Source organism: Caenimonas terrae (assembly GCF_042655405.1).
GTDB lineage: Bacteria > Pseudomonadota > Gammaproteobacteria > Burkholderiales > Burkholderiaceae_C > Ramlibacter > Ramlibacter terrae_A.
Genome location: NZ_JBHSMF010000009.1, coordinates 596,375 through 701,702 on the forward strand (window position 1 = coordinate 596,375; position 105,328 = coordinate 701,702).

A 105,328-nucleotide genomic window follows, 5' to 3' on the forward strand; every position below is an offset into this window, starting at 1 on the left:
GCGCTGGCGCAGCGGCGCCCCGGCATCGTCTGCGTGTCGCTCAGCGCCTATGGCAACGCCGGCCCCTGGGCCGGACGACGCGGCTTCGATTCCCTGCTGCAGACCGCGATGGGCTTCAACCATGCCGAGGGCCAGGCGGCAGGCGACGGCAAGCCGCGCCCGATGCCGATGCAGATCCTGGATGAGGCGACGGGCTTCCTGATGGCGCTCGCCGCCTGCGCGGCGCTGTGGCGCCAGCAGCGCGAAGGCGGCAGCTGGCACGTGCAGCTGTCGCTGGCCCAGACGGCGCACTGGCTGCGCGGGCTGGGACGGGTGGAGGGCGGCCTGTCGGCGCGGCCAACGTCCCGCGCCCCGTACCTGGAAACCTCGGCGTCCGGCTTCGGCGAGCTCACCGCCATCCGTCCGAGCGCGCAACTGGAGCGAACGCCGGCGCGCTATTCAAGCCCATCAGTGCAGCCCGGACACTCACCGCCACACTGGTAACGCCCGGCTACAGGGTGGGGATACTGTCTGACAATCAGACAGACCATTGGACTGCCCGACGACAGTGCTTTGGCCTGCCTGCGCGCTGCGCCGGCGGTTTCATCATCGCTTCATACCAACACCCGGTCCCCGGGGAGGCTGATCATGAAACTCAAACTCGCTCTCTTTTGTGCCATCGGCCTGGCCTCGGTCAACGCCATGGCGTGCTACACGGTCTACGACCGGGACAACCACGTCGTCTACAACTCGCAGACGCCCCCGGTGGACATGAGCCGCCCGCTGCATGAAACGGTGCCGGTGCGCTTCCCCGGCGGATCGATGATCTTTGACGCCAGCACCGACTGCCCGAGCCAGGCCCCGGTCAAGGTGGCGCTGCCGCAGTCTCCCAGCCGGCCGTCGCCGCTGCTGACCGACCGCCGCACTGCCGCCGCGATGCACGCGCCGCACACGATCCTGCCGTCCGGCGTGGCCCTGATCAGCCAGCCGACGCCGGTGATGGTGGCCGGACTGAGCAGCTATTCCAGCGCCTCGCCGGCGCCGGTGGCCGCGCCGGCCGTGCTGGCGCAGCGCAGGGCGCGTGCCGGCGACACCGTCATCACCGAACTGCACAACCCGCCGCTGACGGTGGTGCAGCAGGGCGGGATGGTGGTCAGCGAACTGCGTTAATTGGCCGGCGCCGGCGGCTGCAGGCCCAGCGCCGCGGCCAGCATGGCGGTCGGCAGTGCGCCTTCCTTGACCACCAGCTCGCCGGTGACGGCGTGCTTGGCCACGATGGTCGGCACGCCCTGGAACTGGAAGCGGTTCATCAGCTTGGTGTTGGCATCCACCGCCGCCTTCTGCGCCGCCAGGTCGCCGGTGGCGGTGATGCCGCCGGTCTTGGCGGCCATCGAGGCCTCGTGCGCATCCATCGCGGCGGCCGGATCGGCTGCCGCCAGGATCGCGGCGCCCTGCGGCCCGCTGCTCGGGTTCAACAGGCCGACCGGAATCCAGACGAACTTGGCCTGCGACTTCAGCGGCTTGGCTTGCTGCCACAGTTCGGCGCAATGCGGGCACTGCGGGTCGAAGAACACATAGACGGTGCGCACGCTGATCGCGGAGCCGACGGTGAAGCCCTTGGCCTCGCTGGCGATGGCGGCGATCGAGACGGTGGGCACCGGCGCGGCCGCCGAAGCGGCGGCGGCCGGGGTATCGGCAGCGTCCTTGCAGCCGGCGAGGGCGAGCAGGCTGGCGAGCAGGGCACAGGTGAGCAGGTTTCTTTTCTTCATGGGTCGCTTTTGCTGGTGGGTGATCTGAATTTTGCGCTGACGAAGCGCGAACCCGCCAGGCCGAAGCGCCAGGGCAGGTCCATCGCCTTCGAGATGCCGATGCGCGGTCCGGTGACGACGTCGACATCCCTTGGTGCCGCCAACACCCGCAAGGGTTCCCGGTCCAGCCGGTGGCCGTTGAGGTCGTGGGTGATGCCCAGCGCCTGCCCGAGCTTGCCCGGGCCCGAGCAGAGCAGCCGCAGATCGTCGAGCCCGCGGCGAACCTGCATGCGCTCGATGCCCTGCGTCGGCTCGAGCGCGCGGATCAGCACTCCGGCACCGTGGCCCTCCTCGCGGCAGACGAAGTTCAGGCACCAGTGGATCCCGTACGAGCGGTACACATAGGCGCGTCCGGGCGGGCCGAACATCGCCTGGTTGCGCGGCGTGGGCCCGGAAAAGCTGTGCGAGGCCGGGTCCGCCATGTCGTAGGCCTCGGTCTCGACGATGACGCCGCCGACGCCGTCCACCAGCAGCGTGGCCCCGATCAGGGCCTGCGCCACGCCGTGCGAGTCGCCGGCGAAGTCCTGCGCGCGCAGCTGCCGGGCGGCCATCAGTCGTCCACCTGCTCGCCCAGGAAGCCGCCGCTCTGGTGCGCCCACAGCCGCGCGTAGAGCCCGCCCCGGGCCAGCAGGGCGCGGTGGTCGCCTTCCTCGACGACGCGGCCGTCGTCCATCACGATCAGCCGGTCCATCGCCGCGATGGTGGACAGGCGGTGCGCGATCGCGATCACCGTCTTGCCCTGCATCAGCGTGTTCAGGCTGGCCTGGATCGCCGCCTCCACTTCCGAGTCCAGCGCGCTGGTGGCTTCGTCCAGCAGCAGGATCGGCGCGTCCTTGAGCATCACCCGCGCGATCGCGATGCGCTGGCGCTGGCCGCCCGAGAGCTTGACGCCGCGCTCGCCCACGTGGGCGTCGTAGCCGCGCCGGCCGTGCAGGTCGCCCAGGTCGGCGATGAAGCCGTCGGCCTCGGCCCGGCGCGCCGCCTGCTCGATCTCCTGCTGGCTGGCGCCGGGCCGGCCGTAGGCGATGTTGTCGCGCACCGAGCGGTGCAGCAGCGAGGTGTCCTGCGTCACCATGCCGATGTGGCGGCGCAGGCTGTCCTGCGTCACCTGCGCGATGTCCTGGCCGTCGATCAGGATCCGGCCGCTGTCCAGGTCGTAGAAGCGCAGCAGCAGGTTCACCAGCGTCGACTTGCCGGCGCCGGAGCGGCCGATCAGGCCGATCTTCTCGCCCGGCTTGACCGTCACCGAGAAGTCGTCGATCACCTTGCGGTCGCCGCCGTAGCCGAAGTCGGCGTGCTCGAAGCGCACCTCGCCGCGCGTCACCTGCAGCTGGCCGGCGCCGGGCCGGTCCACCACCTGGCGCGGCCGGGTCAGCGTGCTGATGCCGTCCTGGACGGTGCCGATGTTCTCGAACAGCGAGGTCATCTCCCACATGATCCAGTGCGACATGCCGCTGATGCGCAGCGCCATCGCGGTGACCGCCGCGACCGCGCCGATGCCGATCTCGCCGCGGGTCCACAGCAGCAGCGACAGCCCGCAGGCCGCCAGGATCAGCAGCACCACCATCGCGTGGTTGACGATCTCGAAGCTGCTCACCAGCCGCATCTGGCGGTAGCCGGTGGTCTTGAATTCCTGCATCGCGTCGCGGGCGAAGCCGGCTTCGCGCTGGGTGTGGGAGAACAGCTTGACGGTGGAGATGTTGGTGTAGGCGTCGGTGATGCGGCCGGTCATCAGCGAGCGGGCGTCGGCCTGCATCTTGCCGACCCGGCCCAGCCGCGGCACGAAATAGAAGATGCCGCCCAGGTACAGCACGAACCAGCCGATGAAGGGCAGCATCAGCCGGGCGTCGAAGGAGCCGGCCAGCGCCAGGATGGTGATGAAGTAGACGCCGATGCCGATGATCACCTCGGTGGTGGTGAAGATCATCTCGCGCACCGCCAGCGCGGTCTGCATCACCTTGGTGGTGATCCGGCCGGCGAACTCGTCGGAGTAGAAGGCCAGGCTCTGGCCCAGCATCAGCCGGTGGAAGTTCCAGCGCAGCCGCAGCGGGAAGTTGATCGCCAGCGTCTGGTGCTTGAGGATGGTCTGCATCGCCACCAGCGCGATGCTGGCCACCAGCACGCCGGGCAGCACCGTCAGCATGTGGCCCTGCTCGGTCCACAGGCGCTGCGGCGGCACCTGGCCCAGCCAGTCGACGATGCGGCCCAGCAGGCCGAACAGGAAGGCTTCGTAGGCCGAGATGGCCGCGCTCAGCAGCGCCAGGCCGGCGATGTAGCCGCGCAGGCCCTGGGTGCAGGCGCAGATGAATGCGAAGAAGCCCTTGGGCGGGAGCAGCGGTTCGGCTTCGGGATAGGGATGCAGCAGGCGTTCGAAGGCGCGGAACAAACGGGGACTCCGGAGGAAAGGTTAGGCGGGGCCGACCAGCACATCCGCCGGGATACCCAGCCCCTGGCGCAGGCGGCGGATCATCGCCAGGGTGAGGGGACGTTTGCGGTTGAGCACTTCGTAGACGCGGTTGGACTTGCCGATCATCGGCTCCAGGTCCTTGACCGACAGGCCGGATTGTTCCATGCGGAATTTGATGGCATCGATGGGGTCGGGAAGGTCGATCGGGAAATGGCGGGCTTCGTAGGCCTCGACCAGGGCCGCCAGGATTTCGAAGCGGTCGCCGTCTTCACTGCCTGGCTCGGGCTCCTGGTCGACATAGGCCGAGACCTGCTGGAGGGCGGCGCGGTAATCGGCTTCGCTGCGGATGGGACGGATGTTCATGGCGCCATCTCCACGGTCGCGGCGTCGATCGCGTCGTACTCCGCATGGGTGCCGATGAACTTGACGTAGACCGTTTCGTACCGATAGGCGACGGCGACCACCAGCCGGTAGTCGTTGCCCTTCAGGTTGAAGACCACCCGGTTGCCTTTGAGGAAGCTGGCACTGGCATACCGGTGCCTGATGTCCTGGGGCGACTTCCAGGACGCCGAACGGGCTTCCTGCGTCCAGGCCTTCAGGGCCGGCCCCGCATCGGGGCGTCGGCCGTAGAAGTCGCGGATGTGCTTGATGGAAACCACGTGCATGATTTTAGTCCCATTTTGGGACTGGGATGGTCCCGGCGTGCCTGATACTGTATAAACAAACAGTTGTTCCGCCGAATTCCTGCCGTGTCTTCCCCCCTTCTTCGTGTCATCCCCGACGAGCTGCCCCATGTCTGGCAGGGGCGGGAGATGGCCTGCGCGGAGGAGGGAACGGTTGCCAGCGGCCATGCGGCCCTGGACGCCGAACTGCCCGGCGGCGGCTGGCCGCTGGGGCTGGTGGAGGTGCTGCAGGAGCGGCCCGAACAGCACGTCTGGCAGCTGGCGGCGCCGGCGCTGGCGCGCTTGCTGCAATCGCAGGCCGGGCCGGTGGTGCTGGTGGCCGCGCCGTTCCAGCCCTTCGTGCCCGGCCTGCAAGCCCAGGGGATTGCCGGCGAGCGCCTGCTCTGGATCCGCGCCGCCAAACCGGCCGAGCGCCTGTGGGCGACCGAGCAGGCGCTGCGCTGCGCCGAGGTGGCGGCCGTGCTGGCCTGGCTGCCGCAGGCCAGGAGCGCGGAGTTGCGCCGTCTGCAGATGGCGGCGCAGCAGCACAAGCACCTGCTGTTCGTGTTCCGCACGCTGCGCAGCGCGCAGGAGGCGTCGCCGGCCCGCGTCCGGCTGCAGGTCGCCGGCACCGAGCAGCTGGAGGTGGGCATCCTCAAGCGGCGCGGCCCGCCGCTGGAGCAGCCGCTGCTGCTGCCCGCGCATCCGGTCCGGCTGGCGGCCCTGCTGCAGGCCCGCAAGCGCCGTCCTTCTTCCATTCCCAGGCCGGTGGCCGTGCCGGACAGCCCGAACAGGAGACTGCATGTTCTGGATCGCGTTGCTGCCATCGGATGAAGGCCAGCGCACGGCCTGGAGCTGGTGGGGCCTGCGCTTCACGCCCCGGGTCGCGCAGGTGGACGAGGCGCTGCTGCTGGAGCTGTCCGGATCGCTGCGGCTGTGGGGCGGCCGGCGGGCGCTGCTGCAGCAATTGCTGCAGGGCCAGCCGGAGCTGGCAGGAGCGGACTGGGCCCAGGGCCCGACCTCGCTGATCGCGCTCGGGCTGCTGCGCCAGAAGATGGCGGGCCGTCCGATGCCGCCGCAAGCGCGCCGGCTGCCGCTGGACACGCTGACGGCGGCCCGCGAGCACATCGAGCCCTTGGCCCGCGCCGGCTGCCGCACCTGGGGCGAGCTGGAAGCCTTGCCGCGAGGCGGCGTGTCGCGCCGCTTCGGCGCGCCGCTGCTGGCGGCGCTCGATGGCGCCATGGGCCGGCAGCCGGAGCGCTATCCCTGGCTCACCCTGCCCGAGCTGTTCGACCAGAAACTGGAGCTGCCGGCGCTGGCCACCAGCGCGCCCGAGCTGATGTGGAGCGCCGCCCGGTTGCTGGCGCAATTGCAGGTCTGGCTGCAGGCCCGCCAGCTCGGCGTGCTGGCCTTCGAGCTCGAATGGACGCTGGACCTCAAGCGCCTGGACGGCGCCCGGCTGCCCTCGCACGAACGGCTGGTGATCCGCACCGCGCAGCCGGCGCAGGACATGGCGCACCTGCGCAAGCTGGCCAGCGAGCACCTGGACCGCGCCAGCATCGCCGCGCCGGCCAACCACCTGCGCCTGCGCTCGCTGGAGACCACCGCCTGGGGCGGCGCCAGCCGCAGCCTGCTGGCGGAAGACCAGGCCAGGGGCGACAAGCTGCACCAGCTGGTGGAACGCCTGAGCGCGCGGCTGGGGCCCGAGCAGGTGCTGGTGCCCCAAGCCAATGCCGATCACCGGCCCGAGCACCGGCAGCACTGGGTGCCGGCGCAGCAGCAGCTGCCGGTCGACGTGTCGCCGGCGCCGCGCAGGAAGGGCAAGGCCAGGGCGGCCCCGCCATCCGATGCCATCCATCCGCCCTGGCTGCTGCCGCAACCGCTGCGCCTGGCGGTGCAGCGGGACACGCCGCAGTACCACGGGCCGCTGCGCCTGCTGACGCGGCCGCAGCGCATCGAGGCCGGCTGGTGGGACGAAGAGGGCAAGGGCCTGGCGCTGCGCGATTACTTCATCGCCCGCAGCCCGGCGGTGGGCCTGGTGTGGATCTACCGCGAGCGGCCCGCGTCCCTGGCCGACAGCGAGGCGCAGCCGGCGCAGGCGCGCTGGTACCTGCAGGGCCTGTATGCCTGAAGCGCCGGAGAAGGAACTGCAGTCCGGCCCGCCGCTGGCAACCCAGCTGCCGCCGGTGCAATCGGAATGGGCCGCGCAACTGCTGCCCGGGTATGCGGAGCTGCATTGCATCAGCAACTTCAGCTTCCAGAGGGGTGCTTCCCATCCGGAGGAACTGGTGCAGCGGGCCTACAAGATCGGCTACGAGGCGCTGGCCATCACCGACGAATGCTCGGTGGCCGGCGTGGTGCGGGCCCACGTGGGGCTCAAGGACTACCTGCAGGAGCTGGAAAAACGCGAGCAGGAAAAGCCCGAGGAAGGGCCGCTGCGCCATCCCTTCAAGCTGCTGCTGGGCAGCGAGTTCGCTTTCCCCGAGGGCAAGCTGGTGGCGATCGCGCGCGACCTGGCCGGCTGGGGCGGCCTGTGCCAGTTCATCAGCGCGGCGCGGATGGGCGACAGCGTCAAGGGGCAGTACCAGGTCGGCTGGGCGCACAGCGAGCTCACGCTGCTGCAAGGCTGCGAGATCGTCTGGCTGCCGCAACGCAGCGAAGGCGCGTCGCTGCAAATCGATGCGGCCTGCGTCCTGGTGGAGCGGATGCAGGCGATCTTTTCGCGGCACCTGTGGATCGGCGTGGAACTGCTGCACGAGCTGGACGACGAGCTGTGGCTGGCCGCCCTGCAGGAGCTGTCGCAGCGCAGCGGCGTGCCGCTGGTGGCGGCCGGCGACGTCCACATGCACGTGCGCTCGCGCAAGCGCCTGCAGGACGTGATCACTGCGGTGCAGCAGGGCAGCACGGTGGCCGAATGCGGCTTCGCCCTGCAGGGCAACGCGGAGCGCCACCTGCGCGCGCGGCTGCGTCTTGGGCAGATCTATCCGCCCGCGCTGCTGGCCGCCACGCTGGAAGTGGCGCGGCGCTGCAATTTCAGCCTGGAGGAGATCCGCTACAACTACCCGCTGGAGACGGTGCCGCCGGGCCGCAGCCCGATGGGCGCATTGGCGCGGCTGACGCTGCGGGGCGGCTACCGCCGCTATGGCGGCAGGATCCCGGACCAGCACCGCCAGCAGATCCGCCACGAGCTGCGCCTGATCGCGCTCAAGAAGTACGAGATGTACTTCCTGACGGTGGAAGACATCGTGCGCTTCGCCCGCGGCCGGGGCATCCTGTGCCAGGGCCGCGGCTCGGCGGCCAACTCCACGGTCTGCTACTGCCTGCACATCACCGAGGTGCCGCCGGAGATGACCAGCCTGCTGTTCGAGCGCTTCATCAGCATCGAGCGCAACGAGCCGCCCGACATCGACGTCGACTTCGAGCACCAGCGGCGCGAGGAGGTGATCCAGTACATCTACGGCAAGTACGGCCGCGAGCGCGCGGCGATCGCCGCCGTGGTGGTGCGGTACCGCTCCAGGATGGCGATCCGCGACGTCGGCAAGGCGCTCGGCGTCAATGAAAAGCTGGTGGACGCCTTCGCCAAGGACCACTTCTGGTTCGACCGCGAGATCCTCACCCGGCGGCTGCTGGAGGTGGCCGCCGCCATCGGCGTGCAGGAACAGCCCTGGAAGATCGACTGCTGGATGGAGCTGGCCTACGAGCTGCGCGGCTTTCCGCGCCACCTGAGCCAGCACGTCGGCGGCTTCGTGCTGACGCAGACCAGGCTGACCAGGCTGGTGCCGGTGGAGAACGCGGCGATGGCGGACCGCTCCATCATCCAGTGGGAGAAGGACGACCTGGAGGCCGTCGGCCTGATGAAGGTGGACGTGCTGGCGCTGGGCATGTTGTCGGCCTTGCGCCGCACGCTGGAACTGCGCAACCAGTGGCGCGGCAGCGCCTGGTCGCTGGCGGAAGTGCCCAAGGAAGACGCGGCCACCTACGACATGATCTGCGCCGCCGACACGGTGGGCGTGTTCCAGATCGAGAGCCGGGCCCAGATGTCGATGCTGCCGCGGCTGAAGCCGCGCAAGTTCTACGACCTGGTGGTGGAGGTGGCGATCGTGCGGCCCGGCCCGATCCAGGGCGGCATGGTGCATCCGTACCTGAAGGCGCGGCAGCGCCAGCGCGAAGGCTTGCCGATCCATTACGTCAAGGACGAACTGGAGCCGGCCCTGGGCCGCACGCTGGGCGTGCCGATCTTCCAGGAGCAGGTGATGCAGCTGGCGATGGTGGCGGCGCGCTTCACCGCCGGCCAGGCCGATGCGCTGCGCCGCTCGATGGCGGCGTGGTCGCGCAAGGGCGGCGTGCACCGCTTCCGCGATCCGCTGGTCAAGGGCATGACCGACAACGGCTATCCGCTGGAATTCGCCGAGGGCATCTTCAAGCAGATCGAGGGTTTCGGCGAATACGGCTTCCCGGAAAGCCATGCCGCCAGCTTCGCGCTGCTGGCCTACAGCAGCAGCTGGATGAAGTGCCACGAGCCGGGCTGCTTCCTGGCGGCGATGCTCAACTCGCAGCCGATGGGCTTCTACACGCCCTCGCAGCTGATCCAGGACGCGCGCCGCCACGGCATCGAGGTGCGGCCGGTGGACGTGGCGCTCAGCGCCGTGGACTGCACGCTGGAGGCGCCGGACGGCGGCGGCGCGCCCGGCCAGGACAACGGCCTGCAGCCCTGCGTGCGGCTGGGCCTGCGCCTGGTCGGCACGCTGAGCGACAAGGGAGCCGAGCGCATCGTGCAGGCCCGGCAGCAGGCGGCGTTCGGCACGGTGGAAGACCTGGCGCTGCGCGCCGAACTGGACCTCAAGGACATGAATGCGCTGGCCGCCGCCGACGCCCTGTCCAGCCTGGCCGGCCACCGGCGCCAGCAGGCCTGGGCCGCATCCGCCCAGCGGCGGGCACCGGCGCTGTTGAAGGACGCGCCGATCGAGGAGGAGCGGCTGCACCTGGAACACGCCGGCGAGGGCGAGGACATCGTGTTCGACTACGCCGCCACCGGCCTCACGCTGCGCCGCCATCCGCTGGCGGTGCTGCGGCCGCGGCTGGAGCGGATGCGCCTGCTCACCGCCAGCCAGCTGCGGCCGCTGGCCCATGGCGATCCGGCGCGCGCCTGCGGCATCGTCACCGTGCGCCAGCGGCCGCCGACGGCCAAGGGCACGGTGTTCGTCACGCTGGAGGACGAGACCGGCACCGTCAACGTCATCGTCTGGAACCACGTGGTGGAGGCGCAGCGCGACGCCCTGCTCAAGTCGCGCCTGCTGGCGGTGGAGGGCGTCTGGCAGCGCGACGTGGAAAGCGGCGGCCAGGTCCGCCACCTGCTGGCCCGCAAGCTCAAGGACCTGACGCCGCTGCTGGGACGGCTGGCGCAACAGGGAACGGGCAGCCGCGACTTCCACTGACCCTTCGGCAACTCAGGGTGAACGCAATGGGCAGCGTCCGACAGCCAACGCCGCGCTTTGCCGTTATATCTTGTCCATGCTCGAAAAACTGCCCGACATCATCGGCCACGCGCTGCGCGACATGCGCGCCGGCATGGACCAGATCGTCTTCAACAACTCCGGCCTGCGCGCCGGCATGGGCTCGCTGCAGGTCGCCAGCCTGGCCTTCGCCGACCACGCGCCGATCCCGGCGCGCTACACCGCCGACGGCGAGGGCGTGTCGCCGCCGCTGCAATGGAGCGGCGTGCCGGCCAATGCGGCCTCGCTGGTGCTGATCGTGGAGGATGCGGATGCGCCCACGCCCCATCCGCTGGTGCATGCGATCGCGGTGGACCTGCCGCCGCAGGACGCCGCGCTGCCGGAAGGCGCGATCGACGGCGACAAGGACGACCAGGTCCACGAGGGCCGCAACTCGTACCTGATGGCCGGCTGGCTGCCGCCCGACCCGCCGCCCGGCCACGGCCGGCACCGCTATGCCTTCCAGCTGTTCGCGCTGGGTGCCGGCGCGCCCTTCGAAGGCACGCCCGGGCGCGACGAGGTGGTGGCGGCGGTGCGCGAGCGCGGCCTGGCCAGCGGCCTGCTGGTCGGCACCTACGAGCGGCCCGACGGCTCGATCAAGGCGCCGGAGGCCGCGCCGCTGGCCGCCTGAGCGGCCGGGCCCCTGCTCAGTCGGCCAGCGGGAATTGGTGCCCCGGCAGCTCGATGCCCGGGAAGATCTTGATCACCGCGCTGTCGTCCTCGCGGCCGTAGCCGGCGGTGGAGGCCTGCATGAACATCTGATGCGCGGTGGAGGCCAGCGGCAGCGGAAACTTGCTGGCGCGCGCGGTGTCCAGCACCAGGCCGAGGTCCTTGACGAAGATGTCCACCGCCGACAACGGCGTGTAGTCGGCGGCCAGCACGTGCGCCATCCGGTTCTCGAACATCCAGCTGTTGCCGGCGCTGTGGGTGATCACCTCGTACAGCGCATCGGCCGCCACGCCTTCGCGCAGGCCCAGCGCCATTGCCTCGGCCGCCGCGGCGATGTGCACGCCGGCCAGCAGCTGGTTGATGATCTTGACCTTGCTGCCGGCGCCGGCCCGGTCGCCCAGCCGGTACACCTTGCCGGCCATCGCGTCCAGCACCGGGTCGGCCTTCGCATAGGCCTCGGGTCTGGCGGAACTCATCACCGTCATCTGGCCGCTGGCGGCCTTGGCGGCGCCGCCGGAGATCGGCGCGTCCACATAGTGGATGCCCATGGCGTTCAGGCGCTGCTCCAGCGCGATCGACCAGTTCGGGTCCACCGTCGAACACATCACGAACACGCTGCCCGGGCGCATGGCGACGGCCGCGCCCTGGTCGCCGAACAGCACGCTCTCGGTCTGCTGGGCGTTGACGACGACGCTCACCACCACCTCGCAGGCCGCGCCGACCTGCGCCGGCGTCGCGCAGGCCACGCCGCCGTCGCGCGCGAAGGACGCGGCTGCGTCCGGCCGCGCGTCGCACACGTGCATCTCGTATCCCCGGGCGCGCAGGGTGGCGGCGATGCCCGCTCCCATGGCTCCGAGCCCGATGAGTCCCGCTGTCTGGTTCATGCCTTGGTCCGTGTGGTTGAAAGGCCGATGGTGGGCGAGCGTTTGTGCTGCGTCAATCCCGGCGCGAACAACGCTTGCGAGCCGGCGCGGCCCCGGTGCCTAATGGAGGCGGCGGACGAGTGCCGCGGGAATTGCACATGGACTGGTTCGAACGGATCACCGGCTTTGAAGAGCGCGGCTACGCGCAGACCCAGGCCGCGCTGCGTGTGGTGGACGGCAAGCTGCGCTCCGACCTCAGCCCGCGCGCCTGCTGGGTCGGCGAACTGGAGACGCCCAGCCTGGCCGAACTGCGCCAGCGGGTGGCGCACATCGAACGGCGCAGCGGCGCGCAGATCAAGCTGTCCAGCCTGCAGGGCGACGTGCGCCGGCTGCATGGCCAGCCGCTGAACAACCAGGCGCTGTTCCAGGTGGCGTCGCAGTTCAACCTGCTGGAGATGGCCACGCCCGAGCTGACGCCGGAAGACGGCGTCACGCGCTACCAGGACGACCGCACGCAGGGTCCGGCCTGCGCCATCGCCGCCGGCGCCGCCACCATCTACCGCAACTACTTCGTCCCGGTGGCCGGCGGCATCGGCCAGGACGCGCAGCGCCAGATCGACTGCCTGGCCGACATGGGCCAGGCCCTGGGCAACGAGGGCGGCCGGCTCTGGGAGATGCGCAACGGCTATCCGCTGTGCACCGAGCAGGGGTTGGCGCAGATCGACGCCCGCATGGCGGCCATGACGGCAGCGCAGCTCGATGCGTTGCGCGGCCTGCTGCGGATCGGCCTGCACTGGGACGTGGAGGTGACCGAGGCGCCGGCGCCCGGCCAGCGGGTGTCGCAGGCCTTCTGTTCGGCGCTGCCGGTGGCGTACACGGCGGTGCCGCCATCGAAGTGGGAGCGCTTCGCGACCCTGGTGCTGGAGGCGGCCTACGAGGCAACGATGCTGGCCGGCGTGCTCAACCGCGAACGGACCGGCTGCCCCACGGTGTTCCTCACCAGCCTGGGCGGCGGCGCCTACGGCAACCCGGTGGAATGGATCGATGCGGCCAGGAACCGGGCCTGCGAGGCGGTGGCCGGCTACGAGCTGGACGTGCGGCTGGTCAGTTTCGGCCAGGCGAAGAAGTGAGTGGAGCGGGTCAAGGGAACCCGCTCCGTGCCTGCTGCCATTCCCGGCGCGTGCTGATGGGATGCCTTTTGTGCCATGGTCTTGTATGGGCCAGGGGCGGCGCGGCGCCGGCGCGGGCATTGCGGCACCGCGCTGGCTTCACTCGCCTGGCAGCTGGCGAGGGACATCCCGGCTGAGGGGCAGGGCTGCGGGCTGGACCCTGTTCCACGCCCTGCGGGGCGCGATCTCGTGGTCGCGCCCGCCGCCGTCGCCGCGCCGGCCCGGTGCGGCCGCCTCGCCCAGCTTGAACCTCGACACCATCCGCAGCAGCGCCGCGGCCTGCTCACGCATCGATTCGGTGGCGGCCGTGGCCTCCTCCACCAGCGTGGCGTTCTGCTGCACCATCTGGTCCATCTGTGCGACGGCGGTGTTGATCTGCCGGATGCCGGAGCTCTGCTCGTTGCTGGCGGCCGCGATCTCTCCGATGAGGTCGGTGACCTGGGTGACCGAACTGACGATCTCCTGCATGGTCTGGCCGGCGGCGGTGACCAGCCGCGTGCCCACGTCCACCTTGTCGGCGGAGTCGACGATCAGGGTCTTGATCTCCTTTGCCGCGGTCGCGCTGCGCTGGGCCAGGCTGCGGACTTCGGCCGCCACCACCGCGAAGCCGCGGCCCTGGTCGCCGGCGCGCGCCGCCTCCACCGCCGCGTTCAGCGCCAGGATGTTGGTCTGGAAGGCAATGCCGTCGATGACGCCGATGATGTCGGCGATCCGGCGCGAGGAATCGGAGATGCCGGTCATGGTGGCCACGACCTGGCCGACCACCGCGCCGCCCTTGCGCGCCACTTCCGACGCGCCCTCGGCCAGCTGACTGGCCTGGCGGGCGCTTTGCGCGTTGTGCGCGACCGTCGCGGTCAGCTGCTCCATCGAGCTGGCGGTCTGCGCCAGGGTGCTGGCCTGTTCCTCGGTGCGCTGCGACAGGTCGAGGTTGCCGTGCGCGATCTGGTCGCTGGTGTCGGCCACCGTCCGCGCGCTGCCGGCGACCTCGCCGACCAGCGAGCGCAAGTCGTGCACCATTGCTTCCAGCGCTTCCAGCAGCCGCTGGGTTTCTCCATGGGCGACCACGCCGGCCGCGCCCGTGAGGTCGCCCAGCGCGACCCGCCCCACCAGCGTGGCCGCGGCGCGGATCGGCCGCAGCATCGCCTGGCGCACCAGCAGGCGCACGAAGATCGCGAGTCCCGTCACCACTGCGATCAGCAGAATGAAAACCGCGGTGACCAACTGGCGGTCGACCGCGGCGGCTGCCGTTGCGTCGCCCAGCGCGTGAAGGCTGTAGGCGGCGATTGCCGACATGCCGACGAACACGAGGCCCACGAGCACGTTCAACTTGGTGATGACGGAGATGGAGGCGAACATCGATGGGTGCTGCTGGATGGTCCCCGCGACCGGATGCGGCCGCAACGGGACGTCGCACGCGATTATTTCGTTGAACGGTGTCGAAAAGTAGTCCGGCCACCCTCCAAGTCGCCCCGCAGCGTGCAACATTGCGCCCGCGGCGTCGTTTTGTTGCCATACGCAAGCACAACGCGGTGCGCAGGGTGCCAAGCCGTCCGCGTCGTGTCGACGACCGGCCGGTCCTGACCTCTGGCCTGGCCATCTTCAGGCTCCAGAAGCCTGCTTACCATTTAAGCACCCCGGGCAAAAAATAGTCGACCGAGAAACGCAGCCGCTGTGGATTGCAGACGACCCTGCCGCCCCGGCTTGGGCCGCAACCGCGCGGCAGGGAAAGCGGGACAGCGCCGACCACCTTCGTCGGGAGTGGGGCCAAGTTCGGGTGCCTGAGTATGCGGGCGCACGCCCCTGGGCTGGGAGGGGGATGGGGAAGGACCGCGATGCCCTCCACACGACTTTGTGTGAGTGCGGACATGGAGCGGGTGAAGGGAATCGAACCCTCGTATGAAGCTTGGGAAGCTGCCGTTCTACCATTGAACTACACCCGCGTCGCCGGCGATTATCGCACTGCTGAACGTATTGGAAAGGGCCGACCTGTGTTTCCGACGGTGGGCCAATTACTGTGGTGTGAAGCCGGCTAAAGAGACACATATCTGGCAGGCTTGGGAAAGCGGTCGCCGCCAGATCTCCGAGCAGGTCGCAGTTCACTTGCAGTCGCAAGGCGTCAAGCTTCATCGCGCACGATTTAGAATCGCCTCCCCCGAAATTCAGGATTGGACGGAGGCGCTTGCGCGGCTGCGTCCACTTCCTCGAACTCGCTATCTAGAATTCCTTCCAAGCGCCGTTGGGCACTCCAAGGTTATGAACCGCACCGTTGAGCTGAGGAGTTCCTGCAACGGTCGTCCAAGCAGGCCCTGGAATCGCAGCGGACGTTCCCGTTGGCTTTTCACGGCCCCGGATCTGCATCGGCGCAGACATCGATCCAGAAGCGGTCCGCGGCGCCGAGTTCTGCATAATTGCCGCGCTCCCCCTGAGCTTGAATTTCGACACCATCTGCAGAAGCGAGCTGGCCTGATCCTTCATCGATTCGGTGGCAGCCGTTGCCTCTTCCACCAGCGATGCGTTCTGCTGAACGACCTGGTCCATCTGCGTGATGGCCGTGTTGATCTGCCCGATGCCCCCGCTCTGCTCCTGGCTGGCGACAGCGATCTCGGCGATCAGGCCGCTCACCTTGGTCACCGAGGAGACAATCTCGTCCATGGTCTTGCCGGCCGCATCGACCAGCTTGGTGCCGGCGTCCACCTTGTTCACCGAGTCGCCAATCAGGGTCTTGATTTCTTTGGCGGCGGAGGCGCTGCGCTGCGCGAGGTTGCGCACTTCGGCCGCCACCACCGCAAAGCCGCGCCCCTGCTCGCCCGCCCGGGCCGCTTCCACTGCGGCGTTGAGTGCGAGGATGTTGGTCTGGAAGGCGATGCCGTCGATGACGCTGATGATGTCGGCGATCTTCCTGGACGAATCCGAGATGCCGGTCATGGTGGCGACCACCTGTCCCACGACATCGCCGCCCTTGCGCGCGACCTCGGAGGCGCCCACGGCCAACTCACTGGCCTGGCGGGCGTTGTGCGCGTTCTGGGTGACGGTGGAGGTCAGCTCCTCCATCGAGCTGGCAGTTTCTTCCAGCGTGCTGGCCTGTTCCTCGGTGCGCTGCGACAGGTCGAGATTGCCCTGCGCGATCTGGCTGCCGGTGTCGGCGACGGTGTGGGCGCCGTCGGCGACTTCCCCGACCAGCATGCGCAGGTTCTCCTGCATGGTGCGCAGCCCGGCCAGCAGCTCGCCGACTTCGTCCCCGGACTTCACCTCGATCTCGTGCGTCAGGTCGCCCGTGGCCACCCATTGCACTGACGCCAGCGCGTCATTCAGGGGCCGCGTGATGGAGTGGGACAGCAGCCACATCAGCGCAGCCAACAGGGCCACAGTCACTGCCGCCACGGCCAGCAGCACTGCCAGCGAGCGGTTCAGTTCGGCGACCGCCCCGGTCTCGGCGGCCCGGACCAGCCTCTGCTGGATCTCGATCAGCTTGCTCAGGGCGGCAACGGTCTTCCCGCCGGCCGGCGTCAGCGTGTCAGCGCGGAACGCGGTCGCCTCGTCCATTTTTCCGCTGGCGTAGAGGTCGAACCACTGCAGCCGGGCGTCGGTGTACTGCTTGAAGGCGGCAGCCAGCTCGGCGACGGTTGCCGATTCTTCCCGGGTCGGTTCCGCGCCTGGCCTGGAGTCGTAGGCGGCGAGGGCCTGTTCGAACTGCCTGCGGGTCTCGCTCCCCCTGGCGATGGTCTGCTTCTGGACCTTGATGTCGGTCACCGCGATGAACTGCGCGACGTCCCAGCGCAGGGACCAGACGGCGCTCTGCGCCTGCGACAACGCAGTGGTCCTGGCGTTGCGCTCGGCGGTCGAGTGGCTGAGGGCAACGGCTTGCCTGATGGTGCCGACGGACACGGCGCAGACCAGCGCCAGCGCCAGCAGCACAACGGCGAAACTGGCGGCGAGCCGGGGCCCGATCTTCATCTTCGCGAACATGCGTGCATTCCTTCTCGAGGCCCGTGGCCGGGCATCGCTTGGCTGGTCCAGAGCCAAAAGGGCTCCGGTCAAAAAGTGTGTCCAAATGCTGCCAGATGTTTCCAAACGTGTCTTCACTCAATCGCACGACGAGCCGCAGAGCGGTCCGCAATCGTGACAAACCGCACGGGCGCTAAAGCGGCGCGTCCACCACCAGCGCCGGATCGATCGCGCCGAACGCGACCAGCATGTGCCAGCCCTGGGCGCGCATGAACCCGATCGCTGCAGCGGAGTGAGGGCCGCCAGGATCGCCGGCTGCCTGGCGATCTCCACCGCGCCGGTGCCGGCCAGCACGGCGAACCAGACCGCGATCACCGGACCGAACATCTTGCCGACCAGCCCGGTGCCGAAGCGCTGCACGGCGAACAGGCCGGCCAGGATGGCGAGCGACACCGGCAGCACATAGGGCTTGAGCGCCGGCGTCACGATTTCGAGGTCTTCGACGGCGCTCAGCACCGAAATCGCCGGGGTGATGATGTTGTCGCCGTAGAACGGCGAGGCGCCCAGCACGCCGACCATCAGCAAGGCGAGCCGCCATGCCGGCGTGCTGCCGGCCGCTTGGACGCGAGCGCGGTCAGGGCCATGATCCCGCCTTCGCCGCGGTTATCGGCCCGCAGGATCGGCAGCACGGACTTGAGCGTGACCACAAGCATCAGGCCCCAGAAGATCACCGACACCGCGCCGATCAGGTGGCGCGCGTCCAGCGGCACGCCCAGCTGCGGGTTGAACACCTCCTTGATGGTGTAGAGCGGACTGGTTCCGATGTCCCCACAGACCACGCCAAGGGCGCGCAGGTGGTGGTCGGCGGCAACAGGCTCCAGGGCCAGTTCTTCGAGCCGACCATGCTCTCGAATGCGACCAGCGACGTGCTCTGCGGGTCGGTGGCGTCAAGCAGTCCGGCCTTGGCCGCGAAGGATCGCCACCGCATGAACGGATACCTGGAACTGAAGTATTTGTGCCTGGGCGACATCCAGCAATGACCGGCCGGACCCAGCGGCCGTGGTGAAATACGGGGCACCATAGACAGGAGACCGACCCCATGAACCGACGCCTCATCATCCAGTCCGCCGCAGCCTCCGCATTGGCGGGCTTTGTCGCCGTTGCCGCAGCCCAGCCTGCGGGCGCCAAGCGTCACAAGATCGTGCTGCAGGTCAGCGACGCCGACCCGGGCAAGTGGAACCTGGCGCTCAACAACGCGAAGAACGTGCAGGACGACGTGGGCGCAGCCAACGTCGACGTGGAGATCGTGGCTTTCGGCCCCGGCATCGGCATGCTCAAGGCCGACTCCACCGTCGCCAACCGCGTCGCCGACGCAACCCATGCCGGCGTGAAGGTGGTGGCCTGCGAGAACACCATGCGCGGCCAGAAGCTGACCAAGGCGGACATGAACACCGCCGTCGGCTACGTCCCGGCCGGCATCAGCGAACTGATGAAGAAGCAGGCCGAAGGCTGGTCCTACGTGCGGCCCTGAGGAGCGCCGGCCGCCGTTGGCGGCACCTATCGTCGGCAGCGACGCGAGTGTAGTTCAATGGTAGAACCGCAGCTTCCCAAAATTGGGTGTGGGTGTTTCCACCCCACGCCTATAGGCCGAATTCTGGACCTGATCCCCGAACCGACGTCACCGTCACCCCGAGCGGTCGCATGGTGGTGGGTCGCTTGCGAAGCAGCAGGGTACTGGATACGTTGATTCATAGAAAACCCCGAGACCTGTTACCTGCTCCGGGGTCCCGGTGGTGGTGATTGATGACGACGGGGGAAAAGGCCCGAAACTTATAATGGGCGGTTGCGCCGCCTCCCGCAGGGAGCCGTGGCCTGGCCCTCCCGCCGCACACCCCAGGACCCGATGAGCACTCCCACTTCTTCCGTCGCCGACATCCGCAAGACTTTCCTCGACTTCTTTGCGTCCAAGGGCCACACGGTGGTGCCGTCCAGTCCGCTGGTGCCGGGCAACGACCCGACGCTGATGTTCACCAACTCGGGCATGGTGCAGTTCAAGGACGTGTTCCTGGGCACCGACAAGCGCCCGTACGTGCGCGCGGCCTCGGTGCAGGCGTGCCTGCGCGCCGGCGGCAAGCACAACGACCTGGAGAACGTGGGCTACACGGCGCGCCACCACACCTTCTTCGAGATGCTGGGCAACTGGAGCTTCGGCGACTACTTCAAGCGCGACGCGCTCAAGTGGGCGTGGGAGCTGCTGACGCAGGTCTACAAGCTGCCGGCCGACAAGCTCTGGGCCACGGTGTACATCGACGACGACGAGGCCTACGACATCTGGACCAAGGAGATCGGCGTGCCGGCCGAGCGCGTGGTCCGCATCGGCGACAACAAGGGCGCCAAGTACCAGTCCGACAATTTCTGGATGATGGCGGACACCGGGCCGTGCGGCCCGTGCTCGGAGATCTTCTACGACCACGGCCCCGGGATCGCCGGCGGCCCGCCCGGCTCGCCCGACGCCGACGGCGACCGCTACATCGAGATCTGGAACAACGTGTTCATGCAGTTCGACATGCAGGAGGACGGCAGCGTCCGGCCGCTGCCGGCGCCCTGCGTGGACACCGGCATGGGGCTGGAGCGGCTGGCGGCGATCCTGCAGCACGTGCACAGCAACTACGAGATCGACCTGTTTGCCGACCTGATCAAGGCGGCGTCCAGGGCCACCGGCGAGCAGGACCTGGGCAACAAGAGCCTGCGCGTCATCGCCGACCACATCCGCGCCACCTCCTTCCTGGTGAGCGACGGCGTGATTCCGGGCAACGAGGGCCGCGGCTACGTGCAGCGCCGGATCGTGCGGCGCGCCATCCGCCACGGCTACAAGCTGGGCAAGAAGACGCCGTTCTTCCACAAGCTGGTGGCCGACGTGGTGCGCCTGATGGGCGATGCCTATCCGCGCCTGCGCGCCGACGAGAAGCGCATCACCGACGTGCTCAAGGCCGAAGAGGAACGCTTCTTCGAGACCCTGGCCAACGGCATGGAGATCCTCGATGCCGCGCTGGCCGGCCCTTCGACAGGCTCGGGACAGGCTGCCACGGTGCTGCCCGGAGAAATCGCTTTCAAGCTGCATGACACCTACGGTTTCCCGCTCGACCTGACGCAGGACGTCTGCCGCGAGCGTGACGTCACGGTGGACGAGGCCGGCTTCAACGCGGCGATGGAAAAGCAGAAGGCCGCCGGCCGCGCGGCCGGCAAGTTCCGCATGGACCGGGCGCTGGAATACACCGGCGCCGGCCACAAGTTCACCGGCTACGAGCAGCTGCAGGAAACGGCGCGCGTGGTCGCGCTGTACAAGGACGGCACGCCTGTGCAACAACTGGCGCAGGGCGACGACGGCGTGGTGGTGCTGGACACCACGCCCTTCTATGCCGAGAGCGGCGGCCAGGTCGGCGACTGCGGCGTGCTGGAGGCCGAGGGCGTGGAGTTCGGCGTCGGCGACACCCAGAAGATCAAGGCCGACGTGTTCGGCCACCACGGCAACCAGGCCCAGGGCACGCTCAAGGTGGGCGACACCGTCACGGCGAAGGTGGACGTGGAGCGCCGCCGGGCCACGATGCGCAACCACAGCGTCACCCACCTGATGCACAAGGCCCTGCGCGAGGTGCTGGGCACGCACGTGCAGCAGAAGGGATCGCTGGTCGACCCCGACAAGACGCGCTTCGACTTCACCCACAACCAGCCGGTGAGCGACGAGGAGATTCACGAGATCGAGCGCCGCGTCAACGAGGAGATATTGGCCAACGCGGCCACCCAGGCCCGCGTGATGGACATCGACTCGGCGCAGAAGACGGGCGCTGTGATGCTGTTCGGCGAGAAGTACGGCGAGGAAGTGCGCGTGCTGGACATCGGCAGCAGCCGCGAGCTGTGCGGCGGCACCCACGTCGGGCGCACCGGCGACATCGGGTTGTTCAAGATCGTCAGCGAAGGCGGCGTCGCCGCCGGCATCCGCCGGATCGAAGCCGTCACCGGCGCCAACGCACTGCACTATCTGCAGGACCTGGAATCGACGGTCAAGAGCGTGGCCGCCACCCTCAAGACCCCTGCGGGCGAGCTGCAGGGCCGGATCGGCCAGGTGCTGGAGCAGGTTCGCTCGCTGGAGAAGGAGGTGGCGCAGCTCAAGGGCAAGCTGGCCTCCTCGCAGGGCGACGAGCTGATGGCCCAGGCGGTCGAGGTCAAGGGCATCAAGGTGCTGGCCGCGCGGCTGGAAGGGGCCGATGCCAAGACCCTGCGCGACACCATGGACAAGCTCAAGGACAAGCTCAAGACCGCCGCCATCGTGCTGGCGGCGGTGGACGGCAACAAGGTGCAGATCGCCGCGGGCGTCACGGCCGACGCGATGGGCAAGGTCAAGGCCGGTGAGCTGGTGAACTTCGTGGCCCAGCAGGTCGGCGGCAAGGGCGGCGGCAAGCCCGACCTGGCGATGGCAGGCGGCACCGAGCCGGCCAAGCTGGCCGCGGCGCTGCAATCGGTGCAGGCCTGGGTGGCCGAGCGGGCCTGAACGCCATGCATCCCGGGCTGACGCGGCGTTCCTGCCTGTCGACTGCACTGGGCCTGGCCGGCGGCTGCCTGCTGCCGGCGGCGGCCGGCGCCGGCGAGGTGCAGCCCTGGCCGCGCGCCGAGCGGCTGCCGGCGCTGGACGCGCTTGACCTGCAGGGCCAGCGCTGGAATTTCGACAAGCTCGGCGGCCGCGCGGTGCTGCTCAATTTCTGGGCCAGCTGGTGCGAGCCCTGCCGCCAGGAGATGCCGACGCTGCAGCAGCTGGTCGACGTCTACGGCGAGGACAAGCTGGCCGTGCTGGCGCTGAACTTCAAGGAGTCGCCGGCGATCGCGACGCGCTTCGCGCGCAACGCCGCCATGACGGTGCCGGTGCTGCTGGACCCGGGCGGCCAGATCGCCGCGCGCTTCGCGGTAAAAATCTTCCCGACCACGGTCGGCATCGGCCGCGACGGCCGGCCGCGCTGGCGCGTGCGCGGCGAGATGGACTGGTCGGCGGCGCAGGCGCTGGGCCTGGTCGATGCGCTGCTGGCCTGAGCGCGGCACAATTTCAACAAACACCCGGAGGCTTCCCATGCAATCCTTTTCCAGGCGCCACTTCCTCCAATCCTCCGCCGCCATGGCGGCGGCAGCGGGCGTGCCGTTCGCGGCCCGCGCCCAGGAGCGCAGCTTCAACCCGCAGCCCGGACCGTGGCGCACCTTCGAGGTCACCACCCGGGTCGAGGTGCTGGTGCCCAGCGGCGCCAGCAAGGTCTGGCTGCCGGTGCCCTCGATCGACAGCGAGTGGCAGCAGTCGCTGGACAGCAGCTTCGCCAGCAACGGCCAGGCCCGGCTGACCGGCGACGGCGCCGAGGGCGCGCGCATGCTGTATGCCGAATTCCCGGCGTCAGAGGCCCAGCCCTGGGTGGAGCTGACCAGCACGGTGCGCACGCGCAACCGCAGCGCCTCCCAGCGCGACCCCAGCGACGTGCTGACGGCGCCGGACCGCAAGTACTGGACCCGTTCCACCCACATGCTGCCCACCGACGGCATCGTCCACACCAAGGCGCTGGAGGCCACCCGCGGCGCCCGCACCGACGAAGAGAAGGTCAGGGGCGTGTACGACTGGGTGGTGGCCAACACCTACCGCGAACCCAAGGTGCGCGGCTGCGGCGAGGGCGACATCAAGACCATGCTGGAGACCGGCAACCTGGGCGGCAAGTGCGCCGACATCAACGCGATCTTCGTCGGCATGCTGCGCTCGGTCGGCGTGCCGGCGCGCGACGTCTACGGCCTGCGGGTGGCGCCGTCGGCCTTCGGCTACAAGGAACTGAGCGGCAACCCGGCCAGCCTGAAGGGCGCGCAGCATTGCCGCTCGGAAGTGTTCCTGCCGGGCGGCCGCGGCTGGGTGGCGATGGACCCGGCCGACGTGGCCAAGGTGATGCGGCTGGAAACGCCCGAGTGGATCAAGACCACCAAGGATCCGGTGGTGGCGCCGGTCAACCGCGCCCTGTTCGGCGGCTGGGAAGGCAACTGGGTGGGCTGGAACAACGCCCACGACGTGCAGCTCCCCAACAGCAAGGGCGAGCGGCTGAACTTCTTCATGTACCCGATCGCCGAGGACGCGCAGGGCCGCCGCGATCCCTATTCGCCGGACGACTTCAAGTACACGATCACGGCGCGCGAGCTCAAGGCCTGACGCGCGTGATCCCGGGCTCGACCCGGGAGCCAGACGCCGCGCATGCCGACAAAGGACCGTCGACGGGAAGAGCAAGCCTCTTCCCGATCGACGGTCTTTGCGTTCATGCCCATGGACACCGGAGCAGCCCGGCATGGCAGCTAAGGGTGCGGCGGGAGCTTGTGGAACACCACGTCCCAGACACCGTGGCCCAGCTTGATGCCGCGGTTCTCGAACTTGGTCAGCGGCCGGTAGTGCGGCTTGGGCGCGAAGCCCGGGGCGCTGTTGGCCAGTTGCGGCTCGGCCGACAGCACCTGCAGGATCTGCTGCGCATACGGCTCCCAGTCGGTCGCGCAATGCAGGTAGCCGCCCGGCGCCAGCCGCGAGGCCAGCTGCGCCACCAGCGGCGGCTGCACCAGCCGGCGCTTGGTGTGGCGCAGCTTGTGCCAGGGGTCCGGAAAGAAGATGTGCACGCCCGCCAGGCTGGCCGGCGGGATCATCGTCGCCAGCACCTCCACCGCGTCGTGCTGCAGGATGCGGATGTTCTCCAGCCCCTGCTCGCCGATGCGCTTGAGCAGGGCGCCGACGCCCGGCTCGTGCACCTCGCAGCACAGGAAGTTGGTGCCGGGCATCAGCGCCGCGATGTGCGCCGTCGCCTCGCCCATGCCGAAGCCGATCTCCAGCACCGTGGGGGCGGTGCGGCCGAAGGCGGCCGCGAAGTCCAGCGGCTGGGCGGTGTAGGGCAGCACGAAGCGCGGCGCCAGCCGCTCGAAGGCGCGGGCCTGGCCGGTGGTGGTGCGGCCGGCGCGGCGCACGAAGGTGCGGATAGCGCGCGGATGGGCGACGCCGGGCGGCACCTGGTGTCCGCCGTCGCGGCTGGAATCGGGTTCAGTCACCGGCCCGATTGTAGGAGTGGTGCCAGGCCGGCACCCACGCCGCCAGCGCGTGCGCGGCGGGTGCCTGCTGCGCCGGCAGGCCCAGCGTCATCGCCGCTGCATTGAGGGCAGCCAGCGGATCGGCCGTGTCCAGCGGCGCGGCGCCGTTCTGCTTGGACAGCTTCTCGCCGTTCGGCCCCAGCACCAGCGGCGTGTGCAGGTAGGTCGGCGTGGGCAATGCGAGCGCGCGCTGCAGCAGGATCTGGCGCGCCGTGTTGTCCGCCAGGTCCTCGCCGCGGACCACGTCGGTGATGCCTTGCGCGCCGTCGTCCACCACCACCGCGAGCTGGTAGGCCCACAGTCCGTCGGCGCGCTTGAGCACGAAGTCGCCAACTGCCGCCTCCACATCCTGCTGCTGCGGGCCCAGCCGACGGTCGTGCCAGCGCACCGCTTGCGAGGTCGTTCGAAGGCGCCAGGCGCGGGGAAGGCGGCCGTGCAGGCCGTCGCGGCAGGTGCCGGGATAACGCAGTTCGCCGTGGCGTTCGCGCGGCTGGCCTTGCGCCGCCAGCGCGTCCTCGATGTCCTTGCGCGAGCAGGCACAGGGATAGGCCAGGCCTTGCGCGACCAGCCGGTCGAGTGCCTGCTGGTAGTGCGCGCCGCGCTGCGATTGCCACCGCGGCGCCTCGTCGGGCGCGAGGCCGAGGGCGGCGAGCTGCTGCAGGATGGCCTGGTCGGCGCCGGGCACGCAGCGCGGCGTGTCCACGTCCTCGATGCGCACCAGCCAGCGGCCGCCGTGCGCCCGTGCATCCAGCCAGCTGGCCAGCGCCGCGACCAGCGAGCCGGCATGCAGCGGCCCGGTCGGCGATGGGGCGAAGCGGCCGAGGTACCCCACAGCCTCGCTTTCCTAGTCGCGGACGACGGCCAACGCCAGTTCCAGGCCGGACACGAAGGCGTCCTCGGCCCGGTGGCCCAGGCACCAGTCGCCGCAGGCGCCCAGCCGGCGGCCGCCGTCCCACAGCATCGACCGGCCCAGCGGCTTGAGCGTCTTGGCATTGCGCCAGCGGTGCACCTGCGCATAGGACGGCTCGGCCCGGATGCCCGTCACCTCGGCGAAGGCCTTGCTCAATTTGGCGATGACAGTCAGCTCGTCGTCGTCCAGGTGTTCCTGCGACCAGGCCGGGCTGGCCTGCACCGTCCAGCGCTCCACCGTGCTGCGGCCCGGCTTGGACGACTCGCGCGCCAGCCAGGCGATCCGGTGGTGGGTGGACAGGGCGGCGTTCCACTGCGGGCCGAGGGTCACCAGCGTCGGATGCACCGCGTTCGGAAAGGCGAGCATCAGGCTCCAGCAGGGTGCCACCTCCACGCCGTCCATCGCCTTGCTCAGCCCCGACTGCGACGACGCGCGCAGCAGCGCCGCGGCCGGGGCCGCCGGCAGGGCCAGCAGCACGGTGTCGAAGCCGGAATAGACGTGGCCCGATTCGTCCGGGCCGCTGGTCTGCAGCTGCCAGCGCCGCGCATCCAGCGCGTCGCGCTCGATGCGGGTGACGTGGGTGTGCAGTTCGATGGCGCCAGCGTCGACCAGCGGCCGGGCCCACTGGCGCGGCACGGCATCCATCGTCGGTGTGCCGACGAAGTGCTTTTCGCGCGAGGGCAGGGCCGCTTCCGCGACCCGGCCGTGCGGGTCCAGCACGCGCACGGCATTGGCGCTCCACGGCTTGGCGGCGCCGGGCGCGGTGGCCAGCGCCTGCGCGAAGCGTTCGTCGCGCACGGTGAAGTACTGGGAGCCATGGTCGAAGGTGCCGAAGGGCGTCTCGCAGCTCGCCATCCGGCCGCCGACATGGCCTTCCTGCTCGAAGACCGTCACCTGGCGGCCGGCTTGCGCCAGGGTGCGCGCGCAAGCGAGCCCGGCGAGGCCGGCGCCGATGACGGCGATGCTGTTGGGGGCGGAGGCGGTGGAGCGAGGGGGCATCGGTGGGTTCCAGGTTTGTGACTGACTCTACCGCACGCTCACCACATTGCGTCGTGCGCGTTGAGCAGCGCTTCCCGAGTGGTGCGGCTTTCCAGCTGGCCCAGCCACCATTGCAGGGCGCGCCCCGGCCCCAGCCTGGGACTGCGCCAGGCGTAGTGCATGCGTGCCGTGCGCGACGCGCGCTCCACCTGCTTGAGCACCAGGCGGCCGCTCTCCACGTGGGCCCGCGCCATCGGCTCCGGCACGAACCCGCCCCCCAGGCCGCGCAGCTGGGCCTCCACCTTTGCATGCATGGTGGGCACGGTCAACACGTCCTGCCCGGCCAGCAGGCCGATGGTCAGGCCGGTGCCGCGCTGCGCGGAGTCCGCTGCCGCCACGGCGCGGTGCTGGTTCAGCATCTCGTCGGTCAGCGGCTCGCTGGCGCCCGCCAGTGCATGGCCCGGCGCCACTGCGTAGACGAAGGCCAGCTCCCCCATCGGCCGCGACTGCAGGCCGGCCAGCGTGCCCGGTTCGATCGGGATGCCCAGCGCCAGGTCGGCCTGGCCGGTGGTGAGCGCCTCCAGCGTGCCGGAGAGCGTCTCGTTGCGCAGCCGCAGGCGGGTCGGCGGCTGCAGTTCGTAGAAGGCCTGCACCAGGTCCATCACGGTGGGCAGCGAGACCACGCTGTCGACGGCGATGGTGAACTGCGGCTCCCAGCCGGTGGCCACCCGCCGCACCCGGTTGGAGACGGCGTCGATCTCCTCCAGCAGGCGGCCGCCCTCGCGCAGCAGCTCGGCCCCGGCCTCGGTGAGGACCGCCTGGCGCGAGGCGCGGTCGAACAGCAGAACGTCCAGCGCGTCCTCGATCTGCCGGATCCGGTAGGTGACCGCGCTGGGCACCAGCCCGAGCTGGCGGGCGGCGGCGGCGAAGCTGCCCGCGGCGGCGACGGACTGCAGCAGCGAGAGCGCGTTCGGGGTCAGGACATCGCGGGGTGTTTGCACGGTAGGGCGGCCATCATTCAGTGAATTCGAATGGTGACATCAAACCGCAACTGCGGCAAATCCGCGCAGCGCACCTACATTGAATCCATCGCTGCATCCCGCAGCCCTTGTGGGGACCCCATGCTGACCTTGCGCAAATCGAAGGACCGGGGCTACGCCGACCATGGCTGGCTCAAGTCGTTCCACAGCTTTTCCTTCGCCGGCTACCACGACCCGTTGCACATGGGCTTCGGCAACCTGCGCGTGATCAACGAGGACCGGATCGCCCCCGGCACCGGCTTCGGCACCCATGGCCACCGCGACATGGAGATCATCAGCTACGTGCTGGAGGGCCAGCTTGCGCACAAGGACACGCTGGGCAACGTCAAGGGCATCCCGCCGGGCGACGTGCAGCGCATGAGCGCCGGCAAGGGCGTGCAGCACAGCGAGTTCAACCACGCCGACGACCAGACCACGCACTTCCTGCAGATCTGGATCGAGCCCAATGTGACCGGCATCCCGGCCAGCTACGAGCAGAAGACCTTTGCCGAAGCCGACAAGCGCGGCAAGCTGCGGCTGGTCGCGTCACCCGACGGCAGCCAGGGGTCGGTCATGATCCATGCCGATGCCCGGATGTTCGCCGGCCTGTTCGACGGCGCCGAGGCGGCGTCGCTGCCGCTGGACCCGGCACGCAAGACCTACGTGCACCTGGTGCGCGGCGAGCTCGATGTCAACGGCAGCAGGCTGGCGGCCGGCGACGCGGCCCGCATCGAGCACGAAGCGGCACTGACGCTGTCCAGGGGCAGCAACGCCGAAGTGCTGGTGTTCGACCTGGCCCCCTGATCCCTTTCCCAACCACCAACGGAGCTTCCATGAACAACAACACCCTGCCCACCACCCCCGCCCAGGACGCGATGACATTGATCGGACGCGTCCTGATCGCGCTGCTGTTCGTGCCCGCCGGCTGGGGCAAGGTCGCCGGCTTCGCCGGCACCGTCGGCTACATCGCCTCCAAGGGCGTGCCGCTGCCGGAAGTCTGCGCCGCCATCGCCATCGCCATCGAACTGGGCCTGGGCCTGCTGCTGCTGGTCGGCTGGCAGGCGCGCTGGGCCGCCCTGGGGCTGGCCGTGTTCACCTTCGTGATCAGCTTCATCTTCCACAATTACTGGGCCGTGCCGGCCGACCAGCTGGGTGCGCAGCGCCTGAACTTCTACAAGAACATGGCGATTGCAGGCGGCCTGCTGGCCTTCGCAGCCTTCGGGGCCGGCGGCTGGAGCCTGGACGGCCGGCGCCGCACCTGAGCGAGCCGGGAACGCCGCGGTGACCAGGGTCGCCATCGTCTACCACTCGGGCTACGGCCACACGCAGCGCATGGCGCAGGCGGTGGCCGAGGGCTCGGGCGGCCAGCTGCTGGCGATCGATGCCGACGGCAACCTGCCGGCCGGCGGCTGGGAGCTGCTGCAGGCCGCCGACGCCATCGTGTTCGGCGCGCCGACGTACATGGGCGGGGTCAGCTGGCAGTTCAAGAAATTCGCCGATGCGTCGTCCCGACCCTGGTACGCGCAGGCCTGGAAGGACAAGCTGTTCGCCGGCTTCACCAACAGTGCGGCCATGAACGGCGACAAGTTCTCCAGCCTGAGCTACATGATGACGCTGGCGATGCAGCACGGCGGCCTGTGGGTCGGGCTGGGCGTGCTCCCCAGCAACAGCAAGGCGGCGACGCGCAACGACCCCAACTTCCTGGGCTCGTACAGCGGCGCCATCGCGCAGTCGCCCTCCGATGCGTCGGTGGCGGACATGCTGCCCGGCGACCTGGAGACCGCGCGCAATTTCGGCCGGCGCGTGGCCGAAGTTGCGGCCCGGCTGCTGCCCTGCTAGTCTGGCCCCACGCAGGAGGCAAGATGGGGATCGAGACCGAACTGACCGGCCACACCAAGGACCTTGGCGGCGGCTTCGTCGTGCGCCGGCTGCTGCCGGGCGCGCGCCAGCGCAGCGTCGGGCCGTTTGTCTTCTTCGACCATTTCGGCCCGGTGGCCGAAGTGCCGGGCGTCAACCACGACGTGCGTCCCCATCCCCACATCGGGCTGGCCACCGTCACCTACCTGTACGACGGCGCGATGATGCACCGCGACAGCCTGGGCAGCGAGCAGCGCATCGAGCCCGGCGCGATCAACTGGATGAGCGCCGGCCGCGGCATCGTCCATTCGGAGCGGCGCCCGGCCGACCTGCGCGACAAGCACTACGTCAACCACGGCCTGCAGCTGTGGGTGGCGCTGCCGCGCGCGCAGGAAGACGGCGATCCCAGCTTCAGCCACACGCCGGCCAGCGCCATTCCCGAGATCAGCCTGGGCGACGCCGAGATCCGCGTGCTGGTGGGCGAAGCCTTCGGCGAGCGCTCGCCGGTGGCGACGCTGTCGCGCACGCTTTACCTGGACCTGATGCTGCCGGCCGGCGGCACGCTGGAGCTGCCCGCGCTGGTGCCGGAGATGGCGCTCTATCCGGTGCTGGGCGACCTCAGCGTGGACGGCCGCGCGATCGGCGAAGGGTCGATGGCCGTGCTCGCTCCCGGCATGTCGGTGCGCCTGGCCGCCGCGCAAGCCTGCCGCGTCGCCGTCATCGGCGGCGACGCGCTCGATGGCCCGCGCCACATGTGGTGGAACTTCGTCTCCAGCAGCCCGGAGAAGATCATCCAGGCGTCGCAGGACTGGGAGGCGCAACGGATGGGGCAGGTACCCGGCGACGACGAGCGCATTCCGCTGCCGGCCACGCGCTTCACGCCGGCGCAGCCGCTGTCCTGAGCTGCTGCATCCAGGCGTCGTAGCCGCCGGCAAGCGGGCGCGCGCCGGAGTAGCCGGCGCGAACCAGCTCCACTGCGGCACGGATCGCCGTCGCGTCGCGCGGACAGGCGCAGAAGGTGACGATCGGCTGGTCGCGCGGCCAGTGGCGCACCGCATCCTGCAAATGCTCCAGGTCCGCCGGCGTGGCACCCGCCACCGGGCCGGTCTCCGCCGCCATGGCGGCGCCGCGCAAGTCCAGCAGCAGCGGCGGCCGGGGCGAGCGCATCGCCTGCAGCAATTCGGCCGCGCCGATGTGGGGAATGGACGCGGCCCGTTCGAAGCGATGCTTCTGCCACAGCTTTGCCGCCACCCACAACAGCAGTGCCAGTGCCAGCAGGGCCAGGACCAGCGCCTCGTTGCCCCCCATCAGCACCAGGGCGGCCTGCAACTGGTCGCGCAGCAGCCAGCCGGCCAGCAGCGCGGCGCCGGCCCAGAGGGCAGCCCCGATGGCGGCTGCGGCCAGGAAGCTGGCCAGCGGCATGCGCAGCGAGCCGGCGATCGGCGGCGCCACCGTCGAAAACCCAGGCACGAACTTGGCCACGACCAGCGACCACACGCCCCAGCGCAGGAAGCGCGCCTCGGTCTGCGTGACGCACGAGCCCGGGTTGATCGACAGCCGGCACAGCGCCGACAGCACGCGGTAGCCGAAGGCGCGGCCAGCCAGGTACCAGAGCCAGTCGGCGGCCACCGAGGCCAGCACGGCCGCCGACAGCAGCAGCGCTGCCCCCGGCGACCAGCCGGCCAGGCTGCCCGCCACCAGCAGCGTCGGCACCGCCGGAATCGGCAAGCCGAGCTGCTGCAGCAGCACGTTGAAGAAAACCACCCAGACCGCGTCGCGCGTCAGGGCATGGGTGATGGAGGCGATGTCCATGGCAGCAGCACTATAGGCCCCGGGTTCCTGGAAAGTGTCAAGCGCCGCCGGTTTCCTACAATGCACCCATGTTTGTCCACCTGCGCCTGCACACCGAATTTTCCGTCGTCGACGGCACCAACCGCATCGATGAAACCGTCAAGGCCGCGGCCGCCGACGGCCAGCCGGCGCTGGCGATCACCGACCTGAACAACCTGTTCGGCGGCATCAAGTTCTACAAGGAAGCGCGCTCGGCCGGCATCAAGCCGCTGCTGGGCGCCGAGGTGATGGTGCAGGGCCTGGGCAAGGACGGCACGCAGCTCTCGCGCATGGTGCTGCTGGTGCAGCACCGCCAGGGTTACCTCAACCTGTGCGAGCTGCTGTCGCGGGCCTGGACCCGCAACGCGGTGAAGGCGCAGGCGGTGTGCCGCGCCGAGTGGCTGCGCGAACTGGGCGAAGGTCTGATCGCGCTCTCCGGCGCGCAGGCCGGCCCGGTGGGGCAGGCGCTGGTGCAGGGCGACGAGCAGCGCGCCGGCGACGTCGCGCTGGAGCTGGCCTCGATCTTTCCGCACCGCTTCTACGTCGAGCTGCAGCGCGCCGGCCGGCCCGACGACGAGGCGCACGTGGCGGCGGCGGTGCAGCTGGCCGCGCGCATGGGCTTGCCGGTGGTCGCGACCCACCCGGTGCAGTTCACCAAGCAAGACGATTACGAGGCGCACGAGGCCCGCGTGTGCATCGCCGAGGGCGAAATCCTGGGCAACCAGCGCCGGGTGCGGCGCTTCACCCGCGAGCAGTACTTCAAGACCGCGGCCCAGATGGAACAGCTGTTCGCCGACGTGCCGACGGCGATCGCCAACACGCTGGAGATCGCGCGCCGCTGCAACCTGGTGCTGGAACTGGGCAAGCCGCGGCTGCCGGCCTTTCCGACGCCGGACGGCCTGCCGATCGAGGAGTATTTCCGCCTGGCCTCGCACGAGGGCCTGAAGGACCGGATGCTGCACCTGTATCCCGATCCGGCCAGGCGCGAGCAGGAAATGCCGCGCTATGTCGAGCGGCTGGAATTCGAGATCAACACCATCCTGAAGATGGGGTTCCCCGGCTACTTCCTGATCGTGGGCGACTTCATCAACTGGGCCAAGAACAACGGCTGTCCGGTGGGACCGGGCCGGGGCTCGGGCGCCGGCTCGCTGGTGGCGTATTCGCTCAAGATCACCGACCTGGATCCGCTGCAGTACAACCTGCTGTTCGAGCGCTTCCTGAACCCGGAGCGGGTGTCGATGCCCGACTTCGACATCGACTTCTGCCAGACCAACCGCAACCTGGTGATCGACTACGTCAAGGACAAGTACGGCAAGGAAGCCGTGAGCCAGATCGCCACCTTCGGCACGATGGCGGCGCGCGCGGCCATCCGCGACGTCGGCCGGGTGCTGGACATGAGCTACACCTTCTGCGACGGCATCAGCAAGCTGATCCCCAACAAGCCCGGCGTGCACATCACCATCGCCGACGCCATCAAGCAGGAGCCGATCCTGGCCGAGCGGCTGGAGCGGGAAGAGGACGTCAAGACGCTGCTGGCGCTGGCGCAGAAGCTCGAAGGCATGACCCGCAACGTCGGCATGCATGCCGGCGGCGTGCTGATCGCGCCGGGCAAGCTCACCGACTTCACGCCGCTGTACCAGCAGCCGGGCAGCGAATCCGCGGTGAGCCAGTACGACAAGGACGACGTGGAGGCGGCCGGCCTGGTGAAGTTCGACTTCCTGGGCCTGGCCACGCTGACCATCCTGGAGATCGCCCGCGAGCTGATCGCCGGCCGCCACCAGGGCCAGGAGGGCTTCCGCTTCGAGGACATCGCGCTGGACGACGCGGCCACCTACAAGCTGTTCTCCGACGGCAAGACCGAGGCGGTGTTCCAGTTCGAAAGCCGCGGCATGCAGGGCATGCTGCGCGACGCCCGGCCGACGCGGCTGGAGGACCTGATCGCGCTCAACGCGCTGTACCGTCCCGGCCCGATGGACCTGATCCCCAGCTTCGTCGCCCGCAAGCACGGGCGCGAGGAGGTGGAGTATCCGCACCCGCTGGTCAAGGACATGCTCTCCGAGACCTACGGGATCATGGTCTACCAGGAGCAGGTGATGCAGACCGCGCAGATCCTGGGCGGCTACTCGCTCGGCGGCGCCGACCTGCTGCGCCGGGCGATGGGCAAGAAGAAGGCCGAGGAGATGGCCGAGCACCGGCAGATCTTCCGCGCCGGCGCGGCCAAGAACAACATCAACGAGGTCAAGGCCGACGAGATCTTCGACCTGATGGAGAAGTTCGCCGGCTACGGCTTCAACAAGTCGCACGCCGCCGCCTATTCGCTGCTGGCATACCACACGGGCTGGCTGAAGGTGCATTACACGGCGGAGTTCTTCTGCGCCAACATGACCGTGGAAATGGACGACACCGACAAGCTCAAGGTGTTGTTCCAGGACGCGCAGAAGAACTTCGGCCTCAGCTTCGAGCCGCCGGACGTCAACCGCGGCAACTACCGCTTCGAGCCGATCTCCGACAAGGTGATCCGCTACGGCCTGGGCGCGGTCAAGGGCACCGGCCAGCAGGCGATCGAGGCGATCGTCAAGGCGCGGCAGGAAGGCGGCGCCTTCACCAGCCTGTACGACTTCTGCGTGCGGGTGGACCGCACGCGGATCAACAAGCGCACGGTGGAGGCGCTGATCAAGGCCGGCGCCTTCGATTCGCTGCAGCTCAATCGCGCTTCGCTGGTTGCGTCGATCGACCGCGCCTTCGATTTCGCCAATGCCACCGAGGCCAACGCCAACCAGGGCGGGCTGTTCGACATGGGCGATTCGCACGCCGCCAGCACCCAGGAGCCGGAGCTGGTGCAGGCGACGCCCTGGGGCGTGAAGGAACGGCTGACCTACGAGAAGACGGCGGTCGGCTTCTACCTGTCGGGCCACCTGTTCGACGAGGTGGCGCTGGAAGTGCGCCGCTTCGCCCGCCGCCAGATCGACGACCTGATCGACAGCCGCGAGCCGCAGCTGCTGGCCGGCATCGTCAGCGATTTCCGCGTCATCAACGGGCAGCGCGGCAAGCTGGCGCTGTTCAAGCTGGACGACAAGTCGGGCAGCATCGACGCCCGCGCCGACGAGGCGCTGGTCAACGCCAACCGCAACCTGCTCAAGGAAGATGAACTGGTGATCGTGATGGGCAAGATCCAGCCGGACCGCTTCTCCGGCGGGCTGCAGCTGACCATCAACCAGGTCTGGGACCTGGCCACCGCACGCTGCCGCTTCGGCAAGTTCCTGCGGGTGCAGGTGAACGGCCATGCGCCCGACATCCAGCGGCTGGTGAAGGACTTCCCGCCGCGGCGCGAGTATTCCGAGCAGGGCGAACTGGTGCGCGGCCTGAACGTGCGGCTGGCGCTGCAGCGGGCCGACGCGGTGGCCGAGGTCCAGCTGGGCGAGGAGGCCAAGTTCTTCCCCAGCGACGCCGCCCTGGCGAGCTGGACGGCCCAGGCCGACCAGGGCCAGGCCCAGGTGGTCTACGACGCGTCGTAGGCCTTCTGCAGGGTCGGCAGGTCGAGCTTGATCATCTTCATCATCGCCTCCATGACGCGGTTGGCCCGGGCCTGGTCCTTGTCCGTCAGCATCTCCTGCAGGCCCACCGGCGTCACCTGCCAGGAGACGCCGAACTTGTCGGTGAGCCAGCCGCATGCCATGGGCTTGCCGCCGTCGGCCAGCAGCTTGTCCCAGTAGGTGTCCACTTCCTGCTGCGTTTCGCAGGGGATCATGAACGACACCGCCGGCGTGAACTTGTATTCCGGTCCCCCGTTCAGCGCCGTGAAGCGCTGGCCGTCGATCTCGAAGTCGGCGGTCAGCACCGAGCCCTTCTTGCCGGGCGGGCCGACGTCGCCCCAGCGCAGGACCCTGCCGGCCTTGGCCTTGGGAAAGACCGACAGATAAAAGGCCACGGCCTGCTCGGCCTGGCCGTCGAACCAGAGGAAGGTGTCGAGTTTCTGCATGAGCGCTCCTTGTCGTGATGCCTGCGCATTTTCACGACGAACGCGCGCCAGTCAAATCGACGAGGATCAGTCCTTGGGCCGGAAGTCGATGATGAGCGGGGAGGGCACGCGGCCGTCGAGGTCGCGCGGCAGGATTTCGGTCTTGATGACGGCCTTGAGCACGGCCTCGTCCCAGGCCCTGACGCCGCTGGACTTGAGGATGCGCTGGCCGACGATGGTGCCGTCCGGCGCCGTGCGCACCTCGACCTCGGCCCGCGGATTGCCGCTGATCTCTTCGGTGAACACGATGTTGGGCTTGACCCGCGCGGCCACGCGGCCGGCGTAGCTGGAGGACGGGCCGGACGAGCGCAACGCGCTCCCGGTTGCCGCCGCCGGCCCGGTGGCCCCGGCCATTCCGCGCATCCGCTCGATGTTGGCCTGCCGCTGGGCTTCGAGGGCCTTCTCGGCCTTCTCGCGCTTCGCCGCTTCCAGCTTCTTCCTGTCGTCGGCGGCCTGGGCCTTGGCCAGCGCCTGCTTGCGGCGCTCCTCCAACTCGCGCCTGGCCTCGAGCTTTTTGTCTTCGGCGGCCTTCTTCCTGGCCGCCTGGTCCTCGGCTTCGCGTTCGCGCTCCAGCGCGAGCTGCTTGCGCTTTTCCGCGGCCTTCTTTTCCTGCGCCTTCTTTTCCTGCTCGCGCTCCAGCGCGATCTCGGCCTCGCGCACGGCCGGGTCGGGCTGGGGTGCCTCCACCTTCTGCACCGGCGGCGGAGGGGGCTGGGGCTTGGGCTGCGGCTGCGGCTGCGGCTCGGGTTGCGGTGGAGGCGGGGGCGGCTCCACCAGCTTGGGCGCGGCCTCCTGCGGCAATGCGGACCACAGCTCTGCCTCGGCCGTGAGCGCTACCGGGTCGCGCTTCCAGCGCACGCCCCAGCCCAGCGCCAGCATCAGCAACAGGTGGACGACGACGGCCAGGGCCAGCGCCCGCAGCATGCCCGGCGGCGGGGGCGGCGCGAACTGCAGGCGGTCGACGGCGGCGGGCATGTCCTGCAAGTTACTTCGCCACCTGCACCGACAGGCCGACCCGCTTGACGCCGGCGCGCTGCAGCGTGTCCATGACCTTGACGACCACCTCGTACTTGACGCTGCGGTCGGCGCTGATGACCACCGCCGACTGGCCCTCGGCAACGCCGGCCTGGGCCTTCTTCGCTGCGTCCGCGACCTGGGCCAGCGCGATGGAGGAGCCCTTGCCATCCTGGCGCAGTTCCAGCGATTCGTCCTTGCGGATCACGATCTCGAGCACCTGCTTGGGCGGCACGCTGCCCTTGCCGACGCTGGGCAGGTTCACCACGCTGGGGGCGATCAGCGGCGCTGTGACCATGAAGATGATCAGCAGCACCAGCATCACGTCGATGAACGGGACCATGTTGATCTCGTTGATGGTGCGGCGGCCACGGCCGCGGGAAACGACGGCGGGCATTCAGGTCTCCGAATGGCCGCCCCGAGGGGACCTGGGCCCGCTCGGGAGGCAGTGCAGCGGTGCAAGCGCAAAGGTGGGGGCTGCCATTGCTAGTGCCCGGACGGCGTGGCCGACGCCGGGTGCGACTGCGCACCCAGGTTGCGTTGCAGGATGTTGGAGAACTCCTCGATGAAGGTCTCCAGCTTGATCGCGACGCGGTCGATGTCGCGGGCGAAGCGGTTGTACGCCACCACCGCGGGGATCGCGGCGAACAGGCCGATGGCGGTGGCCACCAGCGCTTCGGCGATGCCGGGCGCGACAGTCGCCAGCGTCACGGTCTGCAGCGCGGCCAGGCCGGTGAAGGCGTGCATGATGCCCCACACGGTGCCGAACAGGCCGACGTAGGGCGAGACCGATCCGACCGACGCCAGGAACGACAGGTTGGTCTCCACCGTGTCGAGCTCGCGCTGGTAGCTGGCCCGCATCGCACGGCGGGCGCCATCGAGCAGGGTGCCGGCATCCTGGATGCGGCGCTCGCGCAGCTTCTGGTATTCCCGCATGCCGCTGGCGAAGATCCGCTCCATCGGCCCGGCCACGCGCGCGTTCTGCGCCGCCGCGGCGAACAGGTCGTTCAGGCTGGTGCCGGACCAGAATTCCTTCTCGAAGTTGTCGTTCAGCGACTTGATGCGCCCGAGCGCGAACAGCTTGCGGAAGATCGCCGCCCAGCTGGCCACCGACACCGCCACCAGCAGCAGCATGACCGCCTGCACCACCCAGCTGGCGCCCAGCACGAGTTGGAGAATCGACAGGTCTTGGTTCATTGTTCCAGGGCTTTCAGGATGATGGGCGGGATTCTGGCGGGACGCAGGCGCTGCGCATCGACCCATCCGATGCGGATCGTGCCCTCGCAGAGCAGGGCGCCGTCGCGCTTCATGCTGGCCTGCTGCGCGATTATGAGAGATGCCCGTCCCCCGGCTTCGAGGCGGGCGGTAACCAGAAGTTCATCGTCCAGCCTGGCGGGCTGCAGGTAGCGCAGCGAAGTCTCGCTCACCACGAACAGGCCGCCGGTGGTTTCGCGCAGTTCGCCCTGGTTCAGGCCGAGCGAGCGCAGCCACTCGGTGCGGGCACGTTCGAAGAACTTCAGGTAGTTGGCGTAGAACACGATGCCGCCGGCGTCGGTGTCCTCCCAGTAGATGCGCACCGGGTGCCGAAAGACCCGTTCGCCCTGAGCCTTCGACAGGCTCAGGACTGAAGGCCGTCGAAGGGCTTCGACGGGCTCAGCCCGAACGGGGATGTTCATGCGGCCAACGCCATCAACCGTGCCGCCGCTTCCTGCAGCTGCTCCATCGCGCTGGCGGTGGAGAAGCGGATGAAGTTGCCGGTGTCCGCGCTGCCGAAATCGCGCCCGGGCGTCACCGCCACGTGGGCCGTCTTCATCAGCTCGAAGGCCAGCTCCCAGCTGCCGGCGACGCCCAGCGTGCGGCACAGCTGCGTGCAATCGGCCCAGGCGTAGAAGGCGCCGTCCGGCTTGACCGGGACGGTGAGGCCCATCGCGTCGAGGGCCGGAATGAAGAAGTCGCGCCGGGCCTGGAACTCGCTGCGCCGCCGTTCGTATTCGGCGATGCTCTCGGGCTCGAAGCAGGCCAGGGCGGCGTGCTGCGCCACCGTGCTGGGGCAGATGAACAGGTTCTGCGCCAGCCGCTCGATCACCGGCACCAGCGCCTCGGGCACCACCATCCAGCCGAGCCGCCAGCCGGTCATGTTGAAGTACTTGGAGAAGCTGTTGATGCTGATGACGTGTTCGTCGATCGCCAGGCCGGTGTGGCCGTAGGTCTCGTCGTAGCTCAGCCCCAGGTAGATCTCGTCGAGCAGCGTGATGCCGTCCTTGCTGCGCACGAACTCGTGGATCAGGCGCAGTTCGTCGGGATGGATCGAGGTGCCGGTGGGGTTGGACGGCGAGGCCAGCAGCACGCCGCGGGTGCGTTCGCCCCAGGCCTGCCGCACCTTCGCGGCACTGAGCTGGAAGCGCTCCTGCGCGCTGGTCGGAACCAGCACCGCGCGGCCTTCGGCGGCGCTGACGAAGTGCCGGTTGCACGGATAACTGGGGTCCGGCATCAGGATCTCGTCGCCGGCGTCGATCAGCGCCAGGCAGGCCAGCTGCAGCGCGGCCGACGCGCCGGCGGTGACGACGATCCGCCGCGCCGGCACGTCCACCCGGAAGCGCTGCGCATACCACTGGCTGATCCGCTCGCGCAGGCTGTCCAGGCCGGTGGCCTGCGTGTATTGCGTGGCGCCGTCGCGGATGGCCCGGGCCGCCGCTTCCTGCACCAGCGGCGGCGCGGTGAAATCGGGCTCGCCGATGTTCAGGAAGATCATCGGCCGCTGGCTGTGCGCGAACTCGCGCGCGTACTGCGAAGCGGCCTTGGCCACCTCCATCACGTAGAAGGGTTCGATGCGCCGGGCACGGCTCGAAATCCTCACGCGCTGCCCTTCATCCGTGTGCGGTCGGCCTCGACTTCGGCGCCGCGCAGTTGCGGCGCCAGGCCGTTGAGCACCGCGTTGACGTACTTGTGGCCGTCGGTGCCGCCGAATTCCTTGGCCAGCTCGATGCATTCGTTGAGCACCACGCGCCACGGCACGTCGGGCGCGTGCTGGAACTCGTAGGCGCCGATCCACATGACGGCGTGTTCCACCGGCGAGATCTCCGCCATCTTCCGGTCCAGCAGCGGCAGGATCAGCGCGTCGAGCTGCTCCGCCTCGCGGATGCAACCGTGCAGCAGCGCGTCGTAGTGGACCGAGTCGGCCTTGTGGAAGCCCGCCAGGTCGCGCGTGAAGGTGTCGATCGCCGCTGCCTCGTTGTGCCCCACCAGGTGCTGGTAGAGCGCCTGCAGCGCGAATTCGCGCGAGCGGCTGCGGCTGGACTTGGCCGAGGCCTTGCGCGCGCCCGTGGAGGTCTGGCCGCGGGCCGGCTTCTTTTCTTCGGTCATTTGAGGTGGTCCAGCAGGTTGGCCATTTCGAGCACGACGCGGGCGGCATCGACGCCCTTGTCGGTCTGGCGGGCGATCGCCTGTTCCATGGTTTCGGTGGTCAGGATGACGTTGGCAACCGGCAGCCGGTAATCGAGCGACACCCGGCTGACGCCCGCCGCCGATTCGTTGGCCACCAGTTCGAAGTGATAGGTTTCGCCGCGGATCACGCAGCCCAGCGCCACCAGCGCGTCGCAGCGGCCCCGGTCGGCCAGCGCCTGCAGTGCGATCGGGATCTCCAGCGCCCCGGGCACCAGCACGTGCTCGATGTCCGCCTGCTCGACGCCGAGCGCCAGCAGCTCGCCCTTGCAGGCACGGGCCAGCGCATCGGTGACGCTTTGGTTGAACCGGGCCTGCACGATGCCGATCCGCAGTCCCTTGCCGCCCTGGCGGGCGGCCTTGCCTTTGTCAGCGCCAAGCATCGTTCTTATTCCTCGCCGGCATCGGGATTGAGGTGGCCGACCACTTCCAGGCCGTAGCCGGCCATGCTCGGCATCCGGCGCGGCGGCCCCATCAGGGACATGCGCTGGACGCCGCATTCGCGCAGGATCTGGGCGCCGATGCCGTAGGTGCGCAGGTCCATCTTGCCGCGCTCGGGCGCCTGCGACGGCTTGGCCGTGCCTTCGAACTGCTCCAGCAGCTGCTCGCCGGTCTCGCCGCAATTGAGCAGCACGGCCACGCCCCGGCCTTCGCGGGCGATGTGCGCCAGGCTGCGGTCCAGGCTCCAGGAGTGCATCGGCCGGCCGACTTCCAGCGCATCCAGCACCGACAGCGGCTCGTGCACGCGCACGGGGACCACGGCGTCGGCGTTCCAGCGGCCTTTCACCAGCGCCAGGTGCACGCCCTGGCTGGGCTTGTCGCGGAAGGCGTGGGCGGTGAATTCGCCGAACGCGGTCTGCAGCGCACGCTGGCCGATCTGCTGGACCAGCGATTCGTTGCGGCTGCGGTATTCGATCAGGTCGGCGATGGTGCCGATCTTGAGCCCGTGTTCGGCGGCGAACAGCTGCAGGTCCGGCAGGCGCGCCATGGTGCCGTCGTCCTTCATGATTTCGCAGATCACCGCGGCGGGCGTCAGGCCGGCCATGCCGGCCAGGTCGCAGCCGGCTTCGGTGTGGCCCGCGCGCATCAGCACGCCGCCGTCCACCGCCTGCAGCGGGAAGATGTGGCCGGGCTGCACCAGGTCGTCGGCGCTGGCGTCCTTGGCCACCGCCGCCTGCACGGTGCGGGCGCGGTCGGCCGCCGAAATGCCGGTGGTCACGCCCTCGGCCGCCTCGATCGACACGGTGAAGGCGGTGCCCATCTTGGTGCCGTTGCGCGCCACCATCGGCGGCAGGCGCAGCCGCTCGCAGCGCTCGCGGGTCAGCGTCAGGCAGATCAGGCCGCGGCCGAAGCGGGCCATGAAGTTGATCGCCTCGGCGCTCACATGGTCCGCCGCCAGCACCAGGTCGCCTTCGTTTTCGCGGTCCTCTTCGTCCACCAGGATCACGATCCGGCCGGCCTGCATGTCGGCCAGGATCTCGGCGACCGGCGAGATCTTCACGGTCTGCGGGGCGCTCATGGGCTGGCTTTCTGCAGTTGCGGATCAGCGGTGAGCATGCGCTCGACATAGCGTGCGATCAGGTCGATCTCCAGGTTGACGCGGCTGCCGGCCGCCAGGCTGCCGAGCGCGGTGTTCTGCACGGTGTGCGCGATGAGGTTGATGCTGGCCTGCGTGCCGTCGGCCAGGTCGGCGATCGAATTGACCGTCAGGCTGACGCCGTTGATTGTGATCGAGCCCTTGTAGGCCAGGTATTTGCCCAGGGCCTTCGGCGCCAGCACCCGCAGTTCCCAGCTCTCGCCGACCGGCGCAAAGAAGCTGACCGTACCGATGCCGTCCACGTGCCCGGCCACGATGTGGCCGCCCAGGCGGTCGCTGGCGCGCAGCGCCTTCTCCAGGTTGACCGCTCCGGGCTCGGCCAGGCCGGCCGTCTTGTCCAGGGACTCGGCCGAGATCTCGATGGTGAACTGGCGCCGGCCCGCATCGACGGTGGTGACCGTCATGCAGGCGCCGTTGATGGCAATGCTGTCGCCCAGGCCGACGTCGTCGAGGTAGCCGGCGGGCGCCTCGATGGTCAGGCGCTTGCCGTGCTGCAAAGAGCGACCCAGGTCGTGGACGGCGGCGATGCGCCCCACGCCGGTGATGATTCCGGTGAACATTGCGCCATTTTCGCAGGGATTGGCGGGGGACCCCGAAAGCGGGGCCCGGGAGGCTCGGCCTAGAAGGCGTCGCGGCCCGAAACGCGGGCCAGGATGCGCAGGTCGCCGCCGACCATGTCGGTGCCGTGGAACTCCAGTGCAACGGCTTGCGCGAGCTCGCCGATCGGGCCGAACGCCGCCATGTCGCGGCCCTGGCCCAGCAGCTTCGGCGCCAGGTACACCAGGAATTCGTCGGCCAGGCCTTCGCGCACCAGCGAGCCATTGAGCTTGTGGCCGGCTTCGACGTGCAGCTCGTTGACTTCGCGCTGCGCGAGGTCGCGCAGCATGGCGGCGAGGTCCACCTTGCCGCCCGGTCCCGGCAGGTGGACCAGCGTCGCGCCCCTGGCCTGGAGCGCCGCCTGCCGCGCCGCGTCGGCGACGGCGAAGTAGATCAGCAGCTGGCGCGCCGGGGCGAACAGCTTTGCCTCCAGCGGCGTTTCCAGCCGGCTGTCGACCAGCACCAGGTGCGGCTGCCTGGGCGTGGGCACCAGCCGCACGTCGAGCTGGGGATCGTCCTCCAGCACCGTGCCGATGCCCGTCAGGATGGCGTCGGCGCGCGCCCGCCAGGCGTGGCCGTCGGCCCGGGCCGGCGCCGCCGTGATCCACTGGCTGGCGCCGTTCTCCAGCGCGGTCTTGCCGTCCAGCGAGGCGGCGATCTTCAGCCGTACCCACGGCGTCTTGCGGACCATGCGGCTGAAGAAGCCGATGTTGAGTTCGCGCGACTCGGCGGCGCCGGCCCCGATCTCCACCGCCACGCCGGCCGCGCGCAGGCGCTGGAAGCCCTGGCCGGCCACCAGCGGGTTGGGGTCCGCCAGCGAGGCAACGACCCTGGCGATGCCGGCCGCCGCGAGTGCATCGCAGCAGGGACCGGTGCGGCCCTGGTGCGAGCACGGTTCGAGCGTCACCCAGGCGGTCGCTCCATGGACGCTATGGCCCAGGGCGGCGGCGTCGCTCAACGCCATGATTTCGGCATGGGGACCGCCGGCACGCTGGGTGTGGCCCTGCCCCAGGACGCGCCCGGCGCCGTCGGTGATGACGCAGCCGACGCGGGGATTCGGATTGGAAAGGACCAGCGCTTCCCGGGCACAGGCCAGAGCCTGCTGCATGGGAGGCGGAAGCGGGTTCATCGCGCGATTGTGAACGATGGACCGGGGGGACCGGGCGGGCCGCGCCCGGCCGGGATCGGGCGCCCGCGCCTACTTCCAGCAGTCGTCGCGCGATTTGGTCGCGCCCGACACGCCCCGCACCCCGGTGGATGTGAGGGTGTAGGAGCCGCAGGGGTCCGCTGCCATCCCGCCGCCGCTGGTCGGAGCCATCGTCAGCGTGTAGTCGGTCGCGCTGGACGCGATCGTCAGGCTGTAGATGATGTTGGCGCCGTCGGCCGGCGACCGTTGCAGGTTGGCCGGCATCGCGTCCGTCACCGTCTGGCCGGAGCGGGCCTGGTTGAACGCGTCGTTGGCCGAATAGAAGCGCTGCATGAATTGCGCCGCCTGCAGCAGCTGTCCCCGCGCGTCGGCCCGCTTGCCGCGCGCGATGTGGCTGGTGTACGAAGGCACCGCGATGGCCGCCAGGATCCCGATGACTGCCACCGTGATCATGAGTTCGATCAGGGTGAATCCGCGGACCTGGCGCGGGAGCGTGGGTGATGCGTGTTGGTTCATGAGTGGCACCTGATGATAAGCGGCCATCGGCCTAGCGCAGGAACAGCTGGCGCCACTGGTGGCGGACACCCGGAGAAGTGGTGCCGCAAGTGTTGGTCAGCGAACAGTCGATCTTGATGATCGTGGCACCGGGCGCCCCACCGCCGACGTTGGCATAGGTCACCGCCAGGTCGTTCTTGGACACGATGATCGAGACGTTCCGTCCGTCCGCCGAGCCCTGCAGGCCGCTGACTACCAGGTCGCTGGAATCGACGTTGCCGTCGCCGTTGGTGTCCAGCACCGGCTTGCTCGGCCCGCCGCCGTTGAGCGCATCGATGATGTAGAGGAAACCGACGCCCCCGCTCGTGTTGGAGCATGGATCCACCGACACGTTGGCCGGGGAGATCGTGTCGGCGACCGCGAACCGGTCGGCCAGGATGTCCAGCGGATAAACCAGGCGCTGGCCGGTATTGGGCATGTCGATGAACCAGCCGCGCTTGGGCGAGGCTCCCGTGTAGTCGATCGGGTTGGACGTCACCGCAAAGTAGGTGTTGCCGCTGGTCGAGGTTTGCGCCGCGCCGATCGACTGCTGCACCAGGAGCGAGGTATCGATCAGTGCGGAGCCGGTCGGGATGGTGCCCGTCCCGAAGGTCAGCTTGTCCCAGATGCCGTACAGCGATTGCGTCGCCGTGGTCGTGATGTCCGGCACCTCGTAGAACTTGCCGGTCCCGAAGATGACCATGTAGCCGGGCTTCGGGTCGGTCGTGCCGACGATCGGCAGGGTCAGCACGCTGGGCGCCGCGGTGATCGGCTTGCTCGGCCCGCTCTTCATCAGGGGCTGGCCGCTCAGGTCCACGCCCCAGCCGCTGGAGCTGGCGGCGTTGAGGTTGAACTTCCACATGTTGCCCAGCAGGTCGCCGGCATAGGCGCCCACCACCTGCTGGTTGGCATTGCGCACCAGGCGCACCCCGCCCAGGCCATTCCTGTTGCCGGTCGAGCAGGCGCCGGCACCGGTGTTGATTTCCTTGATGAGCGCCCCCGTGTCCAGGTCCACCACGAACAGGCGGGCCTGGCAGGACTTGCTCTCGTAGCCGTTGCCGAACACGGCGACCCACTGGCCGCCGACCGTGACGCCGGCCTGGATGTCCGTGAGCACGTAGCCCAGTTCGGCGAAGGAGGAATTGTTCGAGCTTGCCTCCCACAACACGCTGGAAGCGTTCATCCCGGTGACGGAGGTGTTCAGGCTGGTCGCGTCGATCGCGAAGACGGCAGACCGGGGGCTGACGCCGGCCGTGGACGGCGCGCCGGCGCCGGCGCCGGTCGAGCCCAGGACGATGTTGGCCCAGCGGCTCTTGGACGCCAGGTAGGCGTCGGTCTCGGAGTTCGGGCCGTCGACGTAATACTGGTGCACGTAGGCCTTGTCCGCCAGCTTGCTCAGGGTCGGCAGCAGGGCATTGGGCACATAGGCGAAGACCTCGACGCCTCCCGGAATGATCGGGACGTCGTTGGCGCCATAGGTGCCGTCGCGGAAGGCATGCAGCATGCCGTCGTTGGCACCCACGAACAGCACGCCTTCGGCACGCGCCTTCTTGGCGGCCACGAACGCCTGGTAGGTGCTCTGTCCCGTGACGGTCGAGGGCAGCAGGTCGTACTGCATGTTCAGCGAGTCCTTCACGAACACCGGCGTCGAGTTGACGATGTCCCCCAGCACGGTCTGCCGGCCGCGGTAGATGGCCGTCGGCGAGGACGAAGTGGTGCTGTTGTCCTCGTTGGTCTTGTCGCCCCGCAGGTAGTTGATCAGGCTGGCATTGGCGCCCGTTCCCATGGCCGTGATCAGCCCGCTGGGCATGCTGGAGTCGAACGGGACGGCGCGCGTGCCGCTGGTTGCGCCGTTGCCGACGAGGATATTGCGGGCTGCCGCCGGCGGCATGGTCGACGCGTAGGTCTTGATGCCGGTGATCGGGTCGGTGGAGACCAGGGTTTCGACCTGCCACGCGATCGTGCTCTGGTTGGCCGTGGCCTGGTCCAGGTTGTAGGCGATCACGTTGCCGGTCCAGGTGATCGGCGTGTACATCGGCGTGTACTTGCGGGTGTCCTTGGTCAGGCTGATGGTGGACACCGCCACGCCCGACTGGGTGCCTTCCTTGCCGCCGATGTCCGACATCATCTGCTGGATGGAGCCGTTCAGTTCATCCGCGGTCTTGGCATTGAGCATCTTGCCGCGGGAGTTGACCGTTGCGTGCCACATGTCGTCGATCGCCTTCGGATCGTTGATGGCCGGCACCGGCCAGTCCAGCGTGCGCGACGCATAGCCGGTCAGGGCCTGGAGCACGGCGGGGTCGGTCGCATCGAGCGTTCCGATCAGGCCCAGGCCGATGGCGTAGAAGCCCATGTGCTGCCAGTAGGCCTCATCCCCGGTGACCGGTTTCACGTTATTCGCCAGGTCCGGCCGCAGGTCGGTCACCCAGTACTTCATGGCGACGTCGGCCATCGTGTTCAGGTACTTGGTCGTGCTGCTCTTGGCATCGCTGTACGGGCCGATCGGGGCGTAGGCGTAGGCCCTGGGCTGGGTGATCGTCGGCCCGGGGCTGCTGTCGTAATCGCCGGTGCCACCCACGCTGAACGAATCGTTGTAGTAGCCGTCGGTCATCAGCATGGAGTAGGAACGGCGGCAGGTTGCATGGCCTGCTTCGGTCCCCGACACGGAGATCGAGCCACTGCCCGTCGGCGAGGCTGCCCACGGGCCGCCGGAGTCGGCGCGCTGGTAGTACTTGCCGACGTTGTCCAGCGCGATCCGGCTGGGGGTGGAGCCGGGTGCCGAGAGGCCATACAGCCAGGTCAGGAAGTCGCTCTGTACGGTGGGAGTGAACAGTCGCACACCCTTGTCCAGCTGAGGCGTGCTGTCAGCGAGGTTGTTGATCGTGCCCCAGCCGAGGCGGAAGGTCGGGTTCAGCGGCTGGAACGCCAGGCCGATGCCGGTCTTCGCCAGGTCCAGGCGGGTTCTGTGGTAGGTCTTCCAGTTCGCGTAGTTCTGGACTTCCTCGGCCCAGGTGCACACGTTGCCTGCGCAGTCGGTGCGGTTGCGGAACTTGGGATAGGTGTAGCTCGAGCTGGTGGTGTTCGGATAGGGAATCAACGTGGCGCCAGGCGCCAGCGGGCTGCCTGCGTCGGGCAGGTAGCCGGCAGGCGTGCCGGTGGAGAAGTAGTCGCCCGCCGAAACCGGCCCCTTGCCGGCCGCCAGGCCGTTGGGATTGCTCAGCCCGTCCCACTTCTTGTTGATCACCACCGGGCTGCCGGTGGCGGAACAGGTGACCTTGACGACTGCGCCCGAGCCGCCGGTCACCGAGGCGTCCGTCGGGCAAGCCGAGTAGGAGCCGCCGGTGAGCAGGGTGACGGAGTTGACGTAGTTGGTCTGGCCGAGGGTCACCGCGCCGGTGGCCGAGATGCCCCCGCCGGTCGCAGCGGGGAAGGTCACGCTGGGCGGGCTGGCGACGTCGAAGCCCAGGCCCCTGACGGTCACGGTGACATTGAGGATGCTGTAGGTCGCAGAGCTGCCGGACGTCGTCACCGCGTAGGTCTGCGTGGTGCCCCCGCACGTGACGTTGGCGATCGTGCTCGAGCTGTAGCCGGAACCCGGATTCGTCACCGTGAAAGTCTGGATGGCTCTGGCGCCGCTGTTGCCCGTGGGCAGCACGGCGGTTGCCGTCGCCAAGGTTCCGGCGCCGGCGTTGGAGAAAGTCACGGAGCACGCCGTTCCGTCGGGGACCGTGAACTTTTTGGTGTTGTTCGTGATGGACGTGATGCCCGCGGTGCCCAACGAATAGGTGTTGATCGTTCCGGCGGCGGCCACGTTCGGGGAACCGCTGGGCAGGCCGATGGTGACGGCCTGGCCGTCGTTGTTGGTGGTCGACCAATTTCCGGGGTTGACGCTGATGTCGGTGACTTCATACGTGGACGCCGTCGTGGCCTGTCCGGTCGCGGCGGGGTTGACGCTGCCTCGGGTGAAGAACGACAGGGGCAGCGCCGGCGGGGTGGCCGGGTAGCCTCTTCCGCGCAGGACGGGGTCGAGCGTGATGCCGGTGACACTGTAGAGCTGCTTGGCCGGCGGCTTGTAGAAGTAGACATTCCAGCTGGAGATGCCGGTGGTCGAACCGGCCGCCATGGGCGTGCCGTCCGCATTGACCCGGATCTTGTAGGTGACCCTGGGATCGTAATAAATCAGGTTCACGTCCGGAGAGCGGCCGTAAGGAGAGGGGGGCGTGCCGGTCCAGACGCAACCGCTGCCCCCGATGCATTCGGCATCATCGTTCGGGCCGCGATTGCCCTGGTAGCCCGCACCGCCGCCGTACTGGTAGATGGCGGTGGATACCATCGAGCCCGAGTCGTCGAAGATGAAGACGATGTTGGGCTCGACCGCTGCGGTGCGGGAGAGCAGCGGGTCCTGCGCCATCTGGGCGTGCAGGGTGATGGCGTTGGTGGCGAGCACCGCGGCCCCGAGCAGCCACTTCAGTTGACGTTGGAACATGCGTGTTCTCCTCATGGGACTTCCAGGGTTGACTGCATCCACACTTCGCTGCCTTCCGGCCGGCCGGTGCCGCTGGCGACTTCGGGTCCGAAGCCGCGGGCGGTGATGAGATAGGTGGAGGTGGTCGTCAGGCCGTTGGCGGTGGCATTGACGATCGGAATCTGTTCGCTCACGCATTCCGGCATGCGGGCGAATGTCGCCGAGGCCAGGTTGACGGAGGCGGTGGGGATCACGAACACGCCGGTGCGGGTCCCGTCCCAGTTGGCGGTATTCACGCCTAGCGGCGCGGACGCGGCGGCCACGGGGGGCTGCACGGTCATGCCCGATGGCAGCAAGGTTCCGTTCTTCACGTTGTTGACGATCGCATCCTCGCAATAGCGCAGCGCCACTTCGGCCGCCTGGGTGGCCAACTGCGTGGTGCGCACGTTGCCCGACACGCCTTCGCTGGACAGGGCGTTGCGGATGCTGAAGGTTGCGAGCAGCGAGATCACCACCAGCATGACCAGGGCGATGATCAGCACGACACCCCGCTGGTCTCGGGCAGCGAGCGGAACGGTTGTGCGCGGTTGGCTCATTGACGGCTTTTTCATGAGGCGATCCGGTTACGCAGCACCACGGTGGTCGAGAAGGCACGCCGCAATCGCAGGTCGGGCGGGGCCGTGTTGAGCGAGCCGTCGCACTGGAAGTAGCGGGCCGACTCCGACGTCGGCGCAATCGGCTTCTCGCTGCGCACGATCAGGCAGACGCGCACCGTCGCGACCTTGGCCCAGCGGTCCGCGATCGGCAGCGCGGCGAGGCCGGGGTCGGCCGGCGCGGCGATGTCCGAGGCGGTCATGTAGCCCGCCACCGTCAGGGTGGTCGATGCGGTGGACGGCGCGACCCCGTAGGTGATCTGCATGTCCTCGACGTTCTCGACCAGGGCCTGGGGCGTGGCGCCGCCGTTGCCCTTGCAATACAGGTTGCCTGCGTCGACGTAGAAGCGGTTGTCCGCCACCGTGAAAGTGACGGTGGTCGGAACGACGGTGGGTGTGCTCCAGGCGCTGACCGAGGCCGTGACGACCGGCAGCGTCTGGCCCAGGCAGTCGGTGGCGTTGCCGCCGGAGGCGACCGTGTTGTAGCGGTCCGCTTCGTAGGAGAGCGCCAGTGCGTCGGAACCGGCTCCGCTGCAGGAGAGCGCGCTGATCGACGCGGCAGCCGGGTCGGTGAACTTGCTGTCGCAGCCGAAGACCGCCCAGTTGGTGCCGCCGAACACCGGGTTGCGCGGCGTGCTGGCGGCGTAATTCGGCTGCTTGGGATTGTTGCTCGCCATCCGGATGTGCTGGGTCAGGACCGCCAGGGCGGCCTGGGCGTCCTCGTTCATCCGGCTCTGCGCCTGGGTGGATCCGCTGGCGGACACGGAGCCGAGGTAGGCGCCGATCACGGCCAGCATCAGGACCAGCCCGATCACCAGCGACACCAGCAGTTCGATCAGCGTCAGGCCCCGCTCGCGCCGCGGGCCGTGGTGGATGCGTGCAGCTTGCTTCATAGCTTGAACCGGATGTGGATGCAACGCGGTGTCCCGGTATAGGTACCGGAAGCCGGGCATTCATCGTTGTTGTTGTTGATCGCGGCAAAGGTGGACGGCTCCTGCCACAGGATCCACAGGTCGCCCTCGCGCGAGGTGCAGGCGCCGTTGCAGACCATCCGCATTCCGCCCAGCGGGAGTTCCCTGCGCATCTCGGCGTTGCTCTGGGCCTTGTCCAGGCTGGCGATCGCCACGGCATCACAGCTGGGATAGACGCAGTTCGAGGTGGCCAGCACCGTGTTGAATGTCATTGCCTCGTTGTAGGCACCGCCGGTAAAGCCCGCGATGTTGGCGCGCATCCGCTCGACATGGCTGGCCCCGAGCATCATCGCGGTCGCCCGGTACCCCGACAGCTTGGGCATCTGCACCGCGTAGGCCATCATTCCGGCGAGCGACAGCATCCCGAAGGACAAGATCAGGATGGTCACCAGCACCTCGATCAGCGAGGAGCCCTGTTGCAGGAAGGAGTTGCTCTTTCTCATGTGCATGTCCCGTCTTCGGAGATCTTGGCCCGGCCGCTGGGGCTGACGCAGACCATCCGTTGCTGGTCCGCCGTGAACTGGCTGCCGCCGAAATTGAGGGTTGTGGCCGCGCCGTTCTGGAGCCGGCCGGTGGCGGTGAACTGGAAGGCCGTGGCAGCGGTCGGCGTGCCTTCCAGGATCGCATCCATGCCGGTGAGCGCCGATTGCACCCGCAGCGTGTGGTCCGTCGAATTCCATGCGCCCGACGCATCCTTGTCATGGAAGATGATCCAGCCGGCGGCCCAGCCCTTGGCGGTGGTGCCTGCGGTGGCGCAGGCGGGGGTGGCTGATTCGGGGTTGTCGCTGCGGCACATGATGACCCGGCCGCCGCGGCGGATCGCCTCGCTGCGGGCATAGCGCAGGTCGGCCAGGAACGTGTTCACGCTCCCGGACATCGTGTTGGACTTGATCATGCGCAGGAAGGAAGGACCCGCGAGCGTTGCCAGGATGGCCGCGATGGCAATCGTCACCAGCAACTCGATCAGGGTGAAACCACGCTCGTTTTTCATGAAACGCAGTGTTGCCGCAAACCGTGGCGGGCTGGCGCGGCGCCAGACGGGTGGTGGTGCCGGCTTGACCAGCGGCTGGGCGGCGCGTGGCGGCGGCATGGCACCCGGCGGTGTTTTTTCACACCTTCAAACGTGCATTTTTCGAGGTTGCGGCGCGGCGCCGTGACTATCTTTGACGCCATGAACACACACCAAACACCCCCCGCCGCCCTCCCTTCAACACTGCTGGAGCCCCTGCGCCGCCCGCGCAGGCACCGGGGCTTCACGCTGATCGAGCTGATGATCGTGGTGGCCGTCGCCACGGTGCTGCTTGGCTTCGGCGTCCCTTCGATGACCGCCTTGACGAACGCCAACAAGCTGACCGCCGCGTCGAATGCGTTCCTGTCGTCGCTGCGCCTGGCGCGCAGCGAAGCCTTCAAGCGCAACGGCCGCGTGGTCCTGTGCAAGTCGCGCGACGGCGTGGCCTGCAACCCGGGCGGCGGCTGGGAGCAGGGCTGGCTGGTCTTTCACGACGCCAACGGCGATGGCGTGCATGACGATGGCGAAACCGTCATCCAGCGCGGCAATCCCCTGCCCGCCAGCCTGCGGTTCACCGGCAATTCGACCGTCGGCCGCTATGTTTCCTTCGTCGCCAGCGGGTCGACCCGCATGATGGGCGGCGGCTTCCAGGCCGGCACCATCACGGTGTGCAACCAGTCGCTAGAACGCAGCGAGGCGCGCCAGATCGTGCTCAATGCCGTCGGCCGGCCGCGGGTGCAGAAGGTTGCGCTGGACAGCTGCGCCTGAACGTCACTTGCGCACTTCGTCGACCAGCGTCTTGAAATCGTCGATGTCCTCGAAGCTGCGATAGACGCTGGCAAATCGCACGTAGGCAACCTTGTCGAGCTTCTTCAACTCGCGCATCACCAGTTCCCCGATCCGGGTGGAAGGCACCTCCCGGACTCCCAGGTTCAGCAGTTTTTCCTCGATCCGTTCGACCGCGCCGTCGATCTGCTCCGTGCTCACCGGGCGCTTGCGCAGCGCCAGGTTCATCGAGGCCAGCAGCTTGGCGCGCTCGTATTCGATGCGGCGGCCGTCCTTCTTGACCACCGACGGGAAGTTCACGTCCGGCCGCTCGTAGGTGGTGAAGCGCTTCTCGCAGGCCGCGCACTGGCGTCGCCGGCGGATGAAGTCGCCGTCCTCGGCCATGCGTGTCTCCACCACCTGGGTGTCCACGTTGCCGCAGAACGGGCATTTCATGTCGAGCGCGGCGCCGCGCCGCCCCAAGCAAGCGAGCGCCCCCCCGGGGGGCAGCGACGGCGCGAAGCGCGGAGCGTGGGGGCCAACATTGCTAGCCGTAGACGGGGAAGCGGCGGGTCAGGGCGTTGACCTTCTCGCGCACCGCCGCGATGTTGGCCGGGTCGCGCGGGTTGTCCAGCACGTCGGCCAGCAGGTTGGCCGTCATCCTTGCTTCCTCTTCCCTGAAGCCGCGGGTGGTCAGGGCCGGCGTGCCGATCCGCACCCCGCTGGTCACCATCGGCTTTTCGGGGTCGTTGGGGATCGCATTCTTGTTGATCGTCATGTGGGCATCGCCCAGCACCGCTTCGGCTTCCTTGCCGGTGATGCCCTTGGAGCGCAGGTCGACCAGCATCAAGTGGCTCTCGGTGCGGCCGCTGACGATGCGCAGGCCGCGCTGCACCAGCGTCTCGGCCACGACCACGGCGTTCCTGGCCACCTGCTGCTGGTAGGTCTTGAATTCAGGCGCCATCGCTTCCTTGAAGGCCACCGCCTTGGCCGCGATGACGTGCATCAGCGGGCCGCCCTGCAGCCCGGGGAAGATGGCGCTGTTGATCGCCTTCTCGTGTTCCGGCTTCATCAGGATGATGCCGCCACGCGGTCCGCGCAGGCTCTTGTGGGTGGTGGAGGTGACCACGTCGGCATGCGGCACCGGATTGGGATAGACGCCGGCGGCGATCAGTCCGGCGTAGTGCGCCATGTCGACCATGAAGATGGCGCCGACAGCCTTGGCCACCCGGGCAAAGCGCTCGAAGTCGATCCGCAGCGAATAGGCCGAGGCGCCGGCGATGATCAGCTTGGGCTTGGATTCGTGGGCCTTGCGCTCCATCGCCTCGTAATCGATCTCTTCCTTCTCGTTCAGGCCGTAGCTCACCACGTTGAACCACTTGCCGCTCATGTTCAGGGCCATGCCGTGGGTCAGGTGGCCGCCTTCGGCCAGGCTCATGCCCATGATGGTGTCGCCGGGCTTGAGGAAGGCCAGGAAGACCGCCTCGTTGGCCTGGGCGCCGGAGTGGGCCTGGACGTTGGCGGCCTCGGCGCCGAACAGCTGCTTGACCCGGGTCAGCGCCAGCGTCTCGGCCACGTCGACGTATTCGCAGCCGCCGTAGTAGCGCTTGCCGGGATAGCCCTCGGCGTACTTGTTGGTCAGCTGGGTGCCCTGGGCGGCCATCACCGCCGGCGAGGCGTAGTTCTCGCTGGCGATGAGCTCGATGTGCTCTTCCTGGCGCTTGTTCTCTGCCTGGATGGCGGCCCACAGTTCGGGGTCGGTCTGTTCGACAAGGATGTTGCGGTGGTACATGGCAGTCCTGAAAGACGTGGTCCCTGTATATAACAAGGGCTGCCCAGGCGAACGGCTGAACGCCGGCGGGCCGGCGGTGCGCTTCCCAGTGGTTGCTGCAGGGGAGCCCTGCCTGGATTCCACGTCAGCACCGGCTGCTCCCATCGGGAGCGCCGCGCCTATCGCCAGTCGCGCACGGGGCTAGTTTAACTGCCCGCAGCGCTTCAGGACAGCGACAGGGCCGCGATCTTGTCCTCGACCGGCTTGGGCTCGACCGGCGTGACGATGGTCCGGATGGCCGGCGGCGAGACCAGCGGCACGCTCCGGCCGGTCGCCACCTGGCGCAGCCGCTCGTGCTCGGCCATCACCTTGTCGGCATAGCCGCCGTCGTCGCCGAGGTTGGCCGCGCCGACGTAGAACTTCAGGCCGGCGTTGAGGGAGCCGGCGCGCTGGATGCACTCCTGCAGCACCTTCACGCCCACCCGCAGGTTGGTGACCGGGTCGAAGGCTGCCAGCTTGCCGCCGAAGCTTTCGTACTTGTCGCTGTGGATCCCGGTCATCACCTGCATCAGGCCCTGGGCGCCGACCGGGCTCTGGGCGAACGGGTTGAACCCGGACTCCACCGCCATCACGGCCAGGATCAGGGTCGGGTCCAGCTTGGTCTTTTCGCCGATTTCATAGGCTTCGGCCACCAGCGCCGACACCGGTTCCGGCGCGACACGGTACTTCTTGCTGAGCCAGTACGCCACGGCCGCCTGCTGTTTCGGCAGGTCTTTCGGGTTGGTGGCGGTGGCGCGGTCGATGGCATCGAGCTCGGGCTCCATGCCCAGGGTTGCGGCTTGCCGCTCCTGCAGCCAGCTCATCAGCTTGCTTTCGCCGACCTGCCGCAGGTCGGGCCGGGCGGTGAGGGTGATCAATGAAAAGACGACGGCCAGCCCCACGAGGGCAAATCCGTTGTGCGTGATCTCAAAAAAGCCCTGGGCGATGTCGGATGCGAAGGTTCGCAGGCCGTGGGCAGTTCTTCCGAGCGCTGTCATAGCACTTCCTTTCTACGCGGGGACCTGCCTGCACAGCGTTGAAGCGGCGCGTGACGCGGTCCCTCGTTTGGATTGGCACGCCATCAAGATCGCAGCGGTCTGTTCAGACATCTGCAGCGATTCGACTTAGCCGGGGTCGGCAGCGGGTTCTGGATGTCCCCGTTCAGGCTGGGGACGGGCGAATTTTAGAGGCTGGCCTAATATCCGGTCAAGAATATCAAATTGATCTTTAATGCAATTATTACATGTTGCAGCCACAATTTACGCATGGCTTCTCGGGGAGAGCCTGTCGGCACGGCACCCGCCTGCTTGTCGGACAAGGCCCACAGCGGCCAGCCGTCTGCTATCAAATGCGAAGCGCGATAGACATGCGCCGGTTGAATTTTCAGCGATTCCAGTGCCGGACTTGCGGGGAGGCCAGAGATGCCCCCCGGCGGGCCTGCCTGCGGCGCGCTGAGGTCTCGAGTTCCTGCAGCTGTAACGGGATTTGGCCCGCCTGCCTAATCCCATTCATGGTCGCTGCTGAGTTCGCCTTGTCAAGGCAACTGCTCCAATCACGGCCGGGCAGGCCATTGAAAAGGCAGATTGGTAATCGCCCGGGCCGCCGTCTAAGCTATGAGTGCCTGAGCGATCAGGTACTTAGCCGGTAGGGCCACTTCGGTGGTAGCCCCGGCCCTTCCTGGAAGCAATCTCTTGCTTCCGACGCAGCCAGGGACAATCCCTCCTTGACTGCGGACCCAGACGGCACAGACCTCGTGTCCAGCCGTCAAGCCCGGCGGGCAGGCTGCAGGCCGACCGTCCGGGCTTTCTCATTTTGGCAGCGCCTCTGGCGACAGCGGCTCCATTCGCGGCGAGAATAGCGGTTGGCCGCGAGCGGCCGTTTTCTTTTTTGTTCCAACGATTTCCACACTCCCGTGACCCAAGCCTCTCCCACCAAGACCCATGACACCCAGGCGCTCGACACGCTGACCGGCGGCGCCTTCTCGGCGCCGACCTCAGGCGAGCGCGCCGCGCGCGTGCGCGACTGGCTTGCCGGCAACCCCAGCCCCGAGCAGATGCAGGAGGTGTTCCGGGAACTGAGCGGACGCGACAAGGGCGCCGCCCGCCTGTTGCGGGAGCGGCTGGACGAGATCAAGCGCAGCAAGGGGCAGGAAGTCATCGCCGCCGAATGGGCCGAGAAGGCCCGGGCCCTGATGGCGCCGCCCAAGATCAATATCGCCGACGCACTGGCCTGGCAGCGCGACGCCGCGCGCGCCGGCGCCCCGCTGAGCAAGGAGCCGCTGGCCTCGCTCAAGGCGGCTTTGGCCGACCGGGTCAAGGGAATCGAAGACCTGCAGCATCGGGTGCAGGTGCAGCGCGAGGCGGCAGTGCTGCTGGCGCAGCGCATCGAGGTGCTGTCCACCAAGTCATGGCGCGATGCCCAGGCGTCCGCCGCAGCGCTGCAGACCGACGTGCCGGACTGGCAGGCTCAGGCCGATGCGCTCCAGGGTGACGCCAACTGGGCCAGCGTGGACACCAAGTTTCCACCGCTGCTGGAGGCATCGCGCTCCCAGTTGCAGGCGGTCTGGGAGGCGTTTCGCAGTGCGTTGACGCAGGCCGAGGCGGCCGCGGCCGACCCGGCTGCGCCGCTGCCGCCGGTGCCGGTGTGGGCCGACGAACTGCGCCAGGGGCGCGGGCTGCCGGCCGAAGCGGCGCCGAAGGCGGCGGCCAAGCCGCGCGTCGATCCCGAGCTGCGGGCCAAGGCCAGCGACGCCATTCGCGAGGCGCTTGGCAAGCTGGAGCAGGAGATCGCACAGGGCCACGGCAAGGCCAGCGCCGGCGCCGCCAGCGCCCTGCGCAACGCGCTGAAGGAACACGGCAAGCTGGTCGACGACAAGCTGGAGAACCAGGCCCATGCCGCGCTGGCAGCCGCCGGCGAGCTGGAAGGCTGGCAACGCTGGCGCGCCGACCAGCTGCGCCAGGAGCTGGTGGCCAAGGCCGAGGCCCTGTTCGAACGCGTCGCTCCGGCGCAGCAGCCGGCACCGGCCGAAGCGGCAGTGGCAGCCCCTGTCGAAGGCGAGGAACCGCAGCCGGCCAAGCCGCCGGAGGCCCCGGCCGTGGTGCGCAAGCCCCGTTACGGCGGCCGCAAGATGCAGGAGCAGCTGCGGGCGCTGCGCGAGCAGTGGAAGCAGACCGACCAGGGCGGGCCGCCCAACCATGCGCTGTGGAAGCGCTTCGACGAAGCCTGCAACGAGGCCCACAAGGTGGTCGAAGCCTGGCTGGACAAGGTCAAGGCGGACGCCGCGGAACACCGCAACCAGCGCCTGGCGCTGATCGAGGAACTCAAGGCCTGGGCTGCCGACAACCAGACCGCCAAGGATGGCGACTGGAAGGGCTTCAACCGCGTGCTGCACCAGTTCTCGGACCGCTGGCGCGACGCCGGCCACCTGAGCGAGAAGGCCTTCGCCGAGCTGCAGCCGCTGTGGAAGGACGCCATCCACACCGCCGCGGCGCCGCTGGAAGCACTGCAGAAGCAGAGCCTGGAGCGGCGCCACGCGATGATCGACGAGGCCCGCGAGCTCGGCGAGCAGCCGGTCCTGCGGATCGACGCCGTCAAGGCGCTGCAGCAGCGCTGGCAGGCCGAGGCGCAGGGCGTGCCGCTGGACCGCAAGCACGAACAGAAGCTGTGGGACGCGTTCCGCAAGCCGATCGACGAAGCGTTCAACCGCAAGACCGAGGAGCGCGAGAAGGCCGCAACGCAGCTGAGCGAACGCGATCGCATCGTGCTGGACGCGTCCAGGGCGCTGGAGGCTGCCAACGCCAGCGGCGATGCGCAGAAGATCCGGACCGCGATGTCGGCGCTGGAGGCCGCGCTGCACGGCCAGGCGCAGGCGGCAGAAGCGGTGGCGCGCGCCGACGAAGCGGCCAAGAAGCAGGACAAGGACGCCGGCTCGGCTGCCGTGGGTGCGGCTTCCGCTCCCGAAGGGACGGAGAGCGTGACTGAAGCGGTTGCCGGCGAAAGCGCGGCCGCCGCGGAGACCGAAGCTTCGGCCGACGGCGAGGCGCCAGCCGCATCGGCCCCGGCGCCTGCGCCCAAGCCGGCGCCCAAACCCGTCGTCGCGATGCGCGGCGACGACCGGCCCGGCATGAAGAAGGCCGAGCCGATGGTGCCTGGCCGCGGCGGCAAGTTCGGCGACCGCAAGGGTGCGCCGGGCGGCGGCGGGCGCTTCGGCGAACCGCGCCGCGACGACCGCGCCCCGCGCGGCGAAGGCCGCTTCGGCGACCGGCCGACGTTCGAGGACCGCGGTCCGCGGCTGGGCGATGTCGCCTTCCGCGCGCAGCGCGAGGCGCTCGAGCACGCCCAGAGCGCGCTGAAGAAGCTGGCCGCGCAGGCGCACGGCGAGGCGCTGACGCAACTGATGACGGCATGGGAGCAGCGTTCCGGCGAGCAGGTGCCCAGCCTGCAGGAGCTGGGCAAGGCCGTGGCGGCGCCGGTGCGTTCCAGCTGGGTGCAGGCCGTCGGTGGGGCGCCGTCGGGCGATCCGGCCGAGGCCCTGCTGCGGCTGGAGATCGCGTCCGAATCGCCGACGCCGGCCGAGCACCTGAGCGCGCGCCGCCTGCTGCAACTGCAATTGCTGACCCGCCGCAACGATCCGTCGCCGGCCCAGACCTGGGGCCAGGACACGGCGCGGGTGCTGGCCAGCGCCTACGACGCCTCGGTGGCGCGCCGGCTGCAGACCGTGCTGAAGGCCCTGTTCCGGCGCTAGCGCGGGCGCGGCCCGAAGAACGGGTCGAACAGCCCGAGCAGCGCCGGGAATTCCTGCGCGAAGCGGGCCCGGTTGACGAAGTAGGCTTCGCAGGCGACGGCGAAGAACTCGTCGATCGCGGTCGCGCCGTAGGCGTCCAGCCATTGCGGCTCGCCGCCGAAGCGTTCGGCGACGATCACCCTTTCGCGGAAGGCACGGTACTCGGCCTCCATGGTGGAGGACCATTGCCGGCGCGCGGCCGGCGACGGCAGCGGCGGGCAGCCGTCGGCCCGGCCGTCGCGCAGGTCGATCTTGTGCGCGAACTCGTGGATCACCAGGTTGTAGCCGTGCTGCGCGGTGGCCCCGGCATCCTGCACGTCGCTCCAGTTCAGCATCACGGGCCCGCGGTCCATCGCCTCGCCGGCCAGCACGTCGTCCCACTGGTGCACCACGCCGGCTTCGTCGGTGGCGGTGCGGCGTGCGACCACCTGGCCGTGGTGCACCACGATGCCGACGAAATCGTCATACCACTTCAGGCCCAGGTGCAGCACCGGCAGCACCGCCTGCGCGGCGATCGACACGGCGACGTCGTCGGTGATGACGAAGCCCTGCGCGCCGTGGAACTCCTTGCCGGCCAGGAACTGGCTGGCCAGCTCCCGCAGGCGGGTGCGCTCGCCGTCCGGCCGCGCCGCCAGGAACGGATAACGCGCCAGCGCCTGTTGCCAGAGCGCGTCGGGAATGGGCCGGGCCGAAGCTCGCCGTTGCAGCCAGCCGAACATCAGGGCGCCACGCGCAGGGCGCCGGCATCGCTGACGCGCAGCACCTGCATGCGCGGCGTCGCGGCGGTCGCGTCCCAGTCGCTCAGCACGATGCGGCGCAGGCCGCCCGCGAGCGCATGGTCGGCCGGCTGGTGGGTGTGGCCGTGGACCATCACCGACGCGTCGGCGGCGCGCAGCCATGCCGTGGCGGCCTCGCTGTCCACGTCGCCGTAGGTGGCGTCGCCGCGCTTGCGCTCCTCGCTCTGTTGGCGCAGGCCGCGGGCCAGGGCGCGCCGCTCGGCCAGCGGCCGCGCCAGGAAGTCGCGCTGCCAGGCCGGCGCGCGCACCTGCGCGCGGAACGCCAGATAGGCGCTGTCGTCCAGGCACAGCGCGTCGCCGTGCGTGAGCAGCCAGCGCCGCTCCAGGAAGCTCAGCACCGTGGGATCGTCCAGCATGGTGGCGCCGCTGTCGCGCATCAGCGCGGAGCCGATCAGGAAGTCGCGGTTGCCGTGCATCAGGAACAGCGGCAGCCGCGCCGCGGTGGTCCTGAGGACCGCGGCGCAGTCGGCCTCGAAGCCGGGCGCGTCGGCGGCATCGTCGCCGACCCAGACTTCGAACAGGTCGCCCAGGATGAAGACCGCGTCGGCCGCCGTGCTGCCCATGTAAGCCCGCCAGGCCTCGAAGGTGGCGGGGTCGTCGGCCTGCAAGTGCAGGTCGGAAATGAAATCGGCCGTGCGCCATTGCCGCGGAGCAACCAGCTCCCGGAACGGCGGCACGGCCGGAGTGCTCACGCCTGGCGCGCCGTCAGACGACGGCGGCCTTCTCGATGATCACGTCGTCGTTCGGCACGTCGTCATGGAAGCCCTTGCGGCCGGTCTTGACGGCCTTGACCCGGTCCACCACGTCCTTGCCGCCGACCACCTTGCCGAACACCGCGTAGCCCCAGCCCTGCGCGCTCGGCGCCGTGTGATTGAGGAAGGCGTTGTCGGCGACGTTGATGAAGAACTGCGCGGTGGCCGAATGCGGGTCGTTGGTCCGCGCCATGGCCACCGTGTAGTTGTCGTTCTTCAGGCCGTTGTTGGCCTCGTTCTGGATCGGCGCGTCGCTGGGCTTCTGCTTCATGCCCGGCTCGAAGCCGCCGCCCTGGACCATGAAGCCCGGGATCACGCGGTGGAACACCGTGTTGTCGTAGTGGCCCTTCTTCACGTAGGCCAGGAAGTTCTCCACCGACTTGGGCGCCTTCGCCTGGTCCAGTTCGAGGGTGATGTCGCCGTAGCCCTTGATGGTCAGCCTGACTTGGGGATTGCTCATTGAAATTCTCCTGCAGTGTGGAGGGCGCGGCGCAGGCCGGCTCCCCGTTGGATTACTTGACGACCGTGGCCGACGTGATGACGACCGGCGTGGCCGGCACGTTCTGGTAGGGCCCCTTGGTCGTGGTCGGCACGGCCTTGATCTTGGAGATCACGTCCATGCCGGAAACCACCTTGCCGAACACCGCATAGCCGTGGCCGTCGGGATTGGGCGCGTCCAGCGAGACGTTGTCGCGAACGTTGATGAAGAACTGCGAGGTGGCGGAGTTCGGGTCCGCCGTGCGGGCCATGGCGATGGTGCCGACCTGGTTCTTCAGGCCGGCGCCGGCCTCCAGCACGACCGGCGGCCGGGTGGGCTTTTGCTGCATGTCGGCCGTGAAGCCGCCGCCCTGCACCATGAAGTTGTCGATCACGCGGTGGAACACGGTGCCGTCGTAATGCTTGTCGTTGACGTACTGCAGGAAGTTCTCCACCGTCTTGGGCGCCTTTTCCGGCTCCAGTTCCACCACGAAGTCGCCCATGGTGGTGGCGAACTTGACGCGCGGTGCGTCGGCGGCCCATGCGCCGGCAGCCAGTGCGCCGGCCACGACGGCCAGCGCGGCACGGCGCGAAACGCTCATCAGAAATCCGGTCATCCGATCACTCCTTCAAAAAAGATCTTCCACAACGCGCCCTGGCGCATCCAGTACTGGCGCTTGACGGCGCCGGCACGCGCACCCGCGATCACCTCGTCGAAGGTGACGATCATGGTGTCCGCATTGTCGGTCCAGCGCAGGTAGGACAGTTCCTTGAGCGCGACGTCGCGGCCGTGCGCCTTCTCGATTTCCGAACGCAGCTCGGGCGTCCATTGCGCCAGGGTCTTGCCGTAGCCGGAGAAATCCGGCGAATAGAACGCCAGCACCCGCGCGATGTCGCCGCTGGCCTTGGCGCTGCGCCAGGCCTGGATGGTGTCCGCGAAGCGCCTGCTGTCGGGCTGCACCGTCTGCGGCGTCACCCAGTGCAGGGTCTGCGCGATCACCACCGGCGTGGTGCGGATCTCCACCGTGCTGATGATCCGCTGCAGGTCCGGGTTGGCCAGCACGACGCAGCCGTCCGTGGCCTTGGGCGCGCGCGAGAACTGCGCCGGCGGCGTGCCGTGCAGCCAGATGCCGCTGCCGGTCTTGCCGCGCCGCAGGTCGTAGGGATTGGGGTAGTTGATCGGCAGTGCGCCGGCGCCGTAGAAGTCCTTGAGCGACTTCGGGTCCAGGTTGCTGGTGACGAAGTAAACGCCCAGTGGCGTGCGCAGGTCGCCCTCGGCCGACTTTTCGATGCCCGACTTGCCCACCGAGATGTAGTAGTCGCCCAGCAGCTTCAGGCCGGTGGGCGTGTTCTCGAACAGGTACAGCCGGGCGCGCGAGGCATCGATCGCGATCGCGTGCTTGTTGCGCGGCGACAGCTGCAGGAACTGCGCCGGGATGGCGCCGGCCGGCGGCTTCTCGCGCAGTGCCCGGATCCGCAGTTGCGACTCCTCGCGCAGTTCCGCCAGCATCAGCGCGCCGGTGCGGGCCGCGGCGTCCGGCACGTCGCCGATCGCGCGCACCGGCCGCGCACGCGAGGCCAGCAGGTCGCCGTACACGAGCTGTGCGAGCTGGAAATTCGGATGGTCCCGCACCAGCGTCTCGGCCTTGGCCATCGCCTCGTGGCCGCGGGCCTGGCCGATCAGCTTGTAGACCTCGATCAGCCGGGCCTCGGCCTCGCCGTCGCGCACCGGCGCAACCGGAGCCCGTGCGATGGCGGGGCGCTGCGGCCGGGCCGGTTGGCGGGCTGGGCGCAGGTTCTGCGACGCGGCCACGCTGCCGGCCGTCAACAGGCAGGCGGACAGGCACAACAGCACGAGCGATGCTCGCTTCATGGGGACAATCCGGCCGAACAAATCACCGGACAAATCAAGCCCGTTCGCTGCGGCCGCAAGCGATGCTCCATCGCATCAGCCGCCAGTCGATTCCTTGACGATCAGCCAGCGGTCCCCGGCCTTGACCAGGTCCAGGGTCTTGCGGCTCGTGACGTTGAGGGCATCCGCGCTGTAGGCCTGCCTGAACTTCGCCACCGCCTTGTTGCCGTTCACGCTGACGTTCACGTCGCTGAGTTTCACGCTGATCCGGTTCTTGCCGACGATGCGGGCACGCCGTTCGCTTTCCCAGGCCGAGCGCGACATCTTGCCTGGCGGGTTGAATTCCTTGCCGTAGGCGCCCAGGTAGCCGCCCATGTCCTTGGCGGCCCACGCCGCCGCCCAGGCATGCACCGCTGCCTCCACGTCCTTCGACGCGCCGGAACCGGCGGTGGTGCTGACCGGTGCCGGCGCCGGAGCCGGAGCCGGCGCTGCCGCCAGCACGGCCGGAGCCGCGGCCGGTGCGGGCGCCGGGGCGACCACGCCACTGGACATCTGCGGCGTGGGCGCCTTGGCGACCGCCACCGGGGCCGGTGCCGGCGCGGGCGCCGGTGCAGGGGCGGGGGCGGGAGCACGGGCCGCGGCCTGCGCCGTCTTGCCGGTGGGGGCGAACAGCTCGCGGATCAGGGCCAGCTTGGGCTGCACGCCGGTGTTGCTGGCATCGAGCTGGAGCGCCTTGCTGTAGGCCTGGCTGGCCAGCTTGGCGTAGACGTCGCCCAGGTTCTCATGGGCGGTGGCGTAGCTGGGATTGGTGCGGATGGCCATCTCGAGCGCCGCGCGCGCCTTGTCGAACTGGCTCTGGCCCGCGTACAGCACGGCCAGGTTGTTGTACGGCTCCGGCAGCTCCGGATAGTCTTCCGTCAGCTTGTTGAAGGTGGAGATGGCGTCGGCCGGCTTGCCCGCTTCGGTCTGGATCACACCCTTGAGGAAGCGCATCTGCGGATCGCGCGGCTTGGCTGCAAGGTACTGGTCAGCTTTGGCCAGCGCTTCCGAATGCTTGCCCGAGCGCAGCAGCTGGTTGACGTCACTGTATTCATCGGCCCAGGCGGCGGAGGCCAGGAGGGCAGCTGTCAATGCCAGCAGGCGAAGGGTTTTCGGAAGCGCATTGGAAGCGTGCGTCATTAATGCCTCGTGTGGATCGTACGCGTGGATTCGTGCCCACCGGGGGGCTATATACTGCGTCGGATTGTAGCCGAGGGGTTCCGCGCGGACATCCCGGCAATCCGCCAACAAGAGCAAAATCGGGACCCCCCGCACGCCGATGTTCCATCGCCAGTGACGTGGAGCCGAACCACCCATGAGCCTGCGCATCTACAACACGCTCTCGCGTGCCCTGGAGGATTTTTCCCCGCTCGAAGCGGGGCACGTGCGCATGTACGTGTGCGGCATCACGGTGTACGACCTGTGCCACGTGGGCCACGCCCGCTCGATGCTGGCCTTCGACGTGGCGCAGCGCTGGCTGCGGCAATCGGGCTATCGCGTGACATATGTCCGCAACATCACCGACATCGACGACAAGATCATCCGCCGCGCCGTCGAGAACGGTGAGACCATCCGCGGCCTGACCACCCGCATGATCGCCGAGATGTACAAGGACACCGATGCGCTGGGCATCGAGCGGCCCGACCACGACCCGCGCGCCACCGACTACGTGCCGCAGATGCTGGACATCGTCGGCGCGCTGGAGCGCAAGCAGCTGGCCTATCGCTCGGACAGCGGCGACGTCAACTACGCGGTGCGCAGGTTCCCCGGCTACGGCAAGCTCTCGGGCAAGTCGCTGGACGAACTGCACGCCGGCGAGCGCGTTGCGGTGCTTGACGGCAAGCAGGACCCGCTGGACTTCGTGCTGTGGAAGGCCGCCAAGGAGAGCGAGCCGGAAGGCGCCAAGTGGGACAGCCCGTTCGGCCGCGGCCGGCCCGGCTGGCACATCGAATGCTCGGCGATGGCGCGCGCGCTGCTGGGCGAGACCTTCGACATCCACGGCGGCGGCGCCGACCTGCAGTTCCCGCACCACGAGAACGAGATCGCCCAGAGCGAGGGCGCCAGCGGCAAGCAGCTGGCGCGCTACTGGATGCACAACGGCTTCCTGAACATCGACAACGAGAAGATGTCCAAGTCGCTGGGCAACTTCTTCACCATCCGCGACGTGCTGCAGAAGGTGGACGCCGAGACGCTGCGCTTTTTCTTCGTGCGTGCGCATTACCGCAGCGCCATCAACTACAGCGACGTGCACCTGGACGACGCGCGCGGCGCGCTCAAGCGGCTGTACACCGCGCTGCACCTGGTGCCGGCGGCAGCACCGGTTGCAGTCGACTGGGCGCAGCCGGTCGCGGCGCGCTTCAAGGCGGCGATGGACAACGACTTCGCCACCCCGGAAGCGGTGGCGGTGCTGTTCGAGCTGGCGGCGGAGGTCAACCGCACCCGTTCGGCCGAGGCCGCCGGCCTGCTCAAGGCGCTGGGCGGCAGCCTGGGCATCCTGCAGGGCGAGCCGGAGCGCTTCCTGCAGGCCGGCTCGACGCTGGACGAAGCGGCGATCCTGGAGCTGATCGGGCAGCGCGCCGCCGCCAAGCAGGCCAAGAACTTCGCCGAGGCCGACCGCATCCGCCAGCAATTGCTGGCGCAGGGCGTGGTGCTCAAGGATTCCGCCGGCGGCACCACCTGGGAGGCGGCGCAGTGAGCCCCTCGCCCCTGGTGCTGGCGACGCCCGATTACTGGGACGAAGCCTGCCGCCACCTGGCCCGCAAGGACCGCGTGATGAAGCGGCTGATCCCGCAGTTCGGCGACGCCTGCCTGCAGTCGCGCGGAGATGCCTTCACCACGCTGGCCCGCAGCATCGTCGGCCAGCAGATCTCGGTGAAGGCGGCGCAGACCGTGTGGGACCGCTTCGCCAAGCTGCCGCGCCGCATGACCGCCGGCAACGTGCTCAAGCTGAAGGTGGACGACATGCAGGCGGCCGGCCTGTCGGCGCGCAAGATCGAATACCTGGTGGACCTGGCGCTGCATTTCGATTCGGGCGCGGTGCATGCGAATGCCTGGCCCGAAATGACCGACGACGACATCATCGCGGAGCTGGTCGGGATCCGCGGCATCGGCCGCTGGACCGCCGAGATGTTCCTGATCTTCTACCTGATGCGGCCCAACGTGCTGCCGCTGGACGACGTCGGCCTGATCAACGGCATCAGCGTCAACTACTTCTCGGGCGAGTCGGTCAGCCGCAGCGACGCCCGCGAAGTGGCTGCCGCCTGGGCCCCCTATTGCAGCGTTGCGACTTGGTATATTTGGCGCTCGCTGGACCCGCTCCCGGTCGGATACTGAGCCTGACGCTCCCATAACAAGCAAGGAGACCCACCTTGGCCAAGAAGACCTTTCTCGATTTCGAGCAGCCGATTGCCGAACTCGAGGGCAAGATCGAGGAACTGCGCTACGTCCAGACCGAGTCCGCGGTCGACATCTCCGAGGAGATCGACCAGCTCAGCAAAAAGAGCCAGCAGCTGACCAAGGACATCTACAGCGACCTGACGCCCTGGCAGATCACCAAGATCGCCCGCCATCCTGAGCGTCCCTACACGCTGGATTACGTCAACGAGATCTTCACCGACTTCATCGAGCTGCACGGCGACCGCCATTTCTCCGACGACCTGTCGATCATCGGCGGACTGGCCCGCTTCAACGGCAATGCCTGCATGGTGCTGGGCCACCAGAAGGGCAGGGACACCAAGGAACGCGGCCTGCGCAACTTCGGCATGACCCGGCCCGAGGGCTACCGCAAGGCGCTGCGGCTGATGAAGACGGCCGAGAAGTTCAAGCTGCCGGTCTTCACCTTCGTCGACACGCCGGGCGCCTACCCCGGCATCGACGCCGAGGAGCGCGGCCAGTCCGAGGCGATCGGCCGCAACATCTACGAGATGGCGCAGCTCGAAGTGCCGATCATCACCACGGTGATCGGGGAGGGCGGCTCCGGCGGCGCGCTGGCGATCTCGGTGGCCGACCAGGTGCTGATGCTGCAGTACTCGATCTACTCGGTGATCAGCCCCGAAGGCTGCGCGTCGATCCTGTGGAAGACCTCGGACAAGGCGCAGGAAGCGGCCGACGCGATGGGCATCACGGCCCATCGACTGAAGGCGCTGGGCCTGATCGACAAGATCGTCAACGAACCGGTGGGCGGCGCCCACCGCGACCCGCGCCAGATGGGCGCGTTCCTCAAGCGGGCTCTGAACGACGCCTGGCGTCAGCTGAGCGACCTGAAGGTGCGCGAGCTGCTGGACCGGCGCTACGAGCGGCTGCAAAGCTACGGCCGCTACACCGACACCAAGGCCGACGCCCGCTAGGGCGGCAGGGACGGCGCGCAATGGCCCGCTTGTCCGCCGACGAGGTTGCCCGCTACCGCGAGCGGGGCTATGTCGTGCCCGCCTATCGGCTCGATCCCGCCTGGGTGCGCCGCATGCAGCAGGCGCTCGACGCGCTGATCGCCGCCAATCCGGGTGTGCGCCCCGAGAAGCTGGTGAGCGCCCATATCGCGGGCCAGAACGACGAAGGCGTGCGCGGGGTGAGCGACTTCCTCGCGCTGGCCATGCATCCGGACATCGTCGACCTGGTGGAGCAGGCGATCGGCCCCGACGTGATCCTGTGGGGCTGCCACGTGTTCTGCAAGCCGGCGCAGGAGGGCTACGAGACGCCATGGCACCAGGACGGCCACTACTGGCCGATCCGGCCGCTGGCCAACTGCACCGTCTGGGTGGCGCTGGAGCCGAGCACGCGCGACAACGGCTGCCTGCGGGTGATCCCCGGCTCCCATGCGGCGAAGCAGCTGCATCCGCACCTGCATGAGGACCGCACCGACCTGACGCTGAACCAGCGCATGGCCGACGGCGCCTTCGACGAGAAGGATGCGGTGGACATCGAGCTGGAACCCGGCCAGATGTCGATGCACGACATCTACATGATCCACGGCGCGCAGGCCAACCGCTCCGGGCTGCGCCGCACCGGTGTCGCGCTGCGCTACATGCCCGGCAGCTCGCTGTTCGACCGCAGCCTGAAGCCGGCGGACGGCCAGACCGGCGTGCCGGTGAGCTTCGCGACGCGGCCGCTGTGGCTGCTGCGCGGCGTGGACCGCACCGGCCGCAACGACTTCGACGTGGGGCATCGTGGCCGCTAGCGGCCTGCCTTCGACCGTCACCGGCGCGATCGCATCCTTTTCTCCCGCGCTGCCGCTGGCGGTGGCCTACAGCGGCGGCGCCGATTCGACGGCACTGCTGGTGGCCTGTGCGCGGAAGTGGCCCGGGCAGGTGCGGGCAGTCCATGTGCACCACGGGCTGCAGGCCGCGGCGGATTCGTTCGAGCAGCATTGCGCCGCGGCCTGCCGGCAACTGGGCGTGCCGCTGGCGGTGCGGCGCGTCGATGCCCGCCATGCACCGGGCCAGAGTCCGGAAGACGCCGCCCGCCGCAGCCGCTACGCCGCGCTGACCGCGGCGCTGCAACAGGAGTGGGGCGGCGCGGTGAAGGACATCGCGCTGGCGCAGCATGCGGACGACCAGGTCGAGACCATGCTGCTGGCCCTGTCGCGCGGCGCCGGCCTGCCCGGGCTGGCGGCGATGCCGGCACGCTGGCAACGCGACGGCATCACCTGGCACCGGCCCTTGCTGAAAGTGCCCGGACCGGCGATCCGGCAATGGCTGGCGGACGAAAAGATCGCATGGATCGAGGACCCGACCAACGCCGACGACGCCTTCACCCGCAACCGCATCCGCGCCCGGCTGCTGCCCGCGCTGGAACAGGCGTTCCCGCAGTTCCGCGAGACCTTCGCCCGCAGCGCCGGCCACGCCGCGCAGGCGCAGCAGGTGCTGGACGAGATCGCGCGACAGGACCTGGAACGCACCGGCACCCCGCCCGCCATCAAACAGCTGCAGACGCTGTCCACCGCCCGCCAGGCCAACGCCCTGCGCCTGTGGCTCAGGCGCGAGCACCAGGCCAGCGCCAGCGCGGCGCAGCTCGCGGAATTGCTGGACCAGGTGGCGGCCTGTACCACGCGCGGCCACGCCATCCGGATCAAGGTGGGCCACGGCTTTGTGCAGCGGCAGGGGGACCGGCTCGCCTGGGCGATGGAGCCTTCCGCGACGTTGTAAGCACGGCACAGGTACACACTAAACCCAGCTCGGCAGCAGCGGCTCGCTCCTAGAATCCGTGCGAGGGAGAAGGAACGCATGCACATGCACCGATGCGGCGTCCCGGCCCACAAGGCTGGCGGCGTCTGGGTCCTGATCGCAGGACTGGGTTTGGCAGCGATCGTCGGAGCGGACCGGGCCTGGGCCCAGTCCACGGCGGCACCCGTGGCGGGCCCGGCCGCGCCCAGCGAAGCCATGCAGCGCCAGGCAAACAGTCCGTACCGCTTCATTCTGCAGAACGCCAGCGCGCCGCCGCGCGCCAGGCCCGCGGTTGAAGCGAAGAAGGCGCCAAAGCCCGAGCCAGTGGCTCTGTCCCGGCCGGCGCCCGAGCCCGAGCCCGTCGCGCCGGCCCCGGCGGTCGAGCCGCCGCCGGCGCCGCCGCCTGCTCCCGAACCCGCCCCCGTTGCGGCCATCATCCCGCCCGCGCCCGAACCGATTCCTGCGCTGCGGCACATGGACGTGGTTGCGGTGCGCACCGACGATCCCAGGTTGCCGGCCGCACTGCTGCGTGAGCGCCCTTCGGGCCTGGTGCGGGTCTCGTTCGAGATCCATCCCGACGGCAGCACCGGCAACGTCAAGGTCGTCTCCAGCACCAACCACGCACTCAATCGCGTGTCCGTCGACGCCGTGTCCAACTGGAAATTCATGCCGGTGGACGAGGTGCTCTCCATCGAGACAGAGCTGGCGTACAAGTTCGACTAGGCTGTTCGCCTAGGTATAATCCCCGGGTTCTGCGCGCCGTTCCGCATCCTGCGGGACCTTTCGGTTGCCGCAGCTTTCACTCCCCGTTTCCCAATGGCATTGATCGTTCACAAATACGGCGGCACGTCGATGGGCTCGACCGAGCGCATCCGCAACGTGGCCAAGCGCGTGGCCAAGTGGGCGCGGGCCGGCCACCAGATGGTGGTCGTGCCCAGCGCCATGAGCGGCGAGACCAATCGCCTGCTGGGCCTGGCCAAGGAGCTGGCGCCGCCCAAGGCCAGCGAAGCCGTCGACCGCGAGCTGGACATGCTGGCTTCTACCGGCGAGCAGGCGTCGTCGGCGCTGCTGGCGATCGCCCTGAAGACCGAAGGCATGGAATCGGTCAGCTACGCCGGCTGGCAGCTGCCGATCCGCACCAACAGCGCCTACACGAAGGCGCGCATCGAGTCGATCGACGACAAGCGGGTGCGTGCCGACCTCGAGGCTGGCAAGGTGGTGATCGTCACCGGCTTCCAGGGCGTGGACGAGGACGGCCACATCACGACGCTGGGCCGCGGCGGCAGCGACACGTCCGCGGTGGCGGTGGCGGCGGCGATGAAGGCGGCCGAGTGCCTGATCTACACCGACGTCGACGGCGTCTACACCACCGACCCGCGCGTCGTGCCCGAGGCGCGGCGCCTGAGCACCGTGAGCTTCGAGGAGATGCTGGAGATGGCGTCGCTCGGCTCCAAGGTGCTGCAGATCCGCTCGGTGGAATTCGCCGGCAAGTACAAGGTGCCGCTGCGCGTGCTGTCCAGCTTCACGCCCTGGGACATCGACCTGGCCGAGGAAGCCAAATCCGGCACCCTGATCACTTTTGAGGAAGACGAACAAATGGAATCCGCCGTCGTTTCCGGCATCGCGTTCAACCGCGACGAGGCCAAGATCTCGATCCTGGGCGTGCCCGACAAGCCCGGCATCGCCTACAACATCCTGGGCGCCGTGGCCGAGGCCAACATCGAAGTGGACGTGATCATCCAGAACATCGCCCGCGACGGCAAGACGGACTTCAGCTTCACGGTGCACCGCAACGACTACGCCCGCACGGTGGACCTGCTCAAGGCCAAGGTGCTGCCCGAGCTGGGCACGGACCGCATCGAGGGCGACACCCGCATCTGCAAGGTCAGCATCGTGGGCATCGGCATGCGCAGCCACGTCGGCATCGCCGCCAAGATGTTCCGCGCGCTGTCGGAAGAGGGCATCAACATCCAGATGATCTCCACCAGCGAGATCAAGACCTCGGTGGTGATCGACGAGAAGTACATGGAGCTGGCGGTGCGGGCCCTGCACCGGGCGTTCGACCTGGACCAGCCGGCCGCGGCCTGACCCACGACCCGTTCGGGCTGAGCCTGTCGAAGCCTGGCGCCTCCGTTCGGGCTGCTGTCGAAGCCTGGCGCCTCCGTTCGGGCTGAACCTGTCGAAGCCTGGCCCCTCCGTTCGGGCTGAGCCTGTCGAAGCGCCCAGGGGCCAGCCGGGCCCCCAAGTCGTGAGATAATCGCTCTCGCTGGAAACGTGACCGAGTGGCCGAAGGTGCTCCCCTGCTAAGGGAGTATGGGGTGTAGAGCCCCATCGAGGGTTCGAATCCCTCCGTTTCCGCCAGGGACCCATTTCAGGGCGTCTCTGGACAGCTCAACACACCCCCCGAAAACACGACCGCAATCCGATGGAAGGCCTCAAGCCCTCCGATGCGCTCCGGCCCAGGCGCGAGGAAAACTAGCGCAGGTCGATGCCCGCGAGATGCCCGAGCTGCTGCCAAGGATCGAGGGTTACCCGGGCACGTCCAGATGATGAACCACTGGGCGGACCACCTGGATGCGCTGCGCAAGGCAACACCGAGCGTTGGGTCGGGCCCTTCCGAACGGACGGAAGGGAGGCGAAGAGGCAATGGCTCGCGGAACTGGCGTGTGGCATCGCGGACGTCTAAATGAGCCGGAGCGCGCGGAACCCCAGGTGAGAGTTGAGGATGAATTTGTTCAACTCGCCGCGATGCGCTTGCTCAGGAGAATGCCTGGCTACTCAGCTCAGTTCAATGTGCATCTCAAGGATGTGGAGATCGACAGCATTCTGAGTCCGGATGACTCGGGTCTACGTGTATGACACGGCAGGCCGGATCACCGGCATCACCCAGGGCCCGTGGGCCAGCCGCGCGGCGGCAGGCGAGCAGGCGTACACCACGCCGGTGAGCTGGGCGCCTGGCTACGACAGCCGCAACCGCCTTACCAGCCTGGCACGCGACGGCGCCTCCCGCCGCTACACGTACGACGCCAATTCCAACCGCCTCGCTGCGGTCGACAGCGCAACCAGCGACATCGACCTGGACGGCGTGCTGGATGCCGGGGACTTCACCCAGTCCACCAGCCAGACCTTGAATGTGGAGGCGGCCAGCAACAGGCTGCTGGGCCTGGCGCAGACGGTTGAGCCCTACCCGGGCTGTGGCTGCGCTCCCCGACGTCCAGGTCTGGAAGGAGCCGACCTGCGGGTGCCGCATGGATGCGTCGGCGTATGGCGGCAGATGAACACGTACAACGTGATGCTGGTGGCCAGGGACGGCAGTGCCACCGTGGTCCACGAGCCTCCCGTGGTTATACGGGTGCCGGGGACCGCGTCGGACACCGGGTATCCGGTGAGCTGCCGCCCGCGGCAGGCCGCCAGCATTTTCGCGGGATGGGCGCGCCCATCGATTGCTGAGGTGGGGTCGTCGCCGGAGAGCGCGCGACTGCCGGGTTCGTCTTGCTTCCTTGCCTCCTTCCTTCGCGTGCGGGCGCTCATGTGACCGGCAGCTTGATCTCAATCAAGGAGCGGTGCGTGGCCGCGCCTAGCATGCCTGCATCGGGTGCATCTCTGGCCGCGACGTGTTCCGGTGAAGCACGCCTTGCTCAACCGGGCGTCCAGAGAAATCCTGGTCGACGGGCGCATCTGGCGTTCCCCTCGTACGCGCGACTCACTTCTGTCTTGCTGGTGTCTTTTCGGGAGTCTCAAATGTCCAGGAATTGCATGTTTCCCCGCACCGGGATGACCGGTGCGATGGTCTTGACGCTGCTGCTGGCGGCCGGGTGCGGCGGCGGTGGCAGCAGCAGCGATGCCCCCGGCCCCGCTGGGACCGGCACCATCAGCGGGGTCGTCACCAAGGGTCCCGTCGGCAACGCCACAGTCACTGCCTATGGCGTTTCCGACGGCCAGAGCCGCGCCCAGATCGGGATGGCGACCACCGACGCCGGCGGGAGCTTCACGATGTCCATCGGTACCTACGGCGGGCCTGTGATGGTGCAGGCGAGCGGGGGCAGCTACAGGGACGAAGCCACGGGCCTGTCCATGGGGATGGCATCGGGGGATGTGATGAGCGCGATGGTGCCTGGCGTTGTTGCGGGTGCCGGCAGCAACGGTGTCCAGGTGACGCCCGTGACCGCCATGGCACAGGCGATGGCGCAGCAGATGCCCGGGGGCATGACGGCAGCCAACATGGCCAGCGCAAACGTTGCCATGGGGAACTATTTCTTGGTGAGCGACATCCTGCACATTCAGCCGATGAATCCGCTCAGCCCCGGCGCCGGCGCCGCCGCAAGTCAGGACGCGCGCAACTATGGCATGACGCTGGCGGCCATGTCGCAGTACGCCAGGACCCTCAACATGCCGGTCTCTTCAGCGCTGATCACGGCCATGATGAACGATGCTTCAGACGGCATGATGGATGGAAAGAGGGGTGGTGCGCAGATCACAATGACGATGGGCGCAATGATGGGACCCAGCATGATGGCCCCGGACTCCGCGACCAGCGGGCTGGCAGCTGCGATGACGGCGTTCATGAATTCCAGCGCCAATGTCTCGGGCGTGACGCCCGCCGACATGGCGGGACTGATGCAGAAGCTAAGCAGCTCCAGCGGGAAGATCTGAGCACCCGCAGGATGGTTTGCCCGCATGCAGGCACCCGTCGCGTCGCCAGGAGTGTTGACCGCGCGAACCCCGTTTCATTCCTAGTGAATCTAGCAAGATCCGCGGGTAGCCGGGACCTACCCCAATTGCAGCAAAACAGATTGCTTGTTGTTAAGGATGGTCATCAGCGCCGTGTGTCGCGGTGGTCAGCATGTGGCTTCACTGCATGATGGTGGCAGCCAGCGGCTCCACGATCGGGCGCCATTTCGCAAGCTCGGAGACGATGAACTTGCCAAGGGCGTCAGGCGGCCCGCCGATCGGGGTGACGGATAGGGTCTGCAACTGCGCGCGGCCCTCGGTGCTGGCGAGGAAGTCGTTGGTGATCTTGTTGAGCCGTGTGACGATGGCGGGCGCCAGGCCCTTGGGCCCGACCAGGCCATACCAGCCGGTCGCGGTCGCCGGGATGCCGGATTCCAGCAACGTCGGGACGGCCGGCAGGCTGGCGATGCGCTTGGCGCTCAGCACCGCCAGTGCCCTGACCTTGCCGGCCGTGATCTGCTGCAGATAGGTCGGCACGAGGTCGAAACTGAGGTTGACGACGCCGGCGAGAAGGTCGTTGAGCGCACCGGCCGAGCCCTTGTACGGCACGTGGACCATCGTCACGCCTGTCGCACGCTGCACCATCTCGGCGGCCAGATGTCCCATCGATCCGGTGCCGCCGGTGGAGTAGGAGATCTTGCCCGGATTGGCCTTGAGGTAGGCGATCAGCTGGGGCACGGTCCTGGCCGGAAGCGAGGGATGCGCGGCAATCAGCAGGGGAACGTCCGCCAGCAGGGCGATCGGCGTGAAATCGGTCACGGGATTGAACGGAGTGTTCTTGTACAGGAGCTTGTTCAACGAGAGAGGGCCGGTGGTAGACACCATCAAGGTGTAGCCGTCCGCCGCGGCGGATGCCACCGCCGCGGCGCCCACGTTGCCATTGGCCCCGGCCCGGTTGTCGATCACAAAAGCTTGCCCCAGCGCTTCCGCGAACTTGCGCGCCAGCAGCCGCCCCATGAAATCCGCCGAACCCCCCGCCTGGTACGGCACGATCACCTTCACGGGCTGGTTCGGCCAGCCGGCTTCGGCGCGGGCAACACCCGCAACACTCCAGGCAGCCGCCCCGAGGGCGACGCCCGCCAGGCGGTCCAGCGCCTGGCGCCGGTCGATGCGTGGGGATTCCATTGCGTTGTCTCCTGTTGATTTGCCCGGGATGCTAGACACTGCGCGCCGCTCGCGCCATGACAAATCTCGGGGTTTCCGGCCAGCGAAAAGATCGGACCGCGGCCTGTTCGCAGCCGGCCGCTCGCCACGGTCCATGGCCATGGGGCGGGATGCGGCCCGATGAAGCGCCGAGCGTTCCAGCCTGGCGCCGGCGTTCGACGGCGCGAGCGAGCATATCAGCCGGGCCTGACCTGCCGCCTGCGCAATTCCGCTGCGCAGAATTTGGCAACAACGTGCTTGCCCGGGAACGGCCCGTTGAGGCATCTTCGGCCGGCAGGAGCGCAGTTTGCGTTTCACCTCCGGTTGCTCCAAATCCAAGGCCTTCATGCTGTCACGCCGCTATTTCGAGGATTTCAAGGTGGGCGAAATTTGGGAAAGCCCTCCCGTCGTCGTCACTGCCGAAGAAATCGTCGCGTTCGCCCGCGAGTTCGATCCGCAACCCATGCACACCGATGCCGCCAGGGCGGCGGACGGCCCCTTCAAGGCGCTGGTGGCCAGCGGGTGGCACGTCACGGCCATTTCCTGGCGCGAGTTCCACCGCGCAGGGGGATACGGCAGCACGCCGGTGGTCGGCCTGGGCGCGGACGAGTTGCGCTGGCACCGGCCCGTGAAGGCCGGCGATGCGGTCCGGGTGCGCCGCGAGGTCATCGAGCTGCGGCTGTCGGCCTCGAACCCCGCGCAGGGGATCGTCCGCACCCGCGTGTCGATGCGCAATCAGTCGGACGAGGTCGTGATGACGCTGCTGAGCGCGGGCCGGGTGCCGTCGCGGCTGGCAGCCGATGGAGGACACGAATGAGCGTGGTGCTGGAACATGGGGCCGACTTGGGCGCATACATCGGCAGGACGCTGGGCTGCAGCGGCTGGGTCGTCCTGGACCAGGGGAAGATCGACGCGTTCGCGGAGCTGACCGGCGACAACCACTGGATCCACGTCGACGTGGAACGCGCGGCCCGTGAGATGCCCGGGGGCAAGACCATCGCCCACGGCCTTTTCGTCCTCTCGCACATCCCCCGCCTGCAGGCCAGCATCTTCACCATCAGGCAGCGCGGCAAGGGCCTGAACTACGGCAGCAACCGGGTGCGCTTCACGAGTCCGGTGCCGGTGGGATCCCGGGTGCGGCTGCACCAGGCGGTCAAGGCGTGTGTTCGACTGGACGGGGCGACCCGCATCACCTTCGATTGCACGATGGAGATCGACGGGCAGGAAAAGCCCGCGCTCGTGGCCGAAACCATTGTCCAGATCTTCGACAAATGACGATGACCGCCATGGCACCGGACAAGACCGAATTCATCCCCTTCCACGCGACGATTGCCGCCCACGCGGTGGCCGGTGCCGACAGCATCGCGTTCCGGGTCGAGGAGCGCGAGGTCGACTGGCAGACCTTCCATGGGCGGATGGTGCAGGTTGCGCATGCAATGCTCCGCAGTGGTGTCGGCCCGGGCGACCGCGTCGCCATCATCGGGCTTGCCTCGCTGGCCTATCTCGAATGCTTGTTCGGCACCATTGCGGCCCGCGCCTGCGTGGTTCCGCTGCCGGCATCCGCGAGCGCCAGTGCCCTCGAAACGATGCTGCTGGATTGCGGGGCGAAGCTGCTCTTCCTCGATCCGGACACCGGGCCCGCGATCGCGGACATGGCCATGCGCGGTGCTGCCCATGTGGTTCCATTCGGCCACGCGGGCGCCGACGGTGAGGCGTACACGCAGTGGCGCAGCCGCGGGGCCGACAGTGGTTGCGGATTGCCTGCGGCGCAACCGCAGGACCCGTTCAACATCATCTACAGCTCCGGGACGACCGGCGTGCCGAAGGGCATCGTGCATCTGCACGGAATGCGCCGGAACCAGGCGGCTCGCCAGGGATTCGGCTTTTCTTCGACGAGCCGGACATTGCTGTCCACGCCGATGTACTCGAACACGACGATCACGCCCATGCTGGGAACGCTGGCCAATGGCGGCAGCTGCATCCTGATGCGCAAGTTCGACGCCGGCCGCTACCTTGCGCTCGCCTCGGCGCATCGAGCCACCCACACGATGCTTGTGCCGGTGCAGTACAAGCGCATCCTTGCGCACCCGGACTTCGCCGCCTGCGACCTGTCTGCGATGGAGCTCAGCCAGTCCACGGGCGCGCCCATGGACGTGGCTTTGAAGCGCGACATCCTCCAGCGCTGGCCGGGACGCTTCGTGGAAGGCTACGGGCTCACCGAGGGAGGGATCTCCTGCTTTCTCGAACCGCGTCTTCATCCGGACAAGCTCCACACCGTGGGCAGGGCGGCCCATGGCACGGAGGTCTTCCTGGTCGATGAGAGCGGCCAGAGACTGCCGCCCGGCCAGCAGGACGTGGCCGGCGAGGTCGTGGGCCGGTCGCCGTTCATGATGGCGGGCTACCACAACCGGCCCGACGCCGACGCCGAGATCCGCTGGTACGACAGGGAGGGCCGCGTGCACCACCGCACGGGGGACATCGGCCGCTTCGACGCGGACGGCTTCCTGAGCCTGCTCGATCGCAGGAAGGACGTGATCATCTCCGGCGGCAACAACATCTACGCCGCGGACCTCGAAGCCGTCCTGGCGCGGCACCCCGGCGTGCTGGAAGCGGCCGTGATCGGCGTGCCCAGCGCCGACTGGGGGGAAACGCCGCTGGCGCTGGTCCTGGCCCGGCCCGGCGTCAGCATCGATCCGGATGCGTTGCGCGAGTGGGCGAACGCACAGGTGGGCAGGACGCAGCGTCTCAGCGCCGTGGAACTGCGGCAGGAGCTGCCGCGCACCGCCCTGGGCAAGCTGTCCAAGAAGGAGCTGCGCGCGCCGTACTGGCGCTGCGCCGACGAAAGCGCGGCCAAGCCGTGAGCACGCCCAGCGCAAGACCGGTTTGTGTGGTCACGGGGTCCTCGTCCGGGATCGGCGCGGCAACGGCCCTGTGGTTCGCACAGCGGGGCCACGATGTCGTGATCAATTATTCCCGCCACCCGGAGCCTGCGCAGCGGGTCTCGCAGCAATGCCGCGCCAGCGGTGCCGACGTGCTGGTGGTCCAGGCCGACGTGTCCGACAACACGCAGTGCCTGGCGCTGGCCGATGCGGTGCGCGCACGCTGGGGCGGGGCAGACGTCCTGATCAACAGCGCCGGCATCACCACCCGGTTCGCGGACATCAGGGAGCTGGACGCGCTGACGGCGCTGGACTTCGAGGCGACCTACCGCGTGAACGTCATCGGCACCTTCCTGATGTGCCGCGCGCTGGCGCCACTGCTGAAGGAGCGCGCCAACGCCGCCATCGTCAACATCTCCTCGATGGCGGCGCGGATGGGGACCGGCTCGTCGATCGCCTACGCGGCGTCGAAGGGCGCGCTGAACACCTTGACCTTGTGCCTGGCCCGCTCGTTGGCGCCCGACGTCCGGGTCAACGCCATCCTGCCCGGGATGGTCGACAGCGACTGGCTGCGCAAGGGGCTCGGTGCCGAAGCCTTCGAGGCGCGCCGGCAGCGTTACGCGTCCCGTGCCCTGCTGGGCGCGGTGATCGACGTGCAGGACGTCGCGCGGACGGCGTACTGGCTGGCCACCGAGGCAGGCAAGTCCACCGGACAGCTCGTCGAACTGGATGCCGGATTCATGCTCGGTTGAAGCGCCGCGCAACGTATCGGGCGTCCCGCCGCACTTTCATCAGACTGGATCGAACCCCTTGAATACTTCCCGCCCCCTGCTGTTCGACGCCCACGCCCATCTGGTGGCCGATGACCAGGTGCGCTATCCGCGCAACCCCATGCAGCGCCCGGCGGATGCACCTGTTCGCGCGCCCGGGGTCGTTGGCACTGCCGGCGGCCACCACGGGCCCCACCCCGTCAACGAAGTCCCCGATGTGGCGCGGATGCTGCCCTGGATGCGGCAGGCGAACGTGCAGGGCGCCGTGGCGGTGCAAAAACGAATGATCTATCGCCACGACAACAGCTACATCCTGGACGCGTCGGACGCCCATCCGCAGCTGTTCGCTCCCGTCGTGATCCTGGATGGCGAGGATCCGGCCACGCCGGACATGCTGCGCCGCTTGATCGGCGGGCACGGACTGGCGGGACTGCGGCTGTTCGGCGGCCGCGGGTCCGACGGCAGCATGCCGTGGCTCAACTCGCCGCAGGCGCTGAAATGCTGGGACGTGGTCGACCGGGCCGGACTGGTGATGAACCTGGAAGTGCTGGCGCACGGCGGCGGCGGCCCGTCGATCCCCGCGATCTTGGAGCTGTCCGAGCGCTTCGCCGGTGCGCGGATCGTGCTGGACCACCTGCTGGAGCCCGAGATGGAGGAGGGCGCGCAGGATTTCGGGCTGGACGAACGCTACGCGAAGCTCGCAGGCCGCCGGCACCTGTATTTCAAGTTCACGTCGATCAACCTGGACATCTGCGAGGCGGCGGGCCTGCCGGCGAATGCGCTGTTGCGTCGGTCGGTGGACATGTTCGGAGCGGACCGCATCATGTGGGGCTCGGACATCGGCACGTCGTCGGGGACGTACCAGGGCATGGTGCAGCGCATGATCGGCGCCTGCGACCTGCTGACGGGTGCCGAGCAGCGCGCGGTGCTGCACGACACGGGCCGCGCTGTCTTCGTCCGGGGCGGACACGAGGCGCGGACTGCGCCGCGCTAGGAGGCGACGCCATGGCCATCAGCAGCGAGCAAATAGCGGGTGTGACCGCCGACCTGTACGAATGGGCGCTCAGGAAGATCCCGCAAGACACCAAGGCGGCGCTGGCCGCGGCGGCGTCCGTGGAATCCAATGCGACCGGCGCAAAGACGCTGCGCATCATGCTGCACAGCGCGGACGCGGCGCAGGCCGCCGGCAGCCTGGTGTGCTCGGACATCGGCATTCCGGCCTACAGCATCAAGATCGGCACGCGCGTCCGGTTCGACGGGCCGGTGCGGCAGGCCCTGGTCGATGGCCTGGCGCGGGTCGTCGCCCGCAGCAACCCGCCCCTGCTGAAGATGATCACCAACCCGCTGACGCACGAGCGCGGCTACGCCGGCAAGGACATGCCGATGGTCAGCTTCGACCTGATCGACGACGCCGACTACATGGACATCACCTGCTCGCCCAAGGCCCTGGGCACCGGGCGGTGGGAGGCGGCCGAGAATTTCGTCTATCCCACGCTCCAGCAGATCGAGGACTACGTGCTCGATGTCGTGTTGCGTTCCGGCTCGCAGGCCTGCCCGCCGATCGTCGTCGGCGTCGGGATCGGCGGCACCTTCGATCACGCGGCCCGCATTGCCAAGGAGGCGGTGATGCGGCCGTTCGGGGTTCAGAACCCGGAGCCGATCCTTGCCGCCATGGAGCAGCGCCTGCTGGCCGCCATCAACACGCTCGGCTTCGGTCCGATGGGGACCGGGGGCGACACCACGGCCATGGCGGTCCACGCCAATTACTCGTCCTCCCACGGCTTCGTGCCGGTCGCGGTCAGCCTGAACTGCTGGATCAACCGCCGTACGCGCGCGCGCATCCACGGCGACGGCCGGGTGGAGCGGATCGAATGAAGAAGCTCCGGCTGCCGCTCGCGCGGGCCGACGTCGACGGCCTCGAGCTCGGCGAGATGGTCCTGGTGAGCGGCCGGGTGACGATGTCCATCGGGTTGCCGACGCACCAGCGGATGGTCGACCTGATCGATGCCGGCGAGCCGCTTCCGGTGGACCTCAGGGACGGTGCCTTTCTGCACCTGAGTTGCTTCAACCGGGAGCGCGAGGACGGGACCGGACACGAGGCGCTCTATCTGAACCCCACCACCAGCAGCCGCTACAACGCCTTCATGCCGCGGCTGATCGAAGGCTGCGGCCTGCGCCTGGTCGGTGGCAAGGCCGGCCTGGACGATGCCAGCGTGCAGGCAATGCGGCGCCAGGGCTGCGTGTACCTCGCGTTCCTGGGCGGCGGTTGCACGCTGCTCTCGCGCAGCATCCGGCGGGTGGCTTCGGTGCACTGGCCGGAATACATCGCGCAATTCCGGCTGCTCACGCTGGAACTGAGCGACCTGGGGCCGGGGACGGTCGCGATCGACGCCCACGGCAACAGCCTCTACGGCAGCCTGAGGCAGCAGGCGCAGGAGCGGATCGATCAGGCACGCCGTGCGAGGGAGACACCGGGCTGAGGAGGCCGCGCGCGTCCAACGGACCGGGGCCTCACGGGGACGATTTCAGGGTCCGGTCGCGCGCGACCTCCTGCACCAGGGGCCGGCCGGCCACCCACCGGCGCAGGTTGTCCAGGAACATGTGGACGCAGCGATCGCCGTACTGCGCCGTCGAGCCGGCGTTGTGCGGCGACACCAGCACGTTCGGAAGATCCCAGAACGGCGAATCGGACGCCAGTGGCTCCTGCTCGAACACGTCCAGGTGCGCGCCCGCGATCTGCCCGGACGCCAGCGCGTCGAGCAGGGCCTGCTCGTCCAGCACGCCGCCACGTCCGACGTTGACGACAAACGAGCCGCGGGGCATCGCCGCCAGCACGCTGGCGTTGACCAGGCGGCGGGTGGCCTCGGTCAACGGGCACGCCATCACGAGCCATTGCGCGCTGCCCGCCAGCGCCGGCAGCCGGGCATACCCGTGAATTCCCTGCCCGGCGTCGCCAGGCTGCGGCGAGTGGCGCAGCTTGTGCACGGTCAGCCCAAGCGCCTCCAGGGAGCGGGCGATGCTGCGACCGATCGGGCCGTACCCGACCACGATCGCCGTCTGCCCCGCGAGGTCGCCCGGCGCGTCGGCGCCACGCAACGGCGTCCACCGGTGTTCGCGCTGCGCATGGATCCACTTCAGCGCGCCGCGGGCCAGTACCATCACGCCCATGACGGCGGTGTGGGCCACGGCCTCGGCATTGGCGCCGGAGGAATTGGTCAGGCGCACGCCGCGCCGCAGCATCTCCTGGAAGATCGGCCGGTCCACGCCGGCCGTCGGCACATGGAGCCACTGAAGGCCGGAGGCGGCGCGCAACTGGTCGCAGAAGAAGCGCATCTGCGGTGTGAGGACCGTCTTGGTCGACTGGTCGATCACATCCAGCGACAGCAGCGCAATGTCGACTTCGGCCAATTGCTGCGAGGTCAGCGGGCTTTCCGGGTCGCTGACGAACAGGCGCAGCCCGTCACCGGCGGCGGCCTGCAGCGGGTCGCCGAACTCGCGCCGGATGCGGGAAGAGATGAGCAGGGTGGGCATTTGCTTTGATTCTGCTGCGGCCCTGGCGCATTTCGGCGCAGGCCCATTCCGGCCCGCGAAATGTGGAAGTTTTGTCGCTTCTCCTTCTGGTGCCGACGTTATCGTCGCGCCATGAGCAGCAACAATGATCTCTTCCGCGACCGCTTGAGGCGCGGCGACACGCTGGTGGGCAGCTTCGTCAAGACGCCCACCCTGCACGCCACCGAGATCCTGGCGCAGGTGGGCTACGACTTCGTGGTGATCGACGCCGAGCACGCTCCCCTGGACCGCTCGCACATCGACGTCATGCTGTACGCCGCGCGCGCCGGTGGCATCGCCGGCCTGGTGCGCGTGCCGGCGATCTCCGACATCCTCTCCGCGCTCGATTGCGGGGCCGTGGGGGTGCTGGTCCCGCATGTCGATTCGCCCGAGCGCGCGCGCGAAGCGGCGGCGGCCAGCCGGTACCGCAATGGCAGGCGCGGTTACTCCGGCGCCACCCGCTCGAGCAATTACGGTGGCGGCTCGGTCTGGTCCAACGTGGACGCGCAGGATGCGCAGACCACCGTGATCGCCATGATCGAGGACCCGCAGGCGGTGGAGCAGATCGAGGCCATCGCCGCCGTGGACGGAATCGATGCCTTCTTCATCGGTCGGGGCGACCTGACCGTGGCCTATGGCGCGGGCAGGGCCGACGACCCGGTGATCGTGGACGCGGTCCGGCGCATCAGCGACGCGGGGCGCGCCGCCGGCAAGGCGGTCGTCGTGATGGTCAACGGCCCGGAGGAGGCCGCGGGATTCGAGGCGATGGGGGCCAGCGCCTTCATCGTCTCCACCGACCAGGGGCTGCTGCGCCGCGCTGCGACCGCGGCGCTGGCCGGCCTGAAGGCGCTGTCGCCGGTCAGGCGGCCTGGAGTTCCCTGAGCCGGCCGCCGATCTCTGCCGCGACGCCCTGAAGTTCGGCGAGGTAGCGCTCCACCGCCTGCTGCGGCTTGAGCGTGGACGAGAAGAAGGTCAGGCCCAGGGAGGCCGTCACGCCATGGCTGTCGAACACCGGCACCGCCAGCGTGTTCGATGCGGGCATGACCTGGGGCTTGCGCAGCGCGCAGCCGGCCTCGCGCACCTCGGCCAGGACGCGTCGAAACTCCATCGGGTCCCGGGCACCTTCGTCCTCGGGCGCGTTCGACTGGGCCAGCGCTGCGAGCAGCGTGTCCTGCTGCTCGGGCGAGCAGAACGCCAGGTAGGCGCGGCCGGTGGCCCGGCTGACCAGGCTCAGCCGCACGTCGATCGTGGAGTGCTTGAGGGCCAGCGGTGACAGCGGGATCGTGCTGTAGCGCACCACCATCGCATGGTGGTCCAGCACGGCGATGGCCGCCGGCCACTTCACCCGCAAGGTCAGGGCGTCCATCAGCGGCGCCGCCGCCTCGACGATCATCGGTTCGCTGTGGTAGCCGCAGCTGAGTGAACGCACGCCGGAAGTGAGGTAGTACGCGCCGTGCTGGGGGGCGTGCTTGACGATGCCGTGGCCCTCGAATGTCTGCAGCATGCGCACAATCGTGGGCTTGGGAATCCGCGTCTGCTCGAACAGCATGTCGAGCGTGGATACCGCCTGCCGGTTGAGCGCCTGCAGCAGTTCCAGCGCGCGCACGACCGAGCGAACCGGGGGAGAGGAACTCACTGCACGCCTTTCATGGGGCGATCCTAACCCAGGCGTGCGCAGGAGGCGCCCGGACGGATGGCCAAGTTCCGTCTGCCGGAATCTTCCGCATCGCGCGTGGCGGCGAGGCCTCCGAAGCCCTATATTTTCCCTGGCAGCAATCAACCGGCCAAAGGCTCGACCACACAGTGATTCATATCGATCAAGCCAGCCCGGGGACGGCGCCGTTGGCCGACGCGCCGGTGGTGGATGCCCATGCGCACGCCTTCACCCTGGACATGCCGTTGTCGCCCACCGCCTGGCATGCGCCGCCGGCCGCGGCGCCGATCGAGCAGTACCTCGCCGCCCTCGACGCCAATGGCGTGACGTTCGGCGTGCTCGCGGGCGCGACGCTGTTCGGGACGTACAACGACTATGCGATCGAAGCCTGCCGCCGGCACCGGCGGCTGCGCACCACGGTCATTCTCGAACCCGACACGAGCCAGCGCGAGATGCGGGCCATGGCAGCGGATGGCGTGATCGGCGTGCGCCTGCAGTGGCGCCATGTGCGGGAGGTGCCGGACCTGAAATCGGGCGCTTATCGCGTGTTCCTGCGCCGCATCGCCGACCTGGGCTGGCAGGTGCACCTGCACGACGACAGCGACCGCCTGCCGCCCTACCTGGACGCCCTCGAGGCGGCCGGCGTCACCGTGGTGGTGGAGCACTTCGGCCGGCCGAACCCGGACACCGGCGGCACCGCCTGTCCCGGGTTCCAGCGGGTGCTGCGCTCCGTCGAAACCGGTCGCACCTGGGTCAAGCTGGCGTCGGCATTCAGGCTCGCATCGGCGCAGCTGGCGCGCGATGCGGCGGCCGAACTGCTGCGGCACGCCGGCCCCGAGCGCCTGGTGTGGGGCAGCGACTGGCCATTCGCCGCCTTCGAATCGAGCATCGGCTACCGGCAGACGCTGGACACCCTGCAGGACCTGGTGCCGGATCCGGCGGCGCGCCGGCGTATCACCTGCGAAACCCCCCTGAAACTCTTTTTCGCCTGAGATGAACAACCAGGAACTGCTGGCGCTGCGCTACCAGCTCGAAGTCCTCGCCATCGATTTCTGGCACGACGTCGATGCCAACGGCGGGCGCAACGCGGCCAGCTACTACGTGGAGGATGCGCTTTTCGCCACGAGCATCCGCGAATACCGGGGCCGCACGGCGATCCACGAGTTCTACAACCGCCGCGAGCGGCGCGGCGCGCGGGTTTCGCTGCACCTGGTGCAGAACTTCCGCATCGAGCCGCAGGGCGCCGATCGCGTGCGCTGCGAATACGTCATGAGCCTGTTCGCGGCCGACGGCGAGCCGCCGCTCCCCTCCCGGCCGGCGATCATGATCGCGATCGCCGAGGAACTCGCGGTGCGTCAGCCCGATGGCCGCTGGCTGTACCAATCGAGGCGGCTGAAGCCGCTGTTTCGCGACGACACGCCCACCACGGGCTGAACCAGGACTCCTCATGAAGAACATGCTCGCGCGCGGCGCACAACCGCGGCGCCGGACGGTCTGTCTCGCCCTGGCATCCGGCGTTCTGGCCGGTTGCGCGGGCCGCACGCCCGTGCAGTCCGCGCCGCCCCTGCGCGTGTACGGCAACCTGTCGACGCTGGAACTCGCTCCGGTGCTGCTGGCCGCCAGCCGTGCCCTTCCCGACCCGATTCGCGTGCAGCAGGGCGGCATCAGCAGCCTGTATGGGCTGGACGGCGACCTGCCCAACCTGGTGGCCCGCGGGGAGTCGGACCTGGCGACCAACTCGGAGACGCAGGCACTGCGCTATTCGGTGGCGCATCCCGACCTGCGCCTCATCCTGACCGTCTCCGAGGGGCTATACCGCATCGTCGCGCGCCGCTCCGCCGGCATCGCGCAACTCGCCGACCTGCGCGGCAAGCGGGTCGGGACCATGCCGCGGACTTCGTCGGCGTACTACCTGGACCGCACTCTGCGATCCGTGGGCCTGACGCAGTCGGACGTGAATGTCGTGCCCTTCGTGGCCGGATCGGCGGTGCCGCTCTCGCGCATGAGCGAGGCGTTCAGGAGAGGCGAACTCGATGCCGCCACGATCTGGGAGCCGGAGCTGCAGCGGGCCCAGGATGCGCTGGGCGCCGACGCGATCGAGTTCCACGACCCACTGGGCTACCGCGAGCAGTTCAGCCTGTTCAGCACCGAGGCGAAGCTGCAGGACCCGTCGCTGCGTCCGCGAATCGTTGCGTACGTGCGCGCCATCATCGACGCTTCGGCACAGATCCGGCGCGACCCGCGCAGCGCGTGGGCGCTGGTGGCCGACGCGACGCGGCAGCATCCGCAGATCATCGAGCGCTCCTGGCGGCACCACAGCTACCCGGCGGCGCTGGCGCCCGACCTGCTGGACACCATGGTGCAAGAGGAGGTGTGGGTCGCCGCGGAGACGGGGCGCGTCCCTCGCGGCCGCCGTGAACTCGCAAGCCTGATCGACGCCAGCCTGCTGCGAGAGGCGCTGCGCGCCGCGTCGCCGGCGGCCGATTCCGGTGCGTGGAAAGCCGCAATCCATTCGTTGACCCGGTCGTTGCGCCGCTCCTAGACTGCACGCCAGCATGTTCATCGATCCGCAAACGACACCCGGCTTCAAGAGGTCCATCTTCAACGCGATCGTCGCGCCGCGCCCGATCGGCTGGATCAGCTCGATGGGCGCCGACGGAAGCGTCAACCTCGCCCCGTTCTCCCAGTTCAATCTGGTCTCCACTGCGCCGCCGGTGGTCATGTTCGCATGCAACACGCCGCCGGACCGTGCAGAGAAGGACACCATCGCGAACGTGCGCGCCACAGGGGAATTCGTTGTCAACCTGGTGTCCTGGGAGCTGCGCGAGGCGATGAACACGACCTCGGCGCCGGTTCCCAGGGGCAGCGACGAGTTCGAGCTGGCGCGCATCGAGAAGGCCGCGAGCGTGAAGGTGCGCGCGCCGCGGGTGGCCGCGTCGCCGGCCAGTCTGGAATGTCGCGTGCTGCGCATCATTGAGATTGCCCCGGAGTTCCCGGGCGAGACCCGCAGCACGGTGGTGATGGGCCGCGTGCTGGGCCTGCATGTCGGCGAGGGTTTCCTCGACAGCGACGGCCGCTTCGATACCGTCAAGGCGCAACCCATCACCCGGCTGGGCGGCAGCTATTACGCCGCCCTTGGAACGGTGATCGAGATGCCGGCACCGTTCACCCGCGCCAGCTAGGCAGCAGTTCCTTTCACCCCCCGGCGTTCTCATGCACTCCCGTGCAGGGCAGCGCTTTGCCCGTCAAAAAAGAGGAGACACCATGACAGCACGATATATTCCCAAGCGCGCGGCACTCGCATGCGCCGCCCTGGTCGCCACCGGGACGGCATGGGCCCAGAGCAGCGGCAGCTCGGTCAACCTGTACGGCGTGCTGGACGCCTGCGTGGTCTCCAACAAGTCGGCAACGGGTGCGCCGGTGCAGATCAACGGCGGCGGCTGCTACTACGGCTCGCGCCTTGGCTTCCGCGGCAATGAAGACCTGGGCGGCGGCATGCGCGCCTATTTCCAGCTGGAAACCGGCTTCGCGGCCGACAACGGGACGCTGGCACAGGGCGGCCGCCTGTTCGGGCGCAAGTCGATCGTCGGCCTCGCAGGAGGCCTTGGCGCGGTAGAAATCGGCCGCGAATATGCGCCTGCCTTCTACCTGCTGACCTCCATCGATCCGATGCAGCTGGGCATCGGATCGGCGCTGGCCACCATCTGGTCCGGCTCGCCGGGCACTGGAGCCGGCCGCACCGACAACTCGATCAACTACCAGTCGCCTGACCTCGGCGGATTCGCCGTACGCGTCCAGGCGGCGCTCGGCGAGCAGGCCGCGCCGCTGGCCGCCCGCGGCGGCGACAGCAAGGGCGCCAGCCTGACCTACCGCAACAAGCAGCTGTATGCGGCGGTGTCCTATGAGAGCATCGCCAATCCGACCGGCACGGCCGACGACCGGGCGACCACCATCGGCGCGAAGTACGACTTCGGCAGCTTCTCGCTGTCCGCCATCGCACAGTCAGGAGCGTGGCAAGGCACGCGGCCCGAGTCCGCGCCTTCCAGCGCCACCAGCATCTACAGCCGGCGCTTCAACAGCTACCTGGTCGGTGGCAGCGTCAGGCTCGGCGGCGACACGCTGAACGCAACTTACAAGCGATACGACGACCGGACCGCCGCCAATTTCGATGCGACCGTGCTCAGTGCCGTCTACATCCACCCGTTGTCCAAGCGCACGCAGCTTTATGGCGGGATCTCGCACCTGAAGAATGCGCGTGCGTCCAGCTACGGCGCTTCCGATGGCAATGGCGGATACAGCGGTGTCGCGGCCGGCGGCAGCTCGCGCATCATCGACCTGGGCATCACCCACTTCTTCTGAGGACCACGACGATGGCGACTTCAACTCCCCACGTGCGCGAACGCGGCTTTGCCGACTTCTCTGCCGCTCCCCCGGAGACGGCCGGCGGGCACCGGCGCTGGCTGGCGGGTGCGCATAACTTCTGGCTGGAGTGGATCGAGTTCGGCGAAGGCGGCACCGCGCCGACCTTCGAGAGCGACTTCGAGACGATCCTGCTCGCGCCCCGCGGCGCATTGCACCTCAGCCCCGCCGACGCCGCTGTGCACGCCACGGACATCCTGCCCCATTGCGCATGCATCGTGCCGGCCGGCAGATACGCGGTGATCGGGGATGCTGGTGCTGCATGCGTGCTGATCGCTTCCCAGCGCGGCGACATCGGCGGTCGCCGGGTGCTGGGCGCGCAGTCCGCCGCCACCGGCGCCGATCCGCGCGTGCTGCCGACCGGCCGGCCGTACCGGCGGACCGTCTCGGCCGGCCAGATCCGGGTCATGGACATCGATGCCATCATGGCGTCGCGTGACAAGCCCCGGCTCAAGATGCTTCAGACCGAGACGCTGAGCATCAACATCGTGGAATACCGGGGCGCGCGCGACCGGGCTGCGCTCAGCCCGCACGCCCATTCCGAATTCGAGCAGGGCTCGCTCGCCATCACCGGCGAGTTCGTGCACCACTTGCGGGTTCCATGGTCCGGCGACGCCGGCCAATGGCGCGACGACGAGCACCTGACAGCGCATTCGCCCTCGCTGCTGGTGGTTCCTGTGGAGATGATCCATACGACCGAGGGTGTGGGTGACGGCCACCACTTCCTGGTCGACGTGTTTTCGCCCCCGCGGCGCGACTTCATCGACAAGGGCTGGGTGTTCAACTCGGCCGACTACGCAGGCGTGGGCGCGGATTGATGAAGACCACCGGGGAATCCGGCGCCGGGCGCATCGGTGCCATGACACAAGAGCTGCTGGCGCTGCGGTACGAACTCGAGGCATTCACGATCGACTTCTGGCACGAGGTCGACATCCAGGGCGGCGGTCGGGCCGCCGCCTGCTACCTCGACGACGGCGTATTCGCCACCAGCGTGCGCGAATACCGGGGGCGGGCCGAGCTCGATGCCTTCTACGCGCGCCGGCGCCACTGGGAGCCGCGCGTGTCGATCCACGTCGTGAGCAACTTCCGCATCGATGCCGTGGACGCTGGCGCCGCGCGCTGCGGCTACATCCTGGGCCTGTTCGCAGCGGACGGTGAGCCTGTCCTGCCATCGGGCCCGCCCGTCATGCTCGGGACGGTCGAGGAAGTGCTGGTTCGACAGCAGGATGGATCGTGGCGCTATGCAAGCCGCCGCGTGCTTCCATTGTTTCGCGATGGGACGCCGACGCGGGGTTGACCTGAAGCCGTGGTTGGGTCGAAAGCGGACCGGCCGGACAGGCCAGGCGCTTGCAGGCGGCCTCGCGATGCCAGGCGGGCCAATCGCCGGCTGTAGGACAAGCGCCTGCAAACCTTCAGCGGTTTCCGCCGTCGTCCTGGCCTGCCGGCAGCCGGAGGCGGTCGGGGTATGCTGCCAGCTTTCGCCTCAGAAGGACCCAATGACGCAATCCGAACCGCAGAAGAAGACCTCCGGCTTCATGAAGGCATTGAAGCCCAGCGCGCAGCTGGCTGCCGTGATCGGCTCCGATGCCGTGCCGCGCACTGAAGTCACCAAGCGGCTGTGGGCCTACATCAAGGAGCACAACCTCCAGAATCCGCAGAACAAGCGCAACATCCTCTGCGACGACAAGCTCAAGGCCGTCATGGGCAAGGACGAGGTGACGATGTTCGAGATGACCGGTCTCGTGGGCAAGCACCTGGCACAGCCCTGAAGCGTCGCGGCAGGTAATGTGGGCCGGCCGGTGCGGGCCCGGCAGGGAACGCCCGCGTGCCCCTCAGAACAGCCCGGCTCCAATGTTGATCAGCAGCGCCAGCACGGTCGTGTTGAACAGGTAGGCCAGGATGCAATGCATGGTGCCGATGCGCCTGAGCGGCTTGGAGAGGAACGACACGTCGGCGGTCTGCCCCGAGGTGCCGATCACTGCGGCGAAGTAGAAGAAGTCGCCGTAGCCCGGGGCGTCGTCCCCGGGAAACTGCAGGCCCGCCGGCCTGCCGTGGCACGCCGCCGCGTAGTAGTCGTGCGCATAGTGCAGCGCGAACATGGTCTGGATGAAGGCCCAGGACGACAGCACCGTCACTCCGGCCAGCAGGATGTGCGCCAGGCGCAGGCCGCCGTGGATGTCCTTGGCGACGGCCAGTTCGGCGGCGATGGCCGCCAGGCTGGCCACGCTGGAGACGACGACGAAGAACAGGATCGCCACCTGCCCCTCGTCCTGGAACTGCGCCCGCCTGCGCATCTGGTGCTCCGAGGACCGGATCATCATCACCGCGGCCAACGTGACATACAGGCAGGTGCCGGCGTTCCACGCAATCAGCAGGCGGGTGACGGCATGGCTGGCAATGTCCAGCGGCAGGAGCCAGGCCACCGCTGCGGCGAATGCGCTGGCGATGAAGATCCGCGGGCGGGCCCGGACCACCCGCAGGAATGCGTTGCGCCGCCAGTTCAGCGGGCGTGCGGTCGGTCGGCGATCTGGCTCGGGGTCGATCATGTCGGATTGGGGTTCGGCGCGGGCCATTATGGCGAATCGCCGAGGTGGATCATGCAGGCCGCCTGGCCTTCAAGCGCGCCCGGCGGGATGGTCGACAGCCTCGCTCGCGGGTGCAGCCTGAATGCTCCCGTGTTGACACCGGTCAAGCCGGCCTGCCGGCGAGCGGGCTAACGTGGTTGTTGCATCAACTGCCGGAGGCGACCTTGAAGATGATTTCAGTGCCCGTTTTCCTTGCCGTTTCCATGGCGGCCGCCGTTGCCGCCGGCGGCAACGGCGCCGGGAAGGCTGCCGCGGGCGCGAAGCTCGCCGAAGCCAAGCAATGCATGCAGTGCCACGCGATCGACAAGGACACCATCGGCCCATCGTTCCAGAAGATCAAGGCGGTCTACAGCAAGATGAGGAACCCCGAATCGAAACTCATCGACGTGATGCGCCTCGGCAGCGACGCCCATCTCGGGCCGCTCTGGACTCGCGCCAGGATGCCTGACGGCAGCGAACGTCCGCCCATCAGTGATCGGGAGGCGAAGCAGCTGGCGCGCTGGATCTTGTCGTGACCCGTCCGGATGCGAAGCCGTGCCCGCCCGGCATCGCAGCAGTCTCGCGCACGCCACCCGGTCGGACACCTTGAACAAGATCTCCCGCAGCCGGCACTTGCGCGGCCTCGTTGCGGGCGGCGTGCTGTTGGTGCTGGTCCACATGGTGGGGACAGTGGGCTACCACTTCATCGGGCGGCCGTCGGCCAGCTGGATCGACAGCTTCTACATGACATTCATCACCGTGGCCACCATTGGCTACGGCGAAACGGTCGACCTGAGCACGCACCCGATCGGCCGGCTGTTCACCGTCGCCATCGCCATCGTGGGGATCGGCACGATGAGCTACCTGTTCTCCACCTTCGTCGCTCTCCTGCTCGAGTCCGACCTGAACGCCGTCCTGAGGAAACGCCATATGCAACGCCAGATCTCCGAATTGGCCCGCCACTACATCATCTGCGGGGTGGGGCGGGTGGGAAGCAACGTGGCCGACGAACTGCACAAGACGCAGCGCGAATTCGTGGTCATCGAGAGCGACGCGGGCGCCATCGAGCGCTGGCTGGACCGCTCGCCCGACACGCTCTACCTGCATGACGACGGCTCCAGCGACGACGCCCTGCTGCGCGCCGGCGTGATGCGCGCCGCCGGCGTGTTCGCCGTCACCGGCGACGACAGCCACAACCTGATGATCGCGCTGTCGGTCAAGCTGCTGAACCCGGCCACGCGCGTGGTGGCGCGGCTGCACGACATCCGCAATGCGGACAAGGCACGCAAGGCCGGGGCCGACGAGATCGTTTCTCCCGACTTCACCGGCGGCATGCGGATCACCTCCGCGATGGTGCGGCCGCACGTCGTGAACTTCATGGACCAGATGCTGCGCGCCGACGAAGGGCTGCGCGTCGAGGAAGTGGTGGTGCCGTCCCACAAGCCGGCCCGCACGCTCGGGATGCTGCTGCCCAAGTCGCCCCGCTACATGCTGATGGCAACGCACGAGAACGGTCAGTGGGTCTTCAACCCCGGCGACGACCATGTGGTGCGGCCGGGGGCCGCCTTGATCCTGATGACGACGCCGGAAGGCCGGCGCGCACTGCAGTCCCTGATCGAGGCCTGAGCGCCGGCCAGCGCAATCCCGGACCCGCTCGCTACGCGGCGAGCGCCCAGCCGGCGACGGCGGCGGCGGCCACCACGATCACGGGCGACACCCGTCCGTAGACCAGCGCCGCGAAGGCAGCCAGGGCAAGTCCGAAGTCGGCCCGCGAGTGGATGGCGCTGGTCCAGACGGGGTCGTAGAGCGCGGCGCCCAGCACGCCGACGACCGCGGCATTGATGCCCGCCATGGCGCGCTGCACGGCATCGCGCTGGCGCCACGCTTCCCAGAACGGCAGCGCTCCGCATACCAGCAGGAACGCAGGCGCGAAGATGGACAGGAGCAGGGTGATGCCGCCGGCCCAGCCGCCCAGTGGCGCGGGCATCATGGCGCCGAGGTAGGCCGAGAACGTGAACAACGGTCCCGGGACGGCCTGGGCCGCACCGTAGCCGGCCAGGAACGCGTCGTTGCTCACCCAACCGGTCGGGACCACCCCAGCCTGGAGCAGCGGCAGCACCACGTGGCCGCCGCCGAAGACGAGCGCGCCTGCCCGGTAGAAGACCGAGATCGCCGGGACGACCATGGAACCGCTGGCCGCTGCCGCGACCGGCAGGACCAGCAGAAGTGCTGCGTACACGGCCAGCAGCACTGCGCCTAGCCGCTTGGGAATGCCGTAGTCCCGGTGCGGGGCGGCAGGCAGATGGCCCAGGGCCAGGGCCCACAGGCCCACCGCGGCGCCCAGCGCGATGGCTGCGATCTGGCCAAGCGCGCCGGGCACCGCCAGGACCAACAGCGCGGCCGCCACCGCAACGCCGGCCCGCTGCCGGTCCGGGCACAGCGACCTGGCCATGCCCCACACGGCCTGGGCGACCACTGCCACGGCGGCCACCTTGAGCCCGTGCACCGCGCCCGACGCCGCGGCACCGGCCCAGCGGGCGACGCCGAACGCGAACAGCACCAGGGCGACGGCCGAGGGCAGCGTGAACCCGGCCCAGGCCGCGACGGCGCCGCGCCAACCGGCGCGCCCCAGGCCCAGGGCAATGCCGACCTGGCTGCTGGCCGGCCCCGGCAGGAACTGGCACAGGGCGACGAGGTCCGAAAAGCTCCTGTCGTCGAGCCACTTGCGCCGGTCCACGAACTCGGACCGAAAGTAGCCGATGTGCGCCACCGGCCCGCCGAAGGAAGTCAGACCCAGCTTCAGGAAGGCGCGCAGCACCTCGAGGGAGGAGCCGTCGCCATCGGTCCCGCTTGCGGGGCGGGCCTGGGAAGGAGGGTCAAACGGCGTCATCACCCCCGACTGTAGCGAGCCCGGCCGCCGGCCGGACGCAGGCGCGACAGCCCGGCCCAGGTGTGGCCTCCACTCCACAAAAGCGCCGCGGACTGGCGCGATGGTTCACAGCGGGCGCCGTCCGCCCTACCATTGCTGTCCCACCACAAACGCCGGCCGGAGCCGTTTAGGCGCTGGCCCGAGAAAGCTTGTCATGGCTGCCCGTTCGATCGCTTCGCTGACATTGAGCTTCGGCCTGGTGTCGATCCCCGTGAAGCTGTACTCCGCCACCGAGAGCTCCGGGGCGGTCAAGTTCAACCTGCTGGCCAAGGACGGATCGCGCCTGAAGCAGCAATACGTGTCCGAGAAGGACCAGAGCGTGGTGCCGCGATCGGAGATGGTCAAGGGCTACGAGTTCGAGAAGGACCGCTTCGTGCTGTTTTCTCCCGAGGAGCTCAAGGCCCTGGAGGAGTCGAGCAGCCCCAGCATCGACATCATGGCCTTCATCCCGGCGGCGTCGGTGGACCCGCTGTACTACGACAAGGCCTACCTGCTGGCCCCCGACAAGCGCGGCGCCAAGCCGTACGCGCTGCTGGCCGAGGCCATGCGCAAGAGCGGCCGCTGCGCCCTGGCCAAGTGGGCATGGAAGGCCAAGCAGTACGTCGTCCAGGTCCGTCCCGCGGAAGGCGGGCTGGTGCTGCAGCAACTGCTGTATGCGGCGGAGGTGCGCTCGCACAAGGAACTGGACATCGAGCCGGTGGACGTCTCGCAGGGCGAGCTGCAGCTGGCACTGCAGCTGATCGACCAGATCTCCACCGACAGCTACGACCCGACGCAGTACGTCGACGAAGAAAAGCAGCGCATCCTGGCGGCCATCGACCAGAAGATCGCCGGCAAGCAGGTGGTCGTGGCTGCGGCGCACGAGCAGGCTGCCAGCACCGGTCAGGTGATCGACCTGATCGAGGCGCTGCGCGCCAGCCTCGCCCGCAAGCCCGCCGCGCCGAAGAAGGCGGCGGCCAGCGAGCCCCAGCCGGAGGTGGCGTCCAGGGAACGCAAGGGCGCCAAGCGCGCCGCCAGCGTCGCGGCGCCCGCGGTGGCACCGGCGCCGGCCAAGGCCCGCGCGCGCAAGTAGTGGCCCCGGCCGACGACAGCTCCACCTTCACGCTGGCGCGCGTCCAGGCGATGCTGGGCCTGTCGCGCCGCATCGTGGCCGGGCTGATCGATGCCGGCTTCGTCGCGCCGACGCGCGGCCGGCGCAACGAATGGCGCTTCACCTTCCAGGACCTGATGCTGCTGCGCACGGCCCATGCCCTGCAGGCGCAGCACATCGCCCCGCGGCGCATCCTGCGCTCGCTGGCACGGCTGAAGGCCACGCTGCCGGCGGAACTGCCGCTGGCCGGGCTGCGCATCACCGCGATCGGCGCCGATGTCGCCGTGCGCGATCGCGACGGCCGCTGGCAGGCGGACAGCGGCCAGCTGCTGCTCGATTTCGAGGTGGCGCCGGTGGCCGGCAGCGTGACGATCCTGGAGCGCCACGCATCGCCGCAGGATGACCAGGGCGAGGCCCGGGTGCTGTTCGAGCGCGGCCAGTCATTGGAAGCCACCGACCCGGCCGCCGCCGAGGCGGCCTACCTGCAGGCGCTGGCGCTGGCGCCCGGCCTGGAGGATGCGTACCTGAACCTGGGCGTGCTGCTGGCCGAGGCCGGCCGCTTTTCCGAACTGGTGCGCCTGTGCGATGCCGCGCTGGACCATTGCGCCGGCTCCGCGCTGCTGCACTTCAACCGCGCCGTGGCGCTGGACCACCTGCAGCGGCTGGAGGAGGCGGCTGCCGGCTACGAGCGCAGCCTGGCGCTGGACCCGCAGCTGGCCGATGCGCATTTCAACCTGGCGCAGCTGCACCAGGAGGCCGGCGACGAGCGCGGCGCGCTGCGCCACTTCAGCGCCTACCGCCGGCTTCAGACCCAGTGAATTGCACGCGCTTTCACACCGGCGCGCGCCGCCCGCCTACCTCAGGAGCCTGTCCAGGTTGGACTGGTCGATGCCAGCCTGCCGATAGTGCGCCCTGGCCTTGTCGATCTTGGTGAACACGTCTTCGTAGCCGGTCTGGCGGCCGTCCCCGTCGAAGTAGATGTAGCCGCCGGTCACGTGGAACCAGGTGATCATCTCGTCGACGTCATCGGGGACCACCAGGGTGTGCGTTTCTCCCGGGCTTTCCATGACGTACGAACCGGCCGACGCCACCCACGCATGTTCCATGTAGAACCACCGACCCTTCAGCACATGCGCATGCACCGTGCCGGTGTGGCGATGGCAGGACAGCACGCCGGACTTGCGCACCCGCAGCAGATTCACGTAGTAGCCCTCGGTGACGCCCAGGCACAGCGGCAGGAAGGAGACGCCGGGTCCCTGCGGAACCCACAGATCCGGGTCGCCGCCCAGGATGTCGCCGCAGAAGATCTCGGGCCGGGCGTCGGCCGGAAACGGGTCGCGCGCCGGCTGGATGCCTTGCGGATTGGAAAATGCTCTGCCCTGGTCTTTCATCTCGAACCTGCCTTTCAGATGCCGGTGAGTGTGTCTCAAAACGCCTGATGAGCTGGGTGCGTGGCGCCTTTGCGCGCCGGCGGCGCAGCAGTAGATTGGTGCTGCGCGGACCGCTGTCCTCGCAACACGTCTTGCCCCGGCAGGACATCGAGGCCAGGTGCTCGCCAGGGCGCTGGTCACCGGCAGGTTCTAGCGCGTTCGCGCCGCGCCGCGCGGCCAGGATCGCGCTCTCCTTGACGCCTTCGGCAGCAGCTGCCGTCGGGCTTGCCGGCCTTGGTCTCCCCAGTGAGAATGGAAGCAACGGCGGCCACGTCTGGCAGCAACGCGAGGAGGCCGCATGTTCAAGCGGATCGACCATATCGAGCTGCTGACCGCAGCGCCCGAAAGCACCATTGCCTTCTACACCCGCCTGCTGGGCTTTCACGAGCGCGAGCGGGCGCGCATCCCTGCGACGCCGCTCGGTCCGCTGGATCTGGTCTACCTGGAGCTTGGCGGCACCACCGTCGAGGTCATGTGCTACCCGGAAGCGGAAGCGACATCGATTGCCCCGCGCGGCACCGGGCAGCGCCTTGGCTGGCAATGCCTCGCACTCGAAGTCGACGACATCGACGAGGCCTTGGGCCTGCTGCTCCAGCAGGGAGTGCCGGCGGCGTGGGGACCGGTGAAGCGGCCGGACTACGCGCGCGCGGAGATCCGCGATCCTGAGGGCAATCCGATCGAATTGCGACAGTGGTATCGCCGTTAGCGAGCGTCAGCGCCGTGCGGGGGATTCCCGGGCGGTGGCTCAGTTGTTCTTCAGGGCCTTTTCCACGTCGGCGGCCATGACGCCGACCTTCGCGACGGCGGCCTTCAGCTGCTCCGGGGTCACGCCGAACTTGGCCGACCAGTCGCGCAATTCGTAGTCTTCGTTGACGTTGATGCGCAGGCGGTCCTGGTTGCCACTTTTGGATTTGTCGTCTGACATGGAGGGCCCTTGTGATGTTGCAGAAGCAGGAATCGTAGGCAGCGCTTGCTGGCGCCTGTGTAGGCTCCCCGCCCGTCTCGCTGCAAGAACTTTTACCCGGGTGTTATTGACCGAATGAATTTAACCCGGGTAAAATTCACGCATGGATCAGGCGCTCACCCCGAACTACACCGCTTTCCTCGAAGGGCGGCGGATCGCCACCGGCCCCCTGCACGAGGTCGCCGTGGCGGTGCTGCGGGCACAGAAGGCGCAACCGCAAGGCCATCCGATGGTCTTCAGCGATGCCAGCGGGCGGTCCCAAGACCTCGACCTGCGCGGCGGCGAGCAGGCAGTGGCGGCGCGCCACGCGCTTGCCGCGCCGGCCGAGGCGCCGCGGGGCCGCGGTCGGCCGAAGCTGGGCGTGGTGGCGCGGGAGGTGACGCTGCTGCCGGAACACTGGGACTGGCTGGCCGCGCAACCGGGCGGCGCGTCCGTGGCCTTGCGCAAGCTGGTGCACGAAGCGCGGCGCAAGGGCGGGGCGCGGGACCGCAGCCGGCAGGCCCGCGAGCGCGCGTACCACGCCATGTCCACGCTGGCCGGCGACCTCGCCGGCTTCGAGGAAGCGGCGCGGGCGCTGTTCGCCGGCGACCACGAACGGCTGGCGGTGCAGATGGCGCCATGGCCGCAGGACGTGCGGGCCTATGTGTCCCAGCTCGCGGAACCCGAACCAGGCGAGGCCGGCCAGCCCGACAAGCAGCCGGAAGCGACCACCGCACGGCCTCGATGATCGTCACTAGGAGAAGAAACGATGGACCCTTCAACCCACCAGGCTTCGCGCCTGGCGCGGCGGGCGGCGGCGCGCCAGGCGCGTGACGCCTTTGCGCCCATGGGCGTCTACGCCATCCGCGACCGCGCCAGCGCTCACCTGCTGATCCGGGCCAGCCGCGACGTGCACGCGGCGCTCAATCGCGCCCGCTTCGAACTGCGCATGGGCAACTACGCGGACCGCGTGCTGCAGGCCGCCTGGAATCGCAGCGGCGTGGAAGGGCTCGCCTTCGACGTGCTGGAACTCCTGAAGGAACGCGAGGATGCGCAATTCGACTACGCCGGCGAACTCAAGGCGCTGGAGCAGATCCCGCGAACTGCAGGGCTGGCACCATGAGCGAAGCGGCCCTGCAGGCCTGGGTGGACCGGCACCTTGCGCACGCCGGCTTTGCGCCTGCTGCTGCGGCTGCTGCCGCTGGAGAAGACCGGGTTGTTGGAGCGCGCCGCCGATGGCGACGGCAAACGCCGCGTCACCCTGCGCCCGCCGGGCCGGCGGCTGCTGCGCGAGGCCCGCGACACCGCTGCAAGCGCCTGTGGCTGCTGATTCCGCCGCCTCGGCGCCCACCCGTGCTCAAATCCGCGCAGGCGCCGATCCGACCTGAATCCCCAAGGAGCAAGACAGATGAACCCCACTGGCGACGAGATCTGGCGCGCGCGCGTCCACCTGGCGGCGGCGAACCGCCTGGCGGTCCATGACGACCTGGAAGAGGGCATCGACAACCACTTCACCATGCGCGTGCCCGGCCACGAGGACCGTTACCTGGTGCTGCCATTCGGGTTGCACTGGTCGGAGGCGAGGGCGAGCGACCTGATCGTGTTCAACGAGGCCGGCGAGGTGCTGGAAGGCAGCGGCAGCCTGGAGCTGAGCGCGCTGAGCATCCACGCCCCGCTGCACCGGATCACCGGCGCCAACGTCATCCTCCACACCCACCAGACCTGGGCGCTGGCGTTGAACCTGCTGCAGGACAACCGGCTCCTGCCGGGCAGCCAGACGGCCGCCTTCCTCACGCCCCACATTGCCTACGACGACGGCTACGCGGGGCTGGCCGATTCGCTGAGCGAAGGGGAGCGGCTTGCGCGCGCCCTGGGCGCCAGGCAGATCATGTTCATGAAGAACCACGGCGTGCTCGCGGTCGGCGATACCGTCGCGCAGGCCTACCGGCGCCTGTACAAGCTGGAGCGCGTCTGCCGCGCGCAGGTCCTGGCCATGTCCACCGGCCGGCCGCTCGCGGTGCTGGACGAGGCGATGGTCAAGCGGGTGGAGGCGCCGAACCCGCGCAACAGCCACTCGCAGGCCGAGCGCGAAGAGCTCTATTTCGCCGCCATGATGCGGGTGCTGGACCGGCAGATGCCGGGCTACGCGGACTGAGAGCGTTCGGTGACAACCATGGCCCCGCACGAACCCCGACCCGAACGTCGCGAATCCATTCACGGCAAGCCCCTGGGACCCGTGTGCATCGAGACCGACATCCTGACCGACTTCTTCGCGGCGATCAATCGCAACGACCTGCAGGCGGCGACGCATCATTTCGATCCGCAGGTCGTGCGCGTGGAGCCCGAGGGCTTCCCGACGTCAGGCACGTACCGGGGCATCGCGCAAGTGCGCGAGCAGCTCGCGACAGGACGCGGAACCTGGGCCGAAGGAACATGCCAGCCCGAGAAGTTCCTGCGCAATGGCGACAAGGTTGTGGTCTACCTGCATGCGTGGGTGCGCCTGGAGGGTTCGACCGACTGGACCGGCGGACGATTCGCCGACGGGTTCGTGTTCCGCGGCAGCAAGATCACCGAACATCGCTCGTTCGGCGAACGGGCGGATGCCCTGGCATGGGCCGGCATCGAAGACGCAGGGTGACCGGAGTCGGCCCTTTGGCTGCGGTCTGAAACGCGCCCCTGGGGCCACCATGCCCGCGGAATCCCTGCAGTCGAGCTAGCCTCACGTTTATCAGCCGATCAACAGGCTGTCGATTGGTGAATGTCCGCAGCGGCTTGCGGGCGGGCGCCGGAACAATGGTCGGGCGAACTGTTTTGACCGTCCCCGCTGCGGCACGTGCAGCGCTCCTGTTCCGATGGAGGTTCCATGCGTCAACGCCTGCTGCGTCTTTCGTCGATCGTCGCGAGCGCCTGTCTCGCCACGCTCATTCCCACCCTGGCCCTGGCGGCCGATCCCCCGATCAAGATCGGGGTCATCTCCGAGGCCCAGGCAGTCGCCGGATCGTCGATCGGGCCGGCCGCACAGCTGGCCGCCGAAGAGATCAACGCCAAGGGCGGCGTGAACGGCCGCAAGATCGAGATCGTGGTCTACGACAACCACTCCTCCGCCGCCGAATCGGTGCGCGCCTTCCAGCGCGCGGTGACCGAGGACAAGGTCAATGCCGTCATCGCCAGCTACATCTCCGAGGTCGTGCTGGCGCTCGAGCCCTGGGCCGGGCGGCTCAAGACGGTGATGATCACGCCGGGCGCCGCCTCGGACGTGATCACGCAGAACATCGCCAAGGACTACGAGCACAACAAGTACACCTTCCACGGCTACCTCACTTCCAGCTCGCTGGCCGAGCTGGTGTGCGACGCCGCCAAGGATCTGCTGGTCGCGCAGCACAAGATGAAGACCGCCGTCATCATGAGCGAGGACGCCGCCTGGACGACGCCGCTGGACGCCGGCTATGAAAAATGCCTGCCCCGGACCGGCCTGAAGGTGCTGGACCACGTCCGCTTCTCGCCCGACACCACCGACTTCACGCCGATCTTCAGCAAGATCGAGGCGCTCAAGCCGGACGTGATGATCACCGGCATCTCGCACGTGGGCACCCAGCCCACCGTGCAGTGGAAGAGCCAGCAGGTGCCGATCCCGATGTTCGGCATCTCCTCGCAGGCCACCAATTCGACCTTCTGGAAGGACACCAACGGCGCCACCGAGGGCGTGCTGTACCAGGCCGTGTCCGGCCCCGGCGTGGCGGTCACGCCCAAGACGCTGCCCTTCGTCGAGGCCTTCGTCAAGAAGTTCGGCAACAACCCCTCGTATTCCGGCTACACGGCCTACGACGAGGTCTACATGATCGCCGAGGCCGTGCGGCGCGCCGGCTCCACCGACAGCGACAAGCTGGTCGACGCCATGGAGAAGACCGACTACGTCGGCACGATCGGCCGGGTGGCGTTCAAGCCCAAGGGCGACCCGAACGTGCACGGCCTGCGCACCGGCGCCGGCTACATCACCGGGCTGATGCTGCAGTGGCAGGATGGCAAGCAGGTGAACATCTGGCCGAAGAACCTCGCCTCCGGGCAGATGAAGTTCCCCGCCTTCATCAAGCTGTCGTCCGCGCGCTGATCCGGCAGCTCGCCCAGCAGCAGATGTCCACGCAGCCGGCGTCCCGCCACCACAGCTAGACGCCGGCGCCTGCTTCATGCTGTTCTGGCAGATCCTGATCGACGGCTTCGCCATCAGCTCGCTCTACGCCCTCGGGGCGACCGGGTTCACGCTGATCTTCGGCGTCTCGGGGGTGCTGAATCTCTCGCACGGCGCCATCATGGTGGCGGCGGCCGTGGCCTCGTGGGCGCTCGCCGGGCTGCTCGGCGCGGGGCCCTACTGGTCCGCGGTCGGCGGCATCGCGATCGGCGTGGGGCTGACGATGCTCACCTACTTCATCACGGTGCGGCCGATCCAGCGCTCGTCGCGCGTGGCGGAGTCGGAGAAGGAGATCTTCATCCTCACCGCCACGCTGCTGTGGGGGATCATCATCTCCGAGACGGTCGCCTACTTCTTCACCAACAACGCCAAGACCGTGTTGCCGATCGTGGAAGGCGTGGTCACGGTGGTCGGCGTGCGCACGCCCAGCAACGAGTACTTCACCGCGGTGGTCTGCTGGCTGGCGATCGGCGCGCTGTGGGTGCTGGTGAACAAGACGCGCCACGGCAAGGCGGTGCTGGCCGCCTCGATGAACCCGCGCGGCGTCACCCTGCTGGGCATCGAGCTGACGCGCATCCACCTGGCCGTCTGGTTCATCTACGGCTTGCTGGCCAGCATCGCCGGCATCCTGCTGGGGATGTTCCTCGGCGTCAGCCCCTACAGCGTCGGGCCGCTGACGGCCAGCGCGTTCTCCATCGTCGTTCTGGGCGGGCTGGGCAGCGTCACCGGCTCCCTCATCGCGGCCTACGTCGTCGGCTACCTGGAAACGGTCACCGCCTATCTCATCTCGCCGGCCTATCGCTTCATCCCCTCGCTGCTGCTGCTGGTGGTGGTGATGTACCTGCGCCCGCAAGGCCTGTTCGGACGGCGTTGATGGCGCGACCTGCCTGGCTGAAATCGCGTCCGGTGCTCGCCGGCCTGGCGCTGCTGGCGATCGGTGCATGCGTCCCGCTGGTGGGCTCCGGCTACATGCTCGGCCTGCTGACGGTCGCCTTCTTCACCGCCGTGTTCGCGATGTCCTGGGACCTGCTGTTCGGGTTTGCCGGCGAGGTGAATTTCGGCCCGACCTTCCTGATCGGCCTGGGTGCGTACACGGCGGGCATCCTCGACGCGCGCCTGTCGCCGGGCATTTCGCTGTGGCTGTGCGTGGTCGCCGGCGCGGCCGCCGCGGTCATCGGGGGCGTGCTGCTGGCCTTGCCGGCGCTGCGCGTGCGCGGCCCGTACTTCGGCCTGACGACGCTGGTCGCGGTGCTGATGCTGCAGAACATGGTGGTGGTGTTTGCCGACCTGACCGGGGGCGAGATCGGCCTGTCGGTGCCGGACGTGATCTCGGTCAGCGCGACCACCAACTACTGGATCGCCTACGGCTTCATGGCGGTGAGCGGCGCCATTCTCTACGGCCTGTCGCGCTCGCCCATCGGCCTGGTGCTGCAGGCGAGCGGGCAGGACCCGGTGCAGGCCGGCGCGCTGGGCTTCAACGTCACCAAGCACAAGCTGTTCGCCTTCATCGTCAGCGCCTTCTTCTCCGGGCTGGCGGGTGCGCTGATGGTGTTCTACATGGGCACGGCGAGCGTGGGCACGTTCATCGACATTTCGATCGGCGTCCAGATCATCGTCGCCGCGGTGCTCGGCGGGCGCCGCACGGTGATCGGCGCGGCGATCGGCGCCGTGTTCCTGATCGGCGCCGGCGAGGCGCTGCGGCCGCTGGGCGAACTGGCCACGCTGCTGGTGTCGGTGGCGGCGCTGCTGGTGGTGCTGTTCTTCCCCAACGGCTTCCTGGGCATGCTCGAGGGCAGGGGGGGCCGTGGCTGAGACCCCGATGCTGGAAGTCTCGCAACTGACCAAGCGCTTCGGCGGCCTGGTCGCCGTGAAGGAATTGAGTTTCTCCATCCGGGGCGGCGAGATCCTGGGCCTGATCGGCCCCAACGGCTCGGGCAAGTCCACGGCGATGCGCTGCGTGATGGGCGTGGACCCGCCCACCTCGGGCTCGGTGCGCTTCGAGGGGCAAGAGATCGCCGGCCTGCCGTCGCACAAGGTGGCGCGGCTGGGCGTCGGCCTGGTGTTCCAGCATTCGCGGCCGCTCAATCGGCAGACGGTGGTGGAGAACATCCAGGTGGCGCTGATCCCCGACCGCCTGAGCATGATCTTCCACAGCGCCGAGATCGCGGACAAGGCGCGCGCGATCGCGCAGCGCGTCGGCCTGGGCGGCGTGCTCGATCGCAAGCCGCCGACGCTGGCCTTCGCCGACCTGCGCCGGCTCGAACTCGCCAAGGCCATCGCAATGCACCCCAAGCTGCTGCTGGTGGACGAGCCCTTTGCCGGCCTCACCGCCTCGGAGGTCGCGGGCTTCTCCGAACTGATCGCCGGCTTTCGTGCCGAGGGCCGGGCGGTGCTGCTGGTCGACCACAACGTCAAGAGCGTCGCCGCCCTGGTGGATCGCGCGGTCGCCATGTACCTGGGCGAGAAGATCGCGCAGGGAACCGCCGCCGAGGTGATGCGCGACGAGACCGTGCGGCGCGTCTACCTGGGTGGCGCCCTGATGCGGGCCGAGCGCGCGCCCGAGCGCGTTGCCGCGGGCCCGCCGCTGCTGGAGGTGCGTGACGTCGAGGTCCGCTACGGCAAGGCGCTGGCCGTGCAGGGCGTGTCCCTGCAGGTGCGCGAAGGCGAATTCGTCGCGCTGGTGGGCCTCAACGGCGCCGGCAAGACCACGCTGTTCAATGCGATCTCGGGCCTGGTGCGGTATTCGGGCGAGGTGCGGTGGAACGGCGCCCCGCTGGCCGGCCTCACGGCCGCGGCCATCGCGCGCGGCGGCATCGTGCAATGTCCCGAGACGCGCGAGCTGTTCGGCGACATGACGGTGCGCGAGAACCTCGACCTGGGCGGCCACGCCCTGGCGCCGGCGGCGCTGGAGGAGCGGCGCGAGTGGCTGTTCGAGCTGTTTCCGATCCTGCGCGACCGCGCCACCCAGGTCGCGCGCACCTTGAGCGGCGGCGAGCAGCAGATGCTGGCGATCGCCCGCGCGCTGATGATGAAGCCGCGGCTGCTGATCCTGGACGAGCCGACGCTCGGACTGGCGCCGGTGATCCTGGAAACCTTGTCGAAGGCCCTGCACCGGCTGCGCAGCACCACCGGGCTGACGGTGCTGCTCGGCGAGCAGAACGTCACCTTCGCATTGCCGCATGCCGACCGCCTGTACGTGGTGGACCACGGCAAGATCGCGTGGCAGGGCGCACCCGAGCGCTTCGAGGAAGAGGCGGCGCAGATGTATCTCTGAGCGGCGGACTGCGCGCCGCTCAGCTGCCGCCCTGTCCGGTCAGTTCGCCGAAGAAACCGCCCAGCGCCGGGCCGATCCGCCTGAGCTCGTCGCGGTGCTTGTCGGCCAGCATGGCCAACAGCTCCAGGCCCCGCGGCGTCAGCCGCAGTTCGACCTTGCGGCGGTCGACGCTCGACGGTTCGCGCACCATCAGGCCCTCCGCCGCCAGCCGGTCGACCAGCCCGACGGCACTGTGGTGCTTGATGAACAGCTGGCGCGCCAGCTCGCTGATCGTCACCGGCGCATCGTGCTGCCAGCCGCGCAGGACCAGCATGGCCTGGTAGTGCGGACCGGTCAGCCCGACTTCGGCCGCGGCTGCATCGGAGAAATGGACGTAGGCCCGCAGGGCATGGCGAAACGCCGCCAGCTTCGCGTAGTCGCTGGTGGTCAGCCGGTCTTGGCGGTCGGTCTTCTTCGATGGCACTTGGGTCCTTTCGGCTTGCTTCCAGCCGCAGCGGCCACGTAGGGTTATCGCCGATTATCTGTGTATCGCGTTGCGATATACTTTTTATATCGTGCCACGATGCAATTAGCCAGCTGCCGGTCCACGGGCCGGCGGCGGGGGCGCGTGCGCGGCCAGCCAACCCAGCAATCCAATCCCACCCACCTCACTCGATGTCTCCCATGAATGACCGAAACCTGGCCCGGGGCCTGTTCCTCGTGGCGATCTCGCTGGCCTTCGGCCTGACGGCGATGCGCTACCCGATCGGCGGCTTCGACCGCGCCGGCCCGGGGCTGTTCCCGCTGATGGTGGCCGGCCTGCTGCTGCTGATCGGGGTGATCACCATCATGCGGTCGCGCTTCATCCGTCGCGAGCCGATGGAATTCAACGTGCGCAACATCGGCGTGATCCTGGCCAGCCTGTGCGCTTTCTCGCTGGTGTCGCAGTTCGTGAACATGATCGTCGGCATCGTCGTGATGGTGTTCGTCGCTTCGTTCGCCGGCAAGACCAGGTATTCGGTGGTCCGCAACCTCAAGATCGCGGCCGGCCTGGTCTGCGTGGCGCTGGCCTTCCAGAAACTCCTCGGCTTCAACCTGCCCCTGTACTGATCATGCAAGCACTGCACAACCTCGCGTTCGGTTTCGAGCACGCCCTGACGTGGTCGAACCTCATGTATTGCGCCATCGGCTGCACGGTGGGCACCCTGGTGGGCCTGCTGCCGGGCCTGGGCCCGCTGGCCACCATCAGCATCCTGCTGCCGCTGACCTACTCCATCCCCACCGGCGGCGCCCTGATCATGCTGGCCGGCATCTACTACGGGGCGCAGTACGGCGACGCCGTCAGCGCCATCACGATGAAGATGCCGCACGCGAGCAGCATCGTGGCCTGCATCGACGGCTATCAGATGACGCTCAATGGCAAGTGCGGGCTGGCGCTGTTCACTGCGGGCGTGTCCAGCTTCATCGGCGGCACGGTGGCCATCGTGGTGCTGACGTTCCTGGCGCCCTCGCTGGGTGAGGTGGCCTTCCTGTTCGGGCCGGCCGACTACTGCGCGCTGATGCTGGTGGGCTTCGTGTGCGTGAGCTTCGTGACCACCGGCAGCCTGATCAACGGCATGTCGATGTGCCTGATCGGGGTGCTGCTCGGCTCGATCGGCACCGACGTCAACAGCGGCATGCAGCGCTTCACCGGCGACCTGCCGTTCCTGGCCGACGGCGTCGGGCTGGTCAGCATCGCGCTGGGGTGCTTCGGCATCGCCGAGATCACCAAGAACCTCGACAGCGGCGACGAGCGCACGCCGTTCAACGGCACCATCAAGCTGATGCCGACCTGGCCGGAGTTCAAGCGCATCATCCCCAGCGCGCTGCGCGGCAGCGTGGTCGGCTCGGTGATGGGCGTGCTGCCCGGCGGCGGCACCGTCATCGCGCAATTCGCGGCCTACGCGGTCGAGAAGAAGGTCAGCAAGTACAAGCACGAGATCGGGCAGGGCGCGATCGAAGGCGTGGCCGGCTATGCGGCCGCCGACGAGGCGGCCGCGCGCACCAGCTTCATCCCGCTCATGAGTATCGGCATCCCGGAGAACGCGGTGATGGCGCTGATGATGGCCGCCTTCATCATCAAGGGCATCCAGCCGGGCCCGAACATGATCGCCGGCCACCCGGACCTGTTCTGGGGCCTGGTGG

107 protein-coding genes, 2 tRNA genes and 2 pseudogenes (2 of these 111 cut by a window edge) are annotated in these 105,328 nt (G+C 68.7%); 61 read left to right on the plus strand and 50 right to left on the minus strand.

The window, feature by feature from the left end; translation table 11 throughout:
• On the plus strand, positions 1 to 483 hold the 3' portion of the coding sequence (locus ACFPOE_RS16715; protein ID WP_376851352.1) for a CoA transferase. Its footprint begins 894 nt before the window's first position; only the last 483 of its 1,377 coding nucleotides appear in the window; its start codon lies off the left edge, out of view; it ends in the stop codon at positions 481 to 483.
• A gap of 144 nt (positions 484 to 627) precedes the next feature.
• Complete coding sequence (locus ACFPOE_RS16720) at positions 628 to 1,149, plus strand: hypothetical protein (protein WP_376851354.1); 522 nt, start codon at positions 628 to 630, stop codon at positions 1,147 to 1,149.
• Here the strand turns inward: ACFPOE_RS16720 and ACFPOE_RS16725 are convergent.
• The 5 genes from ACFPOE_RS16725 to ACFPOE_RS16745 are packed head-to-tail and all read right to left on the minus strand — an operon-like array spanning position 1,146 to position 4,859.
• Positions 1,146 to 1,748, minus strand: coding sequence for a thioredoxin fold domain-containing protein (locus ACFPOE_RS16725; RefSeq protein WP_376851356.1), 603 nt, complete (start codon positions 1,746 to 1,748; stop codon positions 1,146 to 1,148). The genes ACFPOE_RS16720 and ACFPOE_RS16725 overlap by 4 nt on opposite strands.
• On the minus strand, positions 1,745 to 2,338 hold the full coding sequence (locus ACFPOE_RS16730) for a DNA-3-methyladenine glycosylase (protein WP_376851358.1): 594 nt from the start codon (positions 2,336 to 2,338) through the stop codon (positions 1,745 to 1,747). The genes ACFPOE_RS16725 and ACFPOE_RS16730 overlap by 4 nt, the downstream gene beginning before the upstream one ends.
• Positions 2,338 to 4,173, minus strand: a complete 1,836-nt coding sequence (locus tag ACFPOE_RS16735; RefSeq protein ID WP_376851360.1) for an ABC transporter ATP-binding protein — start codon at positions 4,171 to 4,173, stop codon at positions 2,338 to 2,340. Before ACFPOE_RS16735 ends, ACFPOE_RS16730 begins: the two co-directional genes overlap by 1 nt.
• A 21-nt stretch (positions 4,174 to 4,194) precedes the next feature.
• Positions 4,195 to 4,557 carry a helix-turn-helix domain-containing protein gene (locus tag ACFPOE_RS16740; protein WP_376851362.1) on the minus strand — a complete coding sequence of 121 codons (363 nt, stop codon included), beginning with the start codon at positions 4,555 to 4,557 and terminating at the stop codon, positions 4,195 to 4,197.
• Positions 4,554 to 4,859 (minus strand): type II toxin-antitoxin system HigB family toxin, encoded by a 306-nt coding sequence (locus ACFPOE_RS16745; protein WP_376851364.1) that lies wholly within the window; start codon positions 4,857 to 4,859, stop codon positions 4,554 to 4,556. The genes ACFPOE_RS16740 and ACFPOE_RS16745 overlap by 4 nt, the downstream gene beginning before the upstream one ends.
• Before the next feature lie 84 nt (positions 4,860 to 4,943).
• On the opposite strand from ACFPOE_RS16745, the gene imuA reads away from it, so the two are divergent.
• From imuA to ACFPOE_RS16765, 4 genes are all read left to right on the plus strand, one after another.
• Positions 4,944 to 5,690 carry a translesion DNA synthesis-associated protein ImuA gene (gene imuA / locus ACFPOE_RS16750; RefSeq protein WP_376851365.1) on the plus strand — a complete coding sequence of 249 codons (747 nt, stop codon included), beginning with the start codon at positions 4,944 to 4,946 and terminating at the stop codon, positions 5,688 to 5,690.
• A complete protein-coding gene (locus ACFPOE_RS16755) occupies positions 5,659 to 6,987 on the plus strand; it encodes a DNA polymerase Y subunit UmuC family protein (RefSeq protein ID WP_376851367.1) in 1,329 nt (442 codons plus the stop codon). The genes imuA and ACFPOE_RS16755 overlap by 32 nt, the downstream gene beginning before the upstream one ends.
• Positions 6,980 to 10,291, plus strand: a complete 3,312-nt coding sequence (locus ACFPOE_RS16760) for an error-prone DNA polymerase (RefSeq protein WP_376851369.1) — start codon at positions 6,980 to 6,982, stop codon at positions 10,289 to 10,291. The genes ACFPOE_RS16755 and ACFPOE_RS16760 overlap by 8 nt, the downstream gene beginning before the upstream one ends.
• A gap of 76 nt (positions 10,292 to 10,367) precedes the next feature.
• Positions 10,368 to 10,979 (plus strand): YbhB/YbcL family Raf kinase inhibitor-like protein, encoded by a 612-nt coding sequence (locus ACFPOE_RS16765; protein ID WP_376851370.1) that lies wholly within the window; start codon positions 10,368 to 10,370, stop codon positions 10,977 to 10,979.
• Between the two features lie 16 nt (positions 10,980 to 10,995).
• Here the strand turns inward: ACFPOE_RS16765 and ltnD are convergent, their stop codons facing one another.
• Positions 10,996 to 11,958 carry an L-threonate dehydrogenase gene (gene ltnD, locus ACFPOE_RS16770; RefSeq protein ID WP_376851918.1) on the minus strand — a complete coding sequence of 321 codons (963 nt, stop codon included), beginning with the start codon at positions 11,956 to 11,958 and terminating at the stop codon, positions 10,996 to 10,998.
• 80 nt (positions 11,959 to 12,038) lie between these two features.
• On the opposite strand from ltnD, the gene ACFPOE_RS16775 reads away from it, so the two are divergent.
• Complete coding sequence (locus ACFPOE_RS16775) at positions 12,039 to 13,010, plus strand: hypothetical protein (protein ID WP_376851372.1); 972 nt, start codon at positions 12,039 to 12,041, stop codon at positions 13,008 to 13,010.
• Between the two features lie 138 nt (positions 13,011 to 13,148).
• Here ACFPOE_RS16775 and ACFPOE_RS16780 read toward each other — a convergent pair whose 3' ends face one another.
• The 5 genes from ACFPOE_RS16780 to ACFPOE_RS16800 all read right to left on the minus strand — a co-directional run bounded on the left by ACFPOE_RS16780 (position 13,149) and on the right by ACFPOE_RS16800 (position 17,833).
• A complete protein-coding gene (locus tag ACFPOE_RS16780) occupies positions 13,149 to 14,405 on the minus strand; it encodes a methyl-accepting chemotaxis protein (protein ID WP_376851374.1) in 1,257 nt (418 codons plus the stop codon).
• Positions 14,406 to 14,915: 510 nt separating this feature from the next.
• Positions 14,916 to 14,989: transfer RNA gene (locus tag ACFPOE_RS16785), tRNA-Gly, on the minus strand.
• A gap of 274 nt (positions 14,990 to 15,263) precedes the next feature.
• A complete protein-coding gene (locus ACFPOE_RS16790; RefSeq protein WP_376851375.1) occupies positions 15,264 to 17,015 on the minus strand; it encodes a methyl-accepting chemotaxis protein in 1,752 nt (583 codons plus the stop codon).
• Positions 17,016 to 17,132: 117 nt separating this feature from the next.
• Positions 17,133 to 17,573 (minus strand): KUP/HAK/KT family potassium transporter, encoded by a 441-nt coding sequence (locus tag ACFPOE_RS16795; RefSeq protein ID WP_376851377.1) that lies wholly within the window; start codon positions 17,571 to 17,573, stop codon positions 17,133 to 17,135.
• Positions 17,573 to 17,833 carry a KUP/HAK/KT family potassium transporter gene (locus tag ACFPOE_RS16800; protein ID WP_376851379.1) on the minus strand — a complete coding sequence of 87 codons (261 nt, stop codon included), beginning with the start codon at positions 17,831 to 17,833 and terminating at the stop codon, positions 17,573 to 17,575. Before ACFPOE_RS16800 ends, ACFPOE_RS16795 begins: the two co-directional genes overlap by 1 nt.
• A gap of 3 nt (positions 17,834 to 17,836) precedes the next feature.
• Here ACFPOE_RS16800 and ACFPOE_RS16805 point away from each other — a divergent pair.
• The 5 genes and pseudogenes from ACFPOE_RS16805 to ACFPOE_RS16825 form a co-directional block, all read left to right on the plus strand.
• Positions 17,837 to 18,034: pseudogene (locus tag ACFPOE_RS16805) on the plus strand (hypothetical protein); the annotation flags it as partial.
• 59 nt (positions 18,035 to 18,093) lie between these two features.
• Positions 18,094 to 18,525, plus strand: a complete 432-nt coding sequence (locus ACFPOE_RS16810; RefSeq protein ID WP_376851381.1) for a DsrE family protein — start codon at positions 18,094 to 18,096, stop codon at positions 18,523 to 18,525.
• A 372-nt stretch (positions 18,526 to 18,897) separates the two neighbouring features.
• Complete coding sequence (gene alaS / locus ACFPOE_RS16815; RefSeq protein WP_376851383.1) at positions 18,898 to 21,543, plus strand: alanine--tRNA ligase; 2,646 nt, start codon at positions 18,898 to 18,900, stop codon at positions 21,541 to 21,543.
• Positions 21,544 to 21,548: 5 nt separating this feature from the next.
• The gene (locus ACFPOE_RS16820) at positions 21,549 to 22,076 is read left to right on the plus strand and encodes a TlpA family protein disulfide reductase (RefSeq protein ID WP_376851384.1); all 528 of its coding nucleotides are present in this window, start codon (positions 21,549 to 21,551) and stop codon (positions 22,074 to 22,076) included.
• 37 nt (positions 22,077 to 22,113) lie between these two features.
• Positions 22,114 to 23,217, plus strand: coding sequence for a transglutaminase-like domain-containing protein (locus tag ACFPOE_RS16825; RefSeq protein WP_376851386.1), 1,104 nt, complete (start codon positions 22,114 to 22,116; stop codon positions 23,215 to 23,217).
• A gap of 140 nt (positions 23,218 to 23,357) precedes the next feature.
• Here the strand turns inward: ACFPOE_RS16825 and trmB are convergent, their stop codons facing one another.
• The 4 genes from trmB to ACFPOE_RS16845 are packed head-to-tail and all read right to left on the minus strand — an operon-like array spanning position 23,358 to position 27,020.
• Positions 23,358 to 24,092, minus strand: coding sequence for a tRNA (guanosine(46)-N7)-methyltransferase TrmB (trmB, locus tag ACFPOE_RS16830; RefSeq protein ID WP_376851388.1), 735 nt, complete (start codon positions 24,090 to 24,092; stop codon positions 23,358 to 23,360).
• The gene (gene gluQRS / locus ACFPOE_RS16835) at positions 24,085 to 24,963 is read right to left on the minus strand and encodes a tRNA glutamyl-Q(34) synthetase GluQRS (RefSeq protein ID WP_376851389.1); all 879 of its coding nucleotides are present in this window, start codon (positions 24,961 to 24,963) and stop codon (positions 24,085 to 24,087) included. The genes trmB and gluQRS overlap by 8 nt, the downstream gene beginning before the upstream one ends.
• A gap of 12 nt (positions 24,964 to 24,975) precedes the next feature.
• A complete protein-coding gene (locus ACFPOE_RS16840; RefSeq protein WP_376851391.1) occupies positions 24,976 to 26,040 on the minus strand; it encodes an NAD(P)/FAD-dependent oxidoreductase in 1,065 nt (354 codons plus the stop codon).
• 38 nt (positions 26,041 to 26,078) lie between these two features.
• A complete protein-coding gene (locus ACFPOE_RS16845; RefSeq protein ID WP_376851393.1) occupies positions 26,079 to 27,020 on the minus strand; it encodes a LysR substrate-binding domain-containing protein in 942 nt (313 codons plus the stop codon).
• 120 nt (positions 27,021 to 27,140) lie between these two features.
• Here ACFPOE_RS16845 and ACFPOE_RS16850 point away from each other — a divergent pair, with 120 nt between their 5' ends.
• Genes ACFPOE_RS16850 through ACFPOE_RS16865 form a run of 4 tightly spaced genes read left to right on the plus strand, consistent with a single transcriptional unit; the run spans position 27,141 to position 29,797 of the window.
• Positions 27,141 to 27,842: a pirin family protein gene (locus tag ACFPOE_RS16850; RefSeq protein WP_376851394.1), complete on the plus strand. Its 702-nt coding sequence runs from the start codon at positions 27,141 to 27,143 to the stop codon at positions 27,840 to 27,842.
• 29 nt (positions 27,843 to 27,871) lie between these two features.
• Entirely contained in the window at positions 27,872 to 28,300 is a 429-nt protein-coding gene (locus tag ACFPOE_RS16855) for a DoxX family protein (RefSeq protein WP_376851396.1), read from the plus strand.
• 19 nt (positions 28,301 to 28,319) lie between these two features.
• Entirely contained in the window at positions 28,320 to 28,877 is a 558-nt protein-coding gene (locus tag ACFPOE_RS16860) for a flavodoxin family protein (RefSeq protein ID WP_376851397.1), read from the plus strand.
• A 23-nt stretch (positions 28,878 to 28,900) separates the two neighbouring features.
• The gene (locus tag ACFPOE_RS16865; RefSeq protein WP_376851399.1) at positions 28,901 to 29,797 is read left to right on the plus strand and encodes a pirin family protein; all 897 of its coding nucleotides are present in this window, start codon (positions 28,901 to 28,903) and stop codon (positions 29,795 to 29,797) included.
• Here the strand turns inward: ACFPOE_RS16865 and ACFPOE_RS16870 are convergent.
• Positions 29,772 to 30,707 (minus strand): VTT domain-containing protein, encoded by a 936-nt coding sequence (locus tag ACFPOE_RS16870; RefSeq protein WP_376851401.1) that lies wholly within the window; start codon positions 30,705 to 30,707, stop codon positions 29,772 to 29,774. The genes ACFPOE_RS16865 and ACFPOE_RS16870 overlap by 26 nt on opposite strands.
• A 68-nt stretch (positions 30,708 to 30,775) precedes the next feature.
• On the opposite strand from ACFPOE_RS16870, the gene dnaE reads away from it, so the two are divergent.
• On the plus strand, positions 30,776 to 34,240 hold the full coding sequence (gene dnaE, locus ACFPOE_RS16875) for a DNA polymerase III subunit alpha (RefSeq protein ID WP_376851403.1): 3,465 nt from the start codon (positions 30,776 to 30,778) through the stop codon (positions 34,238 to 34,240).
• Here dnaE and ACFPOE_RS16880 read toward each other — a convergent pair.
• From ACFPOE_RS16880 to ACFPOE_RS16960, 17 genes are all read right to left on the minus strand, one after another.
• Positions 34,225 to 34,704 carry a VOC family protein gene (locus ACFPOE_RS16880; RefSeq protein ID WP_376851404.1) on the minus strand — a complete coding sequence of 160 codons (480 nt, stop codon included), beginning with the start codon at positions 34,702 to 34,704 and terminating at the stop codon, positions 34,225 to 34,227. The genes dnaE and ACFPOE_RS16880 overlap by 16 nt on opposite strands.
• Before the next feature lie 66 nt (positions 34,705 to 34,770).
• Positions 34,771 to 35,718, minus strand: a complete 948-nt coding sequence (gene tolA, locus ACFPOE_RS16885) for a cell envelope integrity protein TolA (RefSeq protein ID WP_376851405.1) — start codon at positions 35,716 to 35,718, stop codon at positions 34,771 to 34,773.
• A gap of 10 nt (positions 35,719 to 35,728) precedes the next feature.
• Complete coding sequence (locus ACFPOE_RS16890; RefSeq protein WP_376851407.1) at positions 35,729 to 36,154, minus strand: ExbD/TolR family protein; 426 nt, start codon at positions 36,152 to 36,154, stop codon at positions 35,729 to 35,731.
• 89 nt (positions 36,155 to 36,243) lie between these two features.
• A complete protein-coding gene (tolQ, locus tag ACFPOE_RS16895; RefSeq protein WP_376851409.1) occupies positions 36,244 to 36,954 on the minus strand; it encodes a protein TolQ in 711 nt (236 codons plus the stop codon).
• On the minus strand, positions 36,951 to 37,433 hold the full coding sequence (gene ybgC / locus ACFPOE_RS16900) for a tol-pal system-associated acyl-CoA thioesterase (RefSeq protein ID WP_376851410.1): 483 nt from the start codon (positions 37,431 to 37,433) through the stop codon (positions 36,951 to 36,953). The genes tolQ and ybgC overlap by 4 nt, the downstream gene beginning before the upstream one ends.
• Entirely contained in the window at positions 37,430 to 38,614 is a 1,185-nt protein-coding gene (locus ACFPOE_RS16905; RefSeq protein WP_376851412.1) for a pyridoxal phosphate-dependent aminotransferase, read from the minus strand. Before ACFPOE_RS16905 ends, ybgC begins: the two co-directional genes overlap by 4 nt.
• Entirely contained in the window at positions 38,611 to 39,120 is a 510-nt protein-coding gene (gene nusB / locus ACFPOE_RS16910; RefSeq protein WP_376851413.1) for a transcription antitermination factor NusB, read from the minus strand. Before nusB ends, ACFPOE_RS16905 begins: the two co-directional genes overlap by 4 nt.
• Positions 39,117 to 39,581 (minus strand): 6,7-dimethyl-8-ribityllumazine synthase, encoded by a 465-nt coding sequence (gene ribH / locus ACFPOE_RS16915; protein ID WP_376851415.1) that lies wholly within the window; start codon positions 39,579 to 39,581, stop codon positions 39,117 to 39,119. Before ribH ends, nusB begins: the two co-directional genes overlap by 4 nt.
• Positions 39,582 to 39,586: 5 nt before the next feature.
• Positions 39,587 to 40,717 (minus strand): bifunctional 3,4-dihydroxy-2-butanone-4-phosphate synthase/GTP cyclohydrolase II, encoded by a 1,131-nt coding sequence (gene ribBA / locus ACFPOE_RS16920; RefSeq protein ID WP_376851417.1) that lies wholly within the window; start codon positions 40,715 to 40,717, stop codon positions 39,587 to 39,589.
• Positions 40,714 to 41,355: a riboflavin synthase gene (locus ACFPOE_RS16925; RefSeq protein ID WP_376851419.1), complete on the minus strand. Its 642-nt coding sequence runs from the start codon at positions 41,353 to 41,355 to the stop codon at positions 40,714 to 40,716. Before ACFPOE_RS16925 ends, ribBA begins: the two co-directional genes overlap by 4 nt.
• A 59-nt stretch (positions 41,356 to 41,414) precedes the next feature.
• Positions 41,415 to 42,521 (minus strand): bifunctional diaminohydroxyphosphoribosylaminopyrimidine deaminase/5-amino-6-(5-phosphoribosylamino)uracil reductase RibD, encoded by a 1,107-nt coding sequence (gene ribD / locus ACFPOE_RS16930; protein WP_376851421.1) that lies wholly within the window; start codon positions 42,519 to 42,521, stop codon positions 41,415 to 41,417.
• Between the two features lie 69 nt (positions 42,522 to 42,590).
• The gene (locus ACFPOE_RS16935; RefSeq protein ID WP_376851423.1) at positions 42,591 to 43,055 is read right to left on the minus strand and encodes a type IV pilin protein; all 465 of its coding nucleotides are present in this window, start codon (positions 43,053 to 43,055) and stop codon (positions 42,591 to 42,593) included.
• 31 nt (positions 43,056 to 43,086) lie between these two features.
• Positions 43,087 to 47,559, minus strand: coding sequence for a PilC/PilY family type IV pilus protein (locus ACFPOE_RS16940; RefSeq protein ID WP_376851424.1), 4,473 nt, complete (start codon positions 47,557 to 47,559; stop codon positions 43,087 to 43,089).
• Between the two features lie 11 nt (positions 47,560 to 47,570).
• Positions 47,571 to 48,149, minus strand: a complete 579-nt coding sequence (locus ACFPOE_RS16945; RefSeq protein WP_376851426.1) for a pilus assembly PilX family protein — start codon at positions 48,147 to 48,149, stop codon at positions 47,571 to 47,573.
• Positions 48,146 to 49,084 (minus strand): PilW family protein, encoded by a 939-nt coding sequence (locus tag ACFPOE_RS16950; RefSeq protein WP_376851427.1) that lies wholly within the window; start codon positions 49,082 to 49,084, stop codon positions 48,146 to 48,148. The genes ACFPOE_RS16945 and ACFPOE_RS16950 overlap by 4 nt, the downstream gene beginning before the upstream one ends.
• On the minus strand, positions 49,081 to 49,605 hold the full coding sequence (pilV, locus tag ACFPOE_RS16955; protein WP_376851429.1) for a type IV pilus modification protein PilV: 525 nt from the start codon (positions 49,603 to 49,605) through the stop codon (positions 49,081 to 49,083). The genes ACFPOE_RS16950 and pilV overlap by 4 nt, the downstream gene beginning before the upstream one ends.
• Positions 49,602 to 50,252, minus strand: coding sequence for a GspH/FimT family pseudopilin (locus ACFPOE_RS16960; RefSeq protein WP_376851430.1), 651 nt, complete (start codon positions 50,250 to 50,252; stop codon positions 49,602 to 49,604). Before ACFPOE_RS16960 ends, pilV begins: the two co-directional genes overlap by 4 nt.
• Positions 50,253 to 50,333: 81 nt before the next feature.
• Here ACFPOE_RS16960 and ACFPOE_RS16965 point away from each other — a divergent pair, with 81 nt between their 5' ends.
• Positions 50,334 to 50,939 carry a GspH/FimT family pseudopilin gene (locus ACFPOE_RS16965; protein ID WP_376851432.1) on the plus strand — a complete coding sequence of 202 codons (606 nt, stop codon included), beginning with the start codon at positions 50,334 to 50,336 and terminating at the stop codon, positions 50,937 to 50,939.
• 3 nt (positions 50,940 to 50,942) lie between these two features.
• Here ACFPOE_RS16965 and nrdR read toward each other — a convergent pair whose 3' ends face one another.
• The 3 genes from nrdR to ACFPOE_RS16980 all read right to left on the minus strand — a co-directional run bounded on the left by nrdR (position 50,943) and on the right by ACFPOE_RS16980 (position 53,744).
• A complete protein-coding gene (gene nrdR, locus ACFPOE_RS16970; protein ID WP_376851433.1) occupies positions 50,943 to 51,392 on the minus strand; it encodes a transcriptional regulator NrdR in 450 nt (149 codons plus the stop codon).
• A 91-nt stretch (positions 51,393 to 51,483) separates the two neighbouring features.
• Positions 51,484 to 52,728 (minus strand): serine hydroxymethyltransferase, encoded by a 1,245-nt coding sequence (gene glyA / locus ACFPOE_RS16975; RefSeq protein WP_376851435.1) that lies wholly within the window; start codon positions 52,726 to 52,728, stop codon positions 51,484 to 51,486.
• A 203-nt stretch (positions 52,729 to 52,931) separates the two neighbouring features.
• Complete coding sequence (locus ACFPOE_RS16980; RefSeq protein ID WP_376851437.1) at positions 52,932 to 53,744, minus strand: lytic transglycosylase domain-containing protein; 813 nt, start codon at positions 53,742 to 53,744, stop codon at positions 52,932 to 52,934.
• Positions 53,745 to 54,658: 914 nt separating this feature from the next.
• Between ACFPOE_RS16980 and ACFPOE_RS16985 the strand changes: the two genes are divergently transcribed.
• Positions 54,659 to 57,490 carry a DUF349 domain-containing protein gene (locus ACFPOE_RS16985; protein ID WP_376851439.1) on the plus strand — a complete coding sequence of 944 codons (2,832 nt, stop codon included), beginning with the start codon at positions 54,659 to 54,661 and terminating at the stop codon, positions 57,488 to 57,490.
• Here ACFPOE_RS16985 and ACFPOE_RS16990 read toward each other — a convergent pair.
• From ACFPOE_RS16990 to ACFPOE_RS17015, 6 genes are all read right to left on the minus strand, one after another.
• A complete protein-coding gene (locus ACFPOE_RS16990) occupies positions 57,487 to 58,248 on the minus strand; it encodes a M90 family metallopeptidase (RefSeq protein ID WP_376851441.1) in 762 nt (253 codons plus the stop codon). The genes ACFPOE_RS16985 and ACFPOE_RS16990 overlap by 4 nt on opposite strands.
• A complete protein-coding gene (locus ACFPOE_RS16995; RefSeq protein WP_376851442.1) occupies positions 58,248 to 59,018 on the minus strand; it encodes a UDP-2,3-diacylglucosamine diphosphatase in 771 nt (256 codons plus the stop codon). The genes ACFPOE_RS16990 and ACFPOE_RS16995 overlap by 1 nt, the downstream gene beginning before the upstream one ends.
• A gap of 13 nt (positions 59,019 to 59,031) precedes the next feature.
• Positions 59,032 to 59,538, minus strand: coding sequence for a peptidylprolyl isomerase (locus tag ACFPOE_RS17000; protein ID WP_376851444.1), 507 nt, complete (start codon positions 59,536 to 59,538; stop codon positions 59,032 to 59,034).
• A 52-nt stretch (positions 59,539 to 59,590) separates the two neighbouring features.
• The gene (locus ACFPOE_RS17005) at positions 59,591 to 60,172 is read right to left on the minus strand and encodes a peptidylprolyl isomerase (RefSeq protein ID WP_376851445.1); all 582 of its coding nucleotides are present in this window, start codon (positions 60,170 to 60,172) and stop codon (positions 59,591 to 59,593) included.
• On the minus strand, positions 60,169 to 61,428 hold the full coding sequence (locus ACFPOE_RS17010) for a L,D-transpeptidase family protein (protein ID WP_376851447.1): 1,260 nt from the start codon (positions 61,426 to 61,428) through the stop codon (positions 60,169 to 60,171). Before ACFPOE_RS17010 ends, ACFPOE_RS17005 begins: the two co-directional genes overlap by 4 nt.
• Before the next feature lie 75 nt (positions 61,429 to 61,503).
• Complete coding sequence (locus ACFPOE_RS17015; RefSeq protein ID WP_376851449.1) at positions 61,504 to 62,586, minus strand: L,D-transpeptidase Cds6 family protein; 1,083 nt, start codon at positions 62,584 to 62,586, stop codon at positions 61,504 to 61,506.
• A gap of 175 nt (positions 62,587 to 62,761) precedes the next feature.
• On the opposite strand from ACFPOE_RS17015, the gene cysS reads away from it, so the two are divergent.
• From cysS to ACFPOE_RS17065, 10 genes are all read left to right on the plus strand, one after another.
• Positions 62,762 to 64,141 (plus strand): cysteine--tRNA ligase, encoded by a 1,380-nt coding sequence (gene cysS / locus ACFPOE_RS17020; protein ID WP_376851451.1) that lies wholly within the window; start codon positions 62,762 to 62,764, stop codon positions 64,139 to 64,141.
• Positions 64,138 to 64,779, plus strand: a complete 642-nt coding sequence (locus ACFPOE_RS17025; protein ID WP_376851453.1) for a DNA-3-methyladenine glycosylase family protein — start codon at positions 64,138 to 64,140, stop codon at positions 64,777 to 64,779. Before cysS ends, ACFPOE_RS17025 begins: the two co-directional genes overlap by 4 nt.
• A 35-nt stretch (positions 64,780 to 64,814) precedes the next feature.
• Positions 64,815 to 65,792 carry an acetyl-CoA carboxylase carboxyltransferase subunit alpha gene (locus ACFPOE_RS17030; RefSeq protein ID WP_376851455.1) on the plus strand — a complete coding sequence of 326 codons (978 nt, stop codon included), beginning with the start codon at positions 64,815 to 64,817 and terminating at the stop codon, positions 65,790 to 65,792.
• A gap of 20 nt (positions 65,793 to 65,812) precedes the next feature.
• Positions 65,813 to 66,619 carry a phytanoyl-CoA dioxygenase family protein gene (locus tag ACFPOE_RS17035; protein ID WP_376851456.1) on the plus strand — a complete coding sequence of 269 codons (807 nt, stop codon included), beginning with the start codon at positions 65,813 to 65,815 and terminating at the stop codon, positions 66,617 to 66,619.
• 4 nt (positions 66,620 to 66,623) lie between these two features.
• Positions 66,624 to 67,586 carry a tRNA lysidine(34) synthetase TilS gene (tilS, locus tag ACFPOE_RS17040; protein ID WP_376851919.1) on the plus strand — a complete coding sequence of 321 codons (963 nt, stop codon included), beginning with the start codon at positions 66,624 to 66,626 and terminating at the stop codon, positions 67,584 to 67,586.
• Positions 67,587 to 67,736: 150 nt separating this feature from the next.
• Positions 67,737 to 68,327, plus strand: coding sequence for a TonB family protein (locus ACFPOE_RS17045; protein WP_376851458.1), 591 nt, complete (start codon positions 67,737 to 67,739; stop codon positions 68,325 to 68,327).
• A gap of 93 nt (positions 68,328 to 68,420) precedes the next feature.
• Positions 68,421 to 69,692: an aspartate kinase gene (locus ACFPOE_RS17050; protein WP_376851460.1), complete on the plus strand. Its 1,272-nt coding sequence runs from the start codon at positions 68,421 to 68,423 to the stop codon at positions 69,690 to 69,692.
• 180 nt (positions 69,693 to 69,872) lie between these two features.
• Positions 69,873 to 69,965, plus strand: a tRNA-Ser gene (locus tag ACFPOE_RS17055).
• A gap of 475 nt (positions 69,966 to 70,440) precedes the next feature.
• A complete protein-coding gene (locus tag ACFPOE_RS17060; RefSeq protein WP_376851461.1) occupies positions 70,441 to 71,139 on the plus strand; it encodes a hypothetical protein in 699 nt (232 codons plus the stop codon).
• 221 nt (positions 71,140 to 71,360) lie between these two features.
• Entirely contained in the window at positions 71,361 to 72,257 is an 897-nt protein-coding gene (locus ACFPOE_RS17065; RefSeq protein ID WP_376851463.1) for a carboxypeptidase-like regulatory domain-containing protein, read from the plus strand.
• Between the two features lie 198 nt (positions 72,258 to 72,455).
• Here the strand turns inward: ACFPOE_RS17065 and ACFPOE_RS17070 are convergent, their stop codons facing one another.
• Positions 72,456 to 73,460 carry a Bug family tripartite tricarboxylate transporter substrate binding protein gene (locus tag ACFPOE_RS17070; protein ID WP_376851464.1) on the minus strand — a complete coding sequence of 335 codons (1,005 nt, stop codon included), beginning with the start codon at positions 73,458 to 73,460 and terminating at the stop codon, positions 72,456 to 72,458.
• A gap of 325 nt (positions 73,461 to 73,785) precedes the next feature.
• Here ACFPOE_RS17070 and ACFPOE_RS17075 point away from each other — a divergent pair, with 325 nt between their 5' ends.
• From ACFPOE_RS17075 to ACFPOE_RS17105, 7 genes are read left to right on the plus strand one after another with little or no spacing between them, the layout of a single operon-like run.
• Complete coding sequence (locus tag ACFPOE_RS17075) at positions 73,786 to 74,295, plus strand: MaoC family dehydratase (RefSeq protein ID WP_376851466.1); 510 nt, start codon at positions 73,786 to 73,788, stop codon at positions 74,293 to 74,295.
• A complete protein-coding gene (locus ACFPOE_RS17080; protein WP_376851468.1) occupies positions 74,292 to 74,753 on the plus strand; it encodes a MaoC family dehydratase in 462 nt (153 codons plus the stop codon). The genes ACFPOE_RS17075 and ACFPOE_RS17080 overlap by 4 nt, the downstream gene beginning before the upstream one ends.
• Before the next feature lie 11 nt (positions 74,754 to 74,764).
• Positions 74,765 to 76,339 (plus strand): class I adenylate-forming enzyme family protein, encoded by a 1,575-nt coding sequence (locus ACFPOE_RS17085; RefSeq protein WP_376851470.1) that lies wholly within the window; start codon positions 74,765 to 74,767, stop codon positions 76,337 to 76,339.
• 26 nt (positions 76,340 to 76,365) lie between these two features.
• Positions 76,366 to 77,109: an SDR family NAD(P)-dependent oxidoreductase gene (locus ACFPOE_RS17090; protein WP_376851471.1), complete on the plus strand. Its 744-nt coding sequence runs from the start codon at positions 76,366 to 76,368 to the stop codon at positions 77,107 to 77,109.
• A gap of 58 nt (positions 77,110 to 77,167) precedes the next feature.
• On the plus strand, positions 77,168 to 78,121 hold the full coding sequence (locus ACFPOE_RS17095; protein WP_376851473.1) for an amidohydrolase family protein: 954 nt from the start codon (positions 77,168 to 77,170) through the stop codon (positions 78,119 to 78,121).
• 11 nt (positions 78,122 to 78,132) lie between these two features.
• Positions 78,133 to 79,002 carry a fumarate hydratase gene (locus tag ACFPOE_RS17100; RefSeq protein ID WP_376851475.1) on the plus strand — a complete coding sequence of 290 codons (870 nt, stop codon included), beginning with the start codon at positions 78,133 to 78,135 and terminating at the stop codon, positions 79,000 to 79,002.
• The gene (locus ACFPOE_RS17105; protein ID WP_376851477.1) at positions 78,999 to 79,607 is read left to right on the plus strand and encodes a fumarate hydratase C-terminal domain-containing protein; all 609 of its coding nucleotides are present in this window, start codon (positions 78,999 to 79,001) and stop codon (positions 79,605 to 79,607) included. Before ACFPOE_RS17100 ends, ACFPOE_RS17105 begins: the two co-directional genes overlap by 4 nt.
• A 31-nt stretch (positions 79,608 to 79,638) precedes the next feature.
• On the opposite strand, the gene ACFPOE_RS17110 is transcribed toward ACFPOE_RS17105, so the two are convergent.
• Positions 79,639 to 80,658 carry a D-2-hydroxyacid dehydrogenase gene (locus ACFPOE_RS17110; protein ID WP_376851479.1) on the minus strand — a complete coding sequence of 340 codons (1,020 nt, stop codon included), beginning with the start codon at positions 80,656 to 80,658 and terminating at the stop codon, positions 79,639 to 79,641.
• A gap of 111 nt (positions 80,659 to 80,769) precedes the next feature.
• On the opposite strand from ACFPOE_RS17110, the gene ACFPOE_RS17115 reads away from it, so the two are divergent.
• Positions 80,770 to 81,558, plus strand: a complete 789-nt coding sequence (locus ACFPOE_RS17115; protein ID WP_376851481.1) for an HpcH/HpaI aldolase family protein — start codon at positions 80,770 to 80,772, stop codon at positions 81,556 to 81,558.
• On the opposite strand, the gene ACFPOE_RS17120 is transcribed toward ACFPOE_RS17115, so the two are convergent.
• Positions 81,536 to 82,312 (minus strand): DNA-binding transcriptional regulator, encoded by a 777-nt coding sequence (locus ACFPOE_RS17120; protein WP_376851483.1) that lies wholly within the window; start codon positions 82,310 to 82,312, stop codon positions 81,536 to 81,538. The two genes, ACFPOE_RS17115 and ACFPOE_RS17120, sit on opposite strands and share 23 nt — an antisense overlap.
• A 167-nt stretch (positions 82,313 to 82,479) precedes the next feature.
• Here ACFPOE_RS17120 and ACFPOE_RS17125 point away from each other — a divergent pair, with 167 nt between their 5' ends.
• The 8 genes from ACFPOE_RS17125 to ACFPOE_RS17160 all read left to right on the plus strand — a co-directional run bounded on the left by ACFPOE_RS17125 (position 82,480) and on the right by ACFPOE_RS17160 (position 88,518).
• Positions 82,480 to 83,322, plus strand: a complete 843-nt coding sequence (locus ACFPOE_RS17125) for an amidohydrolase family protein (RefSeq protein ID WP_376851485.1) — start codon at positions 82,480 to 82,482, stop codon at positions 83,320 to 83,322.
• A 1-nt stretch (position 83,323) separates the two neighbouring features.
• Complete coding sequence (locus tag ACFPOE_RS17130; protein ID WP_376851486.1) at positions 83,324 to 83,764, plus strand: nuclear transport factor 2 family protein; 441 nt, start codon at positions 83,324 to 83,326, stop codon at positions 83,762 to 83,764.
• Between the two features lie 13 nt (positions 83,765 to 83,777).
• Positions 83,778 to 84,872 (plus strand): ABC transporter substrate-binding protein, encoded by a 1,095-nt coding sequence (locus ACFPOE_RS17135; RefSeq protein ID WP_376851487.1) that lies wholly within the window; start codon positions 83,778 to 83,780, stop codon positions 84,870 to 84,872.
• Between the two features lie 13 nt (positions 84,873 to 84,885).
• Entirely contained in the window at positions 84,886 to 85,512 is a 627-nt protein-coding gene (locus ACFPOE_RS17140) for a flavin reductase family protein (RefSeq protein WP_376851489.1), read from the plus strand.
• Positions 85,513 to 85,594: 82 nt separating this feature from the next.
• Entirely contained in the window at positions 85,595 to 86,689 is a 1,095-nt protein-coding gene (locus ACFPOE_RS17145) for a porin (protein ID WP_376851491.1), read from the plus strand.
• An 11-nt stretch (positions 86,690 to 86,700) separates the two neighbouring features.
• Positions 86,701 to 87,567 carry a cupin domain-containing protein gene (locus ACFPOE_RS17150; protein ID WP_376851493.1) on the plus strand — a complete coding sequence of 289 codons (867 nt, stop codon included), beginning with the start codon at positions 86,701 to 86,703 and terminating at the stop codon, positions 87,565 to 87,567.
• Positions 87,567 to 88,046, plus strand: a complete 480-nt coding sequence (locus ACFPOE_RS17155) for a nuclear transport factor 2 family protein (protein WP_376851495.1) — start codon at positions 87,567 to 87,569, stop codon at positions 88,044 to 88,046. The genes ACFPOE_RS17150 and ACFPOE_RS17155 overlap by 1 nt, the downstream gene beginning before the upstream one ends.
• A gap of 199 nt (positions 88,047 to 88,245) precedes the next feature.
• The gene (locus tag ACFPOE_RS17160) at positions 88,246 to 88,518 is read left to right on the plus strand and encodes an SWIB/MDM2 domain-containing protein (protein ID WP_376851497.1); all 273 of its coding nucleotides are present in this window, start codon (positions 88,246 to 88,248) and stop codon (positions 88,516 to 88,518) included.
• 63 nt (positions 88,519 to 88,581) lie between these two features.
• On the opposite strand, the gene ACFPOE_RS17165 is transcribed toward ACFPOE_RS17160, so the two are convergent.
• The gene (locus ACFPOE_RS17165) at positions 88,582 to 89,295 is read right to left on the minus strand and encodes a DUF1345 domain-containing protein (RefSeq protein ID WP_376851498.1); all 714 of its coding nucleotides are present in this window, start codon (positions 89,293 to 89,295) and stop codon (positions 88,582 to 88,584) included.
• A gap of 209 nt (positions 89,296 to 89,504) precedes the next feature.
• Here ACFPOE_RS17165 and ACFPOE_RS17170 point away from each other — a divergent pair, with 209 nt between their 5' ends.
• Both ACFPOE_RS17170 and ACFPOE_RS17175 read left to right on the plus strand, forming a co-directional pair.
• Positions 89,505 to 89,849, plus strand: a complete 345-nt coding sequence (locus ACFPOE_RS17170) for a c-type cytochrome (protein WP_376851920.1) — start codon at positions 89,505 to 89,507, stop codon at positions 89,847 to 89,849.
• A gap of 70 nt (positions 89,850 to 89,919) precedes the next feature.
• Positions 89,920 to 90,939, plus strand: coding sequence for a potassium channel family protein (locus ACFPOE_RS17175; RefSeq protein ID WP_376851500.1), 1,020 nt, complete (start codon positions 89,920 to 89,922; stop codon positions 90,937 to 90,939).
• Between the two features lie 31 nt (positions 90,940 to 90,970).
• Here ACFPOE_RS17175 and chrA read toward each other — a convergent pair whose 3' ends face one another.
• Complete coding sequence (gene chrA, locus ACFPOE_RS17180) at positions 90,971 to 92,203, minus strand: chromate efflux transporter (protein ID WP_376851502.1); 1,233 nt, start codon at positions 92,201 to 92,203, stop codon at positions 90,971 to 90,973.
• A gap of 193 nt (positions 92,204 to 92,396) precedes the next feature.
• Here chrA and ku point away from each other — a divergent pair, with 193 nt between their 5' ends.
• A complete protein-coding gene (gene ku, locus ACFPOE_RS17185; protein WP_376851504.1) occupies positions 92,397 to 93,314 on the plus strand; it encodes a non-homologous end joining protein Ku in 918 nt (305 codons plus the stop codon).
• Positions 93,314 to 94,150 carry a tetratricopeptide repeat protein gene (locus ACFPOE_RS17190; RefSeq protein WP_376851506.1) on the plus strand — a complete coding sequence of 279 codons (837 nt, stop codon included), beginning with the start codon at positions 93,314 to 93,316 and terminating at the stop codon, positions 94,148 to 94,150. The genes ku and ACFPOE_RS17190 overlap by 1 nt, the downstream gene beginning before the upstream one ends.
• Positions 94,151 to 94,186: 36 nt before the next feature.
• Here the strand turns inward: ACFPOE_RS17190 and ACFPOE_RS17195 are convergent, their stop codons facing one another.
• Positions 94,187 to 94,723, minus strand: coding sequence for a 2,4'-dihydroxyacetophenone dioxygenase family protein (locus ACFPOE_RS17195; protein WP_376851508.1), 537 nt, complete (start codon positions 94,721 to 94,723; stop codon positions 94,187 to 94,189).
• 337 nt (positions 94,724 to 95,060) lie between these two features.
• On the opposite strand from ACFPOE_RS17195, the gene ACFPOE_RS17200 reads away from it, so the two are divergent.
• The gene (locus tag ACFPOE_RS17200; protein ID WP_376851510.1) at positions 95,061 to 95,468 is read left to right on the plus strand and encodes a VOC family protein; all 408 of its coding nucleotides are present in this window, start codon (positions 95,061 to 95,063) and stop codon (positions 95,466 to 95,468) included.
• A 39-nt stretch (positions 95,469 to 95,507) separates the two neighbouring features.
• On the opposite strand, the gene ACFPOE_RS17205 is transcribed toward ACFPOE_RS17200, so the two are convergent.
• Positions 95,508 to 95,687, minus strand: coding sequence for a DUF3606 domain-containing protein (locus ACFPOE_RS17205; protein ID WP_376851511.1), 180 nt, complete (start codon positions 95,685 to 95,687; stop codon positions 95,508 to 95,510).
• 142 nt (positions 95,688 to 95,829) lie between these two features.
• Here ACFPOE_RS17205 and ACFPOE_RS17210 point away from each other — a divergent pair, with 142 nt between their 5' ends.
• The 9 genes from ACFPOE_RS17210 (at position 95,830) to ACFPOE_RS17250 (ending at position 103,165) form a co-directional block, all read left to right on the plus strand.
• The gene (locus tag ACFPOE_RS17210; RefSeq protein ID WP_376851513.1) at positions 95,830 to 96,453 is read left to right on the plus strand and encodes a DUF2239 family protein; all 624 of its coding nucleotides are present in this window, start codon (positions 95,830 to 95,832) and stop codon (positions 96,451 to 96,453) included.
• 21 nt (positions 96,454 to 96,474) lie between these two features.
• Positions 96,475 to 96,828 (plus strand): GIY-YIG nuclease family protein, encoded by a 354-nt coding sequence (locus tag ACFPOE_RS17215; RefSeq protein WP_376851515.1) that lies wholly within the window; start codon positions 96,475 to 96,477, stop codon positions 96,826 to 96,828.
• 36 nt (positions 96,829 to 96,864) lie between these two features.
• Positions 96,865 to 97,035: a hypothetical protein gene (locus ACFPOE_RS17220; RefSeq protein WP_376851517.1), complete on the plus strand. Its 171-nt coding sequence runs from the start codon at positions 96,865 to 96,867 to the stop codon at positions 97,033 to 97,035.
• A gap of 78 nt (positions 97,036 to 97,113) precedes the next feature.
• Positions 97,114 to 97,860 carry a class II aldolase/adducin family protein gene (locus ACFPOE_RS17225; protein WP_376851518.1) on the plus strand — a complete coding sequence of 249 codons (747 nt, stop codon included), beginning with the start codon at positions 97,114 to 97,116 and terminating at the stop codon, positions 97,858 to 97,860.
• A gap of 18 nt (positions 97,861 to 97,878) precedes the next feature.
• Positions 97,879 to 98,343: a nuclear transport factor 2 family protein gene (locus ACFPOE_RS17230; RefSeq protein WP_376851519.1), complete on the plus strand. Its 465-nt coding sequence runs from the start codon at positions 97,879 to 97,881 to the stop codon at positions 98,341 to 98,343.
• A 225-nt stretch (positions 98,344 to 98,568) separates the two neighbouring features.
• Positions 98,569 to 99,813, plus strand: coding sequence for an ABC transporter substrate-binding protein (locus tag ACFPOE_RS17235; protein WP_376851520.1), 1,245 nt, complete (start codon positions 98,569 to 98,571; stop codon positions 99,811 to 99,813).
• Between the two features lie 76 nt (positions 99,814 to 99,889).
• Positions 99,890 to 100,765, plus strand: a complete 876-nt coding sequence (locus tag ACFPOE_RS17240) for a branched-chain amino acid ABC transporter permease (RefSeq protein ID WP_376851521.1) — start codon at positions 99,890 to 99,892, stop codon at positions 100,763 to 100,765.
• Positions 100,765 to 101,703 (plus strand): branched-chain amino acid ABC transporter permease, encoded by a 939-nt coding sequence (locus ACFPOE_RS17245; protein ID WP_376851522.1) that lies wholly within the window; start codon positions 100,765 to 100,767, stop codon positions 101,701 to 101,703. The genes ACFPOE_RS17240 and ACFPOE_RS17245 overlap by 1 nt, the downstream gene beginning before the upstream one ends.
• Complete coding sequence (locus ACFPOE_RS17250; protein ID WP_376851523.1) at positions 101,696 to 103,165, plus strand: ATP-binding cassette domain-containing protein; 1,470 nt, start codon at positions 101,696 to 101,698, stop codon at positions 103,163 to 103,165. The genes ACFPOE_RS17245 and ACFPOE_RS17250 overlap by 8 nt, the downstream gene beginning before the upstream one ends.
• Before the next feature lie 19 nt (positions 103,166 to 103,184).
• Here ACFPOE_RS17250 and ACFPOE_RS17255 read toward each other — a convergent pair whose 3' ends face one another.
• On the minus strand, positions 103,185 to 103,628 hold the full coding sequence (locus ACFPOE_RS17255; RefSeq protein ID WP_376851524.1) for a MarR family winged helix-turn-helix transcriptional regulator: 444 nt from the start codon (positions 103,626 to 103,628) through the stop codon (positions 103,185 to 103,187).
• Between the two features lie 200 nt (positions 103,629 to 103,828).
• On the opposite strand from ACFPOE_RS17255, the gene ACFPOE_RS17260 reads away from it, so the two are divergent.
• Complete coding sequence (locus ACFPOE_RS17260; protein ID WP_376851525.1) at positions 103,829 to 104,254, plus strand: tripartite tricarboxylate transporter TctB family protein; 426 nt, start codon at positions 103,829 to 103,831, stop codon at positions 104,252 to 104,254.
• Positions 104,255 to 104,256: 2 nt separating this feature from the next.
• A pseudogene (locus ACFPOE_RS17265) lies at positions 104,257 to 105,328 on the plus strand (tripartite tricarboxylate transporter permease); it runs 399 nt beyond the window's last position.

What these genes read in the sequence shown, in the direction of transcription:
- ACFPOE_RS16720 (WP_376851354.1), top strand. Translation starts at nt 628, where the DNA reads ATGAAACTCAAACTCGCTCTCTTTTGTGCCATCGGCCTGGCCTCGGTC.
- ACFPOE_RS16725 (WP_376851356.1), bottom strand. Translation starts at nt 1,748, where the DNA reads ATGAAGAAAAGAAACCTGCTCACCTGTGCCCTGCTCGCCAGCCTGCTC.
- ACFPOE_RS16730 (WP_376851358.1), bottom strand. Translation starts at nt 2,338, where the DNA reads ATGGCCGCCCGGCAGCTGCGCGCGCAGGACTTCGCCGGCGACTCGCAC.
- ACFPOE_RS16740 (WP_376851362.1), bottom strand. Translation starts at nt 4,557, where the DNA reads ATGAACATCCGTCCCATCCGCAGCGAAGCCGATTACCGCGCCGCCCTC.
- ACFPOE_RS16745 (WP_376851364.1), bottom strand. Translation starts at nt 4,859, where the DNA reads ATGCACGTGGTTTCCATCAAGCACATCCGCGACTTCTACGGCCGACGC.
- ACFPOE_RS16755 (WP_376851367.1), top strand. Translation starts at nt 5,659, where the DNA reads ATGTTCTGGATCGCGTTGCTGCCATCGGATGAAGGCCAGCGCACGGCC.
- ACFPOE_RS16760 (WP_376851369.1), top strand. Translation starts at nt 6,980, where the DNA reads ATGCCTGAAGCGCCGGAGAAGGAACTGCAGTCCGGCCCGCCGCTGGCA.
- ACFPOE_RS16765 (WP_376851370.1), top strand. Translation starts at nt 10,368, where the DNA reads ATGCTCGAAAAACTGCCCGACATCATCGGCCACGCGCTGCGCGACATG.
- ACFPOE_RS16775 (WP_376851372.1), top strand. Translation starts at nt 12,039, where the DNA reads ATGGACTGGTTCGAACGGATCACCGGCTTTGAAGAGCGCGGCTACGCG.
- ACFPOE_RS16780 (WP_376851374.1), bottom strand. Translation starts at nt 14,405, where the DNA reads ATGTTCGCCTCCATCTCCGTCATCACCAAGTTGAACGTGCTCGTGGGC.
- ACFPOE_RS16790 (WP_376851375.1), bottom strand. Translation starts at nt 17,015, where the DNA reads ATGTTCGCGAAGATGAAGATCGGGCCCCGGCTCGCCGCCAGTTTCGCC.
- ACFPOE_RS16795 (WP_376851377.1), bottom strand. Translation starts at nt 17,573, where the DNA reads ATGGTCGGCGTGCTGGGCGCCTCGCCGTTCTACGGCGACAACATCATC.
- ACFPOE_RS16810 (WP_376851381.1), top strand. Translation starts at nt 18,094, where the DNA reads ATGAACCGACGCCTCATCATCCAGTCCGCCGCAGCCTCCGCATTGGCG.
- alaS (WP_376851383.1), top strand. Translation starts at nt 18,898, where the DNA reads ATGAGCACTCCCACTTCTTCCGTCGCCGACATCCGCAAGACTTTCCTC.
- ACFPOE_RS16820 (WP_376851384.1), top strand. Translation starts at nt 21,549, where the DNA reads ATGCATCCCGGGCTGACGCGGCGTTCCTGCCTGTCGACTGCACTGGGC.
- ACFPOE_RS16825 (WP_376851386.1), top strand. Translation starts at nt 22,114, where the DNA reads ATGCAATCCTTTTCCAGGCGCCACTTCCTCCAATCCTCCGCCGCCATG.
- ACFPOE_RS16840 (WP_376851391.1), bottom strand. Translation starts at nt 26,040, where the DNA reads ATGCCCCCTCGCTCCACCGCCTCCGCCCCCAACAGCATCGCCGTCATC.
- ACFPOE_RS16850 (WP_376851394.1), top strand. Translation starts at nt 27,141, where the DNA reads ATGCTGACCTTGCGCAAATCGAAGGACCGGGGCTACGCCGACCATGGC.
- ACFPOE_RS16855 (WP_376851396.1), top strand. Translation starts at nt 27,872, where the DNA reads ATGAACAACAACACCCTGCCCACCACCCCCGCCCAGGACGCGATGACA.
- ACFPOE_RS16865 (WP_376851399.1), top strand. Translation starts at nt 28,901, where the DNA reads ATGGGGATCGAGACCGAACTGACCGGCCACACCAAGGACCTTGGCGGC.
- ACFPOE_RS16870 (WP_376851401.1), bottom strand. Translation starts at nt 30,707, where the DNA reads ATGGACATCGCCTCCATCACCCATGCCCTGACGCGCGACGCGGTCTGG.
- dnaE (WP_376851403.1), top strand. Translation starts at nt 30,776, where the DNA reads ATGTTTGTCCACCTGCGCCTGCACACCGAATTTTCCGTCGTCGACGGC.
- ACFPOE_RS16880 (WP_376851404.1), bottom strand. Translation starts at nt 34,704, where the DNA reads ATGCAGAAACTCGACACCTTCCTCTGGTTCGACGGCCAGGCCGAGCAG.
- tolA (WP_376851405.1), bottom strand. Translation starts at nt 35,718, where the DNA reads ATGCCCGCCGCCGTCGACCGCCTGCAGTTCGCGCCGCCCCCGCCGCCG.
- ACFPOE_RS16890 (WP_376851407.1), bottom strand. Translation starts at nt 36,154, where the DNA reads ATGCCCGCCGTCGTTTCCCGCGGCCGTGGCCGCCGCACCATCAACGAG.
- tolQ (WP_376851409.1), bottom strand. Translation starts at nt 36,954, where the DNA reads ATGAACCAAGACCTGTCGATTCTCCAACTCGTGCTGGGCGCCAGCTGG.
- ybgC (WP_376851410.1), bottom strand. Translation starts at nt 37,433, where the DNA reads ATGAACATCCCCGTTCGGGCTGAGCCCGTCGAAGCCCTTCGACGGCCT.
- nusB (WP_376851413.1), bottom strand. Translation starts at nt 39,120, where the DNA reads ATGACCGAAGAAAAGAAGCCGGCCCGCGGCCAGACCTCCACGGGCGCG.
- ribH (WP_376851415.1), bottom strand. Translation starts at nt 39,581, where the DNA reads ATGCTTGGCGCTGACAAAGGCAAGGCCGCCCGCCAGGGCGGCAAGGGA.
- ribBA (WP_376851417.1), bottom strand. Translation starts at nt 40,717, where the DNA reads ATGAGCGCCCCGCAGACCGTGAAGATCTCGCCGGTCGCCGAGATCCTG.
- ACFPOE_RS16925 (WP_376851419.1), bottom strand. Translation starts at nt 41,355, where the DNA reads ATGTTCACCGGAATCATCACCGGCGTGGGGCGCATCGCCGCCGTCCAC.
- ribD (WP_376851421.1), bottom strand. Translation starts at nt 42,521, where the DNA reads ATGAACCCGCTTCCGCCTCCCATGCAGCAGGCTCTGGCCTGTGCCCGG.
- ACFPOE_RS16935 (WP_376851423.1), bottom strand. Translation starts at nt 43,055, where the DNA reads ATGAACCAACACGCATCACCCACGCTCCCGCGCCAGGTCCGCGGATTC.
- ACFPOE_RS16940 (WP_376851424.1), bottom strand. Translation starts at nt 47,559, where the DNA reads ATGTTCCAACGTCAACTGAAGTGGCTGCTCGGGGCCGCGGTGCTCGCC.
- ACFPOE_RS16945 (WP_376851426.1), bottom strand. Translation starts at nt 48,149, where the DNA reads ATGAAAAAGCCGTCAATGAGCCAACCGCGCACAACCGTTCCGCTCGCT.
- ACFPOE_RS16950 (WP_376851427.1), bottom strand. Translation starts at nt 49,084, where the DNA reads ATGAAGCAAGCTGCACGCATCCACCACGGCCCGCGGCGCGAGCGGGGC.
- pilV (WP_376851429.1), bottom strand. Translation starts at nt 49,605, where the DNA reads ATGAGAAAGAGCAACTCCTTCCTGCAACAGGGCTCCTCGCTGATCGAG.
- ACFPOE_RS16960 (WP_376851430.1), bottom strand. Translation starts at nt 50,252, where the DNA reads ATGCCGCCGCCACGCGCCGCCCAGCCGCTGGTCAAGCCGGCACCACCA.
- ACFPOE_RS16965 (WP_376851432.1), top strand. Translation starts at nt 50,334, where the DNA reads ATGAACACACACCAAACACCCCCCGCCGCCCTCCCTTCAACACTGCTG.
- nrdR (WP_376851433.1), bottom strand. Translation starts at nt 51,392, where the DNA reads ATGAAATGCCCGTTCTGCGGCAACGTGGACACCCAGGTGGTGGAGACA.
- glyA (WP_376851435.1), bottom strand. Translation starts at nt 52,728, where the DNA reads ATGTACCACCGCAACATCCTTGTCGAACAGACCGACCCCGAACTGTGG.
- ACFPOE_RS16980 (WP_376851437.1), bottom strand. Translation starts at nt 53,744, where the DNA reads ATGACAGCGCTCGGAAGAACTGCCCACGGCCTGCGAACCTTCGCATCC.
- ACFPOE_RS16990 (WP_376851441.1), bottom strand. Translation starts at nt 58,248, where the DNA reads ATGTTCGGCTGGCTGCAACGGCGAGCTTCGGCCCGGCCCATTCCCGAC.
- ACFPOE_RS17000 (WP_376851444.1), bottom strand. Translation starts at nt 59,538, where the DNA reads ATGAGCAATCCCCAAGTCAGGCTGACCATCAAGGGCTACGGCGACATC.
- ACFPOE_RS17005 (WP_376851445.1), bottom strand. Translation starts at nt 60,172, where the DNA reads ATGACCGGATTTCTGATGAGCGTTTCGCGCCGTGCCGCGCTGGCCGTC.
- ACFPOE_RS17010 (WP_376851447.1), bottom strand. Translation starts at nt 61,428, where the DNA reads ATGAAGCGAGCATCGCTCGTGCTGTTGTGCCTGTCCGCCTGCCTGTTG.
- ACFPOE_RS17015 (WP_376851449.1), bottom strand. Translation starts at nt 62,586, where the DNA reads ATGACGCACGCTTCCAATGCGCTTCCGAAAACCCTTCGCCTGCTGGCA.
- cysS (WP_376851451.1), top strand. Translation starts at nt 62,762, where the DNA reads ATGAGCCTGCGCATCTACAACACGCTCTCGCGTGCCCTGGAGGATTTT.
- ACFPOE_RS17035 (WP_376851456.1), top strand. Translation starts at nt 65,813, where the DNA reads ATGGCCCGCTTGTCCGCCGACGAGGTTGCCCGCTACCGCGAGCGGGGC.
- ACFPOE_RS17050 (WP_376851460.1), top strand. Translation starts at nt 68,421, where the DNA reads ATGGCATTGATCGTTCACAAATACGGCGGCACGTCGATGGGCTCGACC.
- ACFPOE_RS17060 (WP_376851461.1), top strand. Translation starts at nt 70,441, where the DNA reads ATGACTCGGGTCTACGTGTATGACACGGCAGGCCGGATCACCGGCATC.
- ACFPOE_RS17065 (WP_376851463.1), top strand. Translation starts at nt 71,361, where the DNA reads ATGTTTCCCCGCACCGGGATGACCGGTGCGATGGTCTTGACGCTGCTG.
- ACFPOE_RS17070 (WP_376851464.1), bottom strand. Translation starts at nt 73,460, where the DNA reads ATGGAATCCCCACGCATCGACCGGCGCCAGGCGCTGGACCGCCTGGCG.
- ACFPOE_RS17080 (WP_376851468.1), top strand. Translation starts at nt 74,292, where the DNA reads ATGAGCGTGGTGCTGGAACATGGGGCCGACTTGGGCGCATACATCGGC.
- ACFPOE_RS17085 (WP_376851470.1), top strand. Translation starts at nt 74,765, where the DNA reads ATGGCACCGGACAAGACCGAATTCATCCCCTTCCACGCGACGATTGCC.
- ACFPOE_RS17100 (WP_376851475.1), top strand. Translation starts at nt 78,133, where the DNA reads ATGGCCATCAGCAGCGAGCAAATAGCGGGTGTGACCGCCGACCTGTAC.
- ACFPOE_RS17105 (WP_376851477.1), top strand. Translation starts at nt 78,999, where the DNA reads ATGAAGAAGCTCCGGCTGCCGCTCGCGCGGGCCGACGTCGACGGCCTC.
- ACFPOE_RS17110 (WP_376851479.1), bottom strand. Translation starts at nt 80,658, where the DNA reads ATGCCCACCCTGCTCATCTCTTCCCGCATCCGGCGCGAGTTCGGCGAC.
- ACFPOE_RS17115 (WP_376851481.1), top strand. Translation starts at nt 80,770, where the DNA reads ATGAGCAGCAACAATGATCTCTTCCGCGACCGCTTGAGGCGCGGCGAC.
- ACFPOE_RS17130 (WP_376851486.1), top strand. Translation starts at nt 83,324, where the DNA reads ATGAACAACCAGGAACTGCTGGCGCTGCGCTACCAGCTCGAAGTCCTC.
- ACFPOE_RS17135 (WP_376851487.1), top strand. Translation starts at nt 83,778, where the DNA reads ATGAAGAACATGCTCGCGCGCGGCGCACAACCGCGGCGCCGGACGGTC.
- ACFPOE_RS17140 (WP_376851489.1), top strand. Translation starts at nt 84,886, where the DNA reads ATGTTCATCGATCCGCAAACGACACCCGGCTTCAAGAGGTCCATCTTC.
- ACFPOE_RS17145 (WP_376851491.1), top strand. Translation starts at nt 85,595, where the DNA reads ATGACAGCACGATATATTCCCAAGCGCGCGGCACTCGCATGCGCCGCC.
- ACFPOE_RS17150 (WP_376851493.1), top strand. Translation starts at nt 86,701, where the DNA reads ATGGCGACTTCAACTCCCCACGTGCGCGAACGCGGCTTTGCCGACTTC.
- ACFPOE_RS17155 (WP_376851495.1), top strand. Translation starts at nt 87,567, where the DNA reads ATGAAGACCACCGGGGAATCCGGCGCCGGGCGCATCGGTGCCATGACA.
- ACFPOE_RS17160 (WP_376851497.1), top strand. Translation starts at nt 88,246, where the DNA reads ATGACGCAATCCGAACCGCAGAAGAAGACCTCCGGCTTCATGAAGGCA.
- ACFPOE_RS17165 (WP_376851498.1), bottom strand. Translation starts at nt 89,295, where the DNA reads ATGATCGACCCCGAGCCAGATCGCCGACCGACCGCACGCCCGCTGAAC.
- ACFPOE_RS17170 (WP_376851920.1), top strand. Translation starts at nt 89,505, where the DNA reads ATGATTTCAGTGCCCGTTTTCCTTGCCGTTTCCATGGCGGCCGCCGTT.
- chrA (WP_376851502.1), bottom strand. Translation starts at nt 92,203, where the DNA reads ATGACGCCGTTTGACCCTCCTTCCCAGGCCCGCCCCGCAAGCGGGACC.
- ku (WP_376851504.1), top strand. Translation starts at nt 92,397, where the DNA reads ATGGCTGCCCGTTCGATCGCTTCGCTGACATTGAGCTTCGGCCTGGTG.
- ACFPOE_RS17195 (WP_376851508.1), bottom strand. Translation starts at nt 94,723, where the DNA reads ATGAAAGACCAGGGCAGAGCATTTTCCAATCCGCAAGGCATCCAGCCG.
- ACFPOE_RS17200 (WP_376851510.1), top strand. Translation starts at nt 95,061, where the DNA reads ATGTTCAAGCGGATCGACCATATCGAGCTGCTGACCGCAGCGCCCGAA.
- ACFPOE_RS17205 (WP_376851511.1), bottom strand. Translation starts at nt 95,687, where the DNA reads ATGTCAGACGACAAATCCAAAAGTGGCAACCAGGACCGCCTGCGCATC.
- ACFPOE_RS17210 (WP_376851513.1), top strand. Translation starts at nt 95,830, where the DNA reads ATGGATCAGGCGCTCACCCCGAACTACACCGCTTTCCTCGAAGGGCGG.
- ACFPOE_RS17215 (WP_376851515.1), top strand. Translation starts at nt 96,475, where the DNA reads ATGGACCCTTCAACCCACCAGGCTTCGCGCCTGGCGCGGCGGGCGGCG.
- ACFPOE_RS17225 (WP_376851518.1), top strand. Translation starts at nt 97,114, where the DNA reads ATGAACCCCACTGGCGACGAGATCTGGCGCGCGCGCGTCCACCTGGCG.
- ACFPOE_RS17230 (WP_376851519.1), top strand. Translation starts at nt 97,879, where the DNA reads ATGGCCCCGCACGAACCCCGACCCGAACGTCGCGAATCCATTCACGGC.
- ACFPOE_RS17235 (WP_376851520.1), top strand. Translation starts at nt 98,569, where the DNA reads ATGCGTCAACGCCTGCTGCGTCTTTCGTCGATCGTCGCGAGCGCCTGT.
- ACFPOE_RS17240 (WP_376851521.1), top strand. Translation starts at nt 99,890, where the DNA reads ATGCTGTTCTGGCAGATCCTGATCGACGGCTTCGCCATCAGCTCGCTC.
- ACFPOE_RS17245 (WP_376851522.1), top strand. Translation starts at nt 100,765, where the DNA reads ATGGCGCGACCTGCCTGGCTGAAATCGCGTCCGGTGCTCGCCGGCCTG.
- ACFPOE_RS17260 (WP_376851525.1), top strand. Translation starts at nt 103,829, where the DNA reads ATGAATGACCGAAACCTGGCCCGGGGCCTGTTCCTCGTGGCGATCTCG.